The sequence below is a fragment of the Nonomuraea rosea genome (genome assembly GCF_039539705.1).
Taxonomy (GTDB): Bacteria; Actinomycetota; Actinomycetes; order Streptosporangiales; family Streptosporangiaceae; genus Nonomuraea; species Nonomuraea rosea.
Map to the genome: position 1 here is coordinate 110,886 of NZ_BAABDQ010000023.1, position 111,668 is coordinate 222,553.

The 111,668-nt window shown below is 70.5% G+C and carries 86 protein-coding genes and 1 pseudogene (1 of these 87 only partly in view); 27 read left to right on the forward strand and 60 right to left on the reverse strand.

Translation table 11 applies throughout. The annotated features are described in order from the left end of the window. From eboE to ABEA43_RS40450, 13 genes are all read right to left on the reverse strand, one after another. Positions 1 to 78, reverse strand: the beginning of a protein-coding gene (gene eboE, locus ABEA43_RS40390) for a metabolite traffic protein EboE (RefSeq protein WP_345570515.1). 1,071 nt of this gene lie to the left of the window's left edge; the window shows 78 of its 1,149 coding nt (coding positions 1-78); the start codon lies at positions 76 to 78; the stop codon falls past the left edge of the window. Position 79: 1 nt separating this feature from the next. Beyond that, the gene (locus tag ABEA43_RS40395; RefSeq protein WP_345570517.1) at positions 80 to 934 is read right to left on the reverse strand and encodes a TatD family hydrolase; all 855 of its coding nucleotides are present in this window, start codon (positions 932 to 934) and stop codon (positions 80 to 82) included. A gap of 5 nt (positions 935 to 939) precedes the next feature. After that, positions 940 to 1,620 carry an EboA domain-containing protein gene (locus tag ABEA43_RS40400; RefSeq protein WP_345570519.1) on the reverse strand — a complete coding sequence of 227 codons (681 nt, stop codon included), beginning with the start codon at positions 1,618 to 1,620 and terminating at the stop codon, positions 940 to 942. Then, positions 1,617 to 2,483 (reverse strand): sugar phosphate isomerase/epimerase family protein, encoded by an 867-nt coding sequence (locus ABEA43_RS40405; RefSeq protein ID WP_345570521.1) that lies wholly within the window; start codon positions 2,481 to 2,483, stop codon positions 1,617 to 1,619. The genes ABEA43_RS40400 and ABEA43_RS40405 overlap by 4 nt, the downstream gene beginning before the upstream one ends. Beyond that, entirely contained in the window at positions 2,480 to 3,634 is a 1,155-nt protein-coding gene (locus ABEA43_RS40410; protein WP_345570523.1) for an inositol-3-phosphate synthase, read from the reverse strand. Before ABEA43_RS40410 ends, ABEA43_RS40405 begins: the two co-directional genes overlap by 4 nt. Positions 3,635 to 3,717: 83 nt before the next feature. Continuing rightward, the gene (locus ABEA43_RS40415; RefSeq protein WP_345570525.1) at positions 3,718 to 4,494 is read right to left on the reverse strand and encodes an AfsR/SARP family transcriptional regulator; all 777 of its coding nucleotides are present in this window, start codon (positions 4,492 to 4,494) and stop codon (positions 3,718 to 3,720) included. A 494-nt stretch (positions 4,495 to 4,988) separates the two neighbouring features. After that, complete coding sequence (locus ABEA43_RS40420) at positions 4,989 to 5,834, reverse strand: SCO3242 family prenyltransferase (RefSeq protein WP_345570527.1); 846 nt, start codon at positions 5,832 to 5,834, stop codon at positions 4,989 to 4,991. A gap of 52 nt (positions 5,835 to 5,886) precedes the next feature. Continuing rightward, positions 5,887 to 7,422 (reverse strand): condensation domain-containing protein, encoded by a 1,536-nt coding sequence (locus tag ABEA43_RS40425; RefSeq protein WP_345570529.1) that lies wholly within the window; start codon positions 7,420 to 7,422, stop codon positions 5,887 to 5,889. Further along, on the reverse strand, positions 7,419 to 13,895 hold the full coding sequence (locus ABEA43_RS40430; RefSeq protein WP_345570531.1) for an SDR family NAD(P)-dependent oxidoreductase: 6,477 nt from the start codon (positions 13,893 to 13,895) through the stop codon (positions 7,419 to 7,421). Before ABEA43_RS40430 ends, ABEA43_RS40425 begins: the two co-directional genes overlap by 4 nt. A gap of 70 nt (positions 13,896 to 13,965) precedes the next feature. Then, positions 13,966 to 14,403 carry a VOC family protein gene (locus tag ABEA43_RS40435; protein WP_345570533.1) on the reverse strand — a complete coding sequence of 146 codons (438 nt, stop codon included), beginning with the start codon at positions 14,401 to 14,403 and terminating at the stop codon, positions 13,966 to 13,968. Beyond that, positions 14,400 to 14,660, reverse strand: a complete 261-nt coding sequence (locus ABEA43_RS40440) for an acyl carrier protein (RefSeq protein WP_345570535.1) — start codon at positions 14,658 to 14,660, stop codon at positions 14,400 to 14,402. Before ABEA43_RS40440 ends, ABEA43_RS40435 begins: the two co-directional genes overlap by 4 nt. Further along, positions 14,653 to 16,488, reverse strand: a complete 1,836-nt coding sequence (locus ABEA43_RS40445; protein WP_345570537.1) for an HAD-IIIC family phosphatase — start codon at positions 16,486 to 16,488, stop codon at positions 14,653 to 14,655. The genes ABEA43_RS40440 and ABEA43_RS40445 overlap by 8 nt, the downstream gene beginning before the upstream one ends. 10 nt (positions 16,489 to 16,498) lie before the next feature. Then, a complete protein-coding gene (locus ABEA43_RS40450) occupies positions 16,499 to 17,512 on the reverse strand; it encodes a 3-oxoacyl-[acyl-carrier-protein] synthase III C-terminal domain-containing protein (RefSeq protein ID WP_345570539.1) in 1,014 nt (337 codons plus the stop codon). Positions 17,513 to 17,698: 186 nt separating this feature from the next. Here ABEA43_RS40450 and ABEA43_RS40455 point away from each other — a divergent pair, with 186 nt between their 5' ends. Beyond that, positions 17,699 to 18,664 carry a methyltransferase gene (locus tag ABEA43_RS40455; RefSeq protein WP_345570541.1) on the forward strand — a complete coding sequence of 322 codons (966 nt, stop codon included), beginning with the start codon at positions 17,699 to 17,701 and terminating at the stop codon, positions 18,662 to 18,664. Positions 18,665 to 18,726: 62 nt separating this feature from the next. Here the strand turns inward: ABEA43_RS40455 and ABEA43_RS40460 are convergent, their stop codons facing one another. From ABEA43_RS40460 to sbnA, 12 genes are all read right to left on the reverse strand, one after another. After that, on the reverse strand, positions 18,727 to 30,612 hold the full coding sequence (locus ABEA43_RS40460; RefSeq protein ID WP_345570543.1) for an amino acid adenylation domain-containing protein: 11,886 nt from the start codon (positions 30,610 to 30,612) through the stop codon (positions 18,727 to 18,729). Next, a complete protein-coding gene (locus ABEA43_RS40465; RefSeq protein ID WP_345570545.1) occupies positions 30,609 to 33,965 on the reverse strand; it encodes an amino acid adenylation domain-containing protein in 3,357 nt (1,118 codons plus the stop codon). Before ABEA43_RS40465 ends, ABEA43_RS40460 begins: the two co-directional genes overlap by 4 nt. Next, positions 33,962 to 34,174 (reverse strand): MbtH family protein, encoded by a 213-nt coding sequence (locus tag ABEA43_RS40470; RefSeq protein WP_345570547.1) that lies wholly within the window; start codon positions 34,172 to 34,174, stop codon positions 33,962 to 33,964. Before ABEA43_RS40470 ends, ABEA43_RS40465 begins: the two co-directional genes overlap by 4 nt. 88 nt (positions 34,175 to 34,262) lie before the next feature. Then, complete coding sequence (locus ABEA43_RS40475) at positions 34,263 to 34,907, reverse strand: response regulator transcription factor (RefSeq protein ID WP_345570549.1); 645 nt, start codon at positions 34,905 to 34,907, stop codon at positions 34,263 to 34,265. Next, positions 34,892 to 36,172 carry a sensor histidine kinase gene (locus ABEA43_RS40480; protein WP_345570551.1) on the reverse strand — a complete coding sequence of 427 codons (1,281 nt, stop codon included), beginning with the start codon at positions 36,170 to 36,172 and terminating at the stop codon, positions 34,892 to 34,894. Before ABEA43_RS40480 ends, ABEA43_RS40475 begins: the two co-directional genes overlap by 16 nt. A gap of 121 nt (positions 36,173 to 36,293) precedes the next feature. Next, positions 36,294 to 37,103 carry a hypothetical protein gene (locus ABEA43_RS40485; protein ID WP_345570553.1) on the reverse strand — a complete coding sequence of 270 codons (810 nt, stop codon included), beginning with the start codon at positions 37,101 to 37,103 and terminating at the stop codon, positions 36,294 to 36,296. A 91-nt stretch (positions 37,104 to 37,194) separates the two neighbouring features. Further along, positions 37,195 to 38,532 carry a hypothetical protein gene (locus ABEA43_RS40490; RefSeq protein WP_345570555.1) on the reverse strand — a complete coding sequence of 446 codons (1,338 nt, stop codon included), beginning with the start codon at positions 38,530 to 38,532 and terminating at the stop codon, positions 37,195 to 37,197. A 34-nt stretch (positions 38,533 to 38,566) separates the two neighbouring features. Then, positions 38,567 to 39,226 carry a hypothetical protein gene (locus tag ABEA43_RS40495; RefSeq protein ID WP_345570557.1) on the reverse strand — a complete coding sequence of 220 codons (660 nt, stop codon included), beginning with the start codon at positions 39,224 to 39,226 and terminating at the stop codon, positions 38,567 to 38,569. A 67-nt stretch (positions 39,227 to 39,293) separates the two neighbouring features. Beyond that, the gene (locus ABEA43_RS40500; RefSeq protein WP_345570559.1) at positions 39,294 to 40,496 is read right to left on the reverse strand and encodes an FAD-dependent monooxygenase; all 1,203 of its coding nucleotides are present in this window, start codon (positions 40,494 to 40,496) and stop codon (positions 39,294 to 39,296) included. Positions 40,497 to 40,528: 32 nt separating this feature from the next. Then, positions 40,529 to 41,779, reverse strand: a complete 1,251-nt coding sequence (locus tag ABEA43_RS40505) for an MFS transporter (RefSeq protein ID WP_345570561.1) — start codon at positions 41,777 to 41,779, stop codon at positions 40,529 to 40,531. Continuing rightward, the gene (locus ABEA43_RS40510) at positions 41,776 to 42,693 is read right to left on the reverse strand and encodes an ornithine carbamoyltransferase (protein ID WP_345570563.1); all 918 of its coding nucleotides are present in this window, start codon (positions 42,691 to 42,693) and stop codon (positions 41,776 to 41,778) included. Before ABEA43_RS40510 ends, ABEA43_RS40505 begins: the two co-directional genes overlap by 4 nt. Next, positions 42,681 to 43,697: a 2,3-diaminopropionate biosynthesis protein SbnA gene (gene sbnA, locus ABEA43_RS40515; RefSeq protein ID WP_345570565.1), complete on the reverse strand. Its 1,017-nt coding sequence runs from the start codon at positions 43,695 to 43,697 to the stop codon at positions 42,681 to 42,683. Before sbnA ends, ABEA43_RS40510 begins: the two co-directional genes overlap by 13 nt. 464 nt (positions 43,698 to 44,161) lie before the next feature. Here sbnA and ABEA43_RS40520 point away from each other — a divergent pair, with 464 nt between their 5' ends. Both ABEA43_RS40520 and ABEA43_RS40525 read left to right on the forward strand, forming a co-directional pair. Next, on the forward strand, positions 44,162 to 44,914 hold the full coding sequence (locus ABEA43_RS40520) for an AfsR/SARP family transcriptional regulator (RefSeq protein WP_345570567.1): 753 nt from the start codon (positions 44,162 to 44,164) through the stop codon (positions 44,912 to 44,914). A 29-nt stretch (positions 44,915 to 44,943) separates the two neighbouring features. Beyond that, positions 44,944 to 46,530, forward strand: coding sequence for an MBL fold metallo-hydrolase (locus tag ABEA43_RS40525; protein WP_345570569.1), 1,587 nt, complete (start codon positions 44,944 to 44,946; stop codon positions 46,528 to 46,530). A gap of 142 nt (positions 46,531 to 46,672) precedes the next feature. On the opposite strand, the gene ABEA43_RS40530 is transcribed toward ABEA43_RS40525, so the two are convergent. After that, positions 46,673 to 48,826, reverse strand: coding sequence for an MMPL family transporter (locus ABEA43_RS40530; protein ID WP_345570571.1), 2,154 nt, complete (start codon positions 48,824 to 48,826; stop codon positions 46,673 to 46,675). Between the two features lie 110 nt (positions 48,827 to 48,936). Here ABEA43_RS40530 and sbnB point away from each other — a divergent pair, with 110 nt between their 5' ends. The 3 genes from sbnB (at position 48,937) to ABEA43_RS40545 (ending at position 51,359) form a co-directional block, all read left to right on the forward strand. After that, the gene (sbnB, locus tag ABEA43_RS40535) at positions 48,937 to 49,962 is read left to right on the forward strand and encodes a 2,3-diaminopropionate biosynthesis protein SbnB (protein WP_345570573.1); all 1,026 of its coding nucleotides are present in this window, start codon (positions 48,937 to 48,939) and stop codon (positions 49,960 to 49,962) included. Between the two features lie 173 nt (positions 49,963 to 50,135). Next, complete coding sequence (locus ABEA43_RS40540) at positions 50,136 to 50,603, forward strand: DUF2569 family protein (RefSeq protein ID WP_345570575.1); 468 nt, start codon at positions 50,136 to 50,138, stop codon at positions 50,601 to 50,603. A 504-nt stretch (positions 50,604 to 51,107) separates the two neighbouring features. Then, positions 51,108 to 51,359: a hypothetical protein gene (locus ABEA43_RS40545; RefSeq protein WP_345570577.1), complete on the forward strand. Its 252-nt coding sequence runs from the start codon at positions 51,108 to 51,110 to the stop codon at positions 51,357 to 51,359. A gap of 221 nt (positions 51,360 to 51,580) precedes the next feature. Here ABEA43_RS40545 and ABEA43_RS40550 read toward each other — a convergent pair whose 3' ends face one another. From ABEA43_RS40550 to ABEA43_RS40565, 4 genes are all read right to left on the reverse strand, one after another. Next, positions 51,581 to 52,525, reverse strand: coding sequence for an NAD-dependent epimerase/dehydratase family protein (locus ABEA43_RS40550; RefSeq protein WP_345570579.1), 945 nt, complete (start codon positions 52,523 to 52,525; stop codon positions 51,581 to 51,583). Between the two features lie 210 nt (positions 52,526 to 52,735). Further along, positions 52,736 to 52,933: a ferredoxin gene (locus ABEA43_RS40555; protein ID WP_425570451.1), complete on the reverse strand. Its 198-nt coding sequence runs from the start codon at positions 52,931 to 52,933 to the stop codon at positions 52,736 to 52,738. 4 nt (positions 52,934 to 52,937) lie between these two features. Next, positions 52,938 to 54,164: a cytochrome P450 gene (locus ABEA43_RS40560; protein ID WP_345570581.1), complete on the reverse strand. Its 1,227-nt coding sequence runs from the start codon at positions 54,162 to 54,164 to the stop codon at positions 52,938 to 52,940. Positions 54,165 to 54,332: 168 nt separating this feature from the next. Further along, complete coding sequence (locus ABEA43_RS40565) at positions 54,333 to 55,292, reverse strand: RNA polymerase sigma-70 factor (protein WP_345570583.1); 960 nt, start codon at positions 55,290 to 55,292, stop codon at positions 54,333 to 54,335. A 251-nt stretch (positions 55,293 to 55,543) separates the two neighbouring features. On the opposite strand from ABEA43_RS40565, the gene ABEA43_RS40570 reads away from it, so the two are divergent. Next, complete coding sequence (locus tag ABEA43_RS40570) at positions 55,544 to 56,392, forward strand: SDR family NAD(P)-dependent oxidoreductase (RefSeq protein ID WP_345570585.1); 849 nt, start codon at positions 55,544 to 55,546, stop codon at positions 56,390 to 56,392. Between the two features lie 168 nt (positions 56,393 to 56,560). Here ABEA43_RS40570 and ABEA43_RS40575 read toward each other — a convergent pair whose 3' ends face one another. Continuing rightward, positions 56,561 to 57,349 (reverse strand): SDR family oxidoreductase, encoded by a 789-nt coding sequence (locus ABEA43_RS40575; protein WP_345570587.1) that lies wholly within the window; start codon positions 57,347 to 57,349, stop codon positions 56,561 to 56,563. 400 nt (positions 57,350 to 57,749) lie between these two features. On the opposite strand from ABEA43_RS40575, the gene ABEA43_RS40580 reads away from it, so the two are divergent. The 3 genes from ABEA43_RS40580 to ABEA43_RS40590 are packed head-to-tail and all read left to right on the forward strand — an operon-like array spanning position 57,750 to position 61,530. Next, positions 57,750 to 58,241, forward strand: a complete 492-nt coding sequence (locus ABEA43_RS40580) for a (2Fe-2S)-binding protein (protein WP_345570589.1) — start codon at positions 57,750 to 57,752, stop codon at positions 58,239 to 58,241. Further along, positions 58,238 to 59,209, forward strand: a complete 972-nt coding sequence (locus ABEA43_RS40585; protein ID WP_345570591.1) for an FAD binding domain-containing protein — start codon at positions 58,238 to 58,240, stop codon at positions 59,207 to 59,209. The genes ABEA43_RS40580 and ABEA43_RS40585 overlap by 4 nt, the downstream gene beginning before the upstream one ends. Next, positions 59,206 to 61,530, forward strand: coding sequence for a xanthine dehydrogenase family protein molybdopterin-binding subunit (locus ABEA43_RS40590; RefSeq protein ID WP_345570593.1), 2,325 nt, complete (start codon positions 59,206 to 59,208; stop codon positions 61,528 to 61,530). The genes ABEA43_RS40585 and ABEA43_RS40590 overlap by 4 nt, the downstream gene beginning before the upstream one ends. A 135-nt stretch (positions 61,531 to 61,665) precedes the next feature. Here ABEA43_RS40590 and ABEA43_RS40595 read toward each other — a convergent pair whose 3' ends face one another. The 11 genes from ABEA43_RS40595 to ABEA43_RS68300 all read right to left on the reverse strand — a co-directional run bounded on the left by ABEA43_RS40595 (position 61,666) and on the right by ABEA43_RS68300 (position 85,578). Further along, positions 61,666 to 62,265, reverse strand: coding sequence for a DUF305 domain-containing protein (locus tag ABEA43_RS40595; protein ID WP_345570595.1), 600 nt, complete (start codon positions 62,263 to 62,265; stop codon positions 61,666 to 61,668). Positions 62,266 to 62,344: 79 nt separating this feature from the next. After that, positions 62,345 to 62,734 (reverse strand): DUF6153 family protein, encoded by a 390-nt coding sequence (locus ABEA43_RS40600; protein WP_345570597.1) that lies wholly within the window; start codon positions 62,732 to 62,734, stop codon positions 62,345 to 62,347. Positions 62,735 to 62,900: 166 nt separating this feature from the next. After that, positions 62,901 to 64,697, reverse strand: a complete 1,797-nt coding sequence (locus tag ABEA43_RS40605; RefSeq protein ID WP_345570598.1) for a hypothetical protein — start codon at positions 64,695 to 64,697, stop codon at positions 62,901 to 62,903. Continuing rightward, entirely contained in the window at positions 64,690 to 69,921 is a 5,232-nt protein-coding gene (locus ABEA43_RS40610) for a hypothetical protein (protein WP_345570600.1), read from the reverse strand. Before ABEA43_RS40610 ends, ABEA43_RS40605 begins: the two co-directional genes overlap by 8 nt. After that, the gene (locus ABEA43_RS40615) at positions 69,918 to 73,001 is read right to left on the reverse strand and encodes a hypothetical protein (protein ID WP_345570602.1); all 3,084 of its coding nucleotides are present in this window, start codon (positions 72,999 to 73,001) and stop codon (positions 69,918 to 69,920) included. Before ABEA43_RS40615 ends, ABEA43_RS40610 begins: the two co-directional genes overlap by 4 nt. Beyond that, the gene (locus ABEA43_RS40620) at positions 72,998 to 74,182 is read right to left on the reverse strand and encodes a Kelch repeat-containing protein (RefSeq protein WP_345570604.1); all 1,185 of its coding nucleotides are present in this window, start codon (positions 74,180 to 74,182) and stop codon (positions 72,998 to 73,000) included. Before ABEA43_RS40620 ends, ABEA43_RS40615 begins: the two co-directional genes overlap by 4 nt. Continuing rightward, entirely contained in the window at positions 74,179 to 78,735 is a 4,557-nt protein-coding gene (locus tag ABEA43_RS40625; protein ID WP_345570607.1) for a DUF6603 domain-containing protein, read from the reverse strand. The genes ABEA43_RS40620 and ABEA43_RS40625 overlap by 4 nt, the downstream gene beginning before the upstream one ends. A 17-nt stretch (positions 78,736 to 78,752) precedes the next feature. Further along, on the reverse strand, positions 78,753 to 80,714 hold the full coding sequence (locus tag ABEA43_RS40630; RefSeq protein ID WP_345570609.1) for a S8 family serine peptidase: 1,962 nt from the start codon (positions 80,712 to 80,714) through the stop codon (positions 78,753 to 78,755). Next, positions 80,711 to 82,651 (reverse strand): S8 family serine peptidase, encoded by a 1,941-nt coding sequence (locus tag ABEA43_RS40635; RefSeq protein ID WP_345570611.1) that lies wholly within the window; start codon positions 82,649 to 82,651, stop codon positions 80,711 to 80,713. Before ABEA43_RS40635 ends, ABEA43_RS40630 begins: the two co-directional genes overlap by 4 nt. Then, positions 82,648 to 84,528, reverse strand: a complete 1,881-nt coding sequence (locus ABEA43_RS40640; protein ID WP_345570613.1) for a S8 family serine peptidase — start codon at positions 84,526 to 84,528, stop codon at positions 82,648 to 82,650. Before ABEA43_RS40640 ends, ABEA43_RS40635 begins: the two co-directional genes overlap by 4 nt. A 516-nt stretch (positions 84,529 to 85,044) precedes the next feature. Next, entirely contained in the window at positions 85,045 to 85,578 is a 534-nt protein-coding gene (locus tag ABEA43_RS68300; protein ID WP_425570452.1) for a DDE-type integrase/transposase/recombinase, read from the reverse strand. On the opposite strand from ABEA43_RS68300, the gene ABEA43_RS40645 reads away from it, so the two are divergent. Together ABEA43_RS40645 and ABEA43_RS40650 are read left to right on the forward strand one after the other, a co-directional pair. Further along, entirely contained in the window at positions 85,480 to 85,680 is a 201-nt protein-coding gene (locus tag ABEA43_RS40645) for a hypothetical protein (RefSeq protein ID WP_345570615.1), read from the forward strand. The genes ABEA43_RS68300 and ABEA43_RS40645 overlap by 99 nt on opposite strands. Before the next feature lie 57 nt (positions 85,681 to 85,737). Next, the gene (locus tag ABEA43_RS40650) at positions 85,738 to 85,959 is read left to right on the forward strand and encodes a hypothetical protein (RefSeq protein ID WP_345570617.1); all 222 of its coding nucleotides are present in this window, start codon (positions 85,738 to 85,740) and stop codon (positions 85,957 to 85,959) included. A 50-nt stretch (positions 85,960 to 86,009) separates the two neighbouring features. On the opposite strand, the gene ABEA43_RS40655 is transcribed toward ABEA43_RS40650, so the two are convergent. After that, a complete protein-coding gene (locus ABEA43_RS40655; protein ID WP_345570619.1) occupies positions 86,010 to 86,750 on the reverse strand; it encodes an N-acetylmuramoyl-L-alanine amidase in 741 nt (246 codons plus the stop codon). A 99-nt stretch (positions 86,751 to 86,849) separates the two neighbouring features. After that, positions 86,850 to 87,047: a hypothetical protein gene (locus ABEA43_RS40660; protein WP_345570620.1), complete on the reverse strand. Its 198-nt coding sequence runs from the start codon at positions 87,045 to 87,047 to the stop codon at positions 86,850 to 86,852. Positions 87,048 to 87,243: 196 nt separating this feature from the next. Between ABEA43_RS40660 and ABEA43_RS40665 the strand changes: the two genes are divergently transcribed. Further along, entirely contained in the window at positions 87,244 to 87,735 is a 492-nt protein-coding gene (locus tag ABEA43_RS40665) for a hypothetical protein (RefSeq protein WP_345570622.1), read from the forward strand. Between the two features lie 253 nt (positions 87,736 to 87,988). Here the strand turns inward: ABEA43_RS40665 and ABEA43_RS40670 are convergent, their stop codons facing one another. Continuing rightward, positions 87,989 to 88,378, reverse strand: coding sequence for a nuclear transport factor 2 family protein (locus tag ABEA43_RS40670; protein WP_345570623.1), 390 nt, complete (start codon positions 88,376 to 88,378; stop codon positions 87,989 to 87,991). Between ABEA43_RS40670 and ABEA43_RS40675 the strand changes: the two genes are divergently transcribed. Further along, positions 88,367 to 88,825 (forward strand): TetR/AcrR family transcriptional regulator, encoded by a 459-nt coding sequence (locus tag ABEA43_RS40675; RefSeq protein WP_425570453.1) that lies wholly within the window; start codon positions 88,367 to 88,369, stop codon positions 88,823 to 88,825. The genes ABEA43_RS40670 and ABEA43_RS40675 overlap by 12 nt on opposite strands. Before the next feature lie 90 nt (positions 88,826 to 88,915). Here ABEA43_RS40675 and ABEA43_RS40680 read toward each other — a convergent pair whose 3' ends face one another. After that, positions 88,916 to 89,737 carry a DeoR/GlpR family DNA-binding transcription regulator gene (locus ABEA43_RS40680; protein ID WP_345570627.1) on the reverse strand — a complete coding sequence of 274 codons (822 nt, stop codon included), beginning with the start codon at positions 89,735 to 89,737 and terminating at the stop codon, positions 88,916 to 88,918. 94 nt (positions 89,738 to 89,831) lie between these two features. Between ABEA43_RS40680 and ABEA43_RS40685 the strand changes: the two genes are divergently transcribed. The 7 genes from ABEA43_RS40685 (at position 89,832) to ABEA43_RS40715 (ending at position 96,216) form a co-directional block, all read left to right on the forward strand. After that, positions 89,832 to 90,812 (forward strand): carbohydrate ABC transporter permease, encoded by a 981-nt coding sequence (locus ABEA43_RS40685; protein WP_345570628.1) that lies wholly within the window; start codon positions 89,832 to 89,834, stop codon positions 90,810 to 90,812. Positions 90,813 to 90,820: 8 nt separating this feature from the next. Then, positions 90,821 to 91,687, forward strand: a complete 867-nt coding sequence (locus tag ABEA43_RS40690; RefSeq protein WP_345570630.1) for a carbohydrate ABC transporter permease — start codon at positions 90,821 to 90,823, stop codon at positions 91,685 to 91,687. A gap of 43 nt (positions 91,688 to 91,730) precedes the next feature. Further along, positions 91,731 to 93,068, forward strand: a complete 1,338-nt coding sequence (locus tag ABEA43_RS40695) for an ABC transporter substrate-binding protein (protein ID WP_345570632.1) — start codon at positions 91,731 to 91,733, stop codon at positions 93,066 to 93,068. 70 nt (positions 93,069 to 93,138) lie between these two features. After that, the gene (locus ABEA43_RS40700; protein ID WP_345570633.1) at positions 93,139 to 93,864 is read left to right on the forward strand and encodes a glycerophosphodiester phosphodiesterase; all 726 of its coding nucleotides are present in this window, start codon (positions 93,139 to 93,141) and stop codon (positions 93,862 to 93,864) included. After that, the gene (locus ABEA43_RS40705; protein ID WP_345570635.1) at positions 93,861 to 94,550 is read left to right on the forward strand and encodes an HAD family hydrolase; all 690 of its coding nucleotides are present in this window, start codon (positions 93,861 to 93,863) and stop codon (positions 94,548 to 94,550) included. The genes ABEA43_RS40700 and ABEA43_RS40705 overlap by 4 nt, the downstream gene beginning before the upstream one ends. 62 nt (positions 94,551 to 94,612) lie before the next feature. Beyond that, the gene (locus ABEA43_RS40710) at positions 94,613 to 95,581 is read left to right on the forward strand and encodes an inorganic phosphate transporter (protein ID WP_345570636.1); all 969 of its coding nucleotides are present in this window, start codon (positions 94,613 to 94,615) and stop codon (positions 95,579 to 95,581) included. After that, a complete protein-coding gene (locus ABEA43_RS40715; RefSeq protein WP_345570637.1) occupies positions 95,578 to 96,216 on the forward strand; it encodes a DUF47 domain-containing protein in 639 nt (212 codons plus the stop codon). The genes ABEA43_RS40710 and ABEA43_RS40715 overlap by 4 nt, the downstream gene beginning before the upstream one ends. A 43-nt stretch (positions 96,217 to 96,259) precedes the next feature. Here ABEA43_RS40715 and ABEA43_RS40720 read toward each other — a convergent pair whose 3' ends face one another. Further along, a complete protein-coding gene (locus ABEA43_RS40720; RefSeq protein WP_345570638.1) occupies positions 96,260 to 97,369 on the reverse strand; it encodes a helix-turn-helix transcriptional regulator in 1,110 nt (369 codons plus the stop codon). Positions 97,370 to 97,457: 88 nt separating this feature from the next. Between ABEA43_RS40720 and ABEA43_RS40725 the strand changes: the two genes are divergently transcribed. The 3 genes from ABEA43_RS40725 (at position 97,458) to ABEA43_RS40735 (ending at position 99,048) form a co-directional block, all read left to right on the forward strand. After that, the gene (locus ABEA43_RS40725; protein WP_345570640.1) at positions 97,458 to 97,886 is read left to right on the forward strand and encodes a VOC family protein; all 429 of its coding nucleotides are present in this window, start codon (positions 97,458 to 97,460) and stop codon (positions 97,884 to 97,886) included. After that, entirely contained in the window at positions 97,879 to 98,469 is a 591-nt protein-coding gene (locus ABEA43_RS40730; protein ID WP_345570642.1) for a dihydrofolate reductase family protein, read from the forward strand. Before ABEA43_RS40725 ends, ABEA43_RS40730 begins: the two co-directional genes overlap by 8 nt. 375 nt (positions 98,470 to 98,844) lie before the next feature. Beyond that, a complete protein-coding gene (locus tag ABEA43_RS40735) occupies positions 98,845 to 99,048 on the forward strand; it encodes a hypothetical protein (protein WP_345570644.1) in 204 nt (67 codons plus the stop codon). A 29-nt stretch (positions 99,049 to 99,077) separates the two neighbouring features. Here the strand turns inward: ABEA43_RS40735 and ABEA43_RS40740 are convergent, their stop codons facing one another. From ABEA43_RS40740 to ABEA43_RS40755, 4 genes are all read right to left on the reverse strand, one after another. After that, positions 99,078 to 100,370, reverse strand: a complete 1,293-nt coding sequence (locus ABEA43_RS40740; RefSeq protein WP_345570646.1) for a cytochrome P450 — start codon at positions 100,368 to 100,370, stop codon at positions 99,078 to 99,080. Between the two features lie 299 nt (positions 100,371 to 100,669). After that, a complete protein-coding gene (locus tag ABEA43_RS40745; protein WP_345570647.1) occupies positions 100,670 to 101,410 on the reverse strand; it encodes an ABC transporter permease in 741 nt (246 codons plus the stop codon). Beyond that, a complete protein-coding gene (locus ABEA43_RS40750) occupies positions 101,403 to 102,284 on the reverse strand; it encodes an ABC transporter ATP-binding protein (RefSeq protein ID WP_345570649.1) in 882 nt (293 codons plus the stop codon). Before ABEA43_RS40750 ends, ABEA43_RS40745 begins: the two co-directional genes overlap by 8 nt. 52 nt (positions 102,285 to 102,336) lie before the next feature. After that, positions 102,337 to 102,714 carry a DUF6069 family protein gene (locus ABEA43_RS40755; RefSeq protein ID WP_345570651.1) on the reverse strand — a complete coding sequence of 126 codons (378 nt, stop codon included), beginning with the start codon at positions 102,712 to 102,714 and terminating at the stop codon, positions 102,337 to 102,339. 131 nt (positions 102,715 to 102,845) lie between these two features. Between ABEA43_RS40755 and ABEA43_RS40760 the strand changes: the two genes are divergently transcribed. Next, positions 102,846 to 103,976, forward strand: a complete 1,131-nt coding sequence (locus ABEA43_RS40760) for a sensor histidine kinase (protein ID WP_345570653.1) — start codon at positions 102,846 to 102,848, stop codon at positions 103,974 to 103,976. Then, complete coding sequence (locus ABEA43_RS40765; protein WP_345570655.1) at positions 103,964 to 104,617, forward strand: response regulator; 654 nt, start codon at positions 103,964 to 103,966, stop codon at positions 104,615 to 104,617. The genes ABEA43_RS40760 and ABEA43_RS40765 overlap by 13 nt, the downstream gene beginning before the upstream one ends. Before the next feature lie 57 nt (positions 104,618 to 104,674). Here ABEA43_RS40765 and ABEA43_RS40770 read toward each other — a convergent pair. Then, positions 104,675 to 105,067 (reverse strand): annotated as a pseudogene (locus tag ABEA43_RS40770) (serine/threonine-protein kinase); the annotation flags it as partial. A 119-nt stretch (positions 105,068 to 105,186) separates the two neighbouring features. On the opposite strand from ABEA43_RS40770, the gene ABEA43_RS40775 reads away from it, so the two are divergent. Continuing rightward, positions 105,187 to 105,465, forward strand: coding sequence for a hypothetical protein (locus ABEA43_RS40775; protein ID WP_345570656.1), 279 nt, complete (start codon positions 105,187 to 105,189; stop codon positions 105,463 to 105,465). Between the two features lie 41 nt (positions 105,466 to 105,506). Here the strand turns inward: ABEA43_RS40775 and ABEA43_RS40780 are convergent, their stop codons facing one another. The 8 genes from ABEA43_RS40780 to ABEA43_RS40815 form a co-directional block, all read right to left on the reverse strand. Continuing rightward, positions 105,507 to 105,734 carry an MmyB family transcriptional regulator gene (locus ABEA43_RS40780; RefSeq protein ID WP_345570669.1) on the reverse strand — a complete coding sequence of 76 codons (228 nt, stop codon included), beginning with the start codon at positions 105,732 to 105,734 and terminating at the stop codon, positions 105,507 to 105,509. Then, positions 105,734 to 105,994: a hypothetical protein gene (locus ABEA43_RS68695; protein WP_345570657.1), complete on the reverse strand. Its 261-nt coding sequence runs from the start codon at positions 105,992 to 105,994 to the stop codon at positions 105,734 to 105,736. The genes ABEA43_RS40780 and ABEA43_RS68695 overlap by 1 nt, the downstream gene beginning before the upstream one ends. 159 nt (positions 105,995 to 106,153) lie before the next feature. Beyond that, positions 106,154 to 106,801 (reverse strand): MarC family protein, encoded by a 648-nt coding sequence (locus ABEA43_RS40790; RefSeq protein WP_345570658.1) that lies wholly within the window; start codon positions 106,799 to 106,801, stop codon positions 106,154 to 106,156. Between the two features lie 105 nt (positions 106,802 to 106,906). Beyond that, the gene (locus ABEA43_RS40795) at positions 106,907 to 107,371 is read right to left on the reverse strand and encodes a threonine/serine exporter family protein (RefSeq protein ID WP_345570659.1); all 465 of its coding nucleotides are present in this window, start codon (positions 107,369 to 107,371) and stop codon (positions 106,907 to 106,909) included. Next, positions 107,368 to 108,627 carry an arginine deiminase gene (locus ABEA43_RS40800; RefSeq protein ID WP_345570660.1) on the reverse strand — a complete coding sequence of 420 codons (1,260 nt, stop codon included), beginning with the start codon at positions 108,625 to 108,627 and terminating at the stop codon, positions 107,368 to 107,370. Before ABEA43_RS40800 ends, ABEA43_RS40795 begins: the two co-directional genes overlap by 4 nt. Positions 108,628 to 108,770: 143 nt before the next feature. Next, entirely contained in the window at positions 108,771 to 109,115 is a 345-nt protein-coding gene (locus tag ABEA43_RS40805) for a DUF1801 domain-containing protein (RefSeq protein WP_345570661.1), read from the reverse strand. A 111-nt stretch (positions 109,116 to 109,226) separates the two neighbouring features. Then, on the reverse strand, positions 109,227 to 109,829 hold the full coding sequence (locus ABEA43_RS40810) for a dihydrofolate reductase family protein (protein ID WP_345570662.1): 603 nt from the start codon (positions 109,827 to 109,829) through the stop codon (positions 109,227 to 109,229). Positions 109,830 to 110,086: 257 nt separating this feature from the next. Then, the gene (locus ABEA43_RS40815; protein ID WP_345570663.1) at positions 110,087 to 111,373 is read right to left on the reverse strand and encodes an alpha/beta hydrolase family protein; all 1,287 of its coding nucleotides are present in this window, start codon (positions 111,371 to 111,373) and stop codon (positions 110,087 to 110,089) included. Positions 111,374 to 111,668: the final 295 nt, after the last annotated feature.

The following is a 111,668-nucleotide window of genomic DNA, read 5'->3' on the forward strand; positions in this document are numbered from 1 at the left end:
GTCGAGGTCTTCGGCCGGATGCACGTTGGTGCAGTACGCGAGATGGACCAGGGTGCCGTCGGGATGCCGGAAGCGCATGTCAGGCGACCCTCTCTCCGCGCTGGACGGAGTTGCCCTCGAAGGAGTCGGCCGTGATCGGCTCGTCCAGCCGCAACCGTCCGCTCTGGCCGTAGAAGCTCAGCGGGTTGCGCCAGAGAACGGTGTCGACGTCGTCCTCGTCGAAGCCTCCGGCCAGCATCGCCTCGGCGACCTTGCGGGTCTTCAGCGGATCGCTGCGTCCCCAGTCCGCGGCGGAGTTCACCAGGACGCGTTCAGTCCCGTACGTCCGCAGGATCGCCACCATCCGGCTCTCGTCCATCTTGGTGTCGGGATAGACGGAGAATCCCATCCAGCACCCGCTCTCCTTGACCATGGCGACGGTCAACTCGTTCAGATGGTCGATCAGCGCCCGTTCCGGCGGCAGGCCCTCGGACCGTACGACGTCGAGGCTGCGGCGGGTTCCGGTGAGTTTGTCCCGGTGCGGGGTGTGCACCAGGACGGGGAGGCCCCACGTGCGGGCCATCCCCAGTTGGAGGCGGAAGATCTCGTCCTCCTCCTCGGTCATGCTGTCGTAGCCGACCTCGCCGACCGCCACCACGCCGTCCTTGGCCAGGTAGCGGGGCAGCACGTCGAGCACCCCTCGGCAGCGCGGGTCATTGGCCTCCTTGGGGTTGAGCGCGAGGGCACAGTAGTGCCGGACGCCGTACTGCGCCGCCCGGTACGGCTCCCAGCCCAGCAGCGAGTCGAAGTAGTCCTCGAACGATCCCACCGACGTGCGCGGCTGCCCCAGCCAGAAGGCCGGTTCGAGGACGATCCGCACACCGGCCTGCCGCATGCGCTCGTAGTCGTCGGTCGTGCGTGAGGTCATGTGAATGTGCGGGTCGAAGATGCGCAAGAAGATCACCTCTGAAGGTCGAGGTACGAAGCGTCGCGGCCGGACTCGGCCACGGCCCAGATGTCGGGAGGAACCTCCCGCCCGGCGGCCTGCCGTTCGCGGGCGTAGTCGAGGAGCATCCGGGAGAGCTCGGCGTCGGAGCGCCGCTCCAGCCCCGCCACCGCCGCGAGCGGTATCCCGACGAACACGCACTTGAGCACGGCCTGCCGATAGTCGTCGTCGGCGAGATGCTCAGCGGCGTACGGGCCCAGTGCCGCCTGGATAAGGCGTGAGTCGTTGGATCGCAGCGCGTCGCGGACGATCGGCAGGCCGCCGGCGCCCAGCCCCCGCCGGACGGCGAGCGGCCACAGTCCGCGCAGCACGGCGATCCGCTCGGCCGGGTCGCCGTGCCGGTAGAGATCGTGGACCTCCGATGCCAGGGCCTCGCCGCGTCGCGGCAGCGCCAGCAGGAGCCGGACCCGCGCGGCCTGGTCGGCGCTCCAGCCGGGCAGGCCAGGAACCGGGCCGTCGCCGCAGGTCCGCCGCGCCACGGGGAAGAGCACGTCGATCGTCGCGGTGTTCGCGGCGAGTCGCTCCAGAGCCTCGGCGAGCCAGGGGTTCGCGGCGAGTCGCTCCAGGGCCTCGGCGAGCCAGGGGTTCGCGGCACCGCGTACCGCGTCATCGGACAGCTCCGTCGACTCGATCATGATCCGTTCTCCCCAGGTTGAGTCTGCTCGGCCGTGGCCCACGCCTCGCGCAGGAAACGCATCGACCGTTCCGCCACGGCGGGGGCCGCGTGGCTGTGCCGGGGCAGTTCCACCCCGACCAGGCCTCGGTATCCCGTCTCGGCGAGCGCCGCGAGCACGGGCGGGAAGTCGATCTCGCCTTCGCCGAACTCCAGGTGCTCGTGCACGCCGCGCCGCATGTCCTCGATCTGCACGTTCACGATCCACGGCCCGGCACGGCGTACGCATTCGGGCACCGGATCGGGCTCCAGGCACCAGCAGTGCCCCAGGTCGAGCGTCATGCCGAGCCTGCTCGGCTCGCCCATGAGCGACCGCAGCCGCTCGAAGCCGGCGATGTCCCGGACGAACATCCCCGGCTCCGGCTCGAACCCCAGGACGACGCCGAAGAGCTCGGCCTGGGCGAGAACCTGTTCGACGCCTCGCCGGAGCCTGCCCCAGGCCTCCCTGCCGGGCAGCCCCGGCGGTTTCGCCCCGCTCCAGAACGACACGGCCTCGGCTCCGAGGTCCGCGCCGACGCGGACGGCGCGCAGCAACAGGTCGATCCGGCGGGCGGCCTCGGGTGCCGGGCTCAGCAGGGTGGGATAGTGCTTGCGGTGCGGGTCCAGCACGTACCTGCCGCCGGTCTCCACGACCACCCGCAGGCCGAGGGCGGCCAGCCGCGACGCGGTCGCGTCGACCCGCTGGGCCAGGCCGGGGGCGTACGGGTCGAGGTGTCCGCTGTCGAGCGTCAGGGCGACACCGTCGTACCCCAGATCCGCCAGCACCAGCAGGGCGTCATCGAGCCGGTGGTCGGTGAACCCGTTGGTCCCGTACGCGAATTTCACGCGCTTTCTCCACCGAGTCCGTGCGCCCAGTGCACCAGCCGCTCGTACTGCCGGTCGAGACCGTGCTCACGGGTCCCGAGCGGGTCCTTGAAGAAGAAGGCGAGGTCGGACAGGGGTCCGTGCCGTCCCGCGCGGTGTGCGGCGGCCACGAACCGGGCCAGGTCGAGCACGAGCGGGGCGGCGAGCGCGGAGTCACAGCCCTGCCAGGTGAACTGCATGGTCATGCGTACGCCCAGGAACCCCTCGAACATGATGTGATCCCACGCCGTCTTCCAATCGCCGAGATCGGGCACGTTGTGGATGTGGACGGCGTCGTGGGTCTCGTGATCGAAGATCTCCGCCAGCATCCGCCGCTTGGACTGGATCTTGCTGTCCGCGCGGCCGGGCTCGGCCAGCGTGGCCCCGTCCCCGCCACCGAGCAGGTTCGTGCCCGACCAGGACAGCGGCCGCAGCGCGCGCTGGGCGAACATCGGCGCCAGCACCGACTTGACCAGGGTCTCTCCCGTCTTGCCGTCATGTCCGGCGTACGGCATGCGCCGCTCGGCGGCCAGTTCGGCCAGCGCGGGCAGTCGCGCGCCTGTGGAGGGGGTGAAGTCCACGTACGGGCAGTCCGCCGACAACGCCGCGTAGGCGTACATCGAGCTGTCCGGCAGCGCCGCCGTCCCCTCGTCCAGTGCGCGCAGCAGAGCCCGGAGCGACGCATGCTGCGGCAGGCCGTACGGGATCGGCGCTTCCGTGGACGAGACGTTGATCACGACGACGGTGTCGAGCTCCAGCCTGCGCCGGAAGTCCTCCAGGTCGGTGATCACGTCGCCGATGGCGGAGCGCTGGTCACCAGCCGTGGCCATGGGGCTGAGGCGGATCTCCTCGTCCGCGGCCCGGAGATCGGATTCCACGAGGGCGGGCAGGCCGGGCGGCACCACCCGCGCGTGGACCAGCTGCTCGGCGCGCTTGAGCAGTGACGTGTCCACCAGCTCATGCCCGCCGAAGACGAGTTCGTCGAACCCCGCGAGCGCCACCGGCGCGAAGTCGGGGCGCGTACTGACGCAACCGATGGGCGGCACCAAGCCCGATCCGACGGCCGCGGCGCCCAGCATCGCTGTGGTGGCCACGGATCCTCGAGCTCCTACCAGCCAAATCCCTGTCCGCACCGCATTCCCCCATGCTCGAAAGTCAAGGGAAACGTAGGCGGTGCGGCCATACTTCCTCTATATGGAGCCTCCACCGCGCCTGGTCAGGCGGCGCCTGCCGCGTACAGGAGGCGCGGATGGTCGAGATCCGGGTCGCCGACCAGGATCGCCTGGTGAATCTTCTGCAGGTCTTCTCCGGGCGCGATGCCGAGATGCTGGGCCAGTACCTCGCGGCCCTGGCGGTAGACCTGCAACGCGTCCGCCGGACGACCGCACCGGTAGAGCGCGACCATGAGCTGGATCCTGAACGTCTCTCTGAGCGGGTCCTCACCCACGAGCCTGGTCAGCTCCGGCACGAGCTCCGGATGCCTCCCCAGGGCGAGTCTCGCGTCGACGTGGCGTTCCAGAACCATCATGCGGCTCTCCTCCAGCCCGGGGAGCTCCGCGCCCGCGAGATGACGGGTGACGTCGCAGAGCGCCGGACCGCGCCACAGCGAGAGCGCCCGGCTGAGGGTGCTTTCCGCCCGCATGACGTCGCCGTCCCGCAGATACCGGGCGCCCAGGTCAGCCAGGTTTTCGAACCTCCTGTGGTCGACTTCCCATTGCCCCGTGTCAAGCTTGTAGCCGGTGCCTTGGCGCGTTATTTCGAGACCGCCTTTCCGCAACCGGTGGCGCAGCCGTGACACATAAGTGCAGATCTGCGCGCTCGGCGTGGTAGGCGGTTGCTCTCCCCAAAGCAGGTAACTCATTCTCGAATCGGACAGATTTCGGCAGTTGGCGAAAAGTAACGTGGCTAGCACGGTCCGGAGTTTTGACCCGTCCAAAGGTACTGAACGACTGCCACTCCAGGCCTCAACCGGCCCTAGAAGTTTGAACTCCATGCGGCCCCCTGAGCCCTACAGCGAATGTTCGGGCAGGCCTGGGATTGCCGTTGACACCCGAAGAAAGGCGTCTATTGCGGCAGCCTGCCCGTCGTGCTGTCGTCGGCGGATCACATTCAGTGACGGCGACCGGGCGTATCGTGCGTCGGATACCCATGGTGGGGATGGTGCCGCTGTGCCGCCCCACCGGCCGCGCCGCCCGGCGGTATTCAGGCGATATTTGGCGGAACCCCGCTGGACAAACGATCGTCACCACGCTCTGCCACAGCGCGGACAGAAACGTAATCAACAATTACCGAACAACTAGGACCCTACTCAACAAACGACGACGGGGCCACAGGCCGCCGTGAGATGTGGGTCTAGACCCCCCTGGGGCGAAATATGATAGCGCTAAAGGCTCACCTTTGAGCCCTCGTTACGCTTAACACTTCAACGAAAATCGAAGCATTTAATTCGCCGTTACACTATGGGGAAGGCGACACGACCCCATGGTGTCAGGTCGGCGACACACGGCGCGCGAGCCGGCGCGCGAGCGGATGGGAGGCCGCCAGCATCGCCACGGTCACGGGCGTGCCGCGCTCGGCCGTCAGGGCCGCCTGCAACGGGAGAATGCCCAGGATGCTCGCGCCGACCGCTTCGCGGACCGTGGCCGGATCGGGGCGCATGGCGGCCTTCGCCTGAGCCCTGCCGACGAGCCATACGTACGCCCCGACGAACGCCAGCCGGGCGGCGGTACGGACCGATGGGTTCTCTCGCGAGCCGCCCTCACAGGGACTGCCCTGCGGGACGCTCGCGGCCAGCGCTGCGGCGACCGCTGTGGCGGTGATCGAGGTGATGGCCTGGGCCCGGGTCCCGCCGTTGACCTCACCCCGGCTGAGCGCCGTGACGCCGTAGGTGTGGGCGGCGATCGCCGCCGCCGCCAGCCCGGCGCGGGGGCGGCCGCCGAGAAGCACGTCCAGGCCGCGCGCCGCCGCCATCGCCGCAGGACCGGCGGGCGTGTCCTTCAGCTTGAGGTCGTACGCCCAGATCGTCGCCGCCAGTGGGAGCGCGATCCGCAGCCTACGCCGCCGGGCGGCGAGGGCCAGGCCGGCGGCGGTCAGGCCCGAGGCGAGGGCCAGCGCCTGCCAGGGACGCACCCGTCCCGACGGGATCGGCCGTTCGGGCCGTTCCTTGGCGTCGAGATCGCGGTCGGCGTAGTCGTTGAGCGCCATTCCGGCCCAGTAGAGGCAGATGGACGCCGCCGCGGGCGCCAGGCCGGACGCGCCCCCTGCCAGCGTGTCGCCCGGGACGGTCAGGGCGGCGGGAGCGCGTACGAGCTCGGCCAGATCCTTGATGTTCACTCGACTCCCTCGATTCGACCGGTGGTGACCGGTGGTGAAAGGCCGAGCGTGATCAGCCGTTGGCCTCGCCCCAGCCGAGCATGAGCCGTTGCTCCTCCTGGGTGAGCATCGGCAGCCGTGAGATCGGCAGATCCGGATCGGCGGCGGCCGCGCCGAGCAACACCCGCAGATTCCCGACGAGTCGTTCGACCGTCGAACGCTCGAACAGGTCGGTGTCGTAGGTCAGCGCGCCGAAGATCTCCCCGTCGGCCTCGTGCAACTGGAGGTCGAGGTCATAGCGGGACATCGGGTGGGACACCGGGTGCGGCTCCAGCAGGAGGCCGCCGAGGTCCAGGACCAGGGCGTCCGCTCCCGACGAGCGCAGACCGAACAGCGAGGCGCCTCCGGCCCCGCCGGGGCCCGCGGCGGCCGCGCGGCGGAACCGGGCCCGATGCGATTTCTGCATGCCGAAGCTGATGTCGCACAGCGGTGGCCTGCTCGGATCGCGTTCGACTCTGAGCAGGTCGACGAGCGCCGCGAACGGCAGTCCCTGATGGTCCAATGCCTCAAGGACGGCGTCGCGGACGCGCCGGACGAGCAAGCGGAACGACGGAGCTCCCGACAGGTCCGCGCGCAGCACCACCGAGTCCGCGAAGTAGCCGACCACCTGACCGAACGACGCCTGATCACGATGCGCCATGGGCGTCGCCACACGGAGGTCCGTCTGCCCCGTGTGGCGGTGCAGCAGCGCGTAGAAGCCTGCCAGCAGGACGACGAACAACGTCGCACCTTCCGCGTCGGCGACCCCGCGGAGGGCTGAGGAGAGCTCGGCACCGCATTCGACGGCGCACCGGTCGCCTCGATACCCCCGGACGCGCGGGCGCGGCCGGTCCGTCCGAAGTCCGAAGTCCGGCGGCGCCCCGGAGAGCCGGCCTCCCCAGTAGGCGGCCAGCCTCGTGCCCTCCGCGCCGCCGAGCATCGCCGCCTGCCAGCGGACGTAGTCGGTGTAGCGGGCTTCGACTTCGGGCAGGTCCGGCGGCTTGCCGCACAGCCTGGCGACGTAGAGGCTCGCGAGCTCGTCCAGGCACTGGAAGACCGACCAGGCGTCCATGGCGATGTGGTGCCCGACCAGGAGGATGATCTGCTCCCCGTCCGGCCGGTCGTACAGGCGCCACCGCAGCACCGGACCGCTCTCCAGGTCGAAGGGGCGCATGGCCTCGGCGGTCAGGAGGGCGCCGAAGCCCGTCTCATCGAGGTCGCGGGCGTCGACGGCCTCCAGCCTGACCTGCCCGCTGTCCGGGCCTATCCGCTGGAACGGAATACCTTCGAGCTCAAGGTAGGACGTCCGCAGCATCGGATGGCGCCCGACCAGGTCGGCGAGCGCGCCGTCGAAGGCGGTCCGGTCCAGCTGCGACCGGACCCGCCAGGCGATGGGCACGTTGTACGCGGGATTTCCCGGGCTCACGCGATACATGAACCACATCGCCTGCTGGCCCTGGGAGAGCGGGGAGATCTCCTCTCCGCTCGCACGGCGCTGCAGCAGGGCGCATACCAGCGCGCGTTTCTCGTCCGGTGTGAGCCTGTCGAGCGGCTCGGTGAATCCGGTCACAAGGGCTTCTCCCCTCCGCCGATCAGTTGTCCCAGCATCGCCTCGACGTCACCGTCGGACATTTGGTCGATCTGTTCGGAGATGTGCTCCGACGGCAGTTCGGCCGCCCGCACGTTCGTACTCCCGGCCGATCCGGAGGGAAGGGCCGGCTGCGGCGGGGACTCCACCAGGCACGATTCGAGATGCCGGGCGATCTCCACGATGCTCGCCCCACCCAGGAGCCTGGCCGTCGAGACCACCACTCCGGTGCTGGATTCGATGGCCTGCCGCAGCTCCATGGCCATGAGGGAGTCGAGACCGATGGACGTCGTCGCCGCCTCCCGATCCAGCAGCGCGGGGTCGGTCCTGGTGATCCGCGCGACCTGCTGGGTGACGTGGTCGGCCAGGAGCTGTTCGCGCCGGTCGGGGGCCGCGGTGCGGAGCTCCTCCTTGAGGTCCTGGCCGTCCTGGTCGCTCCGTTCCGCGCCGTCGGTCTCGTACGTGGCCAGCAGGTCCCTCAGCAGGGAGCACCGCGTGGCCGTGGGCAGCGACTCCGCCCACCGCGCGGGCTCGAATCTGGAGATCGCCACCTGGACGGGCACGCCGGGCCCCGCCGCGAGTTCGCGGATGAGCGCGTCGAAGCCCTCGTCGGGGGAGAAGCTCGGCAGCCCCCGGTCTTCGAGGCGCCCGCCCCGGTCCGGGCGGGCGGCGAGGCCGATGTCCGACCAGGGGCCCCAGTTGATCGTGGTCGCGGGCATGCCGTGGTAGCGCCGGTGGTGGGCGAGCGCGTCCATGGCCGTGTTGCCGGCCGCGTAGTTGGCCTGGCCGGGGTTGCCGAGCAGCCCCGCGATGGAGGAGAACAGCACGAAGAAGTCCAGCGGAGCTCCCGCCACCAGGCGATGCAGGTTCCAGGCTCCTAAAGCCTTCGGAGCCAGGACCGTTTCGAAGTCCTTCCAGGTCAGCTGGGCCAGCGTACGGTCGGCCAGCACACCGGCGGCATGGACGATCCCGCGTAACGGCGGCGCGTCGCGCAGGACCGGGTTGACGGCGTCGGCCAGCTCCTCGTATCGGGCCACGTCGGCGCTTATGACGGTGACGGCCGTGCCCGCGGCCCTGAGATCGTCCAGCACCGCGGCCGCGCCGGCGTCCGGGGCCCGCCGCCCCGTCAGGACGAGATGCCCGGCCCCCTCCCGGGCCAGCGCCTGCGCGGTGCCCAGCCCCAGCGCGCCCAGGCCACCCGTGATCAGGTAGGTGCCGTCGGCGCGCACCGGCGCCCGTCCCGGCGCGCTGCCGGGCGCCGACGCCACGGAGATCAGCACCTTGCCGATGTGCCGGGCCCTGGCCAGGTGCCGGAAGGCCTCGTCCGCCGCGTGGACGGGGAAGCTCTGCCGGGGCAGTGGCCGCAGCTCCCCGCTCGCCAGCCGTCCCATCAGCTCCTTCAGCGTCTGGCCGACGTCCTCCGGCCGGTCGAGGAGCAGCGCCTCGACGTCGAGGGAGCAGAAGGACAGGCCCTTCCCGAACGGCGCGAGCCCGAGCTGGGTGTTCTCCTCGATGTCGCGCTTGCCGAGCTCCACGAACCGGCCGCCCGGCCGCAGCGAGGCGAGACCCGCCTCGATGGCGCCTCCGGACAGCGAGTTCAGCACGATGTCGACGCCCGCTCCGCCGGTGAGCTCCCGCACCTGCGCGGCGAACTCCACCGACCGGGAGTCCATGACATGCTCGATGCCGAGCTCGTCATGGAGATAGGCGCGTTTCTCCGGGCTGCCGGCGGTGGCGAAGACCTCGGCGCCGGCCGCGCGGGCGAGCTGCACGGCGGCGAGCCCCACTCCTCCGCTGGCCGAGTGCACCAGGACCTTGTCGCCGGCCCTCATTCCGGCCAGCCGTTCCAGCCCGTAGTACGCGGTCAGGAAGACGACCGGGACCGTCACGGCGTCCTCGAAGCCGAGCCCGTCGGGCAACGGCACGACGACACGGACGTCGGCGTTGACGTGGGAGGCCACGCACCCGCGCGAGGAGTCGGTGATGGCGATGACCCGCTGCCCGACCAGCAGTCCGCTGACTCCGGCTCCAAGGGCGGAGACGCGGCCGGCGCATTCGATGCCGAGCGGCAGGGACGCCGTCGAGGCGGCCGGGAGCACACCCATCGCGCGAAGAACGTCCTTGAAGTTCAGCGCGGCGACGTCCACCTCGATCTCGACCTCGCCCGCCGCCGGAGGATCGTGCGGGGCCGGGGCGATCCGCAGCCGGTCGAGCGGTCCCGGTGCGGGCATCTCCAGCCGGAAGCGCGTACGCCGCCGGAGCAGCGCGGCCCCCTTCACCGTCCCGTCCCCCTCGCTCACGACGTGCGGCAGGGAACGGAGTCTGGCCGCGTACCTCTGACCGTCGCGCCAGGCGACCTGGTCCTCGCCTTCCGCGTCGAGCTCGTCCCCAAGTGCATGGAGATGCCCGGGTTCCAGGTCGACGAGGACACAGTGCAGTTCGGGGTATTCGTGGGCGACGGTCCGGCCGAACCCCCACAGCGATGCCTGCGCGAGATCGGCCGGTTCGCCGGACGACACGGCGACCGCCTGCGACGTGACGATCCACAGCCGCGTGCCCGAACCGGCGAGCCCCTGGACCAGGTGGAGCGCGCCGCCGCAGCCGAGCCGGAGCGCCTCACCGATGAAGTCCTCGTCCGACGCCGCGTCGGCGGGAGCCAGAGCCCAGCCGTAGATCACTCCGTCGAACCGCTCCGCGGCCGTCTCTTCCACGAGCCTGGCGAGATCGGCCGGGGACGATGGGTTGACCTGGTAGTGGTCCTCCGCGAGCCGTTCGTACCTCTCGCCGGGATGGACGCGTACGCACGTGTGGCCCAGCGCGCTGAGCGTGTCGTGCAACCCGTCCCGGGGCCCGTCCAGGAGCAGGTAGCGGCGCGCGGCGGTGCCGGCCGGGCGCGGCGGGACGTCCAGTGGTTGCCAGACGACCTCGAACCGGGCGTCGCGCATCGGCTCGTTCGCCGTGGTCTCACGGCCGACCCGCCGCATGCACAGGTCCTCGGCCTCCAGGACGAGCTCGCCATCGCGGTTACTGACGACCAGCTGCGCCCGCCCGTCGTCGTCCAGGCGGGCCTGGACGACGCAGCCGCCGGTGATCGGGCCGTGCAGGCGGAGCCGTCCGAGGCTCACCGGGAGGTAGGTCTCGTCGCCGTCCGGCAGTGTGGCCAGGACCGCCTGGAGGCAGGCGTCGAGGACCGCCGGATGGACGACATGGGGGTCGCCGGCGACGGTGGCGGCCTCTGAGAGCTCTGCCCACGCCTCGTTTCCCGCGGGCGAGCGGCGAACCCGTTCGACCAGCCGGAACCGCGGTCCGTAGCGGAGCCCGCGGGCGGCGCACCTGCGGTAGAACTCCGGCCCCGCCAGCTCCTGCCAGTCCTCCGGCATCGTCCGTACGGGCGGGCGCGGCGCGGCTTCGCCACGCCTCACCTGCCCCTTCGCGTGTAGCGTCCACGCTCCGTCGCCCTGGTCGCTGAAGACCTGGAACGTCCGGCGCGGCCCGCTGCCGGTCATCGCCAGCTGTACCTGGGTGGTCCGCTGCTCGGGCAGCGTCAGTGCCGACGCGAAGATCAGATCGGTGAGCTCGTACGGCTCGCCGGCGGCTCCCCCCGAGGCCGCGAGTGCCATCTCGGCGTAGCCCGCCGCCGGGAACACCGCCATGTCGTCGACCCGGTGATCGGCCAGATACGGGGTGGCGCGTACGTCCTGCCACGACTCCCAGAACTCCGTCCCGGGGTGCGCGGCGAGCTGCAACCGGGTGCCCAGGAGAGGGTGCCCGCCGGCCCTTCCGGGCTGGGCCCGGCCACGCGGCGCGCCCTCGTCCTTGTGCGGGAAGGTCACGTGCTGCCATGGGTAGCGCGGGAGGCCGACATGACGTCCCTTGCCCGGATAGAGGCTGCGCCAGCCGGGCTCGTGACCGGCGACGTACAACTGGGCGAGCGACCCCAGCGCGACCTCCCCGCCCTCGTCGCGGCGCATCGAGGGCATGAGCAGCGGGCTGCTGTCGATGCCCCGGCCGATGGCGCCGAGCAGCACCGGATGAGCGCTGATCTCCACGAAGGTGTCGTGACCGTCGGCCACGAGCCGCTCAACGGCCGGCCAGAACGACACCGGCTTTCTGAGGTTGCTCAGCCAGTAGTCCGCGTCCAGCAGTTCGGCGCCGGGGTCGGAGGTCGAGTGGAACGCCGGTCCGGCGCCGGCCGCGACCGGGCGGATGTCCTTGATGTCCGCGCGCAGGGCCTCGCGCAGGTCGTCCATGTGCGCGCTGTGGGCGGCCACGTCGATGTCGATGCGGCGGCAGAACACCGCACCGCCCTCGAGGTCGGTGACGATCTTCTCGATCACGTCGCGGTCGCCGGAGATCACCGTGGTCGCGGGCCCGTTGAGCGCGGCGACCGAGACCCGGCCGTCATGGGGGGCGACCAGCGTACGGGCGTCCTCGTGCGACAGCCCTACGACGGCCATGCCGCCGCGGCCCCTGGTGGTGGCCATGAGCCTGCTGCGGGCGCGGATCACCGAGGCGCCGTCCTCAAGCGTGAGCCGTCCGGTCGCGCAGGCGGCGGCCACCTCGCCCATGCTGTGCCCGATCACGGTGTCCGGGACGATGCCCCATGATCGCCAGAGGGCCGCCAGAGCCACCTGTACGGAGAAGAGCAGCGGTTGCAGCACGTCGATCGGGAGAGCGGTGGTCTCCTCGGGCGGGCCCGAGAGCATCTTCAGGACCGAGCGGTCGCTCCACTCGCCGAGCACCGTGTCGCACCGCTCGATGTACTCACGAAAGACGGGCTCGGTGGCGAGCAGGTCCGCGCACATGCCCGGCCATTCGGAGCCTTGGCCCGAGAAGACGAAGGCGATCTTGCCGCGCCGTGCCGGGACCCGGCCCGCGACGGTTCCGGCCCGCGGCCTGCCGTCCGTGAACGCCCGCAGCGACTCCCGCAGCTCCCGCGCCGACGTCCCCTGGACGACCAGCCGGTGCGCCTCGTGACCGCGACGGGTCGCCGCCGCCCCGCAGACGTCCTCGGCCGACGGGCCGCCCGCCTCCGTCGTCCGGGCCAGAACCTCGTCGTAAAGGGCGGCCGAGTCGGCCAGGGCCTGCTTCGAGCGGGCCGATATGGGCAGCAGGAGCCCGCGGCCGCCGGCGACCCCGGAGACCGGGTACGAAGTGGGCGCGGCCTCCAGGACGACGTGGGCGTTGGTCCCGGTGATGCCGAACGAGCTGACCCCGGCGAACGCGGGCGCGTCGTCCGGCCACGGCTCCAGTTCCCGCTGCACCCGTACCGGCTGCCGGTCCCACGCGAACGCCGGGGTGGGGTTCGCGCAGTGCAAGGAGGGCGGCAGCGTCCTGGTGTGCAGGCTGAGCGCCGTCTTGATCACGCCGACGATGCCCGCGGCACCCTCGGTGTGACCGATGTTCGTCTTCACCGAGCCGACCTTCAGCGGCCGGTCGGCGGGTCTGCCCTCGCCGAGGACCGCCGCCAGGGCGGACAGTTCGACCGGGTCCCCCACGGACGTGCCGGTCCCGTGGGCCTCCACGTAGTGCACCTGCCACGGGGGCAGATCGGCGTCGGCGTAGGCGGCGTGCAGCACCTGCTCCTGGCCCGACCGGCTCGGAGTGCCCGCGGAGGCGCCGGTCCGGCCGTCGTTGTTCACCGCGCTGCCGCGGATCACCGCGTACACCCGGTCGCCGTCGGCGATCGCCGCGCCCAGGGGCTTGAGCACGACGACGCCGAAGCCTTCGCTGCGCACGAACCCGTTGGCGGAGGCGTCGAACGCCTTGCAGTGCCCGTCCGGCGCCAGCATGTTGCCCCGGGAGAACGAGACGCTGATCCCGGGGTCGAGAAGGACGTTGGCGCCCGCGGCCAGCGCGAGATCGCTCTCGCCGCGCCGCAGGCTCTGACACGCCAGATGCAGCGCCACCAGGGACGACGAGCAGGCGGCGTCGACCACCATGCTCGGCCCCTGCAGCCCCAGCGCGTGCGACAACCGCCCGGCGATCACGCTCCTGGACGTGCCCCGCATCGAGTAGAGGTCGTTGTCGAGGAGGTCGGCCGACTGGATGCACTCGTAGTCGCTGAAGTGCACCCCGGCGAAGACCCCCGTACGCGACCCCGCGACCCCGGACGCGGGCAGGCCCGCGTCCTCCAGGGCCTCCCAGGCGACCTCCAGGAGGATCCGCTGCTGAGGATCCGTACGCGCGGCCTCCCGGGGCGAGATGCGGAAGAACTCCGCGTCGAACTCGTCAATACCGTCGATGAATCCACCGAGACGGTTGTTGATTTTTCCCGGGGTGGCGGGCGTGGAATCGTAGAGGGCGTTCGCGTCCCAACGGCCGGCGGGGACCTCTCCGATGGCGTCCCGTCCCTCGCACAGGAAACGCCAGAAATCCTCTGGGCCACGCGATCCGGGAAGTCTGGTGCCAATTCCGATAATCGCGATCAGTGCTTCGTCGTTCGTGGAGCGCACCGGATTCCCCTTTGCCTTTCGACGCGGACGTTCCGTCCGTTCGAGATTCTGCGGAAGCGCAATATTTTTTCTATACGGAATTTTCGCGCTTCGCAGGCCCGTACTCCACGAGTTCCACGAGAAAAGAGGCGGGCCGGGGGACGTACATGAAGGCCACCTTCATTCCCGGGCGTGCCCCGCGGCAGGGTTCGGCGTCGACGGGGGACAGTCCGAGTCCGCGCAGCCTGCGCAACTCGGCGCGGACGTCGTCGACGACGAAGGCGATGTGGTAGAGCCCGGCCCCCTGACCGGTGAGCCTGCTGTCGATCGCCGAGCCGTCACGCGCCGGTGAGACGATCTCGATGTCCGTCCCGATGGACCGGTCCGGACCACGCCAGAATTCGCAGGCGACCCCGTAATCGTCGGCGGTGCCGCCGTCGATGCGGGACAGCCCCAGCGCCCCGAGGAACTCCCCCACCCGGAGCGGATCGGTCGTGGCCAGCCCGATGTGGTCGACGCCGACGATCATGACGCGGGCGTCTCACGTCCGGCGCCCGCGGCGCGCGCCACCAGGCTCGTCAGCTCTCCGATGGTGCGGACGGCGTGGAACTCCCGCAGGTCCAGCGTCACCTCCAGCCGGCTCTCCAACTGGGCCAAGGCCTCAAGGGAGCCGATGCTGTCCCATTGGTAGTCCGCCAGGACGTGCTCGGCGCGCAGCCGATCAGCCGCCTCGCCGAGCACCTCAGAGACGATCTCCAGAACGTGTCCCTCGACACTCTCACTCATGTCCGCTCCTCTCATTCATGGTGATCCAGGCCGGTACGTCCACCGTCGCCGTGCTCAGATCGAGGACGAACTCGCCGTCGCCGGCGTCCTCGAACCCGGCCTCCGTCCAGAACCCGGCGGCGACGCCGTTGCGCTTCGACGGGACATATCGGCCGACCAGGGTTTCCGCTCCGCTCTCCGCGGCGCTCCCCGCGAGCCAGGCCGCGATCGCCGTCTCGATGCCGCGGCCCAGCACCCGGCAGCTCAGCACCAGGTTCAGCACGCGCCAGGAGCTCTGGCCGCGCTCGGCCCAGAGCGCTCCGACCGCACCTTCCGAGCCGAACCTGTCGGACACCGACACCGTGGCCACCAGATGTCCCGGGCTCGTGCTCAGTTCAGCGGTCTGCGCCTCACCGAACCTGACGCCCGTGAGGTTGAACTGGTTCGTCCGCGCCGCGAGCTGTGCCGCCCGCGGCACCGTGAACGACGTGACCGGGGCGATCTCCACCTCGATCTTCAGGGCGCGCAGGTAGTCCGCGGCAGCGTCGTACCCGCCGGAGAACTCGACCCGCTCGGCCCGTGCGCGATAGAGCTCCGCGCGCCGCCGGTCCGCCTCGGTGAGCGACAGCGCGTCGAACCAGCCGTTCCGCAGCAGCGAACGGACCAGGTGCGCGGGATCGCCCGCCGCCGAGACGATCGCGACCTCGGGAAACCGGCTCGCCACCTCCGCGCGTTCGAAGTCGGTGTCGTCCATGAAGACGAAGGAGGAGACCGGCAGGCTGAGGGCGTCGGCGGTGCGGCGCAGGTTCTCCGCCTTGGACGACCAGTTCACCGCCCGCACCGTGAACGCCTCGGGGCGCAGCACCATCTCAGGGTGGGCGTTCATGGCCGCCTCGACGGGCTCGGGGTCGTTCTTGCTGGCCAGCACGAGGATCACGCCCTGGTCGAGCAGTCGCCGTACGGCGAGCTGTACCGCGGCATAGCAGTTCCCCGGATAGAGGCCGCCCAGCTGCACGCCTCCCGCGCCCACCTCGCCGAGCACCCCGCCCCAGAGCGTGCCGTCCAGGTCGAGGACGAGCACCTTGCGGGACAGGCCAAGTCCGGCCTGGACGATCCGGCGGACCTGGCGGGCGAGCAGCAGCAGCGCGCCGTCGGAGTACGGCATGTCGCCGTACCGGTGCATCCGGTCGTCCCGGACGGCGTATGGCTCGTCGGCCATCAGCCCGGCCAGGTCGACGACCTCGACCTGGGGGTGTTCGTCGCCGAGGGCGAGGATGCCGGCGTTCAGCTCGTACCAGAGCCTGGTGATCCGAGTCCGGGCGCGCCAGCTGATCAGGGCGTCGCGCAGCTCGGCGGGGAGCGGGACCGTGTGCAGGATCAGCGTGGCGGACGAGTGCCGCGCCGCGGCCGTGACCGCCGAACCGAGATCGACCAGTCTGGCCCGTATGTGCTTCTCCAGCGCTGTTGTGTCGTCGGCCACCCAGTCACGCGGTACGAAGAACGACTCGTCGATGAGGGCGGTGACGAACCCGGGCGGCTCGGGGCGGGCGAACACCCCGGTCGTCAGCTCCCTTTCGAGCGAGCCGTGATCGCCGACGGTGAGCTGGGGGAACACCCCGGCGGAGACGAGCTGTGACAGGAGCAGCTGCTCGTACGGACCGATCGTGCACGTCGCCAGGACCGTCACCGCGACGATCGGCGCGTCCTGCGGGCGCAGCCCGGACAACAGCCGCCCGGCACGCCGGGACAGCGCCGGATCGGTCGTGTCCCGGAGAGCCGCTCGCGTCTCCGGATCCGGCAGCCGGCGCTCGCCCACGGCCGTTCTGAGCGCCTGCGGCAGTGCGTCCATGTTCACCCTTTCAGACCCTGATGAGGCTGCAGTACCACCGCATGCCGATCGACGTGCCGGTCAGCGCGGCGAGATCCCCCGGCGAGAGGTCGCCCCGGTCCCAGCGCAGGCCGAGCATGGCGAGCTGGTCGACGGCGCCCATGTGCCCGTGGATCGCGGACAGGCCGGCGTTGGTGCGCTCATGAGGGATGCCGAACGGCCGCGCCACGTCGGCGATGGCGTCGGCGCTCTCGTTGAGCGCGAAGACGTGCGTGAGCTCGGCCGGGTCCACCCCCGCCCGATCGCACGCCTTCCGGATGACCTCGGTGGAGCGGTCGGCGAGCGCGTCGACGAAGGCGCGCAGGCGGCGCGGGTTCTTGTCGAAGTGCGCGTGGACCCTCTCGGCGCCCGCGGACGCCGTGGCGCTCGACCAGCCGGGCGGTGGCACCGGGGCCACGGCTCCCCCGTAGTCCGTGCGGAACCAGTCGCAGAACTCCGGGTCGGTGAACTGCTCGGTGGCCAGCCACCGGTTGCGGGGATGGTCACGCCGGAGGAGCGCCGCGACGGCTCCGTCGCTGTGCACGGCCGTGTTGACGGTCATCCGGTTGCGGTGGAACTCACTCACCCGGTTCACCGCCACGAACAGGACCGTCTCGATCTCCGGCTGCATGGCCAGCACCCCCGCGACCAGCCCCAGGCCGGTCACGCCGCACGCGCACCCCTCGGTGAGCAGCAGCGTCTGGATCTTGTCGATCTTCAGCTCGCGGGCCAGCGCCGCGGAGGAGTCCCAGTGCGGGTACTCGGGCAGCTCGGAGACCGCCACCACGAGCAGGTCCAGGTCCGCCGTGCCGCACCCGGCTCCGTCCAGCGCGTCCCGCGCGGCCCTGGCCGCCAGGTCGGTCGCCGTCACGTCGTCGGGGGCCCGGTGGAAGGTGCGGTAGCCCATGCGGGCAATGCGCTCCGGGTCGGGCACGTAGTCCGCGGCGACCAGCCGCACGTCCTGGTCGACCCCGAAAGCGTACCCGAATCCAGCGATCCCGAACATTCTGCCCCCGCGCGCTCGTTCCGTCGAACTTAATTATGGAAAACGCGTCTATATATCTCCGATATATACTGTCGCCGCCATTGGCCAGCGCCACCCAGAAAAGTTAGAATTCTCACCTGAATTACTTTCGAGTGGAAACGGACGGGGCATATGCTACCGAGCGAACTCGAACGCACCGTATATGGAGTGATCTCCACTTCGGTCCTCCATGTGGCGGACAAGCACGGTGTTTTCTCACACCTCATCGAGTACGGCGAGTCGACGAGCACGGCGCTGGCCGCGGCGCTGGGAGTCGAGGAGGAGACCCTTGAACGGGTTCTCCTTGTCCTGGTCGCTTTCGGCGTCGTACGGATGGCGCCCGATGGCCGCTGTTCCCTGCCCGAGGAGATACGCCCGTACCTTGACAGGAACGACGCGCGCTACATCGGCGGGTTCGTCGAGCACATGGTCACGGAGACCTCGAAGCAGATCGACCGCCTCGACTCCTACCTGCGGGACGGCAAGGCCGCGGTCGATCGCGACCTGCCCCCGCCGTTCGAGACGATCTACCGCGACGACACGGCCACCCGGAACTTCCTGCGGGCCATGTGGGATCTCAGCTTCGGGCCGTCCCAGGAGATCGCCGCCCTCGCCGGGCTCGACGACGTCGCCATGCTGATCGACGTCGGAGGCGCCACCGGTCCCTTCGCCACGGCGGCGTTACGGCACTCCCCCGCGCTGCGCGCGACCGTTTTCGACCTGCCGCAGGTCGAACCGTACCTGCAGGAGTCCGCCAGGAAGCAGGGGCTGACCGATCGGCTGGCCTTCGCGGCGGGGGACTTCTTCACCGACGAGATTCCCGCGGGCGACTGCGTCGCCCTCGGGTACGTGCTGTCGGACTGGACCGATGAGACCTGCGCGAGGCTGCTGGAGAAGGCCTTCCGGGCGTGCACGCCTCCGGGCCGCGTGCTCATCATGGAGAGGCTCTTCGACGACACGCGTACCGGGCCGCTGTCCACCTCGGTCATGAACCTCACCATGCACGTCGAGACCGAGGGGCGGCACCGTACCGCGGAGGAGTACCGCTCGCTGCTGGAGGCCGCCGGGTTCACGAACTGCGAGGTGCGCCGGACCCGCGGCGAGAAGCACCTGATCATCGGCCACCGGAAGTAGCCCCGCGCAAACGGCCGGCCGCCCGGGTTCACACCCGGGCGCCCGCCCGTCGTCTGGTCAGGTCACGGTGTGCCGAACCGCCCCGTCCCCCCGGTCATCTCGGTGACGAAGGTCGCGACGCCACGCCCCCCGTCGCCGTTGGCCAGCAGGACGAAACCATCGCCGGAGATCCGGCACATGGTCATCGCCCAGTACCCGGAGAACTCGCCGACGGCGCCGAAGTCCAGCTCGGAGTCCGACCTGTCGACGATCATGGACAGGCCGTACAGGCTGCCCGGGGTGGCGGTGAGCATGCCCTCCGCGAGCTCGCGGGTGATCAGCGCGGGCTCGCCCAGGTACGCGCGCCTGATCTCCAGCTGTACTCGAGCCAGGTCATCGGCCGTCGTCCACAGCCCTCCGGCGGCCGTCGCCGGATGGATCGGCCCGTACGTGCCGGTCGCCATGCCGAACGAGTCGTGGCCCTGGGCGATGGGATGGCCGGACCGTTGCGGGAAGTCGCTCTCGTAGCCGCTGCCCGCCATGCCCAGCGGCCCGAACACCGTCTTCCGCACCAGCGCCGGGAAGTCCGATCCCGTGAGGTCCGTCAGCAGAAGTTCGAGGACCAGGTAGTTCACCGGGTTCTTCTCGAAGAGCTCCCCGGCCGGGCACTTGGGCCGGACCGCGGAAGTCCTCGCCGGCGGCCTGCCCAGCAGCGCGTCCAGCACCGTGGGGACCGGTTCGCCCTTCTCGTACGGACGGTAGACCGGCTCCCGGGCCAGCCCGGAGGTGTTGGCCAGCAGTTGCCGTACGGTCACCGGCGCCCCCTCGGTTCCCGGCACCTGCCAGGAGGTGAGGTAGGAATTGACGTCGGCGTCGAGGTCGAGCAGCCCCTGCGCCGCCAACGCCAGGGTGGCGAGCGAGGTGACCTGTTTGCTCACCGACGCCACCCGGAACACCGCGTCGGGCGTCACCGGCTCCGGCCTGCGGGCGTCGAGACTGCCGTACGCGCCGGTCTCGGCGACCCGGCCGTCGCGGATCACCGCCAGGCTGACCCCGGGAACGTGGTGCCGCTCCATCGTCGGGAGCGGCGACGGGATCACCGACGCCGGACCTGCGGCTCCACTGGCGGGCGTCGCGGTGCAGGCCTCCGCTGTGACTTCCGCCGTGACTTCCGCCGTGACTTCCGCGGCGAGGTCGCGGATCGTTGTCTCGTCGTGCACGTCCGCCGAGTACGTCCAGGTCAGCTGCGGACCCTCCGCACCGATCGTCGCGTCCACCTCCAGCACGTACTCCCGCTTCGCCAGCGGGTCGCGTACCGCCGCGATCCGCTCGGGCACGAACCCGTCCGGCGCGCCGGCGTCGAGCGAGCAGCCGAAGCGGACTTCGGCCGCGCGCAGCGCGGCGAGGGCGTCGGCGACGGCCTCGTCAGGACCGGCGTGACGCAGCAGGTCGTAGCCCAGCCCCTCGTCCGGGACACCGCGCAGCTGGCTCGTCACCGAGGCGAGCGCCAGGTCGCGTCGCGGCGGAACCCACAGGTCCAGCGGGTAACGGTGCGCGAACGGCCCGACCGCGTCGCCGGGCGCGCGCCCCGCCCTGGCCTCCACGTCGACGAGCACACGGTCCGCGCGGGTCCGGCGGGCGAGCACGACCGCCAGGGCGGCGAGCAGCGCCTCACGTCCCGGAACCCGAGCAGGCAGAGCGACACTGATCGACCGTTCGCTCGCCACCGTCCCGGTGCCCGCCGGGCGATCGACGGGAAGCGACGGCGACGGCATCCGCGTGAGCCAGTGGTGTGCCTGAGCCACCAGATCAGGCGACGCCGCCGCCCGCTCCAGCTCGGCACCCCATCCGCGCAGCACGCCGTCACGGCTTCCCGTGCCGGGGCTCGCCCCGTCGGAGCTCCCGCCGCGAGCCGCGCCGAGGTCGCCGCCCCGGCACGCGGCCTCCAGGTCGCGGAGCAGGATCGGCCAGGAAGCGTGATCCGCCGCCAGCTCGTGCACCGCGACGATCAGAACGGCCGGGCGGTCCGCCCCGCTCTGGGCCAGCACCGCGCTGAGCAGGGGCCCGTTCTCCGGGTCGAGCCGCTCGTACGCCATGGCCGCCGCCTCGTCGAGCGCGTCGTCAGCGACCCTGACCTGCCTGAACGGCACCGAGGCGGCGCTCGCCACCGACCCGGTCACCGATCCCGGCGCGACCCGCAACCGCAGCGCCTCATGCCGCGCCGCGACATTCCGCAGTGCGCCCTCCAGCGCCTCAGGTGCGAGGCCGGCCGGGACGCGTACCCGGGCCTGCCAGTGATCGAAACGGTACCCGCCGGGCCGGGCCAGCACCCGGCGCTGTGCCGGGGTCAGGCGCACCTCCGCGGCGGAGCCGGTGATCCGCGCGCCGTCGAGGGCGGCGGCGAGCTGGGCGATCGAGCCGTGCTGGTACAGCAGCCGCAGCGTCACCCGCAGCCCGGCCTCTCTGGCCAGCGTCATCGCCTTCAGGATGGTCATCGAATCGCCGCCGAGGTCGAAGAACCTGTCGTGCGCCCCGACCGGATCCACGCCCAGGAGCCGGGACCAGATCCCCGCCAGGGTCCGCTCCGTCTCCGTACGCGGTGCGACGAACTCGCGTCCCGACCACAGCGCCGAGCGTTCCGGCGCCGGAAGGGCATGCTGGTCGAGCTTGCCGTTGACGGTCAGCGGGATCCGCTCCAGCGGCACGAACGCGGCCGGCACCATGTACTCCGGCAGCCGCTGCGCGCAGTAGTCGGCCAGCTCGGCGGCAGGCGGCAGTTCCCCGCCGTCGGGCACGCAGTACGCCACGAGCCGCCGCTCGGCCGGCCCGTCACCACGCGCGGTCACCGCTGTCTCCCGCACGGCGGGATGGGCGGCGAGCACGGCCTGGATCTCGCCCGGCTCGATCCGATGCCCGCGCACCTTGACCTGGTCGTCGATCCGGCCGAGGAAGTGCAGGACGCCGTCGGACCGGCGGCGTACCAGGTCACCGGTGCGATAACAGCGCGAGCCTGGAGGCCCGTACGGGTCGGGAACGAACCTCTCCGCGGTCAGCTCCGGCCGGTTGAGGTAGCCGCGCGCCACCCCGGCGCCGCCGACGTACAGCTCTCCGGCGGCCCCTTCGGGGACCTCGTGCCCGTACGGGTCCAGGACGTACACCCGGTTGTCGTCGAGCGACCGCCCGATCGGCACGCCGTCGACGTTGGTCAGGTCGGCGGCCGTGAGCGCCTGGTAGGTGACGTGGACCGTGCACTCGGTCGGCCCGTACGCGTGGGCGAGGTCGCATCGCTCCAGCCCCCAGGCGTCCAGGTCCGAGGGTTCGAGCCGGTCGCCGCCGAAGACCACCTCACGCAGCGCCAGCCGCGACAGCGTCGCCTCGTCGCCGTCCGCGACGCCGATCATCGAGCGGAACGCCACCGGCGACAGCGAGAGCGTGGTGACCCGCTCGGCGATCAGCAGGTCGAGCAGGTCACGCGGCGATCGCGCGGTCTCCGTCGGCACGATGACCAGGCGCCCGCCGTGGAGCAGCGCCCCCCACAGCTCCCACACCGACACGTCGAAGGCGTAGGAGTGCAGCAGCGCCCAGGCGCGGTCCGGCTCGTACGAGACCTGCCCGGCGAGCGCCGCGAAGAGCCTCAGCACGTTCGCGTGCGTCACCGCGACGCCCTTCGGACGGCCTGTCGAGCCCGAGGTGTAACAGACGTACGCCAGGTGACCGGGGATCGTCCGGCCTTCCGGATCGGACTCCGGGTACGCGCCGAGCGGCTCCACGTCGAGCAGGACCAGCTCGGCCTCGTGATCGTCGCCGGCCAGCGAAGGAGCGCGTTCCGCCGTCGTGACGACCACCCGGGCCCCGGAGTCGGCCAGCATGAACCGCAGCCGGTCCGGCGGTGACGTCGGCGGCAGCGGAAGGTAGGCCGCACCGGCCTTGAGCACGCCCAGGAGCGTGACGACCAGATCGACGCCCGGATCGAGACAGACGCCGACCAGCGTCTCCGGTCCCGCGCCCAGCACCCGCAGGCGGTGGGCGAGCCGGTTGGCGCGGGCGTTCAGGGTCGCGTAGGTCAGCTGTCCGCCGCCCTGGGTGACGGCGTGGGAGACGGCGATCGCCTCGGGCGTCGCCCGTACGCGCTCCTCGAACACCCCGTGCAGGGATCCCGGCACCGGGTGCTCGATCGCCGCGCCCGCCGTCGCACGGCCGCGTTCGGCCGGCGGGAGGCAGGCGGCGCGGGCGTTGCCCTCGGGGTCGTCGATCATGGCCTCCAGCACCGCGCGGTGCATGGCGGCCAGCCTCTCGGCGTTCTGCCTGCTCATCGCTCGCGAGTTGGAACGGAGGATGAGGTACCTGGGGGTGCACGGCACGCCGAGGGCGAACTCGGTGGGGTCCTCCCCCTCGGTGGCCGTCACGTCGATCAGCCCGGTGTCGACCTGGTCGAAGTCCTGGTAGCTGAACGCCACGCCGATGAGCCTTCGCCCATCGCCCATCTCCCGCTGGATGACGGGCATCGGGAACCTCCGGTGCGGCCAGAGGCCGACCTCGCGGGCGAAGGTCTGTTCCACCAGTTCGAGCCAGGTCCGAGCCGTACGGTCGTGCGTGAACGGCAGCGTGTTGAGATGCATGCCGTAGACCCGGTCGGCCCCCAGGACCTCCAGCCGCCCGTTGCAGACGAGTCCGGAGACGAACGCCTGGTCCGGCGTGAGCATGCTGAGCACCTTCAGGTGGGCGGCGAACAGGACGCTCTTGAGCGAGGCCTTGGCCCGGGCGGCGAGTTCGCGCAGCCGCTCCTCAAGGTCGGCGTACTGCAGGACGACGTGATAGTCCTCCCGCGGCTGCTGCGGCTCCTCGCCCCAGGCGGCCGGCAGCGCGAAGCCGGGCCGGTCGGTCACGACGTCGCGCCAGAACTCCCGATCGTCGGCCGATTCCAGGGAGCGCAGCTCGGCGGCGATGAAGTCCGCGTAGCGGACGGAGGCGGGCTCGATCCGGCGCGGTCCGGCCCCGTCCCTGATCGCGCGGTAGTCGTCCAGGACCTCCATGAGCAGGCCGTGGAAGCTCCAGCCTTCGCTCACCGCGTGCAGCACGGTGAACGACAGCCACCACGAATCGTCATCCCTGAGCAGCGCGGTGACGCGCATCAGCGGCGCCCGTTCCAGGTCGAAGCGGAGCGCGCGTTCCTGTGCCCGGAAGTGCCGCATGGCCAGGTCACGTGCGCCCTGGTCCAGTCCGCGCAGATCCAGCATCCGTACGGGGATCTCCGCCGACTCGTGGACCAGTTGCATGGGCACCGAGTAGCCGGACAGCTCGATCGAGGTCCGCAGGGCCTCGTGCCGGTCGGCGGCGAGCCGCGCGGCCTCCCGCAGCGCCTCCAGCGCGAACGGCTCCGAGTCGCGGACCAGGAAGGACAGGGTGTTGTGGTAGTAGCTGTGCTCCTGGCCGGCCAGCATCTCCACGATCATGCCGCGCTGCACCTCGGACAGCGGGTACGCGTCCGTGAGCCCGCCGGGCAGCAGGCGCCGGTCCTCCTCGGTCACCAGCTCGAACGGCTCGACGAGCCTCCTGTCGTCCGCGACCGTTCCCCGATCCGCCGGGTCCGCCAGTGCTTCGGCCAGCGCGCCCACGGTGCGGTACTCGAAGACGTCCCGCACGGAGACGTCGAGCCCGGCCGCCTGCAGCGCGCCCACCACTTTGACCGCCTTGATGGAGTGCCCGCCGAGCTCGAAGAAGTTGTCGTGAACGCCGATCCGGTCCTGCCCGAGCACCTCCCGCCACACCTCGGCGATCTGCGCCTCCAGCGGAGTGCGCGGCTCGAGGTGGCCGGAGACGCTACCGCCGCTCGCGTCGATCTTGGGCAGCGCCGCGCGATCCACCTTGCCGTTGGCGTTCAGCGGGATCCGGTCGATGGACACGAACGCCGACGGGACCATGTACTCGGGCAGCCGGGTGGCGGCGTGCCGGGCCAGTTCCCCGGCGGGCGGCAGGGCCGCACCTGCGGGCACGCAGTACGCCACGAGCGACCGGTCTCCCGCTTCGCTCTCGCGTACGACGACGACGGCCTCCCGTACCTCCGGGTGGTCCGCCAGCACCGCGCGGACCTCTCCGGGCTCGACCCGGTAGCCGCGCACCTTGACCTGGTCGTCGACCCGGCCGGCGAAGCAGACCGCTCCGTCGTCCCTGACCCAGGCGCGGTCGCCCGTACGGTAGAGGCGGCCGCCCGCCCTGCCGAACGGGTCCGGTACGAACCGGTCCGCGGTCAGACCGGGGCGGCCGACGTAGCCGCGCGCCACCCCGGTGCCGCCCACGTAGAGCTCGCCGGTCACGCCGAACGGCAACGGCCGCAGGTGCTCGTCCAGCACGTACATGGTCATCCCGGGCAGCGGCCGGCCGATGGGGACGACCTCGTCCCGCTCCTGCTTCGTGATCGGATAGACGCAGGTGCCGACGGTGGCCTCGGTCGGGCCGTACTCGTTCACCAGGCCGCCGGGCCCCAGGAGCCGCAGCCAGTGTCGCGCGGTGCTGCCGGGCAGCGCCTCGCCCGCGACCACGATCACCTCGGCGAGCCTGGCCGCCTGCGCGGCCGTGAGCTGGTCGGCGAGCACGTTGAGATGGCCGGGGGTCAGCTTGATGAAGCTGTAGGGTCCGTGCCCGGCCAGTACCCGTCCCAGCTTGGAGAGGTCCAGGTCAGCCGGAAGCAGGCGTACGGGCTGCCCGGTCGCCAGCGGCGCCCAGACGTTGGGCACCACCAGGTCGAAGGCCACGGAGGAGAACAGCGGCGCGCCCTTCTCACCCTGCGCGGCCAGTTCCTCCGCCGCCCACCGCACGTGGTTGGCCAGGCCGCGGTGGGTGACGAGCACGCCCTTCGGCCGTCCGGTCGAGCCGGAGGTGAAGATGATCTGTGCGATCCCGTCCAGATCCCTGCGGACGGCCGGGGACGTGGCGGGAAGCCCGTCCAGCGCCTCCTTGTCGAGCTCCAGGACGGTGAAGCCGCCGAGTTCGGCACCGCGGACCGAATCCGTCACGATCACCCGTGCCCCGGCGTCGGTGAGCATCGTCTCCACCCGCTGGACGGGGAACGACGGGTCGAGGGGCACGAACGCGGCGCCGGACTTCCACACGCCGATGAGGCTCGCCAGCAGGTCGGGGCCGCGGTCGAGGAGCACGCCCACGGCGCTCTCCGGACCGGCCCCGAGCGCGCGGAGGCGGTGGCCGATGCGATTGGCCCTCTCGTCGAGCTCGGCATAGCTCCACGAGCCGCCGTCGAAGGCCGCCGCCACGGCACGCGGGCGGGCCGCCGCCTGGTGCTCGAACAGGTCGAGAACGGAGGCTTCGACCGGCCGCGTACGCGTGGTGTTCAGCTCGGTGACGAGCCGGTCGAGCTCGCCGGGCGGCAGCAGGACGGCGTCGGCGTCACCGTCCGGATCGGCGACGATGGCGTCCAGCACGGCCCGGAACATCTCGCCGAGCCGGTCCACGGCGGACTCGGAGACGATCTGGACGTTGGCGGTGACCATGAGCTGCCCGGCGAGAATGTGCACGCCGAGCCCGAACTCCGTCGGGCTGTCGTCGATGACGGCGTCGCCGTCCAGGAGGTCGGTGTCCACCTGGTGGAAGTCCAGATAGACGAAACGCGTGTCGAGCAGCCGGTCCGGGCCCGCGTCCCGCTGAATCTCGGGCATGGGGAAGCGCCGATGCGACCAGAGCTCGGTCTCGCGCTCGAACACCCGCCGCGCCAGCTCCCCCCAGGTGCGGGCGCCCCGTTGGAAGAGGAAGGGCAGCGTGTTGAGGTACAGGCCGTGCACCCGGTCGGCGCCCGGCGCCTCCAGCCGCCCGTGGAAGACCAGGCCGGTGAAGAACTCCCGCTGATCGGTGAGCGTGCTCATGACCTTCATGTGCGCCGCCAGCAGGATGCTCTTCAGCGGCACCCCGGCGGCGGTGGCCGCCGTCCGCAGCCCGTCCATGTAGCCGGCCAGCGGGATGCGGATCCGGTACTCCCGTCTGGGGACGTCAGGCCCGGCTCCGAGCCCTGCGGGCAGAGCGAATCGCGGGACCGAGGTGACGACCGAACGCCAGTACTCGCGCTCGGCGGTGTCGGCGAGCACGGTCTGCTCGGCCGCGATGAAGTCGGCGTAGCGGATCGCGGGCGGCTCCACCAGGACGGGCTCCACCCCGTCGCGGAGGGCCCGGTACACGGTGAGGATCTCCATGAGCAGCGTGTGGTAGCTCCACCCTTCGAGCATCGCGTGGCACTCGGTGATGGTGATCCACCAGTAGTCGCCGTCGCAGCGGTGCCCCGACACCCTGATCAGGGGTGGCCGCGCCAGGTCGAACAGCCGGGTGCGCTCCCGCGTCACGAACGCGCGTACGGCCCGCCACTGCCCTTCCTTGTCGAGGCCGCGCAGATCGGCGACCGGCACGGTCACGTCCACGTCCTCTGCCCGGTGGACCAGCTGCATCGGCACCGAGAAGCCGGTGAGGTCCAGCGACGTCCGCAGTGCCTCGTGACGCCCCACGACCGTGCGGGTCGCCTCCTGCAGGAGGTCCGGCACCAGTGGCCGGTCGTCGCGGACCCCGAACGCGGTGGCGTTGAGGTAGAGGTTGAGGTCGCTGTCGGACAGCATCTCGACGACCATGCCGGTCTGCAGCCGCGACATCGGGTACGCGTCCAGCACGCCCTCCGGCAGCTTGGCGCGATCCTGCTCGGAGAGCAGCGCGAACGGCCGCACCAGGGCGGTGGTGCCCACGACCGCCGGTTCGCCCTGCCGGCCGGCGACGTGCCGCGCGAGTGAGGCGACCGTGCGCGACTCGAACAGATCGGCGACCCGTACGTCCAGGCCCGCGTCACGCAGGCCACCTGCCAGCACGACGGCCAGGATCGAGTCCCCGCCGAGCTCGAAGAAGTCGTCGTTCACGCCGATGCGCCCGGCGCCGAGCTCCTTGGCCCACACCGCGCAGATCAGTTCCTCAAGTGCCGTGCGCGGCGCCACGTACGCCCGCCCCGCGGGGAGCGCGGCGTCGTCGGGCGCGGGAAGGGCGCGTTTGTCCACCTTGCCCTGGGCGGTCAGCGGGATCTCGGCCACCGACACGAACGCGGCGGGCACCATGTAGTCGGGCAGCGTCTCGGCCAGCCGAGCGCGCAGCTCCGCGGGGTCGAAGCCGTCCTGCCCGGCCGGCACCACGTACGCCACGAGCCTGGGGGCGCCGGGGATGTCCTCGCGGGCCAGGACCACCGCGTCACGCAGCGACCGGTCGGCCCGCAGCCGCGCCTGGATCTCGCCCGGCTCGACCCGATAGCCACGGATCTTCACCTGGTCGTCGATCCGGCCGAGGTACTCCAGAGCGCCGTCGGCGCGCCGCCGGGCCAGGTCGCCGCTGCGGTAGAGCCGCGAACCGGGCGGTCCGTACGGGTCCGGCACGAACCGCTGGGCGGTCAGGTCGGGCCGTCCGAGGTAGCCGCGGCCGACTCCGGCGCCGCCGACGCAGATCTCGCCGGTCGCTCCGAGGGGGACGACGGTGCCGCGCTCGTCGAGCAGCACCACCCACAGATCGTCGATGGGCACTCCGACAGGGGAGGCCTCGGCCGGTTCGAGGTCCTTCTCCGTCACCTCGTAGTGGGTGACGTGGACGGTCGTCTCGGTGATGCCGTACATGTTCACGAGCGTCGGCGCGGTGAGCCCGCGCCGCGCCGTCCACGGCCGCAGGTCCGGCATCTCCAGCCGCTCACCTGCGAAGATCACCAGCCGGAGCGCCAGCCGGTCCACGCGCGGATCGCCCTGCGCCGCCGCGCGCACCAGGCGGTAGAAGGCGCTCGGCGTCTGGTTGAGCACCGTCACCTGCTGCTCGACCAGCAGATCCATCAGGTCGTCAGGCGATCTGGCCGTGTCGAACGGGACGATCACCAGCCGGCCTCCGTGCAGCAACGCGCCCCACAGCTCCCAGACGGACACGTCGAACGCGTACGAGTGGAACATCGGCCACACGTCCGCCGGGCCGAAGCCGAACCTCTCATGGGTGGCGGTCAACAGCCTCAGCACGTTGGCGTGGGTGAGGCACATGCCCTTCGGCCGTCCGGTCGACCCCGATGTGTAGATCACGTAGATGAGGTCGGCGGGGTGGGACCCAGGGGTGAGATCGGTGTCCGGGTGTCCGGCGATCGTGGCGGCGTCCCGGTCCACGGCGATCACCTCGCCGTCGTGCACCCGCCCCACCAGCGGGAGGTGGTCCGTGTGCGTGACGACGACCTGTGCCCCCGCGTCGGAGACCATGAACGTCAGCCGGTCGGCCGGGTACGACGGGTCGAGCGGCAGATACGCTCCGCCGGACTTCAGCACCGCCAGGAGCGCCACCACCAGCTCCGCGCTGCGGTCGAGGCAGACGCCCACGAGCGAGCCCGCGCCGACGCCCATGCCCCGGAGCAGGTGCGCCAGCCGGTTGGCCCGCGCGTTCAGCTCGGCGTACGACAGGCTCTCCTGGCCGAAGACCAGGGCGATCGCGTCCGGGGTGGCGCGGACCTGCTCCAGGAACGCCTCGGGGAGGGTACGGGGGTCGGCGGGCCGGGGGCGTACCGCGCCGACGGCGACGGCGAGCTCGCCGGGGCCGAGCAGGTCCAGCCGGTCGACCGGCGCGTCCGGACGGGCCGCGACCTCGGTCAGCAGCCGTAGGAGGTTCCCCGCCGTCCGCTCGATCGTCTCCCGGTCGAACAGCGCGGTCGCGTACTCGATCTGCCCGTCCAGCGAGCCGTCGGGACCCTCCTGAAGTTGCAGGGTGAGGTCGAACTTGGAGATCTGCCAGGGCGCCTCCAGAGACTCCGCGCGCACACCCGGCAGGTCGAGCACGGCGGCCTTCGGCTCGTGCATGGTGAACGCGACGCGGAACAGCGGCGTACGCGAACGGTCGCGGGCCGGTTCGAGCTCGTCCACGAGCCGGGAGAACGGCATGTCCTGGTGGTCGAGCGCGTCGAGCACCGCGGACCGCGTACCGGCCAGCAGCCCGTTGAACGTGTCTCCCGGCTGCCACCGCCCGCGCATGACGAGGCTGTTGATGCCGTACCCGAACATCGCCTGGAGTTCCGGCCGGTTGCGATCGGAGACGACCGTGCCGACGACGATGTCGCTCCGCCCGGTGTAGCGGGCGAGCAATGCCTGGAATCCGGCGAGCAGAACCGTGAAGAGCGTCGTGTCGCGGTGCCGGGCGAGCTCGCGGAGCGCCGTGCCGAGCGAGGCGTCGATCCGGATGGGGAGCGCCGCGCCCTTCCAGCCGCGGACGTCGGGCCGGGGCCGGTCGGCCGGAGGCTCGGTCGGGACGAGGCCGGCGAGCTGTTCCCGCCAGTAGCGCAGGGGCGCCTCGAACGCGCCGTCGTCGGCCCGGCGCCGCTGGTGGGCCGCGTAGTCGGCGTACTGCAGCTTGACCGCGGGAAGAGAGCCGGGCGCCCGGTAGAGCGCGCTGAGCTCCTCCTCGAACAACCGTAGGGACCACTCGTCGCAGGCGATGTGATGGAAGACCACCACCAGCAGGCAGAGGTCGTCGGCGATCCGCACCAGGCGGACCCGGATGGGCCACTCCTCGGCCAGGTCCATGCCCTTGGCGACCTCGCGCTCGGCGATCCGCGTGGCCCGCGACTCCGCGTCGGCACTGCCGCGCAGATCGTCCACGGTGACGGTGATCGGCAGGGGCGGGTCGACGATCTGGACGGGCTCCGCGCCGGCCACGACGTACCGGGTACGCAGGATCTCGTGCCGCGCGATGATCTCGTTGACCGCGCGCACGAGCATCGTCACCTCCAGCGGCCCGGTCAGCCTGAGGGTCAACGGCGCGAGGTACTCCGGGCTGTCCGGCTCCAGCCGGTTCAGGAACCACATCTGCAGCTGCCCGTAGGACAGCGGCAGCGGGGCGTCGCGGCTCGCGAGCGGGATCCTCGACCGGCCACCGGTCTTCCGGCGCAGCAGCAGTTCCTCGCGCTCGATGTCGATCTGCGTCATACCGGCTGCTCCTTCGCTACCGTGGAATCCTGGTCCGGTCCTGCGCCGGCGAGCGTGCGGATGGCCTCGGCCAGCCGTGCCACCGTCGGTCGTTCGAAGATCAGCCGGACCGGCAAGTCGAGATCGAAGTCCTCCTGGCACTGCGCCATCAGCGCGAGCGCCAGCCGGGAGGTGCCGCCGAGGGAGAAGAAGTTCTGCACCACGCCGACCTCGCGGCTGAGCAGCTCCGAGAACCGCTCCGCGAGCAGGCGCTCGATGGGGCCCTTCGGGACGTCCGCCTGCGCACCGAGCGACCGGAGCCCGATGGACGGATCGGCGAGGGCGAGGGTCAGCAGGCGAAGATAGTGCTCGGCCATCCGGGCGATGGTCGGCTCGTCGAACAGCGAGGTGGCGTACTCCAGAATCCCGGTGACGCCGCCGTCGGGAGCCGTGTGCAGGAAGAGTGTCAGATCGGCCTTGGCGACCGCCCAGACTTTCCTGAGCGGGTCCAGGTCGCCACCGCCCGAGACGGTGACCCCCTCCTCCATGAAGTTGAACATCACCTGGTAGAGCGGATTGCGAGACAGATCCCGTACGGGACTCAGCTCCTCGACGACCCGCTCGAACGGCACGTCGCGGTGCGCGAGCGCCCGCCGATTGCGCTCCCACACGCCGTCCATCGCGGCCTCGAAGCTCTGCTCGGGCGTCAGGCCGCAGCGCACGACCAGCATGTTGTGGAAGGGACCGGCGACCCCCGCCAGCTCCGGCCGGGTCCGGCCCGCGACGGGCACGCCCACCGGGATGTCCCACTGGCCGCTCCATCGGGAGAGCAGGGCGGCGAAGGCCGTCAGGTAGGCGGCGAGCGGCGTCGTGCCACGCCGCCGGCTCAGCTCGGCCAGGCCCGCCGAACACTCCTCCGGCACGCCGAAGGTGAGCGTGGCGCCGCTCGGGTCGCGCAGCGCCGGGCGGGGGCGGTCCGCCGGCAGGTCGAGCCGCGGCAGCTCGGCGAGCTCCGCGCGCCAGAACCTCAGCTGAGGCTCCAGCGCCTCGTCCGTCAGCCGGTCCCGCTGCCAGACCGCGTAGTCCGCGTACTGGATCGGCAGCGAGGTGAGCTCCGGATCCTGGCCCGCCGCGAGGGCGGCGCACAGCTCCCGGATCTCCTCGCCCAGCAGCACCGACGACTGGCCGTCCGACGCGATGTGGTGCACGGCCAGCGACAGGACGTGCTCACGGGCCGCCCTGCGGACCAGGAGCGCCCGCCAGACCGGCCCGCGTACCAGGTCGAAGCCCTGCCGGAACTCCTCGGCCAGGATCCCGGTCAGCTCCGCGTCGTCGCCGGGCGACTCGACGATTCGCAGCGGGACGGGAGCGGCGGCGTCGATCACCTGCCATGGCTCCTCGCCGTCCATGCGGTAGCGGGTGCGCAGGATCTCGTGCCGCGCTACGAGCGCCGACAGCGCCCGGTCGACGATCCCGGCGTCGAGGTCACCGGGCAGGCGGACCAGCAGCGGCGTCACCCACTCGGGGTTGCCGGGGTCCATGCGGTCCAGGAACCAGAGCTGGTGCTGTTCGACGGAGAGCGGGATCGGGCGGTCTCTGGGAGCGAGCGGCACCGTGGCGACGGGCTCGGCCGCGGCCTCGATCAGTTCCGCCTGTTCGGCCACCGTGCCCGCGGCGAACAGCCGGTGGACGGCGACCTCGCGTCCCACCGCGGCGCTCAGCCTGGCCGCCAGCCTGGCCAGCAGCAGCGACGACCCGCCACGCTGGAAGAAGTCGTCCTCCGCGCGGACGTCCTCGACGCCCAGCAGGTCCTCCCAGACCTTCGCGACGGTCCGCTCGGCGAGCGTGAGCGGGCGCGCCGACGGCTGCGCGCCGCCGAACGTCGGGGCGGGCAGGGCGGCACGGTCCACCTTGCCACTGCTCGTCAGCGGAAGGCTCTCCATCGGTACGAAAACGGATGGGATCAGGGCGTCCGGCAGCCGATCGCGCAGGAACGCGCGCAGGCCACCCGGCGGGATCTCGCCGTTGCGGCTCACCACGTACGCGACGAGCCTGGCCGCGCCGTCGGGCCCCGCCCCCGCGGTCACCGCGACCCCGCGCAGCCCAGGGTGCGTCGCCAGCACCGACTCCACCTCTCCCGGCTCGATCCGCACCCCGTTCACCTTGACCTGCCCGTCGAGACGGCCGTCGTAATGCAGCGTGCCGTCCGGCCGCCACCGGACCAGGTCCCCGGTCCGGTACATACGCGCGCCGGGAGGTCCGTACGGGTCGGGCAGGAACCGTTCCGCGGTCAGCGCGGGCCGGCCCAGATAGCCCCGGGCGAGCCCGGCGCCTCCGGCGTACAGCTCACCCGGCGCCCCGAGAGGCACGAGCGCTCCGCCGGGATCGAGCACCCTCAGCCGGGTGTTGTCGATCGGGCGTCCGATCGGCACCCGGCCCACGACCTGCTCAGGGTCCACGAGATGAGCCGTGACGTCGATCGCGCACTCGGTGGGGCCGTAGGTGTTCCAGATCCGTACGGGCAGCCGCTTGCGGAGCAGGTCGCACAGCTCCGCGTCGAGCGGTTCGCCCGCCGAGAAGAGCAGCCGCAGCGAACGGCACTCGCTCCAGCCCGGCTCATCGACCAGCAACCGCAGCAGGGAGGGGACGACCTGCAGCACCGAGACGTCGTACTCGGCGACGGCGCGCAGCAACGCCGCCGGGTCGCGCTCGGCGCCGTGCGGCGCGAGCACCACCGCTCCGCCGCTGACGAGCGGGGCGAAGATCTCCCAGCCCGCCGCGTCGAAGGTCAGGATCGTCTTCTGCAGCACCCGGTCGGCCGGTCCGAGACCGTGCTCCCGCACCGTCCACAGGACCCGGTTGGCGATGGCGCCGTGGCTGATCAGCACCCCCTTGGGCCGCCCGGTCGAACCCGAGGTGTAGATCGCGTACGCCAGCCGGTCAGGACAGGGGTACGTGGGCGGCGGGGTGCCCGGCGCGCCGGCGAACGCGTCGATCATGACCTTCGCCGTCTCTGCCGGCAGTGAACCGCCCGCGGTGCGATCGGTCAGGACCAGCGGAGCGGCCGTGTCCTCAAGGATCCACCGTGACCGTTCGGCCGGGTGGTCCGGGTCGAGCGGCACGTACGCCGCTCCGGCCTTCCACACACCGAGCAGGCCGGCGACCAGGTCGGCGCCACGCCGCAGGCAGACACCCACCAGGGACTCCGGCCCGGCGCCCATGGCCAGCAGCCCCTGGGCGATCTGGTTGGACCGGCTCTCCAGCGTCGCGTAGTCCACCCTCCGCGCTCCGTCGGCGATGGCCACGGCTCGCGGTGTCCGCGCCGCCTGCGCTGCGAACAGCTCTGGTAGCAGGCTCGGCTCGACGACGCTCATCTCACTTCGGCCTCGGCCATACGGGTGCGCAGGCTGAGCGGCCGCATGTCCGTCCACACCAGTTCGATGTGGGCCAGGCACTCTTCCCTCGGCCCCTGAGCGCCCTCCGGCCGCCATCCGGCGGGCAACTCCCGGTCGGCCCACCAGATGGAGTACTGCTCTTCGTCATTGACGACTACGAGGTAGGTGTCGTTAGGTCCGGCAGACACCGGCTCACCTTCTTCTGATCGTGACTGGGTTCAACCCGATGTGGTCACGATCGGAGATGCCGCAATATCCGCCCTATACGCCGCGAGATCAGGAGTTGAGGAAGGCCAGCACGGCGAGGACCCTGCGGTTGTCGTCTTCCGTCCCCGGCAGGTCCAGCTTGGCGAACATGCTGGTCGTGCACTTGCTGATGGCCTTCTCGCTGAGGTACAGGCGTTGCGCGATCGCGCTGTTGGAGCGGCCCTCGGCCATCAGGGCGAGCACTTCGAGCTCGCGTTCGGTGAGCCGGGCGATGGGCGTGTCGTTGCCCCGGCCGCCGAGCAGCTTGGCGACCACCTCGGGGTCCAGGGCAGTTCCGCCGACCGCTACCCGGCGGATCGCCTCGACGAAATGGTCCTCGTTGAACACCCGGTCCTTGAGCAGGTAGCCGACTCCACCGGCCTGGTCGGCCAGCAGTTCGCGCGCGTACAGCTGCTCGACGTACTGGGACAGCACCAGGATCGGTAGCCCGGGCACCTGCCGCCTGGCCTCAAGGGCAGCCCTGAGCCCCTCGTCGGTGAAGGACGGGGGTAGCCGGACGTCGACGATCGCGACGTCCGGCTGGAGTTCGATCAGGGCCCGCAGCGTGCCGGGCCCGTTGTCGACGACCTTCACCACCTCGAAGCCGTGGGCCGTCAGCAGCCGGGTCAGTCCGTCACGCATCAGGAACTGGTCCTCGGCTACGACAACACGCACGGCACCTCCAGCGCCACCATGGTGGGGCCGCCCGCCGGACTGCTCACGGCAACGACGCCGTCGAACGCGGACAGCCGCCTCTCCACCCCACGCAGACCGGAGCCCGCCGAAACGTCGGCTCCGCCGATTCCCTCGTCGGTGATCTCGGCGCGCAAGATACCACGTTCGTATCGTATGTGAATCCGCACCCGGTCCGCCACAGCATGCTTGATCACGTTCGTGAGCGCTTCGGAGACGGCGAAGTAGACGGCGGACTCGACGGGCGCCGGCACCCGTCCGGGCAGCTCGATGTCGGTCTCAGCGGTCAGCGGCAGGTCCATCGCCAGCGCGCGTACCGCGTCCGCCAGCCCGCGGTCGGCCAGCACCGGCGGATGAATGCCGCGGACCAGGTCGCGCAGCTCGTTGAGCGCCTTGCCCGAGCTCTCCTTCGTCTCCTGCACGAGCGCCTCGGCGGCTCCGGGATCCGCACGGATGAGCCGCTGGATGGCGGTCAGGTTCATGCCGAGCGCCAGGAGACGGACCTGCACGCCGTCGTGCAGGTCCCGCTCGATGCGGCGCAGGTCCGCCGCGCTGGAGTCGACGGCCTCGCTCCGCGACTCCGTCACCCTCGCCAGCCGGCGCTCCAGCTGCTCCCTCGTAGAGCCGAGCAGCGCGGTGGTGAACCGGGCATGCGCCTTCAGCAGCGGCGGCGCCATCCACAGGCCGGCCCCGGCGACCAGCAAGCCGAGTGGGACGGCGAGGAGCGTCTGCGCCATGTTGCCCACGGTCAGGAAGAGGAAATGCGCGTCGCCCGCACCGACCTGCTGGTCGATGAGCGGCCAGGTGATGGGCAGGAGCACACCGTACAGGCCGTAGAGGACCAGCAGCGGGGACAGCGCCGCCAGCGGCACGCCCACGACGAAGTTCACCGGCAGCCACGCCAGGTCCCGCCACGTCGCGGGATCGGTGACCATCCAGCGCGTGAGCCGAGCCTGGCGCAGCGGCCATAACCGCGGCGACTCGGGACCGGGCGGCGCCGGACGGGGCAGATAGGGGCTGCCCACCTTGATGCCCAGCCGCCACCCGGCCGTGTCGCGGTAGAACTCCGCCAGTCCCCTGACGACCGTCAGCACCGGCGGAATGAGCAGGAGCCCCAGCCCGGCCGCCAGCGTGCTCGCGAACGAGGCGACGCAGAAGGCCGTCAGGACGAGTCCCGCTATTCCGCCTGCGGCGAGCATCCCCGCCCGCCCGACCTCACGCCACCGGGCCTTGAACGCCTCTCGCATATCGGTCACCTCATACCTCTGTCGCAGAACCTCGACGGTCGTTCCCCGTCTCTGCTAACAGTCTGCGCGGCGCGAATGCCGCGCACAGGACGTCCAGCCCCATTTCCGGAGGGGCCTAGCCCTACCTCGCGGCCCGGCTGTTGATCATCGGGGTGCCGCTGCCGCCGGGGATGTCCTCGGGGTAGGGCTGGGACAGGAAGGCGTGATCGAGCCGCGCCGAGCTCATCGAGAGCCACTTGCGGCTCTGACTACGGACGACGTCACGCGGCAGGGGCGGGTTCACCTGCGTCTGCGACGGCTTCGCGATCGACTGCAGCGCCCATCCCAGACCGACCATCGGGTCGATCTGGCACCATTTCTGGGCGTCGATTCCGAGGAACGTCTGCGCGCGGAGAATGGCGTGCCAGATGTGGTAGCCCGCGGGCGCGGGACTGCCGTTCATCGAATGCACTCCCGGCATCCGCGGATCGTAGAGCACGCCCTGACCGAAGTCCGCGAAGGCGCTCGCCAGCCCGCTCGTGTTTCGGCCGTAGACACGGTTGAAGACCTCGATCTGAACGCGGGAAACAACCCTGAGCGGTTCTTTGATCGGCGTCACCAATCCGATGTAACCGGCCGGATAGGCAGCGGACTTCATGTCCTCCATCCACGCCAGCACCATCGCCATCTCGGCGTCACCGCCGCCGAAGTAGGCCTTCACCGCCGCCCAGGCGTCCTTGAACTCCTGGCTCGCCTCGTGCCACGTGGCCTTGTCGAACTGGTACCAGAGCTCGTTGGCGCGCCGGTCTCCCAGCATTCCGGGCACCGGCGGCAGATCGGCGCCGACCGACGCGGCGAGGGACTGGGGGGCGTTCGCGGCGCCCAGAAGGGCGACGGCGGCCGCACCCGCCGTTACGCCCAGCATCCGCCGCCTGTTGATATGACCTTCCATGAAGGTTCCTTTCGTACGTCGACCGTATCCCTTTCAGGACTCAAGACGACGAAGCTATATTCCGGCAATATTCGGAAACCACGAGAATGACTCAGTTGAACGGGGAGAAGACGGAACGAGCCCTTACCCGCTCATCGAGCGGCGGCATTGAGACCGGAACGGGATGCGGGAAGAGCTCGCCTTCAGGATCGAAGATCCGGTCGTGGTAGAAACCCGAGAGATACGGGGCCCCCGACGTTCCACCCGAGCCCATCGTTTCTTTCGGCAGATACCGGTGGGCGAGCCCGATATGCAGCCTGCGCCACCGGAACAGGATCTCGTCCAGCGCCCGCGCGGCGGCGAACACCGGCCGCGTCTCGTCGGTGTCCTGCGGCAGCTCCTGCAGGAGGGACCTGAGCGGCCGGAAGTGCCGGTTGACGTACAGCAGCAGGAAGGCGTTCTCCTGCATCTCGCCCAGCGCCTCCACCTTTGCGGGATGTATGCCGAGCAGATGGATGTGCAGGGTCTGGGCGGAGGTCATCTGGATCGCGCTGGCGTTCTCGGTGTCGTTGCGGAATCCGAGGAAGCTGTCGACGGACATCGTGCGCCGCAGTACCAGCATGATGTCGAACTGCATGACGGCCAGCTCGGCCGCCCGTTCGAGACACCGCGCGGCCTCCGCGTACGCGCCGGACTCCAGCCAGGCGTTGCCCGCGACCGTACGCGCCAGGATGCCCGACGTGGTCACCTCGGTGAGATGGATGAGCCGGAGGAAGACGTTCTCCTCGTGTTTGCGGGTCTGCGGCATGTTGATCAGGTATTCCAGGATCCGGCTCCGGCCGGCCTCGCCGAGATAGTCCTCCCAGCGCGAGGCCGGGGCCGCACCGGCCGCCGGAAGCCGCGGCCATGCCGCCATCGCGTCGTCGAGGGCCGACAACCGGCTCAGCCGTTCCCCGGCGTCCCGTGCGGTCGGCAGATCCAGGTGCGCCCAGGGCTCCTGACCACGGAGCGTGCGCTCCTCCCAGCCGAGCCATGAGCCGACGAGGAACCTGAGAGCCTGACGGCACTGCCGCTCGATGCAGGCGTCGCTGGAGTGCTTCTGCGTTCCGAGCGCGTGGTTGAGCAGGCGTACGTTGCTGTACGGCTGGTACCGCGTGCCCCGGGGGCCTTCCAGGACGCCCGGCCGGTCGCGCTCGTCGTGGGGCTCGGTGGTCGCGGCCAGCTTCCACTCGCTCTGCAGGGCGAGCTCGGCCAGCCTGAGCACACGGCGTTCCCCGGTGTCGATCGAGCCCGGCGCCTCTGTGAGCACACCGCAGAGGTCGATGTAGAGGTCCGCCATCCGGCCTCGGAGCGCGGGGTCCAGTTGCCGGCGCCCGCCGGCCCGTACGGCGTTGACGTATTCGGCCACGTCGAAGTCGAGGACGGTCTTGACGATGGTTGAAGTCTTCACTGTGCCTCCGGAGCTCGCGGGACGGCAGAGAACCTCACAGGGTGCGCGCCGCGAGCCCAGCCCACCCGCCCGGCGACCGGATGACGGCGCCGAGATCCTGAAACACCTCGATGCGCTGCTCGCATTCGAGCGACACCAGGCGGGTGCCTTCTCGCAGCAGGCGCCCGGCGGTGCTGTTCCCGATCGGCGGCACGAGATCATGCCGCCTGGGCACCACCGGGACGGCTTTCGGGCTCGGCAGCTCCAAGCGGCCCAGCGTCTCGTTCAGCAGCGTCGCGGTGGCCGCGGCCAGCTCCGTGGCGGCCTCGGCGAATCCGATCGTCTCCGTCGCGCCGACCGCCAGGATCTGGGCCACCTCCAGCGGGCTCGCCCGCGGCGGATCACCGTGCCCCCACGACCACGTCTCCTCGACGAGCCGTGCGAGCTCCTTCAGGCCCTCCACGAGATCCGGCTCATAGAAGCAGACGAGCCGCCCGGTGCACCCCGCGGCGAGGAACAGATCGACCACCTCGGAACCGGTGCCCGCGGAGACGAACACCGCGCCGATGTGGGCCTGCTGCCAGCCGGCGCAGTCCGCGGCCAGGGAGGGCACGGCGACGGCCGCCGGTCCATGGACCAGGAAGCGCCGCTGATGCGCCGCGGGCGACTCGCCGGACGTACCGCGGCCGCTCGCCGGGTTGCTCGGGACTTCCACGTTTCTCGCCCTTCGACAGCCGATCGGCATCTATGCAGGAAAGGTAGAACGGTTGCCCATACCTGCCCTATACCTGGGAATTCGCCAGGACCGCCTCGACGTCGTAGCTCTGGATCCAGGCGACGTCCTCGACCATGGAGCCGAGCACGCTGCCGGGCCGGCGTCCTCCCGCGGGCTCGGGCACACGGAGTTTCAGCGAACCGCTGCCGCGCGAGCCCAGTTGCACCCGTGTGGTGTGCGGGCGCCGTACGATCTCGTAGCGGCGCAGGGCCTGCTCGAACGCGTGCGGGCCCGGAGGGGTCTGGCTCAGGCACAGCGCGAGCGCGGCCGCGTCCTCGATCGCCTGGTTGGCGCCCTGCCCGTGATGCGGGAGCATGGGGTGGGCCGCGTCGCCGAGCAGGGTGACCCGGGACGTGCTCCAGCGCTCCAGGGGCGCGCGGTCGCGCAGCACCCACCGGCCGACCGTGCGGATGGCGGCGACGATGTCGCGCACCGCCGGCTCCCACCCTTCCAGCGCTCCGGACACGGTACGGACGTCGCCGGTCGCGCTCCACGACTCGGGGGCGCCCTCATCGTCCTCGGGCAGGATCGCGACGAAAGTCAGCAGGCGTCCGGAAGCGACGGGATAGGCCAGCAGGCGCGACGTGGGACCCGCCCACACGAACATCGTGTCGCGGGCGAGCCGGGGAAGCTCGTCGAACGGGACGACACCACGGTAGGCGACGTTCCCCGAGGACACCGGCGTCCGCGGCCCGGCCACGGCGCGGCGCACGACCGAGTGAACGCCGTCGGCGCCCACCAGCACGTCCGCCTCGGCGTCCGGCCCCCGCTCGAAGGACAGGCGCACGCCGTCGGCGTCCTCGGCGAATCCGGTGCAGCGCCGGCCGAGGTGGAGGCACCGTTCCGGTACCAGCGTGGCGAGCATGGCCAGCAGATCCGCGCGCTGGACGGTGTAGTAGGGGGCGCCGTGTTCCGCCTCCCAGGCCCGGCCCATCGGCTGCCGCATGAAGACCCTGCCGTCGTCGAAGGCGCGCACCTCCAGCGCGGCCGACCGCACCGCCGAGCTCTCCAGCTTCCCGGCCAGCCCCATGCGGTGCAGGATGCGGCTGCCGTTGGAGCCGAGGTGCAGCCCGGCCCCCGACTCTCGCAGCTCGTCGGCCTGCTCGTAGACGTCGACCTGGAAACCCCGCCTGAGCAGGGCGGCCGCGGCGGTGAGCCCGCCGATCCCGGCTCCGAGGACTGCTATTCGCGATGTGCTTCCGGACATCATCAGGCTCTCTCCACTGTACGTCTGGTCGTCCGTCACCGGTCGTTACCGGCCCCGGATGGATCCGCGTTCGCGCGGATCGGGGGCCCGTCACGCAGGGAAGGGCTCAGCGCGGCCACCACCGTGAGGCCGCACATGACCGCGCTCATGCCCAGCACCGTGGATGTCGTTCCGGCCGCGTCCATGACCAGACCGGCCACGAGCGAGCCGACGGCGGCCGGGCCCATGCCGATGAGCAGCGCCACGCTGCTCACCCGCCCGAGCAACGCGTCCGGCGTAATCTGGATCAGGTGGACCGAACCGGTCACGTTGATCGCGCCGCCCACGTACCCCACGAGCGTGTAGAGGAGGGCGAGCAGCACCGGGGACACGCTCACGGCCATCGCCGCGATCACGAGGGACCAGATCGCGAACCCGCCGATGATCTGGGCGCGCAGGCTGGCCCTGCCGCTCCACCACCGGCCGGTCAGGGCGCCGGCCACGCCGCCGAGCCCGCTCAGCGCGGTGATCACACCCACGACGGCGATCGATCCGTTCCCCCGGACGATGATCTCCATGAGCGCCAGCGTGATGGCCTGGAAGACGATGTTGGAGGCCGAGAGCAGCAGCAGCATGGTGCGCAGGAACGGCCTGCCGAAGAGCCAGCGGGCACCGGCGCGCATCGCCGTCACCACGGGCTCCGCGGGCGCCTCGCGCTCGTCCTGCAGGTTCTTCCTGATGCCGAGCAGCAGCAGGAGTGACAGCAGATGCGCCATCGTGACGAACACGAACGGCAGCGTCCGGCCGACCGCGAGCAGCGCGCTGCCGATCGGCTGGCCCAGCAGCGCCGCGCCTCGTGACCGGGCCTCGTTCCTGCCCAGGGCGGCCGGCAGCTCCTCCTCGGGGACCACGTGGCGCACCGCCGACTGCTCCGCCAGCCGGTGCACCACGCACAGAGCGCCCTGGACGAACGCCGCCGCCGCAAGGTGAGCCAGCCCGTAGACGCCCGCCATCAGTGACACGGCGACGGACGCGGTCACGAGCACGCAGCCCACGTCGCACCACACCATCAGGCGACGCCGCTCGTACCGGTCCACGAGCACTCCGGCGGGCAACTGGACCAGCAGGTTCGGCAGCAGCACGGCGAACATCACCAGCCCGGCGTCGCGCGTGGAGTTCGAGTGCCAGAGGACCAGCAGCGGATAGGTGATGGCCCCGACGCGGACGGCGAGGAGGTTCGCGCCCGCTCCGGCCCACAGCCGCAGGAAGTCGGAGTTGCCCGGGCGTGCGCGGGGCCGCGCGCTCATCCCGCCCTGCACCACTCCAGCACCGCCATCGCACTGTGGAGCTTGCTCGCCGCCTGGTCGAACGCGATGCTGGCCGGGCCGTCGAGCACCTCGGCCGTGACCTCCTCACCGCGGTGCGCCGGCAGGTCGTGCATGAACCTGGCCTCCGGGCTGGTGTCCCACAACCGGGTGGTCACCTGGAACGGCTCGAAGACCCGGTGCCAGCCGGAGTCGGCCTTGCTGGACCCCGTCGTCTGCCAGCGGGTGGTGTAGACGACGTCGAATCCCCGGGGAAGGTCCTCCATGTCGTGCCGTTCGGTCACGAGGGACCCGTGCCGCTTCGCCTCATCGGCGGCTCGTTCGCGCAGGTCGGCGGGCAGTCCGTAGCCGTGCGGAGTCCGGAACTCCAGCTCGACGTCCGCGAAACGCGCGAGGGCGAGGGCCAGGGCGGTGGCCGTGTTGTTGCCCTCTCCGACGTAGAGGACACGCAGCCCGTCCACGCGGCCGAAATGGTGCTGAAGGGCGACCAGGTCGGCGAGGGCCTGGGTGGGATGCTCGTCCGCGCTCATCGCGTTGACCACCGACATCCGCTTCTGCTCCGCCCAGCCCCGCATCTCCGCGGGATCCGCCGACGTACGCGCGACCAGCGCGTCGAGCATCAGAGAGAAGACCTTCCCGGTGTCCCCCGTCGTCTCCCCCGTGTTGGTCTGCAGGTCGTCCGGGCCGTACGCCACGATCTGCGCACCCAGCCGCAGGGCGCCGCTGGAGAACGCGGTCCTGGTCCTGGTGGACGTACGGCGGAAGTAGATCCCGACCACCTGGCCCGCGAGTGGCCGTCCGTGGTCGTTCTCACCCGCCGCGAACCGCGCCCCGCGAAGCATGATGTGGCGCACTTCGTCGTCATCGAGATCGTCGATCGAGATCAGATGCCGCATGGAGCCTCTCCTCCTTCTGGGGCGCCACGGACCGCCCTGTCCTTCCATAGATGGGAGACCTCGCCGAAATGCTCGGTCACCCACTCGTCCGAATAGACGGTGTCCAGATACCGGTCGCCGCCGTCAGGGAAGATCAGCACGCAGTTGGCTCCGCCGGGCACGTTCGCGCTCAGCTTCTCCAGCGCCGCGACCGCCGCGCCCGAGGAGCCGCCGGCCAGGATCGCCTCGCGCAGCATCAGCCGCCGGCAGGCGACCACGCATTCGAGGTCGGACACGTGCACCACCTCATCGACGAGGTTCGTGTCGAGCAGTTCGGGTTTGATGGAGGCGCCGTGCCCCGCGAGCAGCCGCGGCTCGGGCTTGCCGGTGAAGATGGCGCTTCCGACGGCGTCCACCGCGACGAGGGCGGTCGGCAGCGCGTTGTCGCGCGCGTACTCGGCGCAACCGCGCAGCGTGCCGAAGGTGCTGACCGGGCAGAAGAGGTAGTCGACCCGTCCGTCCAGCGACTTCACGATCTCCTGCATGGTGGTGGCGTGCGCCTGCGGGTTGAGCAGGTTGGCGTACTGGTTCGGCCAGAAGGCGTTCGGCTCGGAGTCCAGGATCTCCCGTACGCGGCGCAGCCGTGTGGCCAGGAACTCCCCGGTATGCCGGTCGCGTTCGGTGACGAGCTCCACGCGGGCCTGGTACGCGTTCAGTATCTCGATGTTCTGCCGCGTCGTCTTCGGGTCGACCACGCACACGAAACGCAGGCCGAAATACCGGCAGACCTGGGCCAGTCCAATGGCCAGATTTCCGGAGCTGGATTCGACGACAATCGACCGGCCCGGGACGAGTTCCCGGCTGCGTATTTTCCCGATGAGCATGTTGAGCGCGGTGCGGTCCTTGACGCTGCCGCCGGGATTGAACCGCTCGAGCTTGGCGAACGCGTTCACTCCCAGGTCGGAGGACATCCGTTCCAATTTGATCAGAGGTGTATTCCCAATGGCTTCCAGTATTCCGTTCAACGGGTATCCCGGCTCTCTTGGCGCAAATTCCGCCGCACCGGCCGGCGCGCGTTGTTCGTCAGCACTTACCCATGGTCAGTCGGGCGGCTATACGTGGGTTATATTTCCGTGATCGCCATGCGATCGGGGTCTTGAACAGCGCCAGGGCAGGCATGGAAGGCAGAGCTGGACATCATCGCACAACCCGCTATATGACATCTATATTTCGGACGACCCTGGACAGGTCAGAGTCACGCACTTAGTGTCGGTATCGGTGAGCGACGTTTGGGGCGCGCTTGAACATCCGCGGCTGCGGGCGGGGTCAAATTCAACATGTGATCACGCGCCGGCCAACGGTATCAACGTTCGCGCGATAGGCAGCGACCGTCTCACATCCGTCCACCCCAACGGGGGAACAGTGTTTAAATCGGCGAAGATTGCATGACATGCAAAACTCTCACCGTGAATTCCGGGTCCTCGGGCCCGTGACCGCCTGGCAGGGGGAACGGGAAATCCCGCTGAAGGGCTCCAAGCAGCGGACCATGTTCGCGGCTCTGCTGTTTCAAAGTGGTCAGGTGGTGTCGGACCTCAGGCTGGGAGAGCTGCTCTGGGGCGATCGGCCACCCGCTACCGCGAGCGCCCAGATCCATACGTACGCCTCACGGCTGCGCAGGCAGCTGGCTCCCGCGGTGACGATCACCCGGCACCACCCCGGCTACCTGCTGCAGGTCATATACGGCCAGGTCGACATCGACCTGTTCGAGTCGCAGGTCAGGTTCGGGCACGGCGCGCTGCGTCTGGGCAGGCACGAGGAGAGCGTCACCTGGTTCCGTTCGGCGCTGCGGCTCTGGCACGGCGCGGCGCTGTCGAACGTCACCGAGCACCTCATCGAGGCGGAGCGTCCGCGTCTGGAAGAGGCGCGGCTGATGACCCTGTCAGCGCGGATCGACGCGGAACTGGCTCTCGGCCTGCACGAAAGGCTGATCTCCGAGGTCGTCGACCTCGTCTACCAGTATCCGCTGCAGGAGGGTTTCCGCGCCCAGCTCATGATCGCCCTTGATCATGGAGGGTGCCGCGAGGAAGCGTTGTCGGTCTACCGCGAGGGCCGGCGGCTGCTCGCGGAGGAGCTGGGGGTCGACCCGAGTCCGACGCTGCGCTCGGTCTATCAGGCGCTGTTGTCCTCGGACTCCGCCGAATGCCTTACGTTAACCGATTGCTACGGTGCCGGCGTCTCCTAGCGGGACACGGCATATTACCCAGGAGCGACATGGACCACGAACCACGCTTCCTTCACCCGAACGCGATCGTCGAACCGCTGGTGGACCGCTTCTTCGCCTGGGCGCACACCTACACCCCGGTTCAGGCCGCCATGAACATGGCCTTCCTTCAGTTACCGCTCCTGGAGTCGTACCTGGAGTCGCCCGCGACGCATGTCGCGGCCTCCGGCAACCCCGACCTGCGGGGCGGCTACTTCGTCAACATCGCCGAGAACCGGGCGGACGAGGTCAGGGCGCTGGTCGACTCGATCAGGACCGAGCGTGCGCCGATGCTCGAATTCGCCGAAGGGATCGCGCAGGCCGATCACCTCCTGGAGGAGAACGCCACCGGCTTCGACCTCACCCCGCTCTACGCCAAGCTGCCGCCTGCCCTTTCCGGCCTGGTGGAGCTGGTCTACGACATGTTCAGCCAGCCGTCCATCCGGTTCCTGGAGCCGTTGATCTACCGCAGCCCGGTGTTCGCCGAAGGGCGCCAGTCGGTGCAGCTGTCCCTCGAAACCGGTGTGGAAAGGCCGTTCATCCTCAGCACGCCACGGCTGCCGGCCCCCGGCGTCGTGGACCTGCCGTTGCCGTTCCGGCACCCGGGCCTCACTGCGCTGTTTGCTGCCCGGTTGCGTCCCACCAGCCTGAACGCGCTGCGCGAAGCGCTGGAGATCGACGACGACGAGACCGCCGAAGGCCTCACGCGCCTGCTGTCCCCGGAACCCCTGACACGCGCCGACCGCCACATCGAGACCGGCGGCCGGGTCCGCTACTTCGGCCACGCCTGCCTCGTGCTGCAGTCCCAGGAAGCGGCGATCATCACCGATCCGTTCATCAGCGGGGACAGCACGGCGACGGGCCGGTACACCTACGACGACCTGCCGGACCACATCGACGTCTGCCTGATCACCCACGGTCATCAGGACCACATCGTGCTCGAATCGCTGCTCCAGCTGCGTGGCCGCATCGGCACGGTCGTCGTGCCGCGTTCCTCGGGCGGCAACCTCGCCGATCCGTCGCTCGCCCTCTACCTGTCGTCGCTGGGCATGCACGTGACGGAGGCCGACATCTTCGACGAGGTCTCCTTCCCCGGCGGAAAGCTGGTGGCGACGCCGTTCCTCGGCGAACATGCCGACCTGGATATCCGGGCCAAGTCCACCTACTGGGTGCAGCTGGCCGGGCGTTCGATCTTCGTCGGCGCGGACTCCTCCGGCGTCGACCCGGTGCTCTACCGTCACGTCCGCTCCCACCTGGGTGCGACGGACATGGCCTTCCTGGGGATGGAGTGCGACGGCGCCCCGCTGCCCTGGCTCTACCAGGCCCTGCTGACCCGGCCGATCCCCAAGCGCATGAGCGACTCTCGGAAGCTGTCGGGTTCGGACGCCGAGCAGGCGGCCGACATCGTCACCGAACTCGGCGCGCGCGAGGCCTACATCTACGCGATGGGCGAGGAGAGCTGGCTGGGTCACGTCATGGCGACCAGCTACGACGAGAGCTCCTACCAGCTGCGGCAGATCGAGAAGTTCCTCGGCTGGTGCCGGGACCACGGCGTCCCCGCGGGGCACCTGCTGAACCAGCGCGAGTGGCGCTGGTGACAAGGCCGGGCCGCGCCACCGGACGACACGGCTTGATGTGAGCGGGCCATCGGGCTCGGAGGCTTCTCCTCCGAGCCCGACGTCTTGCTGTGCCCGTACGGCCTGGGCGTGGCGTTCGAGACGACGCATGAGGCGAGACCGCTCAGCGTCTGGTCACGTGCCCGACTTCGACCTTCGGCACCTCGATGCTGCTCTCCTCCCGCAGGCCGAACCGCCCGTGCAGTCTGCGCAGCGGTCCGGGGGCCCACCAGTTCGCCCGTCCCATCAGCGTCATCACCGACGGCACCAGCAGGCACCGTACGAGGGTGGCGTCCACCAGTACGGCCGCGAACAACCCGATGCCGATCTGCTCGATGTCCCCCATCCTCGCCATCCCGAACGCGGCGAACACCACCATCATCAGCAGCGCGGCCGAGGTGATGATCCGCCCGGTGTCCCGCAACCCCGCTCGGATCGCGTCGCGGGTGCCGAGGCCGGCGGTGACGTGCTCGCGGATCCGGCCGAGCAGGAAGACCTCATAGTCGATCGACAGACCGAACGCGAAGGCGAAGATGACGGTGAGCGCGAACGGATCCAGCCCGCCCACGATGAGCGTGTCCAGCGGCCCGGACATCCAGCCGTTCTGGAACACCAGCACCAGTACCCCGAACGTGGCGCCCAGCGAGACCACCGCCATGGCCATCGCCGTCAGCGGTATCGTGATCGACCCGCTGAGCAGGAACAGCAGCACCAGCATGGCGACGGCGGTGACGCTCACCGCCAGCGGCATCCCCTCGCGCAGCAGGGTAGAGACGTCCGCCAGTTCGGCCGCCTGTCCAGCGACCCAGATCCGGAAGTCGGCCGGTCGTTGCTCGCGCACCCGTTGGACCAGCGCAAGGGCGTCGGGCCCCTGCGAGTCGCCGCGCACGGCCAGCACCACCGTGGACAACTTCGCTCCGTCCTGGCGTGCCGACTCGACCCGCACGACCGACGGATCACCGCTCCACCGGCCCGCCCACTTCGACAGGCTTGCCGGATCGGTCTGCCCGACCACGATGACGGCCGGCCGCTCGGTTCTGCCGTACTTGGCGGCGAGCACGTTGGTCACCTGGACCGACTCCAGGTCCGGCGGGAGGATCTTGGTACCGGACAACGCGATCTTCGCGCCGAGCATCGGCGCGCCCAGGGCGAGCAGTGCTACGACGATCCCGATCCCCACCAGGAGCGGGGAGCGCTGGACCATGCCGGCCAGCTTCGCGAAGAACCCGCCGACGCGGTCCTCACCGCGCAGGGCGCTCTTCGAGGGATGGATCCGCCCGCCGAACATGCCCATCAACGCGGCGAGCATCGTCAGCGCCGTCGTCATGGCGACCAGCGATGCGGCGACGCCGCCCGCCGCCACCGCGCGCAGGCCCGTGGCGTTGAACACGAAGAGCCCGCTCAGCGCTGCCGCGACCGTCAGCGCACTGAACATCACCGTCCGGCCCGCCGTGGCCCACGTACGCTCGACCGCGTCGGCGCGTTCGGCACGGGTGATCCCATGACGCCCGGCCGCCGCCGCCCGCCGGTACGGCGCCACCAGCTCCTCACGGTATCGCCCGACCAGCAGCAGACCGTAGTCGATGCACAGCCCGAGCCCCAGCAACGTCACCACTGTGGTGACGTTGCCGTCGAGCGGTATCACCTGGGAGAGACCCAGCAGCACCACGAAGGCCGTGCCGACGCTGATGATCGTGGTGATCAGCGGCATCCCCGCGGCGATCAGCCCGCCGAACACCAGCACCAGCACCACGAACGTCAGGGGCAACGCCTTGAACTCCGCGTCGCGCATGTCCTTCTGCGCCGTGCCCTTGGTCTCGTACCTGAGCCAGGCGTCCCCGCCGACGCGGATCTTCGCCTCGGGGAGGCTTCCGCGGATCGTCCGGAGCCGGTCGGCGACGCGTATCGCGGTCTGCTCCTCATCGGCCTGCGTGATGCTGACGGCAAGCATGACGCCGCTGCCGTCGGACGCGGTGCGGGGCCGCTCGACACCCGTGACACCCTTCACGGTCCGGGCGTCCGCGGCCGTCCCGCTCAGCGCCTCCTTGGTACGGGCGGCCTTCGGGTCCACCCCTTCGACCAGCAGCACCACCTGCGAACCGCCTTCGCCGAGCAGCTGCCTGGCCTGCAGCGACTCCGGCACGTTCTTCTGCTGCACGGCGGACATCCCGCCGACGACGGAACCCGCGGCGGCAAACCCCGCCACCATCAGCAGAAGGGATGCGATGACCACCTTCCAGCGGTGCTGGAAGCAGAACTTGCCTATCGATCTCGTCATGCGACCAACGATGCATCCGGAGATCGCAACCGTCAGTGGGGCGAAACCCTGACTTCAGGGGGTCTAGGCCTAAACCTTTCGGATCTCCCCACCGTGAAATGGAGTTACCCATGAACAGATCCCCTTCCTTCGCCGTGATCTCAGGTGCTCAGGTACACCAGGCCATCGCCCACAGAGAGGCCGAGATCACCGACGTGGTACGCCACGCCTACGAACTGCACGGCACGGGCGCCACCGTCAATCCGGACTCCTACTTCCTGCGTTTCCCCGACCGACCGTCGTCCAGGATCATCGCGCTGCCCGCATCCATCAAAGGCGATGTCGACGTGCACGGACTGAAGTGGATCTCCAGTTTCCCGGACAATGTCGCGGCGGGCATCCCGCGGGCCTCCGCCGTGCTGATCCTCAACGACACCGAGACGGGCTACCCCTTCGCGTGCCTGGAGAGCTCGATGATCAGCGCCACGCGTACGGCCGCGTCGGCCGCCCTGGCCGCCACGGAGCTGAGCGGTCTGCGCGGCGAGCGGCCGACCAAGGTGGGCTTCGTGGGGACCGGGCTGATAGCCCGCTACATCCACACCTACCTGTCCGGCAACGGCTTCGTGTTCAAGGAGCTCGGCATCCATGACCTGGCGCCCGAGCACGCGCGGGGTTTCCAGGAATACCTCGAACGGACCGAGCCAGGACAGGTCACCATCCACGACACCGCGGAAGACCTGATCCGCTCGTACGATCTGATCGTCTTCGCGACCGTGGCCGGCGAACCGCACGTCACCGACCCCCGTTGCCTCGCACACAACCCCCTCATATTGCACATCTCGCTGCGCGACCTGGCACCGGAGCTCATCCTCTCGTCGTACAACGTGGTGGACGACGTGGAGCACTGCATGAAGGCCGGCACCTCGCCGCACCTTGCCGAGCAGCGGGCCGGTCATCGCAGGTTCGTGGCGGGCACGCTGTACGACGTCCTCGCGGGCACGGTGGCGCGACCGGCCGGCCAGCCGGTGATCTTCTCACCGTTCGGCCTGGGTGTCCTCGATCTCGCGGTCGCCAAGTACGTCTACGACCGGGTAGCCGCCTCGCGGGAGCTGCACACCGTTCCGGACTTCTTCTACGACATGAGCCGCTACGGCTGACCGGGAGTCGCGAACCGCTCGTACACCTGGAAACCCCTGCACGCTTTCGTCCCTGACGATCATCAGCTTGCCGTCAAAGGGTGAGCGTCGCAGAGAAGTAGCGCTACCCCCCGGAGACTGCGGCCTACACCCACTGACACGCCATGCCCTACGCCCCAGACTGGCAGAGAACGATGTTGCACATAAAGGGGGAACGAGTGGTAAAAAACCTCACGATACGAGGCTCAACAACTGCGCCGGAAGGCATCCGCGGGTGGTTGCTCGTCTATGTCATCGCTTTGGGCCTTTTGGCCCTCCACGGACTAGGCTTGACCGTCGCCACTCTGATCGTCAACGCCGATCCGTCACTGGCGGGACTGAACTCGTTCGTGCCGCTGCCATCGCTCCTGCTGTACGTGATCAGCAACCTTTTACTTGTCATGTACACCGTCGTGCTCTACATCCTGATGTTCAAAAGGCGGAAATCGGCGATCATCAACAACGTCATCTTCAACGTGCTGTCGATCGCGTTCCTGGTGTCCTGGCACATCGTCGGCATGAAGTCCACCCTCGGCATGGTGATCGACTCCACGCCAGGGGTCGTCGGCATCTGGTACGTGCTGGCGTCCAGGCGAGTACGGAGCACATTCACCCAGGTGTGACCCCGGGCTGATGGCCTCGGCTCTTCAGCTCTGCGCCTGCCGAAACTCCATCTACGCAGTTCAAGCGGCACGTCGACACCCGTCGAAGATTTCGCCGAGCCTGTCTCCGTTCACAGGCCAAGACCGGTCGAGGTTCGACATACCACCTCTATACCGACCTCTGCTGAACTCGGCTCCGGCAAGGTTCTCATGACGGAGGAGTAACATGCGGAAGCTCTTGGCGACGCCTGCCCTCGCGATAGGCGCATTCGTGCTGGTCGGCCCCAACCCGGCATACGCCGCCAACACCTGCAAGGCACTCATCAAGATCAAGTAAGGCAGCCAGGGGCAATTCCGGATCCGTATCGGCTGCGTCTCCAACCCGTCAGACCTCGGAACCCTGGACTTCTGCTGGGGCTCATGGGTGGGGCTGGCAAGGGTGTCAGCGAAGAGCTGCTCAAGCCGGCGCCCCTACAAGCCTCAACAAAAGATCATGAAGCACACAGCAGAGGGGACCACCCAGTCGTGGACACCAAGCCCAGCCAGCTTCGCACCGCGGCAAAGCTTGCCGTCGCCGGGGTCGTCATCAGCGCCGCCGCACATGTCCTGGTCCTGCTGGCCACCGGACCGCTCGGCACCGAAGTCGTCATCGTGATCGCCGGGACACTGCTCGGCATCCTCGGCTACCTCGTCGGCTCCGGCTTCCTGCTCGCCGCCGCCATCTTCGGCTGCGTCCACCTGCGGCAAACATACGGCAGGAGGCGGCCATGGTTCTGAGACCGTGATCTGCCACCCTGAGGAAGCCAGCTCTTACGACGGTCGCTTCCTCGCCCGATCCTGCCCTGCCCGATCCTGCCCTGCCCGATCCTGCCCTGCCGATCCTGCCCTGCCCGATCCTGCCCTGCCGATCCTGCCCTGCCCGATCCTGACGAGCAGCTCTGGCAAGGCCTGCTCGCCGAGGCCCGCAACCACGCCAGCGTCCCCGGCGGACATGCCGGCTATCGCAATCCTGTGGTGAAGCCCGTACGCCAGCTCGGGTACTGCAGCGTCCAGCCCAGTTCGCGCTTCGTCTTCTCGCTGGAGATCCCGCGGGCGCGCGTCATCATGTCGACCGCGGCCTTACCGGCCAGCGCGCGCACGAGCCAGGCCGGTACGCGGCGCGGCGGCTTGGCGCCGAGTGCGCGGGCCAGGTCCGGCAGCCAGTCGCGCACAGGTGCCGGCTCGTCGTCGGCGACGTGGTAGATCCCGGCCCGGCCCCGTTCGACCGCCGCGACCGTGGCCGACGCGGCGTCGGTGATGTGCACCAGCGACAACACCCCGCCGCCGTCACCGACGATCGGAGACTTCCGCTTGCGGACCTGCTCGGCCATCCCGGCGTCCGGCGCGGTGCTGATGCTGGTCCCCGGGCCGTAGAAACCGCCGTAGCGAAGCGCGATGCCCTCCGCCCAGGTGATGCCGGTCACCGAGTTCTCCAGGTAGCTCAGGGCGGCCACCGCCTCTGCCGCGTCGGCAGGGGGGTTCGGCTCGATCCGGCCGTTCTCGTCGGCGACCGGTCCGCCGGTGCGTTCCATCCACTGAGCGTTGCTCTGCGCCACGAACCTGCGGACGCCGACGTCGCGTGCTGCGGCCAGCAGATGGTCGGTGCCCTCGGTGCGCAGCCGGTTGGTCGCGGCCGCCATCAGCTTGTACTGCCGGAAGTTGATCGGTCCGCTCAGCGCGGTGAGCTGGTGCACGATCACCTCCGGCTCCGCCTTGACCACCGCGTCGGCCACCGACTCGGGGTCGAGCGCGTCGACGACAACCGGCTCGGCACCGAGTACGCGCAGCGCACCGGTCTTGGTGGCCGAGCGGGTCGTGCCGACGACCTCATGGCCGCGCGCCACGAGTTGGACAACGATCTGGCTGCCGATGGCACCGGACGCTCCGGCAAGGAAGATCTTCATGAGGTCTCCGTTCGTCGTGCTCACATAGGACGAGACGCCCCGGCCCTCCATGACCGGCTGTGATCCATTCACAGAGCGGGAACGTGTCCGATGTCGGGCTGGGGCTCCTCACCGGGGAACTCCAGGGCTCCCACGACCCCTCCGGCGTCGTGTTCACCGTGCTTGCCACGCTGTCCGGCATGGAACGCGAGTACATCCGCCGGGTAGGGCTTACTCCTGCAAGATCGACAGGGCTCGGGATGGGCACAGGATGACGGCGTGACGCGCCTGGGCCGCGCTCTGGTCGTCGGGGTGATCGGTCAGCAGGGCCACGAGGCCGTCGTCGTCCTGGTCGAAGACGGCCGGCTCGGTCAGGACGCACTGGCCGGAGCCGACGCAGACCCCGGTGTCGGCTTGGATCCGCATCATGTCCTCACCAGGTGACAGGGAGTTCGTGAACGCCGTAGATGACGGCGTCGGACTTGAACGGCAGGTCATCGACCGGTACGGCGAGCCGCAGGGCAGGGATGCGGCGCAACAGCGTGTCGAAGACGATCTGCAGTTCCATCCGGGCCAGGTTCTGGCCCAGGCACTGGTGCGGGCCGAAGCCGAAGGCGAGGTGGTGGCGGGCCCCGCGCTCGACATCCAGTTCGGCCGGATCCTTGAACACCGCCGGGTCCCAGTCGGCCGACAGAGCCGAGACGATGACGCCCTCTCCGGCTTCGATGCTCACCCCGCCGATCTCCACGTCCTCGGTGGCCACCCGGGAGGTGACCCCGTCGGCGATGGAGAAGTAGCGCAGCAGTTCCTCCACGGCCATGGGCGTCCTGCCCGGATCGGCCTTGACCAAGGCCAGTTGCTCCGGATGGGAGAGTAGCCCGACCACGCCGAGCGAGATCATGTTCGCCGTGGTCTCGTGTCCGGCGGTCAACAGCAGGAAGGCCAGGCTCACCAGGCCCGCGTGATCAGGGGTGCCCTCCTGGCGTTGCCGCGCGATCTGCCGGCCGAACAGGTCGTCGCCGGGTTCGGACTCCTTGCGAGTGACCAGGTCGTCGATGTAGACGCGCAGTTCGGCGAAGGCCCGCTGGCGCTCCTCCGCCGAGGAGGTCCGGCGCACCAACATGGTGGTGCGGCTTTGGAAGAAGTCGTGGTCGGTGTAGGGGACGCCGAGCAGTTCGCAGATCACCAGGGACGGCACCGGCAGGGACAGCGCCTGCACCAGGTCGACCGGCCGCTGGTCGGCGGCGAGCAGGTCGTCGATGAAGTGGTCGACGATGTCCTGGATCCGCGGGCGCAGCGCGGCCAGCCGCTTCACGGTGAACTCGCTGATCACCGGACGGCGGGCCGCGGCGTGTTCGCCGCCGTCCATGCCGATCATCAACTGTGGCTGGCTGCGGATCTGCCGCAGGGTCGCCGCATCGAGGTTGAAGAGCGGGAAGCCGTCCTTACGCCGGTCGGAGGAGAAGCGGGGGTCGGCGAGGACGGCACGGCCTTCCTCATGCCCCGACACCCACCACGCCTCACCGCCGCTGGTCAGGCGGACCTTGTTGATCGGCGCCTGCTCGCGCAGCCGCTCGTAGGCGGCGGGCGGGGCGAACGGGCAGCCCCGCTCGACCGGCAGTTCCAGGCCGGCGAGTTCGCCGACGACGCTCTTCGTCATGAATAACCTCCTGGTAATGGATCTGGCTGAGATGTGTTCCCGTTTGCCGGCGGCCTCGGCGGCGTGATCGACACCGCCACCAGTGGCCTCCCGGCCTGCCGGACCGTCCCGCGCAGGACGAGAGCCTCTTGTGCCACCGTCAGGTCCAGGTCACCGCGGGCCGGCTTGTCACCGTGTCGATCGCAGGGTGAGCGGGGTCTCGGAGCCGATACGGGTCAGCTTCTCCGGGTTGCGGACGTAGTAGAGGCCGGCGATGCGGGCGTCCTCGACATCGACCGCTATGACGCCGTCGATCTCGCCGTTGACGCGCAGGACGAGTGCCGGGTTGCCGTTGACCACCGTGTGCTCGCTGGTGAGCACGACGCCGGCCTTGCCGAGACCGCCGACGATGAAGCGGGCCACCTTCTCGGCGCCGGTGATCGGCCGCGGCGAGGCCTGCTTGACGCCGCCGCCGTCGCTGATCAGGACGACCTGCGGGGCGAGCACGTCGAGGAGACCCTGCAGGTCCCTGGTCTCATACGCGCGCTGGAACGACGCCAGCACCGCCCGGACCTGGTTCGGGGCGACCTCCTGGCGAGGACGGCGGGCATCGACGTGCTCGCGGGCGCGGTGCGCGATCTGGCGGACGGCGGCGGGGCTCTTGCCGACGGCGGCCGCGATCTCATCATGACTGAAACCGAAGGCCTCGCGCAGCACGAAGACGGCGCGTTCGGTCGGCGACAGCGTCTCCAGGACGATCATGAGCGCCATCGACACGCTCTCGGCCAGCTCGACGTCCTCGGCCACGTCCGGCGCGGTGAGCAGCGGCTCCGGCAGCCAGGAGCCGACGTAGTCCTCCTTACGGCGATTCATGGTGCGCAGCCGGTCGAGCGAGCGCCGGGTCGTGATCCGGACCAGGAAGGCGCGCTGGTCGCGTACTTGCTCCAGGTCGACCTTCATCCACCGCAGCCAAGTTTCCTGCAGGACGTCTTCGGCGTCGGCCGCCGATCCGAGCATCTCGTAGGCGACGGTGAACAGCAGGCTGCGGTGGGCGACGAACGCCTCGGTGGCCGAGTCCATTCTGCGGTCCATCCGGCTGCCGACGAGCGGTTCGGTCGCGCCCGTCGTCGGCTCGCTGCGCTCGTTCATGGCCGGCTCCTGCCTGTTCGCTTTCAACGGTGCTCCATACACAAGGCGCCGGCCGGCACCGCTGTGTGACACCCGTGATCGGTGACGCACGTCACATCACCGCACTGTCACAAAGTCCGGGCCGCCGACGCCTCATGGTCGTCAGGACGCCGCGCGAACGATCCGCGGCGCCCGACTCCACGAGTGATCGCCTTGGCCCGTCGCGTGGTGACCACCGCGCGACCGCCACCGCACAAAGAACGGAAGACACCATGAGCAAGGTCTGGTTCATCACCGGTTCGTCTCGCGGCCTGGGCCGCAACTTCGTCGAGGCCGCCCTGTCGCGCGGTGACAAGGTGGCCGCGACCGCCCGGACCGCCGCAAGCCTTGACGAGCTGGTCGCCGCCCATGGCGACGCGGTGCTTCCGCTGGCAATGGACGTGACCGACAAGGCCGCCGTCTTCGAGGGCGTCAAGCGGGCCAACGAGCACTTCGGCCGCCTCGACGTCATCGTGAACAACGCCGGCTACGCCCAGATGGGCGCGATCGAGGAACTGACCGAGCAGCACCTGCGCGACCAGCTGGAGACCAACCTGTTCGGCGCTGTGTGGGTGATCCAGGCCGCGCTGCCGTACCTGCGCGAGCAGGGTGCGGGGCACATCATCCAGCTGTCCTCGGCGGCCGGGCTCCTGGCGATGCCGCTCGGCGGCGCGTACCACGTCTCCAAGTGGGCTCTGGAAGCCCTGAACGAATCCCTCGCCCAGGAGGTCGCCGGCTTCGGCATCAAGGTGACCGTGGTCGAGCCCGGCGGCTTCGCCACGAGGTCCGGTAAGAACCCCGATCCGCTCAACAACGGCCACATGGCCGAGGCCAGCCCGATCTACGACGGCCTCCGCCGGCGCCTCGCGGGGTTCGCCGGAAAGCAGCCCGCGGGCGATCCGGCCGCCGCGGCCCAGGCACTCCTCAAGATCGTCGACTCCGACAACCCGCCCCTGCGAGTGCTCTTCGGACAGGGCTTCTACCCGATGCTCCAGCAGGCGTACGCCGACCGGCTCAAGACCTGGGCCGACTGGCAGGACCTCTCGCTGGAAGCTCACGGCAACCTCGATCAAGCCCGGTGAGCTTTCCGAAACCTGAGTCGCGTCAGCAGGCCCGCATCCGGGTCAGCCGGTGCGGCGGGAGCGGGCCATGGTCAACCCGTCGAGGACCGCGCCGGCCAGCCCCCGGCCGATCTCGTCGGCGTACGTTCGAGGTCGAACGCGGGGTTCGCGGAGATGTGCGGCCAGCCGCTAGCTCTGCCGGCCCGCCGGTGTATCCGAGAACCCGTACTCCTGAGCCAGGTCCGCGACAGGAAGCGTGCGTCCGGCGTACCGTGCCACTTCCGGATCCTTGAGCAGGGCTCGCACGGCCCGGCCCGGGAACTCCACGGAGGCGCCGCCCGGCACGTCCTGGCCGATCGCCGCCATGATCGCCTCCGTCCGGGTGAAACCGGGCGAAAGAGCGAGTGCGGTCACCCCATGCGGGCCCAGGTCATGGGCGAGCGTATGGGCCAGACGGCTGACGCTGGTCATGGCCAGGTCGTAGAAGACATGCCCGGCGATCACCTCGGCATCCGGGTCGGTGAACCCGGTGAGGACGGCCAGACCGCGCCGCTCGATCAGCAGCGGAGCGGCATACCAGGCCGAGACGAGATGGCTGCGAACCCCGACGTCGATCATGTTGTGCCAGTGCTCGAGCGGAAGGGTCCAGAACGGGCCGCCCGCAAAGGGCAGGGCGTTGCCGTTGCAGGCGTTCGCGACGAGGAGATCGAGACCTCCACACTCGTCGCGTACCCGCCCGAAGAACGCTTCGACGGCGCGGTCATCGGTGTGATCGACAGCGACGGGAACGCCGTGACCGCCGCGCTCGTCCACCTGTTCGGCGGTGTCCTCGACGGTGCCAGGGAGATCGGAGTGGCGCTGGTCACGGCTTTCGCGGTCGGTGACGTAGACGGTCGCCCCGGCCTCGCCGAGTACGAGGGCGATGCCGCGGCCGATACCACGCGCGGCTCCGGTTACGACGGCGACGGTGCCTTCCATCGGGACTCTCCCTGTCGAAAGGGGAACGAGTACAGCCGCTTGCGGAGGAACCTGTCACCCCTTTCGCCAGCTTTACAAGGCGCCTCCTGGGATGTCAACGTCGCCCTCGCTCAGGGTTCGGCCCGTACCCCGAGCGGCTGCGGCAGCGGTTCGAGGGCGTGATCTGGCGGTTCAGGACAGGCGCGTAGTGGCGGGAGATGCCCGTGGAGTCAGAGAAGGCCCAGCAAAAGGGGGTAGCTCGGAAGACGAGACGGGCATCCGGACGCGCCGCTGATGGCGTACATGGGATCGGTGTCGAACTTCACGACGTCGCGGCGGCCTTCATCCGCTGTCCTATACACCCATGGGGTATGGTAGTCGATAAGTCGTACATAGGTGTACGAGATTGTCGGAGGCGTTAATGGACCTGATCGTGAACGGGCAGCCGCATGACCTGTCCCTGGATCCCCGTATCTCCCTGCTCGATTGCCTGCGCGAGCGCTTGGGTCTGACCGGCACCAAGAAGGGTTGCGATCAGGGAGCATGCGGCGCCTGCACGGTGCTGCTCGGCGGTGAGCGGGTGAACTCCTGCCTGGTGCCGGCCGTTCAGTGTGACGGCATGGAGGTCGTCACCATCGAGGCCATGGCGGGCCATGGGCTGGGCGCCAGGGTGCAGGAGGCGTTCCTGGAGCACGACGGATTCCAGTGCGGCTACTGCACCTCCGGGCAGATCTGCTCGATCGTCGCCATGCTGGGCGAGCACCGCGACGGCCGGCCGAGCGCCGTGACCGAGGACCTCACCGCCCCGGCACCGCTCACCGATACCGAGATCAGGGAGCGCATGGCGGGCAACCTGTGCCGATGCGGCGCCTACAACGGCATCGTGGCCGCCATCAAGGAGGTGGCGAGATGAGGGAGTACGCCTACGTACGGGCGAACGACGTGGCCGAGGCGATCGGGCTGGCCTCAGAAGGGCCGGTGGCGTACCTGGCCGGCGGCACGAACCTGTTCGACCTCATGCGCGAGGAGGTCGAACGCCCCGAGCGGGTCGTCGACATCTCACGTCTGCCGTTGTCGGCCATCGAAGAGTTGCCGGACGGCGGGCTGCGCCTGGGCGCATTGGCCCGCAACGCGCACGTCGCCGCAGACGACCGGGTCCGCCGGCGTTACCCCGTGCTCGCGCGAGCTCTGCTGAACGGAGCCTCGCCGCAGCTTCGCAACCGGGCGACGGTCGGCGGCAACCTGCTGCAGCGGACACGCTGCCGCTACTTCTACGACCTCGGCGCGGCCTGCAACAAGCGCACGCCGGGCGCGGGGTGCGACGCGATCGGCGGCTTCGACCGGGGGCACGCCATCCTGGGGGCGAGCGAGAGCTGCGTCGCGGTGCATCCGTCGGACATGTGCGTGGCCCTGGCGGCCCTCGACGCGACCGTCAACCTCACCGGCCCTGACGGGGACCGGAACGTGCCGGTCTCGGACTTTCACCTCCTGCCGGGCGAGACCCCGCAGGTCGAGACCGCGCTACGGAAGGGTGAGCTGGTCACGAGCGTGGACCTGCCGCCCTGGCCGCCGGTCCGCGGGGCGTACGTGAAGGTGCGCGACCGGGCCAGCTACGCGTTCGCGCTGGTGAGCGTGGCCGTACTGCTGCAGGTCGAAGGAGGCCGAATCGCTGTGGCCCGCATCGCGCTGGGTGGGGTGGCGCACAAGCCGTGGCGCGCGTACGGGGCCGAGGAGTTGCTGACCGGCGCGGCGGCGGACGAGCCGGTGTTCGGTGCGGCGGCGGCGGAGGCGGTCGCGGAGGCGCGGCCGCTGCGGCACAACGCGTTCAAGACGGAGCTGGCGCGGCGGCTCATCCGCCGCACGCTGGGAGAGCTGTCATGACGTTCACCTCGAGAGGTTTCGCCCTCGGCACCCGCGTGCTGGGCAAGGTGGCCCGGTTCCTGCCCGACGGCCGTCACGACCCGTTGTCCACCGAATCCGGCGAGATCGGCCGCCATGTGAACCGGCTCGACGGGCCGGCGAAGGTGTCCGGCGGCATCCGGTACACCGCCGACCACGTTCCCGACCGGCTCGCCTACGCCGTCGCGGTGCCCAGCACGATCGCCAAGGGCCGCATCGTGGCCGTCGACTCCGCGCGGGCGCTCTCAGCGCCCGGGGTCGTGCTGGTGATGACGCATGAGAACGCGCCGCCGATGAAGCGCACCGGCGCGTACGCCACCCTCAAAGCCCCCGTCGGCGCCGCGGCCATGAGCCTGCCGATCCTGAACACCGACCGGGTGTACTGGAACGGCCAGCCGGTCGCGGTCGTCGTGGCCGAGACGCAGGAGCAGGCCGAGCACGCGGCCAGGCTCGTGAACGTGCGTTACGAGCCCGAGCCCGCCGTCCTGGCGATGTCGGACGAGGCCGCCTACACCCCGGCCCATTCCGTGCTGGAGGAGTCGAAGACCGTGGTCGGAGACGTGCGGGCGGGGCTGGCCGGCGCCGCGGTCACGGTTCGGGCCGTCTACACCACTCCGCCCGAATATCACAACGCGCTGGAGCTCCACGCCACCATGGCCACGTGGGACGGCGACGACCTCACCGTGCACGACAGCTCCCAATACCCCTACGGGGTGAAGGAGATGCTGGCGAAGAAGTTCGGCCTGCCGCTGGCACGGGTGCACGTCCTGGCGCCGTACATCGGCGGCGGATTCGGCGGCAAGACCCCCGCCTGGCCGCACGTGGCGCTCACCGTGGCCGCCGCCAAGCTGGCGGGCCGCCCGGTCAAGCTCGTGCTGTCCCGTGCGCACACCTACTGGATGACCGGCGGCCGGGCGCCCACCCGCAGCCGGATCGCCCTCGGCGCCGACGAGCGCGGCCGCCTGACCGCCATCGTCCACGACGCCCTGGCCACCTGTACCACCGACGAGTTCGCCGAGGCCGCCATCGCCGCCTCCCGCCATCTCTACGCCTGCCCCAGCATCGCCGCCCACCAGCGGGTGATCCGGGTCGACCAGATCCAGAACGCGTTCTTCCGTGGCCCCGGCGTCACCCCGGGATCGTTCGCGCTGGAGTCAGCCATGGACGAGCTGGCCTGGGAGCTCGGCATCGACCCGCTGGAGCTGCGCCTGCGCAACGAGCCCGACCGCGACCCGATCTCCGGCCGCCCCTTCACCAGCCGCCACCTGCGGGAGGCGTACCTGCTCGGCGCCGACGCGTTCGGCTGGCAGGACCGCGCTCCCCTCCCCCGGGCCACCCGCGACGGGCACCGGCTGGTCGGCCAGGGCATGGCCGCCGCGATCAACCCGGACGCCGTGCTCATCGCCGCCGTACGGCTGCGCCTGTCGGCCGACGGCACCATCACCATCCACAGCAGCACGAACGAGCTGGGCGCGGGCACCTCGACCGCCCAGACCCAGGCCGCGGCCCAGCGCCTCGGCGTGCCCATGGACAGGATCCGGTTCCTGCAGGGCGACTCCGACGTGGCCAAGACCCGCATCCCCGGCGCCTCGGCCGCCACCACCACGCTCGCCTCGGCCATCTGGAACGCGCGCGACCGCCTGGTGCGCGAGCTGCTCACCATCGGTGAAGGCGGCCCCTTGGCCGGGCTCCGGCCGGACGAGGTCGAAACGCGGGATGAAGGACTCTTCACGCGGGACGGCCGCGGGCAGACGTATCGCCGGCTGCTGGAACGCGCCGGCCGCGACCACGTGGAGGTCACCGGCAAGTCGGCGGTGCCGTACCAAACCGTCAAACGCACCACCGGCACCTACGGCGCGCACTTCGCCGAAGTACAGGTCGATGAGGACACCGGCGAGGTACGCGTCACGCGCTGGACCGGCGCGTTCGACGGCGGCCGCATCGTCTCCCCCAAACAGGCCATCAGCCAGATGCGCGGCGGCATCATCCAGGGCATCGGCATGGCCCTGATGGAGGAGACACTGCTCGACGAACGCTCCGGCCGGATCGTCAACGCCGGCCTGGCCGACCAGCACATCCCGACCCACGCCGACGTTCCCCCCATCGACGTGCGCTTCGTGGACCGGCCCGACCCGCAGACCCCCCTCGGCGCCAAGGGCATCGGCGAACTGGGCATCGTCGGAGTGGCGGCGGCCATCGCCAACGCGATCTACCACGCCACCGGCAGACGTGTCCGCGCCCTCCCCATCACCCCGGACACGTTGCTCACGCCCGGGGCGATCGACGGACGATCGCGTCACTGATCTGCTTCGCCCCATACCGGACGAAGATCAGGCTCTTGACGCCGCTCTTGCCGGCGTCCGCCCGAACGAATCACGACCGGCCCCAACGGGCCTTGACCCGTCCGAGCGCGGACAGCACTCGGACGGGTCGTGGGGTCAGAGCCGGTCGAGAATCTTCTGCAGCTGCTCCACCTCGGCCTGCTGCGCGGTTTCCATGGTCCTGGCGAGCTCTTTGGCCTTCGGGTCCGAACCATTCGTCCGTTCGGTGCGGGCCATCTCGATCGCGCCGTTGTGGTGGGCGATCATCTGCTGCGCGAACAGCGTGTCGAACTCCTTGCCCTTGGCGCCTTCGAGCTTCTTCATGTCCTCCTTTGACATGACGCCGGGCATGTCGTGCCCCATGCCGCCCTCGGGCGCGGGCTTGCCCCACCCGGTCAGCCAGCCCTTCATGGTCTGGATCTCCGGGTCCTGAGCCGCCTTGATCTTCCTCGCGAGCTCCTTGACCTCCGGATCGCTCGCACGCGTCGCCGCGAGGCCGGCCATCTCCACGGCCTGCTCGTGGTGCGGGATCATCATCTGCGCGAACATGACGTCCGCGTCGTTGAAGGTCGCCGAAGGCTGAGCGCTGGGCGCGGTCGGCGCGCTGCTGCTCGTTCCCTCATGCCCTGCCATGGAGTCGCCGTTCCCGCCACAGGCGGTCACCAGGGCGAGGGCGCCCGCGGCCATGGCGATGGACATCGTGCGGTTGATGCGCATGGTTGTTTCTTCTCTCGATGTGTCGGACCGTCGGCCTGTGCGCGGGCAGGCTTGAAGCCTGTCCGCACGAGCCATCGGCCTATATGCGCAACATCGAGAGAATCGCCAGCCGCCGGGACATGAGCCTCGGTGGCGGTCGGGCGACCTGCCGGACGGACGAAAGCGTTCCGCCCCTGACATCGGCCCGCCGTCCCGCCCTGATCCAGGCAGCGGTCAACAGCAGGACGACGAACGACATCAGAATGGCCAGGCACACGTCCGCCGGATCGAACCCGGGCATCCCACGGTCGGGAACGAACGCCTGGAGCCCAGCGGGAACAACCGGGAGGGACGTCGGGGCAACGGCCTCCATGGCATGCCCGCCGGTGGCGGAGCCGCCATGCCGGCCATCCAGATGCCCCAGGGTATGCATGCCGCACACGCCCAGGGCAAGGGCCACGAGCAGGATGGCGCGCGCTACCCGCGCCATACGGTCTCGCCACATAATCCCACCGCCCTTCCCTGACTATCGGCACGTCACGACACCTATCAGTGTACTAACACCGATAGTAGACCCGGCGGCTGGGGCCTCCCGCCGGGTCGGCGAGCATCAGGGCGATGCCAAAATCGAGGGGATCTCGGCGGCGGCCCGTACGTCACTGGGGTGCGGTGTCGGTCAGCAGGTCGAAGGCCAGCCCGCTGGAGCGCCCGCCGCGGCCGGTGTCCCGCCGCACGGTGAGCCAGACGATCACCTGGCCGGTCCGGGTGCGGGTGCGGTTGTACGCGGCGGTCAGGCGGGTGCCCGTGAGAGGGACCTCCTCCTCGTTGATGAAGTACGAGCTCCCGGCGTCGAACCCCTCGCGGAGCAGGGCGGTCCTGGCCGGTACGGGATTGCCGTCCACCTCGCTGGGCATCGCGGCGCGCTGCAGTTGCACGCTGCGGCTGTCGCCGGGGACGTGGACCGGGATGAACGGGATCCAGTGCTCCGGGACCGAGCTCATCACCCGGTACGCGAGCGCCGTCCGAGGGTCGTCGGGCCGCGTCGGCGGGCGCAGCCGGCGGCGGAAGGCGAGGGTCTCGGCGGCGGCCTCCGCGCCGGGGCGCGGGTCGCCGGTGGGCATGCGGACGGTCTGCTCGATGCCCCACACCATGTTGGCGCTCTCGTCCCGGGCCAGCTGGACCTCCTCCAGCGCCGGGCCGTCGGTCACCTTCGGCGTTCCTGGCGGCAGCAGGAGGCCGGGCGCGTCGCCGTGGACGTACATCGACCATTGCTGCCAGTCGTGCGCGGCCCCAGCGCCGGCGGGGGTGATCCAGCGGCGCGCGCCGAACACGTCGGTCACCGCGAGCCCCTGTATCGCCGCGAACGTGCCGGTCGGCACGTCGCACGGCAGGATGTACCAGTCGTTGCTGTAGATCAGCGCGAACTCGAGGAAGATCAGCCGGGCCAGGTCGGTGCTGTCGGGGGTGACGGCGGCGAAGTTCGTACGGCCGTCCTCGACCGCCCACCAGCGTGGCAGCGGCATGCCGGTGAACCTGGCGGGCGTGGGGAACACCGTGCGGTTCAGCGCGGCGGGAGTGGCGCCCGCGCCGCCGAGCGTGTCGTCGCCGGCCGTCGAGAACGCGTGCCAGTCCAGCTCACCGCCCGGGTACTCGGGCGCGGACAGCACCGTCTCGCCGCCGGGCCCGGCCGCGGCGACCGAGAAGCGGTGCTCCAGCCGTCGCGGGTCCCAGGGGCTGACCGCGCCCGGCTGGTCGATGAGCTGGTCGAACCAGGCGATCAGGCGGGGGCCGAGGGCGTTGAGCGCGTCGCGGTCCTGCCGCCGCAGCCCGGTGATCCCGTCGGCGGCCGTTCCGCCGCCCTTGACGTGCTGGTACAGCAGGTAGCCGTCCATCCGGCGGCCGGCCACCGCCTGCGTGCCCGCCCAGACCTCCGGGTGGGCCACGCGCTGGGCGTCGGCCTCGGCGTCCGGGTCGGGGAGGATGATGGCGTAGTGGGCGACGTACTGTTCGGCGACCTCGCGGTTGTCCTGGAGCGAGGCCCGCGCCACGAGCTTCAGCCAGCGGCGGCCCAGCGACAGCCGCAGGTCGAGGGAGATCCGCTCGGCGCCGAGCGCGAACGGCAGCGGCCGCCGCTCCACCACCGTCTCCAGGGGACGCCCGGCGGGCAACGCGCCCGGCGGGCTCACCGGGTCGGTGTCGGGGCGGAAACGGGTGAGCGGGCTGGCCACCACCGAGTACGTGGCCGTCACCGGCGAGCCGCCGTCGGTGGCGCGGAACTCGCCGAGCTGCCACTGCCGGGCCAGCAGCCACAGCGGGTCACGCACCTCGGCCCGCAGCGCCCTGCCGAAGTCGGTGGTACGGGGACGCCCCTCCAGGCGGTTCCACACCCCCACCGTCGGGAAGTCGCGACGGGCCAGCGCCGCGGGCAGGTCGGCGATACGGGGCTCACTCATGGTCGGCCTTCCATCGTGCGTTGGCGACGGCGAGATCGGTGCTGATGGTGATGGGCCGGCTGGTCGCGGACAGGAGGGTCGCGGGCAGCAACTGGGCGTACCCGGTGCCGTCGAGCTGCGCGGGCTCCACCAGCCGCGTACGCGCCAGGTCGAACGTCTCGGTGACCGCCGCGACGAGGTCCTCGGCCCGCCACGACCCGGTGGTCACGGGCGGTACGACCAGCAGCATGCTCTGCGGCGGCTCGGAGTCGGGGCTGTCGGCGTGCACGGCGATGCCGGTCGTCTCCCGGTCGGTGGGCAGCACCTCGGTCCACTCGTCGAACAGCAGGCCGCTGGCGGGCCCGGACCCGCCGGGCGGGTCGTCGGCGTAGTGCGCGGTGAACAGCAGCCGGTCCTGGTCGATGGTGGCGCCCGGCGCGAGCTCCATGGCCAGCCAGTGGTCGCCGTTCACGAGCGGCAACTGGATCGGCCGCAGCCGCGGCTCACGGTCCTCGATGTCCTCGAGGTCGTCGTTCCTGAGCGCGTCGCTGAGCAGCGTCACCCGCTCCCACAGCCGCGGCATCTCCCGTACGCGGGCCAGGCCGTGCAGCCAGTCGTCGACGGGGAAGTCCCGGGAGATCGGCGCCCGGGTGAGGTGCCTGACCAGGTCGTCGCTGTCGTCGAACGCGTCATGCAGGTCGTCGCCGAGATCCTCCGGCAGCGTGTACTCCGGCACGACCAGCGCGTCCGGGCCGAGCAGCGCCCGCAGCGCCTCGATGGTCGCCTTCGCGCGGTCGGGCGCGGTGACGGCGTTGTCGGCGCTGGTCAGCGCGGCGGTGGCGGCGGCGAGGCGGGCGGTGATCTCCTCGCGCAGCGCCCGCGTCCTGGACAGCAGCTCCGCGCCGAACGCGACGACCTTGTCCAGCACCGGGGTCAGGTCCAGCCCGGCCGGGTCGAGTCCGGTCAGCGGCAGCAGGTCGCCGACCCGCTCCAGCAGCTCGCTCAGCTTCGTGCGGTCGGTCCTGGCGACGTCCTCCAGATCGTCCTGGCGCCTGGCGAAGATGTCGCGCCGGCGCCCGATGTCGTCGCGGAACCGGTCGGGCCGGTCCGGCGGGTCGGGGTCGGGCACGGTGGTGAGCAGCGGCTCCACCTCGTGCAACCTGCGGAAACGCTCGTCGTCCGGGGTGCGCCGGGGCAGCGCGTCGTAGGCGGCGAGCAGCGCGTCGGCCTTGGCGAGCGTGCGGCCCATCCTGGCCGCCGTCACGGCCGCGGCCGCCAGCACCCCGGAGAACACGCCGCGCCGCCAGGCGGTCACCTCACCCCAGCCGCTGCGCACCATGCCGAACCCCGCCGCGGTGGTGACCAGCCGGGCGTAGCGGGTCAGCAGCGTGTCGATGTCCTCCACGATGTCGCCGCGCCGCGGCTGCGCGGGGGCGGGCGGGTACAGCCGGACGAGTTCGCCCAGCAGGTCGTCCACGTCGTCGCCGAGGTCGTCGAGCGACTCGCGGACCGCGACCGGGCGCTGCCTGGGCACCGACACGGCGTCGTCCAGCGTACGGTCGAGCGTGACGGGGCCGGAGGCGGGCACCAGGTCGGTCGGCTTGAGCGGCCGGCCCGTGGTCAGCAGCGTGCGCAGCGCGGTGATCAGCGGCGACAGCTCGAAGAACGTGACCTTGCCGTCGATGCGGTCGGTGTAACGGATGGTGAGCTCGGCGTCCGGGCGCGGGTCCTCCCTGTTCACGACGACGCCGATGATCCGGTCGTCCAGATCGCTCATCGCCGCCTGGTCGGCCGGCCGTACCGTCCACAGCAGGTCGATCGGCGCGAGGTCGACGTCGTCCTGGGTGACCACGCTCTCGCGGGCGCGGCCGTTGACCGGGTCGGTCCAGGTGACGCGCGCGGCGACGGATTCGTCCTGCGGCAGCAGGCTCGGCAGCCAGTCGTCCACGGCGGGTTCCGCCTGCGCGCGGGGGCTGTCGTCGTTCCCTGGGTGGAGTCCGGCCTTCAGCCGCAGCCCGAACCGGTGGGTGAGCGTGGTGCCGCTGCGCGGCGACCTGACCACCTCGGGCTCGGGCGGCAGCCCTTCCTTGGCGTAGGCGTCGAGGGTCGCGGAGGCGCGCTCGGGGTTGCCGCCCAGCGCCTGGTGCGTGGCCTCGGCGACGGCGAGGTCGGCGACCGCGTCGTTGGCGGCCAGCAGCCGGTCGGCCTCCTCGCTGATCGCCTTGGTCTGATCGGCGTCCGCCTCCGGCAGACCTATCAGCCCGAAGGGGTACGTACGCGACGCGCCGCTCCTGGTCAGATGGCGGGCCAGGGCCAGGCCGTCGATCACGTTGCGCGCCTCGACCTGCCCGATCTCGCCAGGCTTGTCCTGATCTGCGGCCACGGACTGCGGGATCTTGCCCGACCGCAGCGGGAAGGCCAGCCTGAGCCCGCCGAGGAACTTGTCCACCTCGGTCCCCTGGCCGCTCCGGTCGTGCAGGCCACGCTCGAACCGGTAACCCAGCATCGCGCCGAGCGACTGGCCGCGCCGCATCCCGTCGAGGATCGACAGCGCGAGCCTGACCCGGTCCGCGCTGAGGTTGACCGCCAAGGGGCCCGGGTTCTGCCGGTCGGCGTTGGCGACGTACCCGGCTCGCAGGACGGCCGCCGTACGGGCGTGGCCGGGCGACGGCGCGTGCACGAAGCCCTCGTTCTCCGGGTCGTGCAGCAGCGGCTGGGCTCCGGCGAACACCGTCGCCAGCGGGCCGGTGAGGGTGACGGGTTCCAGCCGGTCGATGGCATGCGGCCGGACGTTCTCCAGGTAGCCGTACGCCCCCAGGTGCAGGCCGGGCCGTACGGTGCCGTCGGGCGCGAACCGCAGCTCGGCGAGCCGTTCGGTGGCCAGGCCCAGCCGCCACGCGTCCAGCCGGTACGTGGCCAGGTCGAGGTGCTCGGCCAGCAGCCGTTCCAGGCGGGCGGTCGGCAGGGTGGCCAGGACGTTCAGCGCGCGGGCCTGGTCGGCGAGCGCCGCAGTCGGGCCTGGCTGGTCGGGCGACTGCTGGCTCAGCACCGACGGGATGAAGTTGACCAGCAGCTGATCGGGGCTGCCCGTGACGAGCGGAGCGGGCGAGTACAGCAGCCGGAAGCGGCTCTCGCTGGTGGCGTCCTCGCCAGGTCCTGGCAGGTGCACGTGGATGAACGGCGGGTCGACCGGCGGCCCGGCGGACTGCCCGGCCGCGGCCGTGAGCGCGCGGGCCGCCTCGTCCCAGCCGAGCAGGATCGCGTGCCGCAGCAGCAGGTACAGCAGCGCCGCCGGACGCTGCCCCTCCGCGAAGCCCGACTCCAGCCGGATCCCGTTCAGGTTGGTCCGCGTCAGCGCGGCCAGCCAGGTCAGGTAGTCGCGCCCGTCGGTGGTGTACGGCCGGATGCGGGCGGTCTCCGACAGCGGCCGGTCGTCCACCAGGGGCGCCAGCATCGGCTGGTGGAAGTCGGTGAACAGCCGCCGCAGCAGGTCAGGGTCCCGGCCGGGGCCGGTGTCCGCGCCGAACCGGCTGAGCAGGGCGCGCACCGGGGCGGCCAGGCCGAGCTGCTCCGCCGTGGACACGACGGTGGCGCCCAGCCCGGCGAGGTTCTCCCGGTTGAACAGGTCCTCGACGCTCTGCGCGTACCGCTGGTGGTACTCGGCCGACGTCGGGTGCAGCGCGACCAGGTCGAGCAGCTGCTGGTGCGCGTCGCTCGCGCCGTCGCCCAGGTGCGGCACCTGGGCGGCGGCAGCGGCCCAGTCCTTGCCGGCCTCGGTGAGGACCCGATTGAGTGCCCGCCGGTGCCCCGCGGAGTCCGGGAAGGCGAGCCGGGAGAAGGCGGTGGTGGGCAGGATCCCGTACGGCTGCCGCCCGATCTTCACCACGGGCAGCGGGCCACGGCCGGAGACGTACTTCTGGAAGAAGTCGCGGGTCTTGGCGACGGCGTCCGGGCCGAGCAGCGGGTGCAGCATCGTCTGCAGGAAGGAGCCCCACGTCGCCGGCCACAGCGCGGTGTTCGCCGCCCGGGCGTCGCGCTGGTCGGTGCCGTCCGCGTTCGGCATGCCGGACAGGACGCCGGGGTCGATGCCGAGCAGGTCGGTGAGCTGCCTGCCGTCGGTGCTCGTCGTCCAGTCCTGCGCCGCTGCGCCGGCGGCGATCCCTTGGGAGGCGCGCAACGCCGCGGCGGTTTCGTCCTCCTCGTCCTGACCAGCCGGCCGGACCTCGGAGTTGTTGGTCGGCGTGCCCTGCGGCAGCAGGGCGAACCCGTCCGGGCCGCGCAGGTGGCGCTTGATCAGCTCGGCCAGGTCGGCGGCCGTCTGCGTGGGCGCCGCCTGCTCGCGCAGGCCCAGCACGACGAGGCGTTCCACCCCGCCGCGGATCTCGTTGGTGAGCGGGATCCGCACGCCCATGCCGACGGCCACGGCCCGGTCGAAGTCGACGAGCCAGCGCAGCGCGTCCGGCACGTGCAGGACGCCGGTCTGCTCGTTGACGGAGATCTGGTCGCCGGAGCCCGGGTCCGGGCTCACCGCGAGTGTGGCCGGCACCGTGGCGCCGGTCACCGACACCACCTGGCGGGTGCCGTTGAACCCGACCACCTGGAACCGGTCGGGCAGCAGGCCGGCCCTGGCGCCCTGCGTCCAGGCGTCCGCCGCCGTCGTACCGGGGTCCGGCGGCTTCAGCACCAGGAACGCGACGAGCACGTTGTCGGCCGGGCTCGTCAGCGCGCCCTCCAGCCCGAACGGCCGGTTGGCGCGGATGATGTTCGCCCTGGCGGCTCCGGCTGAGGCGACCAGCGCGGCGTCGGCCTGGCGCAACCGCAGCCGGTCGCCGTGCGCCCGCCACACCGCGCTCCAATAGACGATCGACGGCTGCCGGTTGCCGATGGCCGGAGCCGCGGCGGACCGGATGACCAGCACCACCGCGTCGTCGGCCGCCCCGGTGGGCTCTTCGGCCGGGTTGACCGGGGTACGGCCGCGCAGCAGCCACGCCGCGCGGCCCGGCGGTATCCGGGTGGCCAGCTCCTGCCAGGCGGCCTGGAGGCGCACAGCCCGGCCGCCGGCCGCCCAGCGGGCCGTCCAGTACGCGTCGATCGCGGTGATCTCGGCGTCGGTGGGCTTGGACTCGAACTTGTCCACGGCCCACTCGTCCGGGAAGACCCGGACCAGCAGTTCGGTGGCGGTGAACCGGGTCTCGACCCGCACCGGTGCGAGCAGAACCGGGAACGCGTCACTGAGCGCGGTCATCGGGGCACCATTTCCTGAGCGTGAACGGCGACCATGACGGGCACCTGGAGGAGGATGTAGGCGAGGTCGGCCGAACCCAGCCCGCTGGACCACAGCGGCAGGTTCGCGTCCTCGTCGTGCTGGTCGAGCTTGCCCGCGTCGTCTGATCCGTCCAGCCCGGCAAGCGGCACGGTGACGGCGGGGTCGAGCGTGAGGAACCCGTGTCCGGCGGGGTCGGCGTCGCTCCAGGTCAGGTCGTTCCAGACCTCGATGGGCCCGGCGGGCGCGCCGGGGTCCCGGTCGTCCAGCCCGAACCGGGGGTCGCCCGGACGTTCCTTCAGCACGAAGAACCAGCCGGGGTCGCCGGGACCGCCGATCGCCTGGTCGGCGGTGAGGCCGAACCCGATGAGGTAGATGTCCGGGTCCACGGTGGCCTCGAAGCGGGGAAGCTGGATCTGCTCGGTCGTCGGCTGATCGGTGATCGTGACCAGCCGGCGCTGCTGCGACGTGTCGGGCAGGCCGTCAGGGCCGGGCGGCCATTCGGCCCGGTGCGCGTAGATGGCGGTGGTCGGGTACTTCTTGAGCAGTTCGCCCCTGACGACCAGGACGATCCCGTCGTGCGGATTGGAGTTCTCCCCGAGCCTGGCCGTCAGCGGCCAGCGGTGCATCGGCGGGATGTCGTAGTCGCGCTCCCGGCGGTCCGCGGGCGACACCCCGGGCTCCGGCAGGGCGGTGACGGGGTCCCAGAACTGGCGGAACGGCGTGCCGCGCTGGTCGGTCGGGAACTCCCGCCACAGCATCTCGCGGGCCATCTCGTGGTTGAGCCCGGCCATGTACGACTCGACGAACTCGTGGTTGTTGTCCAGGAGCGTCAACGTGTTCTGCGGCAGCAGGTTCAGGTTCGGCACGAACGCGTCGAGCGAGATGCCGAGCAGCCCCCGGAACATCGGCGTGTCGAACACCGGGTACGCCATGGCCTCGGTGAACGCCTCCGCGAACGGCCGCAGGCGCTCCGGGAGGCTGACGGAGCCGTCCAGCAGCGCGCGCGGCACGGTCGTGTCGGAGCGCAGCCCGGTGAGCGTGGCCGTCGTGGTGGTGCCCAGGTCGAGCGGGACCGGCGGCGGGGTCTGACCGACCGCCACCCCGGTGTCGACCGCCTGGTGCAGCTCGCGTAGCGCGATCTTGAACCGGGTCGCCTCGGCGCTGTCGGCGGTGCCGGGGTGCGGGGTGACCGGATCGCCGGGCGAGCGCAGCACGAAGTCGGGGCTGTGCGCGAGGACGTCGACCGGGTCCGTGCCGGGCGGCCGGTCGGGGTGGAGCACGGCGTTGACGTCGGCGGGGGTGACCAGCGCGCCGGGAGTGATCTTGACGGGTACGGCGACGGCCGGGTTGACCGCGTCGTCCATGCGGAACAGCAGGGCGTCCGGCCGCGGGCCCTCCGCGAAGTCCAGGGAGCGGATCAGCCGCGAGCCGGGGCGGATGATCCGCCGCATGGCGGGCGAGACGGGCGCGGCGGCGACCCGGCTTCCGGCCACGTGGAACCCGACGGCGACCTCGCTGTCCTGCCCGGCCACCAGCGAGTTCGCGGCGGTGACGGGGGTGGTGACCCGGGAGTGGGCGGGGGCGGTGAGGGTGAGCGCGCGTCCCGAAGGCGCGGCGGCCGCCGCGGTCAGCGCCGTGCCCGCCGGCAGTTCGAGGTGGCGGGTCTGGAGCGCGTGGCCGACCTCGCGGGCCAGCTGGGCGGCCCGGATCCGGCCGTTGGCCGCCAGCACGTCGCCGACCTGCGCCCACGCGGCCGCCATCAGCTCCTCATCGTGGTCCTTCACCACCTGCGCGCCGAGGTTGGCGGCGACGCGGAAGCGCGGGTCCAGGTTCAGCCGGTGCACCCAGTTGTGGTTCTCCTCCGTGGACAGCGGGGTGCCGTCCCGGTCGTACAGCAGGCGCGAGGTGCGCGCGTGCCACCGGCCGTACAGCGGCGGCGTGAGGAACGGGTCCGGTCCCGACGCCGGCTGCTGGAAGTCGTCGGCCAGGTTGATGAGGCGGGCCAGCTCCTGCTCGAACGGATGCGGGTAGAGCGGGGACGGCGACGGCGGGTCGGCGAAGTGGTCCCAGTTCTCCCTCGGATCGACGCTCTCCGGCACGCGTAATGCGCCACCGAGCGGCAGCACGCCGCCCTGGTCGGGGATGCCGGGCAGGTCGAAGCCGGGGCCGGCGTGCACGTCGATCTCGCGTATGCCCACCCGGGCGTCGGCTCGGCGGGGCTGCAACTGGCGGACGAGGAACTCGAAGTCTCCGGCCGTACCGGTGCGGAACGCCCAGCGGTGGTAGTACGGCATGCGGTTGCCGACCGGGCGGTTGGCGTAGGGCGGGCCCCAGCTCGAGTACAGCGCGCCCGGCGCTCCGGCCGGGTCGAAGCCGAGTCCGGCCAGCCGCCCGGTCTCGAAGGCCGGCACCAGGAACGCCTCGTACGCGGTCTCGGGCCGCAGGTGGCGCGGGCAGATCAGCCGCGAGCAGGCGCTGTCCGGGTCGTCGGTCAGCACCGTGTCCAGGGCGGCCAGCGGGCCGGCCGTGCTGTCGGTGACCACCGGGCCCGCGAGCGAGCCGTTCACGTGGACGTGCGCCCAGGCGCCGAGCTGGTCGGGGGGCGGCATCGTACGGACCGGGTCGATGATGTCGATGGCGGGCAGCGGGTCCGTGCCGGGGGCGTCGGCGAACTCGGTGCCGGCGGCCAGCACCACCAGGGCGAGCCACGGGGTGAGGCGCGCGGTCGACGGGCCGGACGGCGCGGGGCTGTAGCGCCAGGCGAAATCCTCCTCCATGAACTCGATGTGCGCGAGGAAGTTCGGCTCCACGTTGGCGGTGCCGGGCCGCGGCTCGGTCCGCGAGATCGCGCGCGGGTCCACGCCGACCACGTCGCCCGGCCCGAACAACTGCACGGGACGCCCGGCGTCGTGGGTGATCGTGCCGCCGTCGAGCCCCTCGCCGGAGACGTTGAGCGGGATCTGGACGCTGGCCCGCGCGGCCGTGCCCGGGTCCGCCGTGATCCGGGTGTTGATCCCGGCACGCAACCACGGCAGAAAGGTGTAGGCGTTGGCGGTCACGCGGTCTCCCCGAACACTTCGGAGGTCGCGGTCAGCTCGACGGCGGCCGGGCCGGCGGCGGCCAGCCCGGAGCGGGCGACGCCGCCGGCGACCAGCACCCTGTCGTCGTCCAGCACGACGGCCGCGAACGACCAGCGGCCCGTCACCAGGCCCGGCACGGACGCCCACGCGTCACCGGTGCCGTCGTAGGCCAGCACGCTGCGGAAGCCGGACTCGTCGCGGTCGCCCGACGAGCCGCCCGCCACCAGGACCTGGCCGCCGGGCAGCAGGACGGCGCGGTGCAGCGCGCGCCCTGAGGGCATCGCGGTCACCTCGGTCCACTTGCCGGTGCCCAGGTCGAACACTTCGGCCGTGCGCCGGCTGAACGGGTCGTACGGCGCGGTGCCCGGCGAGCCCGGCGCGGTGCCGCCGGTGATGAGCACGCCGGTGTCCGACAGCCGGACCGCGCGGTGGTGCCTGCGAGCGCTGATCAGGCTGCCGGTGGGCGTCCACTTGTCGCGTGCCTGGTCGTACAGCTCGCAGAACGCCAGCGCCGGGTCGTCGGGGGCGCCGACCGGCGCGGTGCCGCCCGCGACCAGGACGATTCCGCCCTGCAACAGGACGGCCGTGTGGGCGGTGCGCGCGTCGCTCATGGAGCCCGCGGAGCGCCACTTCGCCTGGCCGGGGTCGAACCGCTCGGCCGAGCGCAGCGCGACCGTGCCCCCCGAGGGGCGCGACGCGCTGCCGCCGGCGATCAGGACGGTGCCGTCGTCCAGCAGCGTCGCGCTGTGTCCCCAGCGGGGGGTGCTGAGGCCGCCGGTCGGGGTCCAGTGTCCCGTCGCCGGGTTGTACAGCTCGGCGGAGCCCTGTTCGGTGCCGCCGTTCAGGCCGCCGACGGCGAGGACGCGGCCGTCGGCCAGGCGGGTGAGCGAGTGCAGGCGCCGGGGCGTGCCCATCGGGTCGGCCCGGTCCCAGGTGTCATGATCGGTGCCCTGCCTCTTGCCGAACAGGGCCGCGTCGGCGAGCGAGCCGCCCGCCGCGTCGGCGCCGCCGGCCACCAGCACGGTGCCGTCGGCGAGCAGCACAGGCCCGTCGTGCTGGCCGTGCCAGGCGGCCGCGGTGGGCAGGTCACCTGCGGTTGTCCAGGTTCCGGTGGGTGGCTCGATGGCGTTGGGCATGATGGTCATTCCTTCGTCAGTCATGGGATCAGCACCTCGCCGGTGCCTGTGGGGTCGGTGCCGGCCACGCCCGCGGCGGCCAGCACCCGGTCGTCGGGCAGTTCGGCGACGGCGTGGGCGCTACGGCCCAGGAGCAGGCCGCCCAGCGTGCGCCAGGTCCCGGACCTGGAGTCGTAGGAGATGACGGACCGGAAGCCCGCGCTCCGCCCGGGCGCGCCGGCGCCGCCGGTCACCAGCACCTCGCCGGAGCGCAGCAGGATCGCGCGGTGCCCGGTGCGGCCGCCGTCCGGCATCGGCCGCGCGGGGCTCCAGACCTCGCCGACCGGGTCGTACAGCTCGGCGCTCGCGAGGCTGTGCGGGTCCAGCGTGCCGTCGGCGGCCACGACAGGGTCGCCGCCGATCACCAGCACCCGGTGGTCGGTGAGCAGGACGGCCTGGTGCCCGGCCCGCGCCGTGCCGAGGCTGCCGGTGGTGCTCCACTCCCCGCCGGCCGGGTCGAACACCTCGCAGTAGGACAGCGGCTCGGCGCGGCCCGCGCCGGTGGGCAGCAGGCCGCCGGTGACCAGGACCCGGCCGTCGTCCAGCAGGACCGCCTGATGGCCGGTGCGGGCGCTGCTCAGCGTTCCCGTGCTGGTCCACCTGGCGGTCGCCGGGTCGTACAGTTCGGCGGACGCGAGCGCGCCGTCCTCCTGCCCGTCCCGCGCGCCGCTGCCGCCGGCCACCAGAATCCGGCCGTCGCCCAGCACCGTGGCCGAGTGCCCGTGGCGGGCGACGGCCAGGCCGGCAGCCGGGGTCCACCGGCCGGCGGCCGGGTCGAAGAGCTCGGCGGACGCGAGCGGTGCGGGCCCGCCCCCCTGCCCGCCGGTGACGAGCACGCGGCCGTCTTGCAGGCGTGTGGTGGCGTGCCGCCTGCGCGCGGCCCCGAGCGCGGGCCCGGTGGCCCACGAGTCGCCCGCCGGGTCGAACAACTGAGTGACCGGTACGGGCGAGCCGTCGGGGCCGGTGCCCCCGGCGATCAGGACGCGGCCGTTCTGCAACGGCACCAGATCCACTTCGGACACCGGTGCGGGAAGCACGCCCGCGGGCGACCACGTGCCGGGCACGCCCGGCGTGACGGCCGCCTCGGCCGCCGGAATCACGTGCAGTTGCCCGGCCAGATTGGGGTCGAGCGTCACGAATCCCGCCAGCGCGTCCTCGGCCACCGCGCGGCTGCGGAACGTCGAGGGCACCCGGCGCGTGGTCGTGCCCGGCCGGCTCGGGGGGAAGGCCTGGCGGTTGCTCTTCACGTACGCGACCACGAACCGCTGCTCGTCGATCCGCACGGTGTCCTCGGCCAGGAACGGCTGCCGCTGCCGGGCCTGCCTGGCCGAGAGCCCCGAACGACTGGTGCTCGAACCGCGCAGCAGTTCGTCGAACACCGGCTCGCTGATGCTGTGGAAGCGCTGCACAGGCGCGCCGGCCACGGCCGCGAGCGCGACTCCGGCCGGTTGCGCGGCGGCGCCGGCGGCGCTGTCGATCAGGTGCAGTTCGAACCGGACCGCGCGGCGCACCACCCGGGCGGTCGCCAGATTGCCCTGGTCGGAGGTGAGTTCCAGCCCGGCGTCCTGCGTCTCGAACGAGGGCCGCGACAGCTTGGCCGCGTCGGACATCTTCTGGAACTGGGCCATCGCGAACTTCTCGCCGGTGACCGACTTCTCGACGAATCCGCCGTTCTGCGGCGTGGTGAGGCTGAAGCGCCGCCCGTCGGTGATCGGCTGCCCGCCGACCTGGTCCACCCGGACGCCCAGCGGCAGCGCCCGCTGCCGGACGACGAGCGTGCCGAGCGGGTGCAGCACCAGGTCGTCGCCCGCCGGGAGGCCGCGCAGGGAGACCAGCGTACGGACGCCGCCGCCCGGCAGCCGCGTCTCCCAGCTCTCGTTCTTGGCGATCTCCGAGACCAGCAGCGGCAGCCCCAGAATCGGCGGCACGAACAGCGCCAGCTCCTCGCCGAAGGAGATGTCGAAGTCGGCGGAGATGGAGAAGAACAGGAAGCCGATCGAGCCGCGCCCGTGCACCCGCCACGGGGCCGGGCCCTCCAGCGTGAGGTCCAGGCTGATGCTGAACACGCCGACGCCGAACGCCTTGAGCGAGACGTGCCCCGAGCTGCGCGCCTTGTAGCGGAACGGGTCGCGGTTGATCAGCCCGTCGAGGGTGAGATGGCCCTCGACCCCGAACGAGCTGAACCCCAGCCGCACCTCGACACCGCCGCCGAACTGCACGGTGTTGGGGGTGAGCGCGAAGTAGCCGGTCACCCGGATGAGCTGCCTGCCCCGGTTGAGCAGGTCCACCGCGAGCCGGCCCGGCGTGGGGAACGGCAGCGGCGGCGGGTTGAACCCCGGGTGGAAGCCGCCGATGGTCACGATCAGCTCGCGGTCGCCGCTCCAGGCCACCAGCAGGCCCATCCCGCCCTCGACGGTCATCCCCACGATGCGCGACTCGACGAGCTTGGCGAAGAACCACAGCCGTCCCTTGTCCCGCTCCAGCGCGCCGAGGAACTGCGCCTGCAGGAGCAGCAGGGGGTCCTCGGGAGAGGGCAGCGCGGCCCGTACGACGCCGAGGATCGCGATGTTGCCCGGCACCTCGATGATCAGGCCGATCGAGGCGGTGATGAGGGGCGGAGTGCCCCATCCGATCTTGGCCATCGGGCCGATGAGGAACGTCCCCTGCTGGACGGGGAAGAACCGGCCGAGGTCGGACAGGATCCGCGGCGCGTTCGCGACCACGTCCTTCGGGAACGCGACCGACTCGATCGCCCGGGTCCGCACGCCCTCCATGAGCGCCTGCAGGTCCATCCTCCGGTTGAGTCCCAGGAGCCCGCCGACGGCCAGCAGCGTGAATCCGGCGCCGAGCTGGATGCCGGAGGGGAACTCCGCGGTGAGCACGATGAGCAGCGAGAAGCCCGGTGAGCCGTCCGGCTGGCGGGTGGTGATGAGCCCGATGCCCTTGACCGCGATGAGGTCGACGATCTCCAGTTCCAGCGCGCCGGCGTACTCGCCACGGTCGGGGTCGAAGGACAGGAACCCGCCGCCGGACGCGCCGTTCGCGCTGATCTTCAGCCCGACCCCGGTGGGCGGCTTGAAGCCGACGTCGAGATCGAGGGCGCCGTTCTCGCGCGACAGTTTGATCACCGCCCCCATCCGGTCGGCCACGGCCGCGATCGGGCCGAGCTGGGCGCCGACCGTGCCGGACACCTCCAGGGCGACCGCATCGTCGGTCAGGCGCAGGCCGAGGTGGAGCGAGCGGATCTCCGCCGGGCCGACCTGGAGGTCGACGGGGATGTCGGCCTCGACCCCGCCCGTGCCGCGGAAGCGCAGCCCGGTCGCGCTCGACCAGGACAGTCCCAGGTCGGCGTCGAGCTCGATGGAGCCGAACGGCAGGATCGCCCCGAGGAAGCCGTCCGCGTCCGCCAGGTTCAGCACGACCTTGCCGCCCTCGACGGCGGCCTCCAGCACCAGCTCGCCCTCGGCGCGGCGCTCGGCGGCGTTCCAGTCGAGGTCCGCCCCGCCCGTGATGCGCAGGGAGCGCGCCTCGACGCGGGAACCGCCCGCGGTGCCGAGGATGACCAGCGGCGGGCCGCCGGCGGTAGGCGGCGCCTGGACGCCGAACCGCACCGAGCCGCGCACCTCTCCGGTCGGCGGGACGATCCGCAGGGCGGCGGGCGGCAGCAGCTCGACGGCCGCCTCCGCCTCCATCGCCGCGTCGGCCGTCGCGACCAGCGCCACGGAGTCGTTGACCGGCACGATGAGCTCGAGATGGTCCTTGGCGTCGAGCCGCAACGTGGCCGCCACGCCGGGGATCTGGTCATCGGTCCTGCCGATGTCCACGCCGGCGACCCGCAGGAACGGCGGCGGCCCCGGCTGCGGGAAGGCGAAGTGCGACACCGTGGTCAGGAAGATCGACAGGCGCTGGAGCAGCAGGTCCCAGTCGAAGTCCGGGCCGCCCCAGCGGTAGAGCTCGGTCAGGGTCCCGACGGGGTCGCGCAGGAAGCCGCTCAGCCGGTCCAGGCGCAGCACCCGGCGCACGTGCGTGGGCGCCGCGGGGGTCGCGGCGATCGGGGTCGACTCCAGGACGCCGATCAGCTCCAGGACGTTCGCGATGATCGGCTTCCTGTCCTGGAGGTAGGTGATCAGCGCGAAGCCGAACAGCCGCTCCGGCAGCTCACCGGCGAACGCCTCCACCTCGGCCCGGTTCGGCCCGGCCGCCGCCGCGGCCGCCCGGATCGCGCCGGCCACCACGCCGGCCGCGTCGGCCACGGTCGTGACCAGCCTGCTGATCGCGGCCACGCTCTCCGCGATCCGGGCCGCGTCCTCGGCCTCGATCGCCGCGGCCAGGTCGGACAGCGAGCGGGGCAGTCCGCTCAGCGCCGTGGCCGCGCCTTCCACGGCAGCGCGTACGGGTTGCGCGGCCAGCACGACGCCGGGCGCCGGCAGGCCGATCTCGGCGAACAGCAACGGGATCTCGTCACCGCGCAGCCGCTGCTCCAGAGGGGCGAACGCCTTGCCCACCTCAAGCATCAGGGATTCGACGGACAATGCCATCGCGGGATACCTCCGGTCTAGATCACGCCGCCGGATATGACCAGCGCGTAACCTTGGGTTTCAAGATTCGTGAACGGGCGGAGCCGGATCATCCACGTACCGATGACGGGGCTCGGCAGGGCGACCATCTGGACGTTGTTGGTGATGTCCGGCGGAACGGGCGGGCTGGTCTTGCGTTGCCGGGAGAACCCGCTGGGCACGTCGAAGTCGTTGCCCGCGTAGAGGTTCCCGGCGGGGTCCTCGACCTCGAACCTGATCGTCTGCACGGTGGGGGTGGTCTGGCCCTCGGACGGCGGCCGGTTCACCCACACGAAGGTGATCTTCAACGGCTCTCTCGCGTCATGGACGTTGAAGCGGTAGGTACGGGTCTCGGCCAGGCGCAGACCGGCTCGTCGCGGGATGTCGATCGCGACCATCGAGCGGGTGCCGTTCTCGAAGGACAGGGTCCGGTCAAGCTGGATGAGCCCCCAGCCCTCGGTGTCGGTCGGGTAGCCGGGATGACCGCTCATGTCGACGGTCGCGTTCAGCAGCACCGCCCTGATCAGCGCGCCTGACGGGCTGGGGTTGCGGTTGCCCTCCACCGGCCGGCCCTTGGGGTAGAAGCCCTGGTTGAAGTACTGGCGGACGAGGGCGGCCGCGGCCGAGACGTTCGGCGTCGCGAAGCTCGTACTGCATCGGGTCTGGACCTCGGTGTCGCAGTACAGGCCCGTGGACGGCGTGGGCGGCAGGACGGAGGTCCTGATGCCGCAGCCGACGGCCATCAGCTCCGGCTTGCGGCGGCCGTCGAACGACGGCCCGTCCACGCCGCTGCCCCGCGACATCTGGTCGGGGAAGGCCTTGGCCGCCGCGACGCAGAGCGCGTTGAATGCGACGCTGGGCGAGGCGTTCTTCGGATTCACCCCGGTGTTCTCGCCGGAGACGACCACCACCTGCTCCTCGCGGGCCAGGCAGAACGCGTCCAGGTCCCGGGCGGCGACGTCGTAACGGATATTGGTGCTCCAGCTGATGTTGTGGACGGTCGCCCCGGCGCCCCTCCCTTCCTCCAGCAGCTCCTGCAGGCTGCGCGGGCGGCGGATCGGGTCAGGCGACGTCTTGTCCGGCGGGGCGAGGATCAGGCCGGCGTCGTTGCCGACGATCTTCGCGGCCCAGGCGCCGCCTCTGCCCTGGTGGTTGCCGGAGTTGCCCAGCTCGTTACCGGCCGCGATGCCCGCGACCTTCATGAAGTGGTCGCGGGGCGTGGCCCCTCTCGGGTTGAACAGCTCGCGGATCTTGCGATGGCCGGGGCCGGGCCTGTTCGGGGCGACGTCGGCGAAGAAGCAGTGGTTGAGGTCGAGCGTGCCCCGCTCGATGACCTGGATCACCTGGTCCTCGCCGTGCAGGCGCCGGTCCCAGACGGTGCCCCTGGCCGGGTCGCCGGACTGGGTCGTCTGGGCGGACGGCACGTCCGCGTCGACGATCGTCGGCACCGGTTCGAGCCACGTGACGTCGTCGAGCGCCGCGACCTGGGCGAGCTTGGCCGCGTCGGCCAGCGTGAGACGCAGGCGCAGCCGCCCGCCGAAGGCCCGGCCGTCGACCGTGGCGACGTCGTGCGCGCCGATCGTCGTCAGCGCGACCGTGACGGCGTCGGCGTCTGAGTCGTCGAACAGCACCGCCACCAGGTCGAGCGGCCCGGTCGCCGGGATGTCCGGGGAGAGCTTGGCCGCCTGCGGCAGCGGGGCCACGGCCCGGACCAGGAAGTCGGCGCGCACCCGGTCGGCGGTCGCCGCGTCCAGCCGTTCGAGATAGGCCAGATTCGGGACGAACCGGTCCAGCCGCAGCCCGTACGCCGCCTTGAGCCGGACGATGTCCGGCCCGCTCAGCAACGCCGCGAACTGCACGACCGTCGCCTGCGGCCCGGCCAATGCGGCCGGCTCCACCTGCGTGGGATCGAACGGCTCCGGCCCCACCAGCAGCCGGAAGTCCTGTCGCTCACTCCTCATCGCACACCTCCCGTGATCACCAGCGCGAAACCCTGCGGCGCCCGCGTGAGCACGGGGCGCAGCCGGATCGTCCAGGGGCCGGGAGCGGGGTTGCTCACGATGACCATCTGGACGTTGTTGGCGATGTCGGGCGGCGCTTTCGGGGGCGCCGCCAGCTTCCGCGAGACCCCGTTGGGCACGTCGAAGTCGTTGCCCATGTAGAAGCCCCCGGCGGGGTCCGCCACCTCGAACCGGATGGGGTCCGGGGTGAACGGCGCCACCTCCGTCATCGCCTTGCTCGTCCAGACGAGGGTGATCTTCAGCTGCTCGCCCGCGTTGTCGACGGTGAAGCCGTACGAGCGGGTCGCGGACGTCGCCATGGAGGCGGCGCTCCTGACGTCGTGCACGATCAGTTTGCGCGTGCCGTTCTCGAAGAACAGGGCCCGGTCGAGCTGGATGAGCCCCCAGCCCTCGACGCCGCTCGGGTAGCCGGGGTGGCCGGTCATGTCGACGGTCGCGTTCAGCAGCACCGCCTTGATCAGCGCGCCTGACGGCTGCTTGACGATCTTGTCCTGCTCGGGCTTGCCGTTCGGGTAGAAGCCCTGGGTGAAGTACTGGCGTACGAGGGCGGCCGCGGCCGCGGCGTTCGGCGTCGCGAAACTGGTGCCGCACGTCTGGACGGCGGTGTCGCAGTACACGCCCTGGGGTGGCGCGGGCGGCAGGACGGAGGTCCTGATGCCGCAGCCGACGGCCATCAGGTCCGGCTTGCGGCGGCTGTCGAACGACGGCCCGTCCACGCCGCTGCCCCGCGTCATGTGGCCGGGGTGGGCCCTGGCCGCCGCGACGCAGATCGCGTTGAGCGCGATGCCGGGCGGCAGGTTCTTCGCGTTCGGCCGCGTGTTCGGCCCGCCGGCGACCACCACCTGCTCCTCGCGGGCGAAACAGAACGCGTCCACGTCCCGGGCGGTGGACTCGTAGCGGACGGTGATGGCGTTGACCCAACTGAAGTTGTGGATGGTCGCGCCGACGCCCCTCCCGTCCTCCAGGAACTGGTGGACGCTGCGGTGATTCGGGCCCAGGTCGCGCAGCGCGGCGCTGTCGTTGCCGACGATCTTCGCTGCCCAGGCGCCGCCGCGGTCCTGGTGCTGGCCGGAGTTGCCGATCTCGTCGCCGGCGGCGATGCCCGCGACCTTCATGAAGTGGTTGTCGGGCGCGGTGCCGGCCCTTTTGAACAGCGCGCGTACCTTGCGATGGCCGGGGCCGGGCCTGTTCGGGGCGGCGTCGGCGAAGAAGCAGTGGTTGAGGTCGAGCGTGCCCTCTTCGATGATCTGGATCACCTGGTCCTCGCCGTGCAGGTGCCGATCCCACACGGTGCCCCGGGCCGGGTCGCCGGACTGGATCACCTGGGCGGACGGCACGTCCTGGTTCTCGACCGCGGGCGCCGGTTCGAGCCACGTGACGTCCTCCAGCGCCGCGACCTGGGCGACCTTGGTCACGTCGTCGAGCCCGAAGACCAGGCGCAGCCTGCCGCCGAACTCGCGGGCGTCGCTCGCCGCGACGTCGTGCGCGCCGATCGCCGTCAGGCTCGCCGTGACGGCGGCGGCGTCCGAGTCGTCGAACAACACCGCCGTCAGAGCGAGCGGCCCGGCCACCGGGATGTCGGGCGAGAGCTTGGCCGCCTGCGGGAACGGGGTCACGGCCCGGACCAGGAAATCCGCGCGCACCCGGTCGGCGGTCGCCGCGTCCAGCCGTTCGAGATAGGCCAGATTGGGGACGAACCGGTCCAGCCGCAGCCCGTACGCCGCCTTGAGCCGGACGATGTCCGGCCCGCTCAGCAACGCCGTGAACTGCACGACCGTCGCCTGCGGCCCGGCCAACGCGCTCTCCTGTACGAGCTCCACGGGATCGACCGGCTCCGGCCCCACCATCAGCCGGAAGTCGGGACGCGGGCCCGTCACAGCTCGTCCACGGCGACGTCACCGGAGACCACGAGCGCGTAGCGCTGTTTCTCCTGGTGCCCGGACTGGCGCAGCCGGATCCTCCAGGTCCCTGGAGTGGGCTGATTCACGATGACCATCTGGACGTTGTTGATCGCGTCCGGCGGGCCGGCCGGGGCTTTCGCCAGCTTCCGCGAGACTCCGTTGATCCCGTCGAGGTCGTTGCCCATGTAGAAGTTGCCTTGGGAGTCCTCCACCTCGAACCTGATGGCGTCCACCCGGGGATGCGGCAGGTTCTGCTCGGACGGCGGCCGGTTGACCCACACCAGGGTGATCTTCAGCGGCTCCGTGTCGCCGTTGACGAAGAACTGGGACGTACGCGTCTCGCCCATCCGCAGGCCGGCGCTCTTCGAAACGTCCTTGACGATCAGCCTGCGGGGGCTGAAGTCCTTGAAGAACAGCGTCCGGTCGAGCTGGATGATCCCCCATCCCGTGATGTCGTTCGGGTAGCCGGGGTGATCGGTCATGCGGACGGTCGAGTTGAGCAGCACCGCCTTGATCAGCGCTCCTGACGGCTGCTTGATGACCTTGTCCTGCCGCGGTTCGCCGGCCGGGTAGAAGCCCCTCTGGAAGTACTGGCGCACCAGCGCGGCCGCGGCCGACGTGTTCGCCGTCGCGGCGCTGCAACCGCACGCGATCGTTTCCACGTCGCAGAACGGGCCATTGGGAGCGGGCCTAGGGATCGTCGAGGTGGTGATGCCGCAGCCGACCGCCATGAGGTCCGGCTTGCGTCGGCCGTCGGGCGTCGGCCCGTTCACCCCGTTGCCCCGCGACATGTGGTCGGGGAAGGCTTTCGTGGCCGCGACGCACAGCGTGTTGAACGCGATCCCGGGCGGCAGGTTCTCCGGCCCCTGCTCCACGTTCTGGCCGGCCGCGACCAGCAACTGGTCCTCGTGGTCGAAGCTGAACCTGTCCGCGTCCTGGGCCAGCAGGTCGTAGGCCGCCGCCCTGCCGATCCCCCAGCTCAGGTTATGGACGCTCGCGCCCTCCTCCCTCGACGCATTCAGCAGGGTCTCGAGGCTGAAGACCAGGAAACCCGTACTGATCTTCTCTCGCTTCAGGTCCCCGAGGCTGCGGGTGACGAGCTTGGCGGCCCACGCGCCGCCACGGTTCGGGTGATTGCCGGAGAACCCGAGCTGGTCACCGGCGATGATGCCGGCCATCTGCATGAAGTGGAGGCCGACGACGCCTTCGTTGAACGCCCGGACCACCTTGCGATGGCCCGAACCGGGTTTGTTCGGCGGGTTGCCGGCGAAGAAGCAGTGGTCCAGGTCGACGCCACCCTGGTCGATCATCCCGATCACCTGGTCCTCGCCGTGCAGGTTGTGGATCCAGATCGAGCCGCTGGACGGGTCGCCCGACTGGATCGTCCGCGCCGGGCCGGCGTCCATGAGGGTGAACTCGGGCTCGGGCTCGATCCAGATGACGTCGTCGATCGCCGCGGCCTGGGCGACCCTGGACGGGTCGTCGAGCGTGAGGTGCAACCGCAGCCGCCCGCCGCTCTCCCGGTCATCGGCCGTCGCCATGTCACGCGCGCCGAGCGCGGTCAGACTCGCCGTGACGGCGACGGGGTCCGAGTCCTCGAACAGCACCATCGTCAGGTCGAGCGGCCCCGTGGCGGGGATCGTGGGCGACAGCTTCGACGCCTGCGGGAACGGGATGACCGCCCTGACCAGGAAGTCCGCGCGTACGCGGTCGGCGGTCGCGGTGTCCAGGCGTTCCAGGTAGGCCAGGTTGGGGATGAACGTGTCCAGGCGCAGGCCGTACGACGCCTTGAGGCGGGCGATGTCGGGCTCGCTCAGCAACGCCGCGAACTGCACGACCGTCGCCCGCGCCACGCCTGCCGCGGCGAGCCGCTCCCGGCGGGACGACTCACTGGGGGGCGGCTCTTGGCGGGCGGGTACTTGGCGGGACGGTTCTTGGCGGGACGGTTCCGCTGCCGCAGGATCGAATGGCTCCGGCGCCACCATCAGCCGGAAGTCCCGCGGCCCCGGGACGAGCTCCCCCGTCATCGCTCATCCCGCTCTCCGGCCGCGGACTCGATCCACGAGCCTCGGCCGGACCGGTGCTGGACACGGTCGATCACTGCATCCTCCTTGGAGTGGACGAGCCGGCGCCGACCACGCACCCCGGCGGCCGGCACGAACCCTCAGCGGCTCCGCGATGGCATGCCCCCGAGGCAGAGCCGCCTTACTAGAAAGGCGTTCCATCGCGTTCCACCCCCCGTTCCAACCCCCCGACCCGCCCAGACAGCCCTGCTGGAGAGGGCGACCAACGCCCACAAACCCCTCAGACGGAACGGACGCCAGACCACACACGACCGATGCACCGATGCGGCTCACCTCGCACGCTGATCAGCCGATACCGATCCCCCGACCCCACCGGGGCGTGCCGGGCTCAGCCTCGGTGAGACGCGCCGAGCGGGCGCGCCTCATGACGCGGACCGTGCGCAGCCCAGAAACGGGTGGGCGCGCTTCAGCGTGATCTGGCGGACGTGGTGATGCCGGAGGAGCATCGCTCGTTCGCGACTCTTGTGGTGGGGTTGATCGCGCAGACGCGGACGGTGCGCGGGATGCTGCTGGGCGCCGGCCTGGAACAGGTGTGGCTTCACTGCCGCGCGCACCGCTTGTCGAGCGCGCACCCGACCCGGCCCATGGACTGGACCACGCCCAGGCGCCGGCACAGGCCCTGGTGGCGGGCGGCGGTGTATTCCGAGCCGCGGTCGGAGTGGAGTCGCCGCCGCGGGTGGCCGCCGCCATCTGCAGTGAGGCGCACATCAGCGCGGCATCGTGGTGCTCGGACATGGCGTAGCCGAGCAGCCGGCGCGAGAACAGATCCTCGACCGTGGCCAGATACAACTTGCCCTCGTCGGTGTCGATCTGCGTCACATCGCCGATGATGCGTTCAGCTACACCGCCCTGGTGACCGAGGACGATCGTGGATTCATCTCCTTCACCAGGTCAACAAAGGCAACGCGGGTGGCACCCTGAGCAAACCCCGCCGACAACAGGAGCAAACCCGGTCCTTCCGTAACTGGGGCGTGGGCGTTGAGGCCCGCATCAGCCACCGGCCCCGGCCTGCGCGCCTACACCTGGACGGAGTGGTACGACGCCGGCCCCTACCTGGATCTGGCCGGCACCATCTCCGCCTACCGGATCCCCGACCCGGGCCTGCGGAAGCTGGTGCTGCGGGAGGAGGCCGCGCTGCTGGGCGACGGCGTGGACATGACCTTCACCGCCGATCTCACCCTTGCCCGCCGAGCCGACTGACCTGACCTGACCACTCCGGCGCACCCCGGCCTCACCGAGACAGGACTTGGTCAGTCACCGCTGAAAAAGTTCTCGATCCCGTTCGCCAGCGAGTCGGCGATGCGCTTGCGGAATCCGGCGTCGGACATCTTGGCCGCGTCGCCGGCATTGCGCATGTTGCCGCACTCGATGAACACGACCGGGCGCTTCGACAGGTTGAGCCCGCCCAGGTCGGTACGGGACCGCAGGCCGTTCTCGCCTCTGTAGTTCGCGTACGGCATGCCGGTGCCGGCCTGGTACGCGTCGCGGATCGCCAGCCCGAGCCGGCGGGACGGACTGACGACCTCGTCGTTGTGCCCGGGAAGCAACCCGGGAAGGGCCACGTGGAACCCGTGCCCGCCCGGCTTTCCGCTGTCGCCATGGATGGACACCACCGCGTCCGCCTTGACCTCGTTCCCGATGGCCGCCCGCTCGGTGACGCACGGACCGACGCCTTCGTCGTCGGGCCGGGTGAGCACGACCTCGGCGCCCATCTTTTCCAGGAGTGGCTTGAGATGTTGGGCGACGCTCCAGGCGAAGGCGTTCTCCTGGTATCCGGAGGCGGTCTCGAAGCCGACGGCGTTGCAGGCCTTGCTCTGAGTGATGATGTCGACCTGCCGGTTGATCTCGGTGGGATGTGAGGCGTTCCCACCGTTGTGCCCGGGGTCGAGCACCACGACCTTGCCTGCCAGCGGCCCCAGATTCGGGGACGATGGCGCAGGTCGAACCTCCTCAGGCAGGTCCGGCGCGACGATGCTGCACCCACTGGACAACGCGGCCAACGTACTGAGAACCAGCAACCCAGATCGATCAACGCGCATTGTCAGACGGTATCGGGCGATGACCCGTCAAACCCTGAAAATCCCGTCGACTCAGCGCTTCACCTTGTCGTGGTCGATGATCCGCTCGCAGATGGCGTTCATCCTCGGTCTGGCGATGCGCTCCCCCAGATCCATCGCCAGGTTGCGGGCCTGCTGCACAGTCCATGCTCCGGCCAGGTGCACTTTTCGCGTGCCGTACTCAATGATGGCCAGCGCATAAAGCCGTTTGAGCAGCACCGTCTCGACCACCAGGAAGTCACCCGCGACGGAGACCCCTGTCCGATGCCGCCGCCCGGCGCAGGGCACAGGGCCGCTCCCGTCGCCGGGCATGTGTGGGCCCGGTGTTGGCGCGGATGCGGGTGCGACGGTTGCGCAACGCCGCACGGCACGATCGGAGCGTTGTCGGGCGGCACAGCGCCGCCCCGGATGTGAGGAGTGATGCGGCATGTCTGCTGCGATTCTCAAGAAGGTACGCGGCCGGCGGGCGATCTGGGTCGCGGCGGTTGCCACGCTCGCCGGCATCGGCTTAGCTGTCCCGGCGTCCGCCGCGGTGCCTCCCGAAGTGATCATCGCCGACACGTTCGCCACCCGGACGGCGACGGGCGCCGCGAACGTCTTCTTCGACTTCGCCGTCCCGGCCGGAAGCTGGACCGCCGAGGCCACGCTCACCGGCCGCAACAACACGGCCGTGGCGTCCGGCCTGGCCTGCACGTTGCTGATCATCAGCGAGAGCAGCACCAACAACAGCCGCACGGTCGCCTCGCTGGGCCCCAACGGCCAGCTCGCCAGCCTGGCAGCGGTCACGGCGCGCACCGTGGGCACCTCCGGGACCGTGCGGTTGTCGTGCAACGCGACCACGACCTCGAACATCTCGGTGTTCAACGTGAGCATCATGGCGACGCGCGTCAACGCCCTGACCCGCGTGAACCTCGGCTGAGCCCGCGGCCGGCCCTGTGGCTCCAGCGCCCGTGAGCGAGCGCCGGAGCACGTCATGACGGGGACAGCGATGTCCCTGTCGTGACCCGGGCCGTGCGGTTCCGCGTCCTTCGCGCTCGATGAGGGAGGAACGCGATGAATCCGGTCGGACCTCGTACCGCCCACGGTGTGGTCGAGGCTCGAGGCCGGCGGCATGCCGCATCGACACCAGACGCCGCGAGCGTCGCAGGTGCCCGAGGCTGAAGGAACGGGCCTCAGGCGCTGAGTGCCGACAGAACGCGCTGCACGTCCCAGTACCCGCGTAGCGAGACGACCTGATTGTCGTGGTTGATCGTGCAGACGAAGACGCCGTCGTTGGGGAAACGTATGGGGACCGTGGCGACGACGGCGGCCTCGTCGCCCGCGGCGTGCACCGCGGTGACATCGAAACGTACCTGGTTGGGGGCGATGCCTTGCCGCCAGAAGCGGTCGAGCCCGTCCAGGCCCCGGACGCCGGCCCCCTGGGCATCCAGGGGTGAGCCACCGACCGGGTCGTACAGCACCGCATCGTCGGCGTAGCAGGAGAGCCAGGCGCCGCGGTCGCCGGCCATGACCGCAGAGGTGCCCGCGCGGCCGGGGTTTCCCGCCAAGCGGTGTATCTGCACTTCAGCTCCCGGGCCAGCCTTTTCGTGGCCGTCGTGCGCCACATGGACGAACAGGAGGACATCCGCCGCCACTGCAAGCAGGCACTCGGCAAGGACGACCCGGTGAAGGCCCTGGAAGCGTTCGTGATCGTATGGCTACGCTACGCGGCGAAGATCCACCCCGTGGCCTCGGCGCTGCTGGCCTCCCGCCGCGATGACCCCGACGCCATGACCGCCTGGAACGACCGCATGGACGAGCTTCGCACGGGCTTCCGGCACGCCGCGCAACGACCGGCGACCGCCGGCCGCCTGCCGCCGGGGCTCGACCCGGACACCGCCGCCGACCTGGCCTGGGCGATGACCTCGATCCCCGTGTGGGAACAACTGACGATCGACTGCGGCAGGCCCGCCATCGAGGTGCGGCAGCGCCTCACCGCCGCTGTCATCAGTGCCGTGACCGCCGGATGAATCCCGCGCGACCGATGTGATCGTCCCGTCCGGCCCGGACACCACCGGCGCCACGCCCCTGCGCGCCAGATCACAAAGATCGCCGCAGGATCAGACGCGGAGCACTCGGGGGCCGGCCGCGCCGTAGCGCTGCGCGGACGATCGGGACAGCTGTTTGCCGGTGACGACCCAGGCCAGCTGCCCGACATCGGCGAACTTGGCGAAGCTGATCACCCCGAACCGGGTGTGCTCGCACAACAGCACGGACTGGCGGGCCGCCAGCATCGCCGCCGTCTTGGCCTGCGCCACGGACGGGTCGGGAGTCGTCAGCCCGCGGTCGATCGACACCCCGTTGGCGCCCATGAACGCCAGGTCGACATTCAGCTCCGCGAGCATCGCCGTCGCCCACCGGTCGACCGTTCCCATGGTCGCCGGCCGCAGCCGGCCGCCGACAATGATCACATCGTGATCAGTCTGACGTCCGAGTTCAGCAGCAACGGTCAGAGATCGGGTCACCACGGTCATCCGCTGCAGCCTGCGCATCGGCCCGACCAGATCCTCCGGCAGCGCACCCTCGTCGAGAAGCACCGTGCCGACGTCGGCCATCAGGGCGACCGCGGCTTCGGCGATGGCCAGCCGCTCCTCGGTCCGGGCTTTGTGCCGGTTTTCCACCGGCGTCTCGTAGCGGCCGATGTCAGTGGGGTAGAAGGCGCCGTACGACCGGACGATCAGCCGCTGTGACTCAAGCGCACGCAGATCCCGGCGCAGCGTCACGGGCGAGATCGCGAACAGGTCGGCGATCTCGGAGACGACCGCACGGCCTTCGTTGCGGACGTAGCTGAGGATCCGCTGCTGACGGTCGAAGGCGCGGCCCTGAAATGAGCTGGACATCTGGTTTACGCCCTTGCACATATGGTTGAAACGTTCGCGCAATAATCACAGATTTGCCATCTTCTGACCAGAGTTGAGCGCAGGACCACCAGTAAAGTCACCAGCGTTCATCGTCGATGCGGATGGGTGGTAGCCCGTGAGCAGTGGAGCAAGCGATCTCGGTTCGAGATCAGCTCTGTCGATCGGCGCCCGCCGGCCGGCCAATGCCGGGGGAACGGCCTCCGAACGGTCAATCGGCGCGATACGCCGGCGACGGCGCGGGTACCTGCTGTTCGCCGCGTTCGCGCTACCCAACCTGGCGTTGATCGCCGTGTTCTCCTACTGGCCGATCATCGAGAACATCTACCTGAGCTTCACCACCTGGGACTTCATCTCGCCGAGCGCCGACTGGGCCGGCCTGCTCAACTACGAGGCTCTGTTCAGCAGCTGGTCCTTCTCCGAGGTCCTGTTCCGCACGCTGGTGTGGGTGGTCGTCGTCGTTGTCGTGACCTTGGTGCTCGGCCTGGCGCTGGCGCTGCTGTTCTCGCAGCGCATCCGGGGCACCACCGCGGTGCAGACGCTCGCCTTCTCCCCGCACGTCCTGTCCGGGGCGGCGATCGCGACCATCTGGCTGCTGATCTTCGATCCCAATCTCGGCCTCAGCCGGCTGCTGTTCAACGCGTTCGGAGCGGACTCGCCGTCCTGGACGACCGACAGCTCCTGGGCGCTGTGGGCATTGATCATCGTCTCCATCTGGAAGGGTCTCGGCTTCGTCGCGATCGTCTACCTGGTGGGCATCCAGCAGATTCCGGCCGAGGTGCTGGAAGCGGCCAGCATCGACGGCGCCGGCCGGTGGACGCAGTTCCGGCGGGTGATCTTCCCGCTCCTCTCCCCGACCACCTTCTTCCTGGTGATCACCCAGACGATCTCCGCCTTCCAGTCCTTCGACGTGATCGCCATGATGACCAAGGGTGGGCCCGCCGGCTCCACCACCACGTTGAGCTGGTTCATCTACGACGAGGCGTTCAACCGGAGCAACGTCGGCGTCTCGAGCGCGGCTTCCATGATCATGTTCGTGGTGCTGATGGTGATCACCGTGTTGCAGTTCCGATTCGTCGAGCGGCGGGTGCACTACTGATGACGGTCATGCCGAATGCGGTGACACCCGAGGTCACCCCGCACCATTCGTCCGGCCCTCGGCGTACGCGCTGGTGGAGCGTGGTCGCCCTGGTGGTCGCGGCCCTGGTCTTCCTGATCCCGCTCTACCTCTTCGTCAGTACGGCGTTCAAGACCGACGCCGACATCAACAGCTGGCCGCTGCGGCTGATCCCGGGATCGCTGACCCTGGAGAACTTCGTCAACGCCTGGACGGTGGCCCCGTTCGGCCAGTTCCTGATCAACTCGGTCGTGGTGGCCGCGATCGGGACGGTGCTCAAGGTGGTGCTGGCGATCTCCACCGCGTACGCCTTCGCCTTCCTGCCGTTCCCGGGCAAGCGCTGGCTGTTCATCTTCATGATCGGCGCGCTGATGGTGCCGGGGCACGTGACCCTGCTGGTGAACTACATCACCATCGGCCATCTGGATCTGGTGAACACCTATGCGGGCCTGATCCTGCCGGGCGTGGCGTCGGCGTTCGGCACCTTCCTGCTCTACCAGTTCTTCCGGTCGATTCCGCGGGAGGTGCTGGAGGCGGCGCAACTGGACGGCGCCGGGCACCTGCGCACAATCGTCTCGTTCATCGTGCCGATGTCCCGGCCGGCGATCATCACCGTCGGACTGATCGCCGTGATCGACGAGTGGAACGGCTTCGTGTGGCCGCTGATCGCCACCAACTCGGTCAACATGCGAACGCTGCCGATCGGGTTGCTCTATCTCAAGGAGAACGAAGGCATCAACGACTGGGGCGCCCTGATGGCCGGAACCCTGTTCGTCATCCTGCCGATGGCGATCGTCTTCCTGCTGGCACAGCGCTACATCGTCGCCGGCCTGGCCGGCGGCGTGGTCCGCCGGTGATTACCCCGCACCTGCGATCCGGGTCGATCAGAAAGGAACCAGTGTGACCGGGACCAGTCTCAGCCGCCGCCGACTCCTGACCGGTGCCACCGCGGCCGCGGCCAGCCTGGCGCTGACCGGCTGCGTCGGCCGCTCAGAAGGCGACTACGCCCAGGTGAGCGGGGAGGTGCCGCCGCAGTTCGCCCGCCGCGAGCGGGTCGTGCTGTGGAGCGCGTTCACCTCCGCCAACGCCAAGATCCTGCAGTCGGTCATCGACGGGTTCAACGGCTCACAGCAGGACATCTTCTGCGAGATCCAGGTGTTTCCCGGATACTCCCCGCTCGACTCCAAGCTGGCCGCCAGCTTCGCCGTGTCGCAGGTTCCCGACATCGTCACGCTCAGCGACGTGAACTGGAACCGCTACTTCCTCGCCGAGACGCTGGAACCGCTGAACGGCTACTTCGACTCCGGCTTCGGCCCCGGCGCGTTCCACCCGAGGTTCCTGGCCGAGGGCACCATTCGAGATCAGGTCTACTGGCTGCCCTGGGCTCGTTCGACACCGCTCTTCTACTACAACAAGGAGATCTTCGCCGGCGCCGGGCTGCCCGATCGCGGACCGAGGACGTTCACCGAGCTGCGGGAATGGGGCCGTCAGCTCAAGGGCTTCAGATACCGCGGCTCACCGGTCAAGATGCGCGGCTACAGCAGCACGGACGACTGGTACTTCCAGGGCGCGACCTGGGCCTTCAGCGGCGGTTACTCCGATGGCATGACGTCGAGGCTGGACTCCGAGCAGACCGTCGCCGCCCTGGAGTTCGATCGGGCGTTCATCCACGACGACCAGATGGGCTACCTGGCCGGCGACATCAACGCCGATTTCGTGGCAGGCGTGACGGCGACCATCTGCAACTCCACCGGTGCGCTCACCTCGCTGCTCAAGGCGGCCAAGTTCGAGTTCGGCGCCGCCTTCCTGCCCGAGCAGGACGGGCCCGGCGTACCGACCGGAGGCAGTGGACTGGCGATCATGCGCAACGCGACCAAGGCCCGCAAACAGGCGACCTGGGAAGTGGTCAAGTACCTCGCCGAGACGGGCGCGCCCGAGTGGAGCCTCAACACCGGCTATCTCCCGGTGACCACCAGCTCCCTCAACTCCTCGAAGATCAAGGAGCGCAACGCCAAGACCCCCGCGTACCAGGTCGCCCAAGATCAGCTGAGCCGTGCCCGCCAGCCGGATGCGATGCGCCGGTACGTGAACGAGACGATCGCCGAGGTGCTGATCGCACTGCAGAAGGTGTACGCCTCCGACGCCGACCCGCGCGAGGCACTGCATGAAGCGGCCCGAACTCTCGCCCCGGGCATCCAGCGCGTGCTGCCGAAGTATCGGCGGATGGTGACGTCCTGACCCTGGGACCTCTCGTGCCGCCGGCCCGAAATTTCATTGACCAGTAGAAGTTTATCGAGAAAGGAAAATCATGGCATTTGCCGTCGTCGGACACCGCGGCGCCATGGCCGAAGCACCCGAGAACACCATTGCGTCCTTCCGTGTGGCAGAAGAAGCCGGCGTCGATGAGATGGAAACCGACGTACGAATCAGCTCCGACGGGCAGCTCTTCATGCTGCACGACGCGACCCTCGACCGGGTCGCGGCCGAGCCGGCCGGCAAGGGGCTGGGCCCGGTCGCGGAGCTGACCTGGTCGACGATCAGCTCGGTCGATGTGGGCGAGGGCGAGCGGGTGCCCACGCTGGAGCAGATGTATCAGGCGACGACGCGGCTGATCCAGCTGGAGATCAAGGATCTGGCCGCCATCGACGGCCTGACCGGCTTCTTCCCCCAGCATCCCGGCTATGCGGAGCGGACGATCCTGACCGGCTTCTCGGTCGAGGCGATGATCACCGTAGCCGAGAAGCTGCCGGAGATTCCACGGGGCATCATCGTGCCCAGCTGGACCGACGCCGAGGCCCACCCGGGCGGCTACCGGAAGTTGATCAAGGAAACGGGGTCCTGCCGCATCCACAGCGGCGGGGAAGGGCTGACGGCCGAGATCGTCCGGCAGCTGCACGACGAGGGCTTCCCGGTGCATGGCTGGCCCACCCGCGACGAGGACGATCTGCGGCGCTGGCTCGAACTCGGCGTGGACGGCACGACCAGCGACGATCCCCGTACGGTGCGGCGCTGGCTCGCCGAGGCCCTCCAGTGACGACGAACACAGCTGCCCCGGGCGCCGGTCCGCTGGAAGCGGTGCTGTTCGACATGGACGGCACGCTGTTCGACAGCGAACCCCTCTGGGACGTCAGTCTCGCCGGTCTCGCCGAGATGCTCGGCGGCACGCTGTCGAGCGAGACCCGCCGCCGGGTGGTCGGCGGGAATCTGCGGGACACCGCCCGGATCATCCAGGGTGACCTGGGCGTCGAGGCCGACGTCGAGGAGTCGGCCGCCTGGCTGCTGGAGCGTACCCGGCAGATGTTCGCCCTCGGGGTGCCGTGGCGGCCGACTGCCGAGGCCGTGGTGGAATCCGTACGCCGGTCGGGGATCCCCACGGCGCTGGTGACCTCAAGCCACCGCACCCTGGTCGACGAGGTGCTGACCCAGCTCGATCCCGGCATGTTCGACACCGTGGTCTGCGGGGACGAGGTGACCTGCCCGAAGCCCCATCCGGAGGCGTACCTGACGGCGACCGGACGGCTGGGCGTCGATCCGCGCAACTGTGTGGCGCTGGAGGATTCCCCACCGGGCATCGCGGCGGCGCTGGGCGCGGGCTGTCTGGTCGTGGCCGTGCCCGAGGATGGCGAGGCGCTGGCCGACGGTCACGGTGCCGTGGTGGTTCCGCTGGAGACCGTCACCGTTGATCGGCTGATCTCGTTCCTGGCCGCCCGGACCGGCTGAGCTCGCCGCCGGCCACCCGGACCGGCTGAGCGGGCGGAACACGACCCGGGAAGGAGGTGCCCATGGCAGACATCAGCTGGCAGGGACTCGCGCTGGCCGCTCTCTTCGCCGCCTTCACCGGTTTCAACGACGCCGGCGCCCTGGTCGGGATCGGCCTGCGGATCCACGGGTTCCGGCCGATCACCGGCCTGGTCCTGCTCGCCGCCGCGGTCGCCACCGCCCCGGTGGTCCTCGGCACGGCGGTGGCCGCGACCCTCGGCCGGCGCCTGGTCGCCTTCGACGGTGCCGACGCCGGTATCGCCGTCGCCGCCGGAGTCGGCGGCGCGATCCTGGTGACCGCGGCACTGTCCGCGCGTGGCCTGCCGACGAGCCTGACCCTGGCCCTGATCGGCGGCATCGCCGGTGCGGGCGTCGGCGCTCGGACACCGGTGAACTGGCCGGCCATCGGGCTCGTCCTGCTGGTCGCCGCCGTGTCGCCGGTGGCCGGAGCCCTCGCCGCGCTGGCCGTGACCAAAATGGTCGGGGCGCTGCCCGCGCCGGAGGGGGCTGGCCGGCGGCTGCGCCGGCTGCATGCCGGGGCACTCGCCGCGACCTGCCTGGCCTACGGCGCGAACGACGGCCAGAAGATGCTGGCGGTCTGGGCCGCCGTGCAGAGCGGCAGCACGAACGCGCCGGCCGTATCACCACTGGCACTGGCCACCGTAACCGGCTGTTTCCTGGTGGGAGGCATGATCGGCCTGCCCCGCCTGGCCGCGGCGCTCGCCGGCCAGCTGACCAGCGGCCGTCCGGACGCGGTGGTGGTCACCGAGCTGTCCAGCGCCGGCGTCGTCCTCGGCACCGCCGCGCTCGGGGCTCCGGTCAGCATGACCCAGTCCCTTTCCGGCGCCATGGTGGGCACCGGACTCTCCGGAGGAGCCCGGCGGGTGCGCTGGCGAGGAGTGGTACGGCTCAGCCGCGCCTGGCTGCTGACCCTGCCGACGACGTTCGCGGTCGCCGCTGTGAGTTGCCTGGCCCTGGAGGCGATCCGATGATTGCGACCCGTCTCAACCACTTGTTCCGGGAGCTCTCCGGACGCAACGACCAGGTGTTCGCCGGACTGATCCTCGATCAGCTCTCCGCGGCCGCGGACGGCGTGGCGCTGGCGACCGCGCTCGCCGACGGTGAGCTGCCCCCGGACATCGCCCGGAGCCGCATCGGCGAGATAGAGCACGAGGGGGACACGCGGCGCGGCTTGCTCGTCGCCCAGTTGCGCCGCAGCGTCAGCTCGCCCATCGACCGGGAGGACCTGTTCCGGTTGTCCCGGTCCGTCGACGACGTGCTCGACGCGGTACGCGACTTCATCCGCGAGGCGGACCTGTTCGCACTCGGCGATGCGGACATGTTCCGCCCCATACTCGCCGCGCTGGCCCGAGGCGTCGGCGAACTCGGCGATGCGGTCCGGCTCCTGTCCCGCGAGCCCCGGCAGGCCGCCGAACACGCCCTGCACGCCAAGAAGCAGGGCCTGCGAACGGCGTACCAGTACGCGGTCTCCGCGCTGCTCGCCCGCCCGCTGACCGCCGACACACTGAAGGCGACTCTGCTGCTGGGCCGGCTGGACACCGCGGGAGTGCATCTGGCCACCGCCGCGGACGCTCTGGCGGACGGGGTGGTCAAACGGTTCCAGTGATCCTTTGATCCGTAGGTTCCGGTACGCGACCGTCAAAGCCGCGCTAATCGTCCGGGGTTGCCGATGGGGCGGTCAGGGATGTGGCGCGCTGGTCGAAGAACAGGCGGGCGACCAGGTCGCCCCGGGATCCGGTGCCGGACTTGGCGAAGATCGACTTCAGGTGGTCCTGAACGGTGTAAGCCGCCAGGTGCAGCTGGTTGGCGATCTGTCTGGTCGGTAGTCCTTGGGCGACGAGTTCGGTGACCCGTCTCTCTCGCTGGGTGAGTCCGTACATGTCAGCCAGCAACGGTGCCATCTCGGCAGGACGGGCCGCTTCGAGCAACACCGCGACCGGCGCCAGCGGACCTTCACCCAGCAACGACCCGCGGACGATCACCCAACGGCCCGTCCGGGTTCGCACGCGCGCCCGAGCCAGCCCGACGTCGGCGATCCGTTCCCCGGCGGCGATGGCACGCGCCTGGCTGGCGACGGAGCGGATCACGAGCGGCAGCCTGGTGCCGGCTCGTTCGCCGACTCCGAGTTCGTCGACCCACTGCTCGGCCTCCCGATTGGCAAGGTCGACACCGTCGTCGGGGTCCAGCACGAGCATTCCGGTGTCAGGGCGGTCGGCGCATGCGTCATCCAGCAGCAGAGCCCGGCGCAGCCCGTCCGAGATCAACCCGGTCAGCGATGAGAGGAGCCGTACCTCAGACGACGAGAAGTACGGGCTGTCCGTCTCGCGGAACACGGTGAGAGCGCCCCATGTACCGGTGCTGCTGGACAGGACGACCCGAAGCTCGTCGGAATAGCCCCCAGGACGCCGGACCTCTCGCTGACGGCGGCTGAGGTCGAGGTCGCCTGCGGTCACGTGGCTCAGGCTCGCCGCCGCCGTGCCCGCGCGCGCCATGTCGACCCACTTGGTGTAGTCCGGTTCGCGTAACTCGATCTCGACGAGCCGACTGATCGAATCTGCGGGCAGCCCGTTCTCGACGAACTCCGCGGTCGGCAGCATGGTCGCCGGGTCCATGGTCATCAAGCAGGAACCCTCGGACGGCACCGCAGCATCCAGGGCATCGCTCACCGCGCGCCAGTAGGCCTCCACCGGCATCCCGCGGTGAACCAGCCGCCCGATATCGTCGCGGACCCTTTCGGACATCGCCTGGCCGTAGACCATGGTTCAGCGTAGCCGGACCCCCAGAAATGTGGGATACCCGCGAAAACGCGGGCGCGGGAGGCTGGTCGCACGGAATGGAGGAACCACGATGCGGACGTTGCACATAGGGCTGCGGGTGACCGACCGCAAGGATTCGCTGGCGTTCTATGAGGCCATCGGTTACGAGGTCGTCGGGTGCGTGCCCGAGACGCCGATCGGGCATCTCACCATGCTCAAGCTGCCTGACGACGAGTTCGTGACCGTCGAGCTCGTTCACGACGCCAAGCCGGTCGTACGCGGCACCGATGTGAGCCATCTCGTCGTCAAGGTCGAGTCGATGGCGGACACGCTGGAGGCCCTCGCCTCACAGGGGATCGAGCCTGCCGGCCCTGGTCACGAAAGTGCGGACGGTCTGAAGACGGCGTTCGTCGCCGACCCGGACGGCCGCAGGATCGAGCTCGTCCAGTGGCCTCCTGGCCACGCCGACGGCATGACCGCGGCCGATCTGCCGCCTAGGAAGGATGACTCCGATGGGTGACGCGCCGATCCGTCTGTACATGGCCATGTCCGTCGACGGCTTCATCGCCGGACCGGACGACCGCAAGGGCCAGGAGCTGGGACGCGGGGGCGGGCGGTTGTTCAACTGGCTTGACGAGCGGATGTCCGCCGGGGTCGATGGGCAGGTGTACCGCGAGGCTCTGGCCACCGGCGCCGTGATCTCGGGGCGCCGCACGTTCGAGCTGGCGGGCAGGTGGCAGGGCGATCATCATGACGGCGTGCCGATCCACGTGCTGACCCACCACGTCGAGGCGGGTGACGTGCCACCTGGCAGCGCGAAGTTCTACACCGACGTCAACGCGTGTGCCGCCGAAGCCCGGGAAGCCGCGCAAGACCGTGCGGTGCTGGTGCACGGCGCGGGTGCCGCGCAGGCGCTGCTGGCGGCCGGCCAGCTCGACGAACTCGAGCTGCACCTCGTCCCCGTGCTGCTGGGAGGGGGCCGTCGGCTGTTCGAGGCCACGGGACTCGATCCCGTCGAGCTGGAGCTTGTGCGCAGGCTCGAAGGCAGCGACGCCACACATCTGCGCTACCGGGTAGTCCATCGAGGAGGAGCCCAGGCATGACCTCCGGTCTGCCAGCTTCTTCGACCGGGGGCACCTGTCCGAATAAGAAACTTCACCAGTCTCAAGAGCGTTGACGTGCTCCTTTTCGGACACCTACCGTCACGGAAACATCCTGCGGAGTGCCCTCCGTCACCCCCGAAAAGAAGTGGCGAGCGGACGTGGCGCGGAGAAGACGGACGGTACTGCTCTCGTTGACGACTGCCTTCATCCTCTCGGGAGGGATCATGGCAGTCCCCGCCCAGGCCGAGGAGCCCACCCCCGGCGCGCCGGCCGAGGTCGCCGGGGCGGGTGCTCAGGTCGTGAGGTCGCCGGACGGGAATCTGCGGGTCGCGATCACCACTGTGGACGGCCGCCTCACCTACAGCGTGAACGGTCATGGCAAGGCTCTCGTCGGCGCGTCAGGGCTCGGCGTGGATCTCACAGGACGCCCCAGCCACGCCCTGGCGTACTTTGACCGTGGGCGAGCGCCCCGGCGACCTGGGCCTCCGCTACGCCAACGCCATGGGCACCACCGACAACGGCAACGTCAATCTGGACTCCATCAACCTCGACCCCGATCCCGGCGTCATCCACCGATGACCCGCACTCGGCCGCGTGTCCGTGGCGGCTCAGCCGAACGACCGATCTTCAGCCGGTTCCATGAGGGTCAGCGCGCCCGCCGGCTTGAGCAGCCCGCCGAACTCCGGGTCGCCGTGCCGTACCTGGAGACGGTAGTCGCGCGCCAGCAGCGACGTCAGCGCCATGAGCTGGATCTTGGCCAGCGGGGAGCCGGGACAGCCGCGCGGGCCCGCGCCAAACGGGAGGTAGCGGCCGCGTTTGGGCGCCTGGTGCCAGCGTTGCGGTGAGAACGACTCCGGGTCGTCCCACCAGCGGGGATCGCGGTGGATGAGGTAGGTGCAGACCATCACCTGCTGGCCGGTGTCCAGGAGGTAGGGCCCCAGCTGAGTGGGACGCAACGCCGTACGGCTGAGCATCCACTGGGGCGGATGGAGGCGCAGCACCTCGCGCAGGAAGGCGTCGGCGAGCGGGAGGGCGCGCGCGCCGACGGCCTGGCCGATCGAGAGGGGTCCGGCCGCCTCGCCGGCGATCTCCGCTGCGAGTTCCGGGCGCTCGGCCAGCCGGAGGGTGAGCCAGGAGGAGGCGGCGCCGGGGACGCCGGGCGCGGTGAAGACCACCAGGCGCGCCGCCGCCGCGACGTCGGCGTCGTTGTCGCTGATGCGGAGCAGCTCGTCGAGCAGGTCGCGTGGGTGGGGCGGCGGGGTGGCGGCGCGGCGGCCGGCGATCTCCTCCTTGATCAGGGCGCGCAGGGCCTCGTTTTCCTGGATGGCCTTCTTGGCGGCCGGGCGCGGGAGCCAGCGGACGCGGACTTCGCCGATCTCCAGGATCTTCAGGATTCCGTAGAAGGCGGAGAGGGAGGCGTCCGCGATCTCGGTGACGCGGGAGTCCCGGGTGCCGCCGCCGAAGCAGAACCAGGCCGTGGCCGTGCCGCAGATCGCGGTGGTGGTGGTGAACAGGTCGGTGGAACGGCCCGCGTGGGCGCGGAGCTGGTCGCTCAGCGTGGCCACCTGGCGGTCGATGTGCTCCTGCGTGAGATGGTTGACCATCGCGCGGCTGGCCAGCCGGCGGCGGCGCATCACGACGGGGAGGCGGGCCTCCTGCGCGGCTCGCGCCCGGCGGCTGACCACGATCGCGTTGTCGAGCATGTACGTGTCGTTGGTCTGCGTGAAGATCTGCTGGGCGGCATCGGGGTCGAGGACGACGACGGCGTGGGGAGCCAGGCGGATGATGTCGCCGTAGTCCGCCTGGTTGGTACGCAGCCAGGACATGCGGTCGCGCTCGTAGGCGGGAAGCTGGCCGACCAGCCACTGTCCGCGAGGGCCTGGGATTCCGGTCTCGGTCATACCCACCTCGGGGGAGCGTGGTGGGGCGGCGCGCGGCCGCCCCAGGGGACGTCAGTCGTTACTGCACTCCACGTGGGCATAGACGCCGTTGGCCCGGGCACGACCCAGCCGTCCTACCAAGATCCGGAAATAGCGTCGCATGATGCACCTCCTTCACTTTTGGATCACAATTTCGACCTTAAGTCATCTTTTTGGACAACAAAAGGGCCCGTTCAGGCCGAGTGCGAGGTCCGCAGCCTCACTCGTCGTCGCGATGACGGCGGCATCGACCGTCCCGGACGTAACTGCCGGGAAACGGATCACGAGAAACGGCGGCCCTCGTCCCGGCGGTAGGCCCAGGTGGCGGCGGCCGCGGCGAGAACGGTCCAGGCGGCGAAGGCGGCCAGGGAGACGGGAGAGGGGGTGCGGCCCGCCACCGCGGCCCACATGAGTTCGATCGCGCCCCGGCTGGGCACGAACGGCGCCAGGGACTGCACGAAACCCGGCATGACCTCCAGCGGTACCAGCAGCCCGCCCAGCGCCGCGATCGGGAAGTACGCCACCTGCGACACCGCGATCGCCGCCTTGGACGACACCGCGTACCCGATGAACAGACCCATCAGCATGAACGGCACCGAGCCCAGCAACAGCGCGCCGATGCCCAGCGCCAGGCGGAGCGGGGAGATGGCGGCGGCGGTGAGGAAGGCCGAGATGAGCAGGACCGGCACCACCGACAGCAGCATGCCGGCCATCGTGGTCAGGATGCGGCCGGCGAAGCGGGGCAGCGGGCCTGCGGGCAGCGTACGCAGGTAGGGGTCCCAGGGCTGCTCGCGGTCCTGTGCCACGCTGATGCTCAGCCCGATCAGCGCCGCCGACATGGCGCCGAACAGCATCATCCCGGCCGTCGCCGACGTGGCGCTCGCCGGATCGGCGCCGCTGAAGGGCACCACGAACGCCAGCATCGCGGCCGCGGGGAAGAACGCGCTCGCCACCAGCGCGATCGGGACGCGGAGCTGCTGCAGGAACTGGTAGCGGGTGTGGGTGAGGATGAGATCAGGCACGTGCCTCCTCCTTGGAGGTGATGGTGATGAAGGCCTCTTCCAGCGAGGCCGGCCGCACCTCAAGGTCGGCGAAGGCCGTCCCGGCGCGTACCAGCTCGGTGACCAGCAGGTCGGAATCGGTGGTGACCAGGTGCACCCGGCCGTCCTCGATCGAGCTCCGCAGAATCCCGGGCAGATCCGGTACGGCCGGCGCCGCGAAGGAGACCCGCCGCATGCCCACCATGTCGCGCACGGCCCGCACGGTGCCGTCAGCCAGCACCCGGCCCCGGCCGATCACCACCACCCGTCGCGCCAGCGCCTCGATCTCCTCCAGGTAGTGGCTGGTCAGCACCACGGTGCCGCCGTCGGCGTGGAAGCTCCTGATCCCTTCCCACAGGGTTCGCCTGGCCTCCACGTCCAGCCCGGTGGTGGGCTCGTCGAGGAACACCAGCCGCGGCCGGCCCGCGAACGCCAGCGCCACCGCCAGCCGCCGCCGCTGCCCGCCGGACAGTCCCCCGACCTGCCGCCTGACCAGGTCGCCGAGGCCGAACCTGGCCAGCAGCTCCGCCGTACCGTAGCGCTCGGGGAAGTGCGCGGAGACGAAGTCGACGATCTCTCCGACACGCAGCGACTCCGGCAGCCCGGTCTCCTGGGGGGTCACGCCGATGCCGCGCCGCAGGGCGGGGTCCAGTGGCGAGCCGCCGAACAGCTCCACCGTGCCCGACGTCGGCCGGCGCAGCCCTGCGAAGAGGTTGATGAGGGTGGACTTGCCGGCGCCGTTCGGGCCGAGCAGCCCGACCAGCTCGCCCGCGCTGATGTCGAGCGAGACGCGGTCGAGCGCGAGCACGTCACCGTAGCGGCGGGCGGCCTCGATCGCTCTGACGAGGACGGTCATGTCATGTCTCCTGCGCGCGGGTGCGAATGGCGATGAGCGGGCTCGGGCGGGTTCATCGCCGTGCCAGCCCCAGGACGAGGACGGTGCCGACGGCCAGGTGCATCAGGACCAGCACCAGCGTCGTGGCGATGCCGACGGCGCTGCCGAGCGGCCCGAGCAGGGACAGGACGAGTACGGCCAGGGCGACGATCGTCCAGATCCGGCCGGGCCGGGACGCGAACCGCTCCAGAATGGCAAGCAGCGCCCAGCCCGCCAGCCCGACCAGCAGGCTCACCACCAGGACCGATCCCGGTTCGACCGGCTGCGTGCCGGCGCCCATGCGCACGGTCAGAGTGTTTCCGGCGATCGGCACGGCCAGGGCCCAGACGGCCAGAGCGGCCGCGGGGGCGCCGACGACGGTGAGCAGGATTCGCTGGGCTGAGGTGTTCATGCCGGTCAGCTTCGCCCGCTCGCCCGGTCCGCCGCATCGGGCGCGCGGTCACCCGGTGTTCTCCTCCGGTGGGGTACGGGTCCTCCTTTGGTAGGTGATGGCGCCTGCGAACCGGCGATTACCCTGACCAGGTGAGCAAGACCCGACCCTCGTACCCGATCGCGGTGGCCGGCGTGGTCCTCGGGATGGGCGGCCTGACCGCCTTAACGCTGTGGGGCCTGGCCGGCGGGCCCACGTGGGGGCTGGACGTCGTCGTCGCGGCGGTGAGCCTGGTCGCGGCGCTCGCCCAGCTGCGGTGGCCGACCTCGGGAGCACTGGCCGCCACCCTCCTGGCCACCCTGTCCCCCGTGGCCACTCCGGCGGCGACGATGGGGGCGCTGCAGGTGGCCCAGCGCAGGCGCTTCCCCGTCGCGGCGGCGGTGGCGGCCGCGGGCGTCGCGGCCCACGTGGTCCAAGGGCTGTGGCGGCCGAGCTCCGGCATCTCCCAGCAATGGTGGTTACTGCTGATCTGCGCCTCCTACGGCGCGCTGATCGGCTGGGGCGCGCTGGCCCGCTCCCGCCGCGCCCTGCTCTTCTCCCTGCATGAACGTGCCCACCGCGCCGAAGCCGAGCAGGGCAGGCGGGTCGCCGAGGCCCGCATGGCCGAACGCCGCCGGCTCGCCAGGGAGATGCACGACGTGCTGGCCCACCGCCTGTCCCTGGTGGCCACCCACGCCGGGGCACTGGAATACCGCCCGGACTCCTCCCCCGAGAAGCTCGCCCGGGCCGCCGGGGTGATCCGCACCGGGGTCCACCAGGCGCTGGAGGAGCTCCGCCAGGTGATCAGCCTGCTGCACGAGCAGGACGACCACCTGGACGAGCTGGAACCCCTGCCGGCGCTGGCCGACCTGCCCGGCCTGATCGCGGACGCACGGGAGGCCGGCCAGGAGGTACGCCTCCACGAGGAAGTCACCGACGACGGCGCCTTTCCGCAGGCCGCGTCCCGGACCGCCTACCGCGTCGTCCAGGAAGGGCTCACCAACGCCCGCAAACACGCCCCCGGCCGGCCGGTGGAGGTGCTGCTGCGCGGCGCTCCCGGCACGCCCCTGCTGATCGACATCCGCAACCCGCTGGCCCCGGCGGGCACCGCCCCACTCGCGCCCGGCAGCGGCCTCGGCCTGGTCGGGCTCACCGAGCGGGTACGGCTGGCCGGCGGGCAACTGGATCACCACAACGCTGAAGGAGAGTTCCGGCTGCAGGCCCGGCTACCATGGCCCGCGTGATCCGCGTATTACTGGTCGACGACGATGCCCTGGTCCGCGCGGGGCTGTCCATGATGCTGGACGGTGCCGCCGGCATCACGGTCGTCGGCGAGGCGGCCGACGGCCAGGAGGCGATCACGGCCACCGACGCCCACGCCCCCGACGTCGTCCTGATGGACCTGCGGATGCCGCGTGTGGACGGCATCACCGCCACCCGCCGGCTGCGCGCCCGTGCCCGCCCGCCCGAGGTGATCGTGCTGACCACGTTCGACACCGACGAGAACGTCCTGCACGCCCTCCGCGCGGGCGCTGCCGGATTCCTGCTGAAGGACACCCCGCCGCCGCGGATCGTGGAGGCGGTCACCCGGGTCGCCGCGGGCGATCCGATCCTGTCGCCGCGCATCACCCGGCGATTGATGGAGCGCACCGTCGCGCAGGCCGGCGCCTATGAGCGGGCCCGCGCCGCGCTGGCCGCCCTCACCCCACGCGAGCACGAGGTGGCCCTGGCGATCGCGCGCGGCCGGACGAACGCCGACATCGCCGCGGACCTGGCCATGGGCATCACGACCGTGAAGGCGCACGTCTCCAGCATCCTCACCAAGCTCGGCATGGACAACCGCACCCAGATCGCGATCCTCGCCCACGACGCGGGTCTGACCTGACCAGCTAGGACGTCGGCCTGGGTGCTTGTGCAGGCAGCCGTGCACGAGGTCGCGTAACCCACCCGGCAGTGCGCTCAGGTCGGGCTCGTTGTTGAGCACGCGGTGCATCAGGGCGACCGGGTGCCCCTCGCCGAAGGGTCGCCCGCCTGCCGCGTAGCACAGCACCGCGCCGAAGGCGAAGATGTCGGCGGCCGGTGTGACGGCGAAGCCGCTGATCTGCTCGGGCGCCATGAACCCCGGCGTGCCGATCGCGGCGCCTGTCCTGGTGGAGGCGGTGCCGTCGAGGGCGCGGGCGATGCCGAAGTCGATGACGCGCGGGCCGTCGTCTGCCAGCAGGACGTTGGCCGGTTTGAGGTCGCGGTGGACGACACCCGCGCGATGCACCGCGGACAGCGCCTCCGCCAGGCCCGCGCTCAGCACGCGTAATGAGCGCTCGGGCAGAGGGCCGTGACGAGTGAGCGCGTTGGCCGGCGATCGGCACCCGCACCATCCGCGGTCCGCAGGTTTATGACGGGTGCCCCTAGGATGACCCTGACACCAGGCGCATCAAGCGGCATGAACGGGAAGCCATGGCAGCGGAGTTCGCGATCGGTGAGTACATCCTGGTGCAAGACGGCAGGACCTTCGAAATCTTCCATTGCCTGACGGATGCCAAGAGGTACCACGTGGCGTTCCTCGGAGTGGACGCGAAACCGCACGGTGACGGCTTCAAGGTCACGATCGGCACCAGGTACCAGGACCGGATCATCAACGGGGTGTCGCTGAAGATGGATCAGCAGCGGTTCGCGCATTTCCAGGACTTCATGGCCGCGGCCATTGAGGCGCGCGACGGCACGAACGTCCAATAGCGGCCGCCTCGTCGAGCGCTAAGGCAGAGATGGATCTCATGTCACGGGCGGCCCAGCAACGAGGTGACACGCTGTAGATCATCTTGGCTCGCGGGTACCATCAGCAGGTCCCGGTGCTCGACCAGGCGAAGTTGAAACATCTCCAGGTCGAGCCGACCGATCTGGGGGTGATCGATCTTGACGGTCGCGGGTCTGAAGTCGCGGATGGGGTACTCCGCCCACCACTCCCGGAATTCCGGGCTGGCGTCGGTCAGCTCTGCCAGCAGCATCACGAATCGCGGGTCGTCTCGTGCACAGCTCGCTCAATGGCGCCGGCGCCCATTCCGGAATCCCCTGCTACGAGAGCAAGTCGCGGATCGAAGAGCACATTCACGCGCTCAAGCTTCCGGCGACCATCCTGCGTCCGGTTTCTTTCATGGAGAATTTCGCCACCTACAATCGCCCGGCGCTCATCGACGGCGAGCTGGTGGTCAACCTCGCCGTACGACCAGAGCTTCCGATGCAGCGGCCAGCTGGCCCAGATGTTCACGTTCTTCGACGAGCATCCCTCCGAGTTGTCCGACCTCTCCGCGCTGCGGGCGGAGCACCCGGGACTGATGCGGCTGGAGACCTGGTTGTGGACGACAGGCTGGAAACCCTGAGCGCATGAAGCGGCGGCGCTGCTCCTGGTCGGACGAGCGTGCGCCGGTCAGCGGTCGAGGCGGTCGGCGACCAGGTCGGTGAAGCCGTTGGCGAGCAGGATGACGGCGATGGCGGTGAGCAGGATGCCGGCCACCCGGTCGAGGAGCATGGCGCCCTTGAAGGAGATGCGGCGCTGGACGTGGCCGGCGGCGTACATGGTGATGCCGGTGACGGCGGCGAAGACCAGCGTGGCGATCGACAGGAAGAGCTTGTCCCTGGGGCCGTCGGCTTCCGCGGCGGCCGCGACGCAGAAGGCGAAGGTGGTACCGCCCACCGTGAGCGGGAAGGTCACCGGCGTGAATAGCACCGACTGGACGTTCGCCGGCGGCTCGGGGGCCTGGTCAGCCGGTTTGTTCAGCTCCTCGACGGCCCCGGCCTTGCCGAGCATCAGCGGGATGGCGGCGAAGGCGAGGGCGATGCCTCCGGTGGCGGTGAGCGCGGCTGTGCTGATGCCCAGCAGCTTCAGCAGCGGCTCACCGACCCAGAGCGCGACCAGGACGAACACGGCGACGTTGAGGGCCAGGCCAAGGGACAGCCGGATGATCTGCGCCCCATCGAAGGTCCGCACGATGGGCAGGTAGGAGGCGAGCGCGGCGACCGGGCTGTAGAGGCCGAACAGCGCCAGGAACAGGACGAGAGCCGGGTGGCTGGTCATCGGGACGCCCGGCAGGTGGTGATCATGCGTTTCCCCCGGTCCGCAGCTGATGTCGCGGATCGGGTACCCGGGCCTTTCTCCAGGAAAACGGGCTGTTTGTGCAAGTTAGTATCCGCGGGTACGGCGAGAGGCGGGCCTGATCCGGCGGGACACGTCGCGCCTTCGGACCGCGCGCAGCGCCTCCGCGCCCAGGATGACGCCCGTGCCGATGCCCGAGGCGATCGACAGCGCCTCCACCAGGTTGCGCATCCCGGCCGGCAGGTCGCCGAGGCTGAGCTTGAGCATGCCCGATAGAGCGCCGAGCCGGGCAGCAGCGCGACCCCCGCGCCGGGCGACAGCCCGGCGACCACCAGCCACCCGGGATAGACCGCGTCCCGTCGGTTCACCGTCGGGGACGTGCGACAGCGTGATCGTGGACAGGTTCACGTCCGTCTCGACCTGGCGCAGGCCATACGCCCGCAGGATCGTCCGCATCGCGCCCGTGACGTTCTCGGTCGCCTCGCCGCTGGCCGGCAGCAGCTCGCCGACACGCAGCGACAGGCTGATGGCGCGGTCGGCCTGCTCGGTCAAACGCCGTCGCGCTCGATGGGGCAGGTCATGCAGTGCGCGCCGCCCCGGCCCTTGCCCAGCTCGAAGCCTTCGATCTCGAGGACCTCCACGCCGTGCTCACGCAGCTTGCGGTTGGTGAACTGGTTCTTGTGGTAGCCGATCACCACGCCGGGCGAGAGAGCGAAGAAGTTGTTGCCCGAGTCCCACTGCTCGCGAGCCATCTGGAAGTCGTCGCCGCCGGTCGGGATGACGTCCAGCGCGGTCAGGCCGAGCGCCTCCTCCAGAGCGCCGACGAAGCTGCGGTCGCGGTGCACCTCCAGCGTGCCCTCCTTGTCGCCCGGCCGCAGCGAGTAGCTGGCGGCGGCGTCCAGGAACGGCGGGTAAGCCGTGGCCTTGTCCACGTCCAGGAAGGTGAAGACGGTGTCGAGGTGCATGTAGGAGCGGCTCTTCGGGACGTTGACCGCGATCAGCCGCTCGGCCGCGCCGGAAGCGAACAGTGACAGCGCGATGTGCTCGATCGTGCGGGGGTTGGTGCGCTCGCTCATGCCGATGGCCACCGTGCCGTGGCCGATGGGCATCATGTCGCCGCCCTCCATGGCCGCGTTGCCGTAGGACTCCTCGTTGAAACGCTCGTCGTCGCCCGCGAACGGGTACCAGAACGAGAAGTCCTCATGGGCGAACATCGGGTGGTGGTGGTAGATCGTGGACTGGTTCATGGTCTCCAGCAGGCGGGCGTGCCAGAACATCGGGTTGAGCGACACTCCGCCGTACAGCCACGCAGACGGGTCGCGCTGATAGAGCGAGTTCGGCAGCGGCGGCAGCAGGAACGCCCGGGGATCCCCTGACGCCGCGACCAGCGAGCGGGTGTCCAATTCCGCGATGCCGAACTCCTCCTTGGTCAGGCCGCCGATCAGGTGGGTGGCGAGCTTCTCGCCGCTCCACCCGGACAGCGTCTCCCGGACGGCGTCGACCAGTGACGGGCCCACGGTCAGATGGGTGACGGCCTGCTCCAGGGCGTGCTGCTTGGCCTCGAACCCGGCGTCCAGCGCCTCGGCCAGCAGTTTCTGGTGATAGAAGACCTCGACGCCGCGCTCGCGCATCACCGCCACGAACGCGTCGTGCTCCTTCTGCGCCTGCTCGACCCAGAGGATGTCATCGAACAGCAGCCCGTCGTTGTTGGCGGGGGTGAGCCGTTTCAGGCTGAGCTCCGGCCGATGCACGATCACCTTGCGCAGCGTCCCGACCTCGGAGTGGACGCCCAGATCAAGGTCGTTCATTTCCGCTCCCCCATCGCGCGGGCCAATAAGGCAGAGGGCATCATTCCTCCCCCTACCTGCCGCCAATCCCGACATGTCGAAGCTTTGCCGACTCGAGTGGCGTCTTTGGCGGGTGAATGCGGGTCGGTGCCCGGCCGGGCACCCTACAGGGCGATCGCGGTCTTCTCCAGGATCTCGGCAAGTGCCTTGTAGTCAACCTCCTGCCCTTCTTCGATGTCGGCGCACTTGCGCTCCCCCTTGCCCATCGCTCGGATGAAGCCCTTGACCGCGGGGATGCCCGTGGCGTTGAACACCATGAAGGAGACCTTGCCCCGGGCGACCGCTATGACGGCCGCGTGCTGCCCGTTCTTGAGGAAGTGCGGCTTGCCGTATTGAAGCCGCTCTTCGACGGCGGGAACCGTTTCGTGGATCATCGCGCGCAACTTCTCGCAGACCGTCTGCTGCCATGGTGCGGTGTCGCTGATGTACTGGGCGACTTCGTCGTTCATGCTGTTTCTCCCAAATGTCGGTTCATGAAGGTCGCGATGACCGCCTTACCACAGACGGCACAGAGAGCCGGGGCGCCGATCGCTGTCATCGCCACCACCGCGGCTGAGGCCTCATCCCTCGGCGTTCTCCGTCGCTGCGCGCCGCGCCGCCGCGGGATCCATGATCCCTTCGCCGGTCGGTTCGTAGGTGAGAGCCACGACTCCCGAGGTGAAGGCCTGGGAGCCGGTCAGGCGCAGGACCGTGGTGTCCACCGACTCGTCGAACAGGCGCGCGCCCTTGCCGGCGACGACCGGGTAGGTGACCAGGCGCAGCTCGTCGAGGAGCTGCTCGCGCAGCAGCCATCGGACGAGGGCGGCGCTGCCGAAGATCAGGATGTCGCCCTCGATCTCCTTCTTGAGCTGTGCGATCCGCTGGGCAGGGTTTTCAGTGATGACGGTGGTGTTGTTCCAGTCGCCCTTGTCCAGGGTCGTCGTGACGACGTACTTGGGCAGGGAGTTCATCCGGTCGGCGTAGCCGGCCTCGTCGGTCATGCTCGGCCAGGCCGCGGCGAAGCCGTCGTAGGTGACCCGGCCGAGCAGCAGCGCGTCGGCGGCACGGATCTGGCCGAGGCCGACGGCCATGGCGTCCGGGCTGACGAACTGGAAGGTCCACTCATGCGGGTTCTCGATGACACCGTCGACGGTGGTGAAGACGGACAGCACGACTCGTCCCATGATGGTGCTCCATTCTCCGGCGTTCTCGCTGGTGCGGTCATCATTGCGAAGCGGGACCGTGTGGACATCCGGGGCGAACACCTATTCCACCACTCAAAGGATCACGCACGCCTCCCAGCCGGGGCATGATGCGGCCGTGGCTGTCGCGTACCCAGGGGCTGTGTCCAAGCGTGAGGCAGAGGTGCTGGCCCTGGTCGGCGCGCAGCTGTCCAACGCGGGGATCGCCGCTGGACCGCGGGGAAAGTCCCCTTCAGCCCTTAGTCGATGAAGTCGATGTTCGGGTGCCGCGGTGATTCGCCGTCGAACAGGTGCCGGTCCCGTCCGCGAAGGTGCAGATCGAAGAACGCGCCGATGTAGTCCCGTTGCGCGGCCAGCGAACGACGGGGGTCGATGGTGCCGATGAGCGCCGCACGCTTCTCCGGCGCCACGCGTGCGCCGAGCTGCGGCACGATGATCTGCAGATCGCTGTAGGCCATGTGGGTGCTGCCGCCGCGCAGGAGCAGGTCCCGCTTCCAGCCGCGCTGGCCGGCCCAGAAGTCCGCCCAGCTGCGGTCGAATTCGGGATGCCGGTGCGTGTGCTCGAGCCGTTTCCCGTTCTCGTCGACGCCCTCGGCGCCCATCAGGAGGAACGGCCGGTCCAGGCCGCGTTTCGCGACTTCGCCCGGCACGTAAGGACTTCCCGGGGGATAGCCGACGGCGGTCGCCAGCGCGCCGTCCAGGTTGATCCCGGCGTCGACACGGCGATCGTGGACCATCGTCTCGCCCGCGGTGAACCCGCCGTAGGAGTGCCCGTACGCGCCGACCCGGGACAGGTCGAGCGACCGGCCGAGCCCGCGCGGGAGCGGCCGCTTCCCCGCGTCGGGGTTCTCGCCCCGGGTGATCTTCGTGAGCTGGTCGAGGACGAACCGGCTGTCGGCCACCCGGGCGTCGAGCGCCTTCTTCTCGAAATCGGAGCCTTCGTCCCCGGACACCGCGAGTTCGAGCCGCCCGCCGGGAAACTCGACCGCCACGCTCTCGTAGGTGTGCGAGAGCGAGACGACCACGTAGCCGTGGCTCGCCAGATCGTCGACGATCGCCGTGTACGTCTCTCGCGGGCTGCCGAAGGCGGGCGAGAAGAGCGCGACCGGCTTCGGCGCGCCGTGCGCCACGGGGACGCCGGTCTCGGCCCTTCGCTTCGCCGATGCCCAGTCGATGGAGCCAGGCGGGAGATCGAGGTAGTCCTCGCCCGCCAGCGCCTGGTCGATGACGGTGCTCATGCCGGGTGTGAGCCACGGTGCCCGCGGGCCCCCGGCTAACCGGTCCGCGGGGTAGGTGACGGTGACCATGAGTTCCCGGCGCCGTTCCGGTTTCCACGGATCGGGGCGGGACGGGTCGACGAGGTGGAGGTCGGTGGTGCCGACGTCGTACTGGCCGGTGAGGGCCGGCGCGGTGAGCTTGGCCTGCTCCGCCGCCACGGCGGGAGCGGTCGCGGTGAGCCCGCCCGCGAGCGCGAGGCCCGCGATCAGCGCCGAACCCCGCACCACCCTGGTGTGTCTCGATGACACTGCTGGGGTCCTTCCGGATCGGGGCGGCCCAGCGGCCGCCTGCTTCCGACTCTGACAGCGCCCCTGCACTAGGCACATCCTCCTTCGGATGGAGCCGTGCTCCTCCCCGTGAAGGGCACGGCCGGGCGACCGCCTCAGGGTGCGGCGCCACCTTGCCGGCCGCGCGGGCCTCAGCCGAGGCTTTCGAGCGCGGCGGCGGCACGGCCGCGCTCGTCCTCGTCGCCGGTCTCGGCGGCGATCGCCAGCGCCAGCCGGTGCCGCTGCGCCGCCTCGCCGTCACGGCCCATGGTGCGCA

Excerpts from the sequence above, each read along its gene's own strand:
- ABEA43_RS40775 (WP_345570656.1), top strand. The coding sequence starts at position 105,187 with ATGGCAGCGGAGTTCGCGATCGGTGAGTACATCCTGGTGCAAGACGGC.
- ABEA43_RS40710 (WP_345570636.1), top strand. The coding sequence starts at position 94,613 with ATGGCAGACATCAGCTGGCAGGGACTCGCGCTGGCCGCTCTCTTCGCC.
- ABEA43_RS40460 (WP_345570543.1), bottom strand. The coding sequence starts at position 30,612 with ATGACGCAGATCGACATCGAGCGCGAGGAACTGCTGCTGCGCCGGAAG.
- ABEA43_RS40445 (WP_345570537.1), bottom strand. The coding sequence starts at position 16,488 with ATGGACGCACTGCCGCAGGCGCTCAGAACGGCCGTGGGCGAGCGCCGG.
- ABEA43_RS40400 (WP_345570519.1), bottom strand. The coding sequence starts at position 1,620 with ATGATCGAGTCGACGGAGCTGTCCGATGACGCGGTACGCGGTGCCGCG.
- ABEA43_RS40565 (WP_345570583.1), bottom strand. The coding sequence starts at position 55,292 with ATGAACGAGCGCAGCGAGCCGACGACGGGCGCGACCGAACCGCTCGTC.
- ABEA43_RS40750 (WP_345570649.1), bottom strand. The coding sequence starts at position 102,284 with ATGACCGTCCTCGTCAGAGCGATCGAGGCCGCCCGCCGCTACGGTGAC.
- ABEA43_RS40740 (WP_345570646.1), bottom strand. The coding sequence starts at position 100,370 with ATGACCGAGACCGGAATCCCAGGCCCTCGCGGACAGTGGCTGGTCGGC.
- ABEA43_RS40715 (WP_345570637.1), top strand. The coding sequence starts at position 95,578 with ATGATTGCGACCCGTCTCAACCACTTGTTCCGGGAGCTCTCCGGACGC.
- ABEA43_RS40525 (WP_345570569.1), top strand. The coding sequence starts at position 44,944 with ATGGACCACGAACCACGCTTCCTTCACCCGAACGCGATCGTCGAACCG.
- ABEA43_RS40630 (WP_345570609.1), bottom strand. The coding sequence starts at position 80,714 with ATGAGGAGTGAGCGACAGGACTTCCGGCTGCTGGTGGGGCCGGAGCCG.
- ABEA43_RS40605 (WP_345570598.1), bottom strand. The coding sequence starts at position 64,697 with ATGAGTGAGCCCCGTATCGCCGACCTGCCCGCGGCGCTGGCCCGTCGC.
- ABEA43_RS40765 (WP_345570655.1), top strand. The coding sequence starts at position 103,964 with ATGGCCCGCGTGATCCGCGTATTACTGGTCGACGACGATGCCCTGGTC.
- ABEA43_RS40700 (WP_345570633.1), top strand. The coding sequence starts at position 93,139 with ATGGCATTTGCCGTCGTCGGACACCGCGGCGCCATGGCCGAAGCACCC.
- ABEA43_RS40555 (WP_425570451.1), bottom strand. The coding sequence starts at position 52,933 with ATGATGCGGATCCAAGCCGACACCGGGGTCTGCGTCGGCTCCGGCCAG.
- ABEA43_RS40465 (WP_345570545.1), bottom strand. The coding sequence starts at position 33,965 with ATGAGCGTCGTCGAGCCGAGCCTGCTACCAGAGCTGTTCGCAGCGCAG.
- ABEA43_RS40755 (WP_345570651.1), bottom strand. The coding sequence starts at position 102,714 with ATGAACACCTCAGCCCAGCGAATCCTGCTCACCGTCGTCGGCGCCCCC.
- ABEA43_RS40415 (WP_345570525.1), bottom strand. The coding sequence starts at position 4,494 with ATGGAGTTCAAACTTCTAGGGCCGGTTGAGGCCTGGAGTGGCAGTCGT.
- ABEA43_RS40780 (WP_345570669.1), bottom strand. The coding sequence starts at position 105,734 with ATGCTGCTGGCAGAGCTGACCGACGCCAGCCCGGAATTCCGGGAGTGG.
- ABEA43_RS40585 (WP_345570591.1), top strand. The coding sequence starts at position 58,238 with ATGAGGGAGTACGCCTACGTACGGGCGAACGACGTGGCCGAGGCGATC.
- ABEA43_RS40690 (WP_345570630.1), top strand. The coding sequence starts at position 90,821 with ATGCCGAATGCGGTGACACCCGAGGTCACCCCGCACCATTCGTCCGGC.
- ABEA43_RS40530 (WP_345570571.1), bottom strand. The coding sequence starts at position 48,826 with ATGACGAGATCGATAGGCAAGTTCTGCTTCCAGCACCGCTGGAAGGTG.
- ABEA43_RS40570 (WP_345570585.1), top strand. The coding sequence starts at position 55,544 with ATGAGCAAGGTCTGGTTCATCACCGGTTCGTCTCGCGGCCTGGGCCGC.
- ABEA43_RS40550 (WP_345570579.1), bottom strand. The coding sequence starts at position 52,525 with ATGAAGATCTTCCTTGCCGGAGCGTCCGGTGCCATCGGCAGCCAGATC.
- ABEA43_RS40480 (WP_345570551.1), bottom strand. The coding sequence starts at position 36,172 with ATGCGAGAGGCGTTCAAGGCCCGGTGGCGTGAGGTCGGGCGGGCGGGG.
- ABEA43_RS40600 (WP_345570597.1), bottom strand. The coding sequence starts at position 62,734 with ATGGCGCGGGTAGCGCGCGCCATCCTGCTCGTGGCCCTTGCCCTGGGC.
- ABEA43_RS40560 (WP_345570581.1), bottom strand. The coding sequence starts at position 54,164 with ATGACGAAGAGCGTCGTCGGCGAACTCGCCGGCCTGGAACTGCCGGTC.
- ABEA43_RS40505 (WP_345570561.1), bottom strand. The coding sequence starts at position 41,779 with ATGAGCGCGCGGCCCCGCGCACGCCCGGGCAACTCCGACTTCCTGCGG.
- ABEA43_RS40500 (WP_345570559.1), bottom strand. The coding sequence starts at position 40,496 with ATGATGTCCGGAAGCACATCGCGAATAGCAGTCCTCGGAGCCGGGATC.
- ABEA43_RS40720 (WP_345570638.1), bottom strand. The coding sequence starts at position 97,369 with ATGGTCTACGGCCAGGCGATGTCCGAAAGGGTCCGCGACGATATCGGG.
- ABEA43_RS40730 (WP_345570642.1), top strand. The coding sequence starts at position 97,879 with ATGGGTGACGCGCCGATCCGTCTGTACATGGCCATGTCCGTCGACGGC.
- ABEA43_RS40450 (WP_345570539.1), bottom strand. The coding sequence starts at position 17,512 with ATGTTCGGGATCGCTGGATTCGGGTACGCTTTCGGGGTCGACCAGGAC.
- ABEA43_RS40435 (WP_345570533.1), bottom strand. The coding sequence starts at position 14,403 with ATGATCGTCGGCGTCGACCACATCGGGCTGGCCACGACCGATCCGCTC.
- ABEA43_RS40485 (WP_345570553.1), bottom strand. The coding sequence starts at position 37,103 with ATGGAAGGTCATATCAACAGGCGGCGGATGCTGGGCGTAACGGCGGGT.
- ABEA43_RS40725 (WP_345570640.1), top strand. The coding sequence starts at position 97,458 with ATGCGGACGTTGCACATAGGGCTGCGGGTGACCGACCGCAAGGATTCG.
- sbnB (WP_345570573.1), top strand. The coding sequence starts at position 48,937 with ATGAACAGATCCCCTTCCTTCGCCGTGATCTCAGGTGCTCAGGTACAC.
- ABEA43_RS40580 (WP_345570589.1), top strand. The coding sequence starts at position 57,750 with ATGGACCTGATCGTGAACGGGCAGCCGCATGACCTGTCCCTGGATCCC.
- ABEA43_RS40595 (WP_345570595.1), bottom strand. The coding sequence starts at position 62,265 with ATGCGCATCAACCGCACGATGTCCATCGCCATGGCCGCGGGCGCCCTC.
- ABEA43_RS40590 (WP_345570593.1), top strand. The coding sequence starts at position 59,206 with ATGACGTTCACCTCGAGAGGTTTCGCCCTCGGCACCCGCGTGCTGGGC.
- ABEA43_RS40665 (WP_345570622.1), top strand. The coding sequence starts at position 87,244 with ATGTCTGCTGCGATTCTCAAGAAGGTACGCGGCCGGCGGGCGATCTGG.
- ABEA43_RS40540 (WP_345570575.1), top strand. The coding sequence starts at position 50,136 with ATGTTGCACATAAAGGGGGAACGAGTGGTAAAAAACCTCACGATACGA.
- ABEA43_RS40810 (WP_345570662.1), bottom strand. The coding sequence starts at position 109,829 with ATGGGACGAGTCGTGCTGTCCGTCTTCACCACCGTCGACGGTGTCATC.
- ABEA43_RS40440 (WP_345570535.1), bottom strand. The coding sequence starts at position 14,660 with ATGAGTGAGAGTGTCGAGGGACACGTTCTGGAGATCGTCTCTGAGGTG.
- ABEA43_RS40790 (WP_345570658.1), bottom strand. The coding sequence starts at position 106,801 with ATGACCAGCCACCCGGCTCTCGTCCTGTTCCTGGCGCTGTTCGGCCTC.
- ABEA43_RS40610 (WP_345570600.1), bottom strand. The coding sequence starts at position 69,921 with ATGACCGCGCTCAGTGACGCGTTCCCGGTTCTGCTCGCACCGGTGCGG.
- ABEA43_RS40625 (WP_345570607.1), bottom strand. The coding sequence starts at position 78,735 with ATGGCATTGTCCGTCGAATCCCTGATGCTTGAGGTGGGCAAGGCGTTC.
- ABEA43_RS40510 (WP_345570563.1), bottom strand. The coding sequence starts at position 42,693 with ATGCGGCATCTGATCTCGATCGACGATCTCGATGACGACGAAGTGCGC.
- ABEA43_RS40800 (WP_345570660.1), bottom strand. The coding sequence starts at position 108,627 with ATGAACGACCTTGATCTGGGCGTCCACTCCGAGGTCGGGACGCTGCGC.
- ABEA43_RS40620 (WP_345570604.1), bottom strand. The coding sequence starts at position 74,182 with ATGACTGACGAAGGAATGACCATCATGCCCAACGCCATCGAGCCACCC.
- ABEA43_RS40735 (WP_345570644.1), top strand. The coding sequence starts at position 98,845 with ATGGCAAGGCTCTCGTCGGCGCGTCAGGGCTCGGCGTGGATCTCACAG.
- ABEA43_RS40575 (WP_345570587.1), bottom strand. The coding sequence starts at position 57,349 with ATGGAAGGCACCGTCGCCGTCGTAACCGGAGCCGCGCGTGGTATCGGC.
- ABEA43_RS40805 (WP_345570661.1), bottom strand. The coding sequence starts at position 109,115 with ATGAACGACGAAGTCGCCCAGTACATCAGCGACACCGCACCATGGCAG.